Here is a 94,985-nt window from a genome sequence, read left to right as displayed (position 1 = left end):
GAAGCACAACGTTTAGCGCAAGAAGAAGCTCAGCGTCAAGCTGAACAAGCACGTTTAGAAGAAGCGCAACGTCAAGAAGCTGCACGTTTAGAGCAAGAACGACTGGCTCAAGAAGCTGAAGCACAACGTTTAGCGCAAGAAGAAGCTCAGCGTCAAGCTGAACAAGCACGTTTAGAAGAAGCGCAACGTCAAGAAGCAGCACGTTTAGAGCAAGAACGACTGGCTCAGGAAGCCGAAGCACAACGTCTTGCGCAAGAAGAGGAAAACGAACGTATCGCTATTGCACAAGCAGAAGCGGAGGATATTGGATCTTTACGCGAAGAAGTGCTAGCAGATAAAGTTGTTGAACAAGAGAAACCGAAGAAAGAAGGCTTCTTTAGTCGACTGAAAAAAGGCTTACTGAAAACTCGCCAGAACTTAGGTTCCGGATTCCTTAGCCTATTTCGTGGTAAGAAAATTGATGATGAGCTTTTTGAAGAGTTAGAAGAGCAACTCTTAATTGCTGATGTGGGCATGGAAACTACCACTAAAATCATCACTAGCTTGACCAAACACGCCACTCATAAAGATCTGAAAGATGCTGAAGCGCTTTACGGAAAGCTACGTGAAGAGATGGGTGATATCTTAAGTAAAGTGGATAAGCCATTAAATATTGAAGGTAAAAAACCTTTTGTTATTTTAATGGTTGGTGTTAATGGTGTTGGTAAAACAACCACAATCGGAAAATTAGCGCGACAATACCAAGCTGAGGGTAAATCGGTCATGTTAGCTGCGGGTGATACATTCCGAGCAGCAGCTGTTGAACAGTTACAAGTTTGGGGGGAGCGTAATAATATCCCTGTTGTTGCACAACATACTGGCGCTGATCCTGCCTCTGTTATTTTTGATGCAATTCAATCAGCCCAAGCAAAAGGTGTCGATGTTCTTATTGCTGATACCGCAGGACGATTGCAGAATAAATCCCATTTAATGGAAGAGCTGAAAAAAATCGTTCGTGTTATGAAGAAATTAGACGAAGAAGCACCACACGAAGTGATGCTGACATTAGATGCAAGTACCGGACAAAATGCAGTTAGTCAGGCAAAACTCTTTAATGAAACAGTTGGGCTAACTGGATTAACATTGACTAAACTCGATGGTACAGCAAAAGGGGGGGTTATCTTCTCCATTGCTGATCAGTTTAGTATTCCTATCCGTTATATCGGGGTAGGTGAAGGTATTGAAGATCTACGTCCGTTTAAGGCCGATGATTTTATTGAGGCTCTGTTTGCCCGCGAGGAGTAGTTTTAATGATCCGCTTCGAACACGTCAGCAAGGCTTATTTAGGTGGAAGACAAGCATTACAGGGGGTTGATTTTCATCTTCGCCCTGGTGAAATGGCTTTTTTAACGGGTCACTCTGGCGCCGGTAAAAGTACATTGCTTAAGTTAATTTGTGGAATAGAACGCCCAAGTGATGGCGCTATTTGGTTTGCTGGTCATGATATCAGTAGACTAAAAAATAGTGAGATCCCTTTTCTGCGTCGTCAAATTGGGATGATCTTCCAAGATCACCACTTATTGATGGACAGAACGGTTTATGACAATGTTTCTCTTCCCCTGATTATTGCTGGTGCGAGTGAAGAGGATATTCGACGAAGAGTTTCAGCCGCTTTAGATAAAGTAGGACTATTGGATAAAGCCAAAAATTATCCTATTCAACTCTCTGGCGGTGAACAACAACGTGTCGGTATTGCGCGTGCTGTTGTGAATAAACCGACTGTTTTACTTGCAGATGAACCAACAGGTAATCTTGATGGTGAGCTTTCAGAAGGTATTATGCGCCTTTTTGAAGAATTTAACCGTGTTGGCGTAACGGTATTAATGGCGACGCACGATATGTCGCTGATAGAACGTAGAAATTATCGCATTCTTACATTAGGGCAAGGCAGAATGGTGGGAGGACAAAATGGCTAAAGCAAAAAGTTCCCGTAAATCAATGCCAACGCCAGGTGCAAAAACCAAGGCGCTAAAAGGAGGACGGCGCGAACAGTGGCGCTATGCATGGCGTAATACCATGGCAGATTTTTTACGTCAGCCACTCTCCTCTTTTTTAACGGTCATGGTTGTCGCTATCTCTCTCACCTTGCCTAGCATCTTTTATATTGTGTGGAAAAATGTTTCAACGGCGGCAGAACAATGGTATCCAACACCACAATTAACGGTTTATCTTGATAAATCTCTTGATGATTCATTAGCTGAAGCCACAATCAAGAAAATCGAAGCCTTAGATAAAGTTGAGGGTGTTAACTATCTTTCACGACAAGATTCGTTAGTAGAATTTCGTTCTTGGTCTGGTTTTAGTAGTGCGTTAGATATGTTAGAAGAGAATCCATTACCTGCAGTTGCAATTGTGACGCCCGTTATGGAGCCTAGCGATCAACAATTAATGGTGAATTTGCGCGATACAGTCGCCAAAATACCGGGTGTTGACGAAGTCAGAATGGATGATAGCTGGTTTACTCGGCTTTCAACGTTAACTTCATTAGTCGGGCAAATTGCTTTGGTGATTGGTACATTGATGGTTGTTGCTTTGTTATTGGTGATTGGTAACAGTGTGCGCCTCAATATTTTCAGTCGCCGTGACACCATTAATGTGATGAAACTGATTGGGGCAACCGATGGCTTTATTATGCGTCCTTTCCTTAATTGGGGATTGATCCTCGGCTTTATTGGTGCCGTATTTGCTCTGATTTTTTCAGCTTTACTGGTGTGGAAACTCTCAGATGTGGTGACGCAAGCCGCGACCGTGTTTGGAACCTCTTTTTCCATTTCAGGACTCGGTTTTGATGAATCTATCATTCTTATTCTTGTTGCTATGACTATTGGCTGGCTTGCTGCATGGCTGACGACAATGCAACATTTGCGTCAATTTACACCGGAATAATAAATTAACGTATTTTTATATTTATTCACCAATAATTAAGAAGATATTTTTTATCAGGCTGGGTTACATTAATATCGTCACCCAGCCATTTTATCGACGCCCCGTCTCTGGCATAATAATGCACGCACTCTTTTTTACGATAAGGTAGCCGTTATATTTGCTATCTGTGATAGAAAAGTACAAAGATATGTAAACATAGATGCGAGATGAACCTTTAGTCTTTATGCTGGTCAAATATCCGTTATGATAAAAACACATCGTAAAAAACCTTAACAGGCTTCCTATTTAAGCTATATTTAGAAGGCTCATCTACTTTCCCTTACCGCGATAATTTTAATTATTTATTTGATTTTTATGAGGATTTGAATGACAAAAGAAATGCAATCCTTAGCATTGGTTCCGCAAGGCAGCATCGAAGCGTATATACGTGCAGCCAATTCCTATCCGATGTTAACCGCAGAGGAAGAAAAGGAACTCGCTGAACGGCTGCATTATGATGGTGACTTGGATGCAGCAAGAACGCTTATCCTTTCACATCTGCGCTTCGTTATTCATGTTGCTCGCAGCTATTCAGGTTATGGTTTACCACAAGCTGATCTGATCCAAGAAGGTAATATCGGTCTGATGAAGGCCGTTCGTCGTTTTAACCCTGAAGTGGGGGTTCGACTAGTCTCTTTTGCTGTGCATTGGATCAAAGCTGAAATTCACGAATATGTGCTACGTAACTGGCGTATCGTGAAAGTCGCAACGACAAAATCACAACGTAAACTATTTTTTAATTTGCGAAAAAATAAAAAGCGTTTAGGTTGGTTTAATCAAGATGAAGTAGAACTTGTTGCAAGAGAATTAGGCGTATCAGAAAGTGATGTCCGAGAAATGGAATCACGAATGTCAGCACAAGATATGGCATTTGATATGACTGCTGATGATAGTGATGACTCTCATCCTATTGCTCCCGTACTCTTCTTGGAAGATAAGTCTTCTGACTTTGCCGACGGCATTGAAGAAGATAATTGGGATAATCATGCAACGGATAAACTGACGTCAGCAATTGAAACTCTTGATGAACGTAGCCAAGATATTATTCGTGCTCGCTGGTTAGATGATGATAACAAATCGACATTGCAAGACTTGGCGACAAAATACGGTGTTTCTGCCGAGCGTGTTCGTCAATTAGAAAAAAATGCGATGAAGAAATTGCGTTTAGCGATTGAAGATTAATCACATTTCAGACCAAGCATACGCGCTCATAAAGTAGAGTATGTTATAAAAGCGATATGAAAATATCGCTTTTTTTGTTGCTTGGAGAAAAGAACGTGAAAATAGTTATCGCCCCTGATTCATTTAAAGAAAGCTTAAGTGCGAAAGACGTTGCAACAGCAATAAAACAGGGTTTTTCACGTTATTTACCCAATGCGCAATATTGTTGCATTCCTATGGCGGATGGTGGTGAAGGAACGGTGACCTCGCTGGTGGAAGCAACGCAAGGTCGTTTTATCTCTACACAAGTGTGTTCGCCTTTGGGGAAACAAGTGACCGCAACTTGGGGAATTTTAGGCGATAACACCACAGCTGTGATTGAAATGGCACAAGCTTCCGGTCTCCATCTTATCCCGTCATCTCAACGTAATCCCAATTTAACGACCAGCTATGGTACGGGTGAATTAATTAATGCCGCACTTGAGATGGGCGTTAAAAAAATCATTTTAGGATTAGGCGGAAGTGCTACAAATGATGCTGGTGCCGGCATGATGCAAGCACTTGGTCTTGGTCTTAAAGATAAATTAGGCTCCTCTTTGCCTTTTGGTGGACAGGCATTAACACAGCTCTATTCTATTGATATCACAACGCTTAACCCTAAACTTAAGCAAGTCGAGTTCGAAATTGCTTGTGATGTCACTAATCCATTGTGTGGAGAAAACGGGGCATCCGCTATTTTTGGTCCTCAAAAAGGGGCAACCCAAGAAGATATTGCGCAACTTGATAAAGCCTTACATCATTTTGGTACTTATCTTGAGAAAATGACGCAACGCAATCTTATTAATATTGCAGGAAGTGGCGCAGCGGGCGGATTGGCACTACCGTTACTTGCCTTTACGCAAGCAACGCTTTCGCCGGGGATTGAACTGGTTGCTAAAGCGGTTGAACTAGAAAGATATTTTATTGATGCTGATTTAGTCATCACGGGAGAAGGCCGAATGGATAGCCAATCGGCACAAGGTAAAACACCAATAGGGGTTGCTAAGTTGGCGAAAAAATACCACCTTCCTGTGATTGCGTTGGTCGGTGGTTATTTACCGGATTATGATGTGGTTCATCAGCAGGGTATTGATGCTGTTTTCTCTATTGTACCAGGTGTCTCGACACTGGATGATGCACTTCATAATGCGCAAAAGAATCTTAGTGAGACGGCTTATAATGTGGCGAGGCTTTATGCTTTAACCGTCAATACTCGTCATACTTTAAGTTGTAGTGTTGTTGACTAATATTTACTTGTCGCCTAGCTACACCTTGAATTATTTAGTTCGGACTTGCTCAGTTCGAGTGAATACCCATTGCGAGTTGCAGATCGGCAAGCGTTACCATCAGCATCATGGGATCAAGCGGTGAAGGGACGAAACCAATGTGCTCATAGAATCGTTTAGCATCATCAGTTGGAGCATGGATCACTACCCCTCGAATGCCTACTAACCCAGAGGCCTGAATAACACGATGACAGGCATCTTTGACCAGCCCTCTTCTAATCCCAAGTCCTTTTGCTCTTGTATCCACTGCTAGTCTGCCGAGAAGAATGATGGGAATGTCGGTGGGCATATTATGACGGAATCGACCAACGGCTTGATTCGTGCTTATGACTCCTGTGGATAGGGCATAATATCCCATTACCTGATTATCCGAAGTGGTCACAAAAGTACGCGACGCTCCAGAGTTTTGATTGCTTATCGCTCTGTTTTTTAGCCAGAGATCTAAGGCCTCTTCATCAGAGGAAAAACTTTCCAGCAAATGACCGATTTTAAGAGGTTCAGGTGCAGTTAGTTTCAATGTCATTTCTCCCAAGGAGATTTAGACATCATAGTTTTCTTCAATACCTCATTGCTAACGGGCGTGGCATCAAGCTGATTAATAAACTCCTGGTATACCTATACCTCAGGGCTGACGTTAATCACTCGCAGATCCGCCAGTGTTTCTTCAGCAGCACGTCGAGCGGCTTCAAGGATAAATTCAGTACGGTTTTTTCCCACAGCATTTGCTGCACGGTCGATCAGGATTTTATCTTCCGGTTTTATTCTTAGGTTCAGAGATGAACGTGTTACGGGCACATCATTTTGAGTTGGCATATTACCCCCCAATTTATTGTTATACATAGGTGTAATGTCAATGTCATTACACTGTAAGTGCAAGATTACTGGCAGGCGTGGTACCTACATAGCGACTTATTCGCTTGTTGTTGAATTATTCAGAATAAGAATGTTATCAAATATTGAGAATATAAAGATCAGGTTGTGGTGATGCACTAAATTGATGATGTGTTAAAAAAGCATGTGCAATATCATACCCATTTTCTTCGGCGGATAAGCTAATAGCCTGCCAATGTGTAATATCAGGATAGGCTGATAAGCATTGTGTTAGTAAATAATGCCCAACACCGCGACGGCGTGTCACTTCTCTGACCATAAAATCGGTGATAATAGCGTTCTCAGCCGATAATTTAACCCAGCAAGCCGCTAATAATCGCTCATTAAATCTTGCTACAAAGAGTACATTCTCGTCGTTGATCTCATTTTTTAGGGCTGATTGATAACGTACATCTTGCCAAATTTTGCCTAAATCAATACGGTCTTGTTCAGAGGGTTGTGTCAGTTTTTCAATGGTCAGTTTCATTAAATATCCTGTTAGTTTGTCGTGTGTCTTTTTTCTTTTAATGATGGCATTAAGATTTTGAGTGTGAAACACAATGCCAAACTCGTTAAGATCACACAAGAGTAAAAGACATACTCATAGCTATTGCCTGTGACAAAATAGGTTGCCACCATCGGACCTGCAGCCATTCCACAATAACGAATAAAATTATAAACCCCCATTGCAGTCGCTCTCATTGCACTAAAATGACTTGCTAATAATGTGGTATGTGTGGGCATGGTTAATCCTAAAGAAAGCCCATATAACACGGTTAAGCCAAGCATTACAGGTAATGAGGTTTGCCAAAAGAGTGCAAATAACGTCAACATAATTAAGTTGATACAAGAGGTAATAATCACACCATATTCCGCACTAAATAGAGGGCAAATTCTGCGGTAAAGATAGCTACCTAAGATAAGTGCAATCGACATAGGTATATATAATCCACCTATTTCAGTGCTATTAAGCTGATAGAGATGAAAGGCAATTAAGGGTAAAAAAACCAGTAGACAAAAATAGTTATAAAACACCATAAAACTCATGACAAATACAGATTTACCTGCAGATGCCGTAAGCACTTGTTGTATTGCCGATACGCTTTTAAAGACTTCTTTCTGTTCTGGACGTGTTTCCGGTAAATAAAAGAGATGGGTAAGAAGTAAGATCATACCGATAATGGCTAAGAAAATAAAAATGCCTTGATATTGGTAATGTTGCGCTAAATATCCACCTAATAAAGGGCCACAAGCAGGGGCTAGTGCTAATAGCATTTGATACGATCCCATCGCTTTAGCGCGCTCGTTTCCTTGATAAAGATCGCCAAGAATAGTTGCCGCTACCACAGGGATAGCCGCAATACCGATAGCTTGGATCACACGCCAAAAAATGAATAAATTAATAGAATCAGACCCAATACAACCTAATGCACCTACCATGGAAATGGCTAACCCACTGAGTAAAATGGGTTTTCTTCCCCATTTATCAATCAATGAACCGTAAAATAGTTGCATAACAGCCATAGCAAAAGTAAATGCAGATACCGTTAAATTAACCAATGATAATGTGGTATTAAATTGCTGTTGGATCAAAGGAAGCACAGGGGTATAGATGTTTTGCGCTAAAGAGCCTAAGAGTGCGCTAAAACAAACAAGATAAAACAGACTGCGGATTGATAATTTCATTATATTGCCTCTTTTTATTTTGTTTCCATGGAAACAAAATAGATGATAGCGATATTTTGATTGTTGTAAATGCTTTTGATACTATTTTATGAAATATTTTTTCCAAGGAAACAAAATGACAAAAGAGAATGTGACAACACAAGAGTTGTTAAAAGGGTTAAGTGATTTTTTGCATCTTAAAGATGATCGAGCCGATAGTGATCATAAAAAAGTATTAGAAGAGAATGGATTAGATAATTATTCACTCACAGAACTGCATGTGATCCATTGTATTGGTGAAGAGAGTATGAGAAATCTCACAACCATCAGTGAATATATGTCCATGACCCGAGGAGCCGTTTCAAAAATTTGTAGTCGATTACAAAAGAAGGGAGCTATTGAAAAAATAAAGTTAGCAGATAATCAAAAAGAAATATTTTTTATCTTAACAACGGAAGGGGAACGTCTTTTTCATGCTCATGAGGTGTTACATCAACAATCTCAAGCAAAATGGTCTGCGCTATTTGAGCAATACGACCAACAGGAAAAACAGGCGATTAAACGCTTTTTTACCGATGTTGTGGGTTGTTTTCGCCATTCATAGATAAACCTCAAAAAGAAAACCCCCATACCATGAGATATAGGGGCAAGATCATGATTATTTATCTGCAGCAATGCGATTACGGATATTATCTGCACGCTCTTTTGATGGTGGGTGAGAATCAAACATACTTGAATCACCGCCACCTAATTTAGCTAATTTCTCAAAACCTGTGACTAAACCTGCGGTGCTGACCCCACGTTTTTTCAGTAGATCATAAGAGAAGTTATCTGCTTCTGATTCTTGGTGTTGAGAGAATTGAGCATTAACCAGTTTTTCTCCCATTTCAGCTAATTGCGAGCTGCTTAATTGTGCCGCTACACCACCAGCGGATGCTGCTGCTGTACGTGCTGCAACTGTTGCGTGAGCAACTTGAATGGCTTTACGAGTATGACCTAAAGCGACGTGACCCATCTCATGACCTAAAACGCCTTCAACTTCGTTATCTGTCATCATGTCCATTAAGCCACTATAAACACGCACACAGCCGTTAGCCATTGCCCATGCATTGACATCTTTGGTCATGTAAACTTTGTAGTTTACAGGTGTACCATTAACTTCATTACCTAACGCTTTAGCAATATTATTTAAACGTTTAGTGTAGGTGCTATTTGCAGGTGCAACTTTATTTTGCGCATCCATCTCTTTACAAGCATCATTTGTTAGCGCTTTGATATCATCGTCGCTTAATGTCGCTGCTTGGAAAAGTTGGGTTCCTGATTTGGTCAACATATCTGTATTGAGGTTTTTACAACCAGAGAGTAGTGCTGCTGATACCATCACTGTAGCAAGTAATTTAATTTTCATTTTTTAATTAAGTCCTTTTCTGCTTGGCAGTTTATATAATTGCAGATCAAATTCGAGCAGAAGAATAACAGTGCTTATCTATCGGTGCAATATAAGCATTTTATGTGAGAAATAGTATCTCAATATTTGCTTTTCTCTTTTTTTAGTTGCTATGTATTATTTTTTCTTTTTTAATCAGTCGTAATAAGAATGGGAAAATATATTTAACATCTTTAAATTTAAGAGAATTAATGAATAAATTAATCTTGATCTGATAAATTTTATTGGTGTAAATATTATATGAATCAATTAATTATATTTATTTTAAATGTAGTCAAGGCTATTTATATTTATCTGGAATAATCTCCAAGAAACATTGTGTTTAGATAAGGGTTTTATTGGTTTAATTCTGACAATTTTTATATTTTTAATATTTATTGCTTAGTCATAAATAAATAGCGACGTTTAAAACATCGCTATTCAGATTAAACTGAAAGTGAATAAAATGATATCAAAGCCTTATGAAACCATTAATTCACGGATCAGCATAAAAGGACGAAGAATACGTTTCCCTGATTGTTCATTAAAGAAATGAAGATTTTCTGGATGAATGGTAAGACCTATTTTATTACCTATTTTCACACCATGATCGTTTGGCGCACGAATAACGAGAGGTTGTTTCTGTTTATCGCAAGTCGTGGCATAAATTAAAACATCTGCACCGAGAGCTTCAATAAATTCAACATCAACATGAAAAAGAGGATGTTGGCGGCTAATTATTAAATGTTCAGGGCGTAAACCTAATTTAATGGCTTGATAAGGAAAATGCTGAGATGAAATGGCAATATGCCCATCAGCGACTTCAATCACACTATGATTAATCGGGACGTCTAAGATATTCATAGCTGGCGAACCCATAAACGTAGCAACAAACACGGAGGCGGGGCTTTCATAAATATCTAATGGTGTGCCTACCTGCTCTATATTTCCTTGATTTAAAACCACCAGCTTATCAGCTAATGTCATCGCTTCTACCTGATCGTGCGTCACATAAATAGAGGTTGTGGAGAGCTTTCGCTGTAATTTTTTGATTTCCAGACGCATTTGAACTCGTAATTTGGCATCAAGATTAGAAAGAGGTTCATCAAATAAAAAGACTTTAGGATCACGAACAATGGCTCTGCCCATTGCGACCCGTTGACGTTGTCCACCTGAAAGTTCTTTGGGTTTTCTATCAAGTAAGTGGCTGATTTCCAACATGTTGGCGGCATTGGTAACGAGTTCTTCAATCTTGGCTTTGGGGGTTTTTCGATTACGTAAGCCATATGCCATATTGTTATAAACTGACATATGAGGATAAAGGGCATAGTTTTGAAACACCATGGCGATATCGCGTTCACTTGGTTCATATTCATTAACCCGTAAATGATCAATAAATAAGTCACCTTGTGTAATGGTTTCTAATCCTGCAATCATTCGTAGTAAAGTCGATTTACCACAACCACTTGGTCCGACTAACACCACCATTTCACCTTGCTCAATAGAAAGATTTAATTTTGAAATGGCTTGATGACCATTTGGGTAACGCTTTTCTAAATTTGTGAGAGTGACGGTTGTCATGTTATTTCTCCGTATCAATAAAGCCTTTAACAAAGGCTCTTTGCATCAAAATGACAATAAGGACGGGAGGCAACATTGCAATTAACGTGGTTGCCATGATCTTATTCCATTCAACGACACCATCAGAAACTGCAACCATCTGTTTAATCCCCATGACAATGGTGTAGTAGTGAGTATCTGTTGTGATCAACATTGGCCAAAGATATTGGTTCCAGCCATAAATAAAAGTGATAACAAATAGGGCGGCGATATTGGTGCGAGAAAGAGGAAGTAAGATAGAGAAAAAGAATTTAATAGGACCAGCACCATCAATTTTAGCGGCTTCAATTAATTCAGGGGTAATGGTAAGAAAAAATTGGCGAAATAAAAAAGTGGCTGTGGCACTGGCAATTAATGGAATAGTTAAGCCTGCATAGGAGTTCAACATATTGAGATCAGTGACCACCTCAAAGGTAGGCATAATGCGAACTTCAACAGGCAACATTAACGTGAAAAAGATAGTCCAAAAGGCGAGCATTCTTCCCGGAAAACGAAAGAAAACGACGGCGTAGGCAGATAAAATCGAGATTGTTAATTTCCCGAGGGTGATCACTAACGCCATAATCAAGGAATTCAATAACATACTATTAATTGAAATGGCGCTATTTTGCGTGGTGCCTGCTTGTGAAAATATCGCTTTAAAAATACTCATGCCCTCAGCCCCAAACCAAAGGGGAGAGCCAGTGGCAAATTCAGTGTTTTGATGCGTTGTTGCCACAAGCGCAATCCAGACAGGAAACGCAACAGAAAGTATGCCGACAATAAGAATAAAGTGGCAGAAAGCATGGAATAAAGGTCTACGTTCAACCATCAGTAAGCCACCTTTTTCTCAACATAACGAAATTGAATAATGGTTAATATCGCGACAATAAACATCAAAATAACGGATTGTGCAGCGGAGGAGCCTAAATCTAATCCCACAAAACCATCGTTATAGACCTTATAAACCAGTGTTGATGTACTACTTCCAGGACCACCTTGCGTCATTGCATGAATAATGGCGAACGTATCAAAAAAGGCATAAGCAAAATTAACCACAAGTAAGAAAAAAGTGGTGGGAGAAATTAAAGGAAAACTGATAGTCATAAAGCGCTTAATAGGACCACTGCCATCGATAGCTGCCGCTTCTAAAAGAGATTTAGGGACAGATTGTAAGGCTGCGAGGAAAAACAGAAAGTTATAACTCACTTGTTTCCATGTCGCCGTTAAGATCACCATCCACATCGCGTGATGTGTATTAAGTACAGGGTCCCAATTAATTCCTATTTTCTTTAATTGTTGGCTTAATACACCAATTGTGGGATCAAGCATAAATAACCAAAGAAAACCCGCAATCACAGGCGCAATGGCATAAGGTGAGATTAAAATGGTGCGATAAAAAAGTTTACCTCGCAAAATTTGCTCGGCAATACCGGCTAAAATAAGTGCTGATAGCATCGATAAAAATACGACACAGGTACTGAAAATAAGTGTCGTGACCAAACTATCAAAATAATAACGGTTGCTAAAAAGTCGCTGAAAATTTTCAAAACCAACAAATTCTCGACTAAGTCCAAATGCATCTTCTAATTGAAATGACTGAAAGAATGCTTGCCCAGCAGGCCAAATAAAAAAGATAAGCGTGATAGCTAATTGAGGAAAAATTAGCGCGAGAGGTAACCATTTTTGTTTAAAATAAATGGATTGAGAAGCCATACAATATCCAGTGAACCGATAAAAACAGAAGACGAGCACTTGGCTCGTCTAATATAAATGATTATTGTTGAGTACGTTCAAAGCGGCGTAACTGTTCATTTCCACGCGTAACCGCATTATCTAATGCAACTTGAGCACTCTGTTTTCCTGACCACACTTTTTCTAACTCTTCATCAACAATTTCTCGAGTTTGCAGGAAATTACCAAAGCGTAACCCTTTTGAATTTGCAGTAGGCTCTGAGGTTGTCATTTGTAATATTGCAGTGTCAGCCCCTGGGTTTTTCTGATAAAAACCTTGTTGCTGTGTTAACGCATAAGCCGCTTTAGTGACAGGCAAATACCCCGTAGCTTGGTGCCAATCGGCTTGCACTTCAGGACTTGAAAGATAAGTGAAAAATTTAGCTACACCGTTATATTCTGCATCTGGACGCCCTGACATAACCCATAACGATGCGCCGCCAATAATGGTATTTGCGGGTTTTTGTACAAGCGTGTCGTCGTAAGGTAATTGGCTAACACCAATATCAAGACCTTTCATGTTCTCTTTAATGCCTGCAAAACCTGCGGATGATTCCATCACCATGGCACACTCTTGGGTATAAAATAGGGGCATTGCATCTGATTGGCGTCCGCCATATTTGAAAATACCGGATTTTGACCAATCAGCCATTTGTTGAATATGTGCTACGAAAGGTGCTTTATTAAAAAGGAAGGTGGTATCAAAACCATCGAAACCGTTATTTTTTGTCGCAATAGGCAAATTATTGCGCGCACCAAAGTTTTCAATTTGTGTCCATGATTGCCATGTGGTAGTAAATCCACATTTAACCCCTGAATCGAGCAGTTTTTGAGAGACCACTTCCATCTCTTTCCATGTCTTTGGCGGTTGTTCTATCCCCGCTTTTTTAAATAGCGTTTTGTTGTAGTAAAGCACTGGGGTTGAACTATTAAAGGGTAACGACATCATTTTGCCGTCACTGGTGGTGTAATAGCCCGTAACGGTTGATAAGTAACTATTAGGATCAAAAGGCTCGTTGGTTTTTTCCATTAATTGATAAACAGGAAAAATGGCTTTTTTTGCCCCCATCATGCTCGCTGTACCCACTTCAAAGACTTGCACAATAGCCGGTTGGTTTTTAGCGCGAAATGAAGCCACCGCACTGGTCATTGTTTCCGCATATGTGCCTTTATAAACAGGCTTTATTTCATATTCAGATTGACTGGCGTTAAAATCAGAGGCGATTTGATTGACTTTCTGACCAAGCGCACCTCCCATTGCATGCCACCATTCAATTTGTGTTTTTGCGTGTGTAGGAGAGGTAAATAACGCCATCGCAACAGCAAGGCCTGTTATTGATTTTATCGACATGCAGAATTTCCTTTTTAATCGAAAGTTAAAGGTGCAATCTCATCTGCGAATTACCCTAAATGTTGTTTATGACAAAGGGGTGACAATTAAATGAAGATATATTGATGGTATGACTGTCAAATTGCTGTCATAAATGGTTGTCATGATGTCGGCACAAATGAAAAGGAGAGAGAAATGAAGATAGCTGCTCACCGAGGTTTTTCTGGAAAAGCCCCTGAAAATACATTGGCTGCGTTTAAAATGGCGATTGATTTCGGGTGCGAATGGATTGAAACAGATGTGCAATTAACTGCGGATCATGTTCCTGTGCTTATTCATGATAAAACCGTTAATCGTTGCACGAATGGGCAAGGTGCTGTGCGTTTTCATACCTTAGATGATTTACATCGCCTTGATGCGGGAAGTTGGTTTAGTTCACTCTATCAAGGTGAGAAGGTTCCTTCTTTAAGACAAGGGTTGCAGCTCATTAAGCGTTCAGGAACAAAGCTCAATATTGAGCTAAAGACATGGCCTGATGATGATGTTGAACGTTTATGTTTAGCGGTTTCTGACATGATAAAAAGTGCAGATATCCCGAATGAGCAAATTCTATTTTCTTCTTTTGATACACATGCACTTATCGTTATGAAACGATACCTGCCTTTTATTCGTCGAGGTCAATTGTGGGATGAGATCCCTGATAATGCGTTAGAAACACTAAAAGCGATTGATGGTTTTAGTGTGCATTGTAATTACAAATATCTTACGCAAGAACAAGCACAATTGTTAAAACAAGCAGGTTATGAAATTTATTGTTATACCCCGAACAATCCTGAAGAAGTGAAAGAGTTTGAGCAATGGGGGGTTGATATGCTGATCACTGATATGCCTGATGTTTATCAACAGGATGTTTATCAAATAGCAAAATGAAAAAGGACTAACTATCCCTCCTTACTTATCTTGAATAAGGCGTTATAGATGTGTTTGATGACGCCTTTCATCTTTTTCTTCTATCTTCTATTTACAGACGTTAAATAAGAGAAATATTGAGTAATAGATGTTTTCTTTACATTCTCTGTTATTATCCTGCGCAATTAATGAATAGATATTATTCAGCACGATAATGTTTATCTCATTAAAAATACAATGGGGAAAATGGTTAGCAAATATAGCGACCTTATCAACCCAACCTCTAAGAGTAGAGGTGTGTTATTTCTACTTTAATTGCCAATAATATCATTGAGAGTGAAATATGAAAGAACTCGTTGTTGTTGCCATTGGAGGCAACAGTATTATTAAAGACAATGCTAGCCAGTCTATCGCTCATCAAGAACAAGCAGTACAAGAGGTTGCCGCCCATATCAGCGATATGGTGGCTGAAGGGTATAATATTGTATTAACTCATGGTAACGGGCCACAAGTAGGGCTTGATTTACGTCGCGCTGAAATAGCGCATGTGCAAGAAGGTTTACCGTTAACGCCCTTAGCCAACTGTGTTGCAGATACACAAGGCGGGATTGGTTATTTAATACAGCAAGCGTTAACGAATAAGCTTCGTGTTCAACAAAATAAGCAAGCTATTACCCTTATTACACAAGTTGAAGTAGATAAAAATGACCCCAATTTTGCTTCTCCAACAAAACCTATTGGTGCATTTTTCTCTGAGCAAGAGAGGGTGCAATTAAAGCAAGAAAATCCTCAATGGCATTTTGTTGAAGATTCTGGTCGTGGTTATCGCCGTGTTGTTGCTTCGCCAATTCCACAACATGTGATTGAATCTAAAGCAATTAAGTCACTATCAGAATGTGGTTATGTCGTGATTGCTGTGGGGGGTGGTGGTATACCCGTTATCAAAAATGAAGATGGTAATTACCAAAGTGTTGATGCGGTTATTGATAAAGATCTGTCATCAACATTGCTCGCAAAAGAATTACATGCAGATATTCTTATCATTACCACAGGTGTTGAAAAAGTGTGTATTCATTTCGGCAAGCCAGAACAAAAAGCCTTAGGTGAAACGACGGTTGAAGAAATGACACAATATATGCATGAAGGTCATTTCCCACCAGGGAGTATGCTTCCTAAAATCGAAGCTAGCCTCTCATTTTTAGCCGCAGGTGGAAAAAGAGTGATTATCACAACACCAGAAAAATTAGCTTCAGCTTTAAAAGGTGAAACAGGAACGCATATCATTGCGTAATCATCTCCATCAGTAGTGTTCGATTATTTCATTGATAAGCGCCTTATTGTAAAAAGTAAGGCGCTTATTTTATGTAAGCCTGAACGATAGGGGGCTATTGAGTAGGATGATTAGCGGGATAGGCTTTTGCATAATGACGAGGATTTAATTGTGCAAATAATCCTATAGTGACAATCACTAAAATAGCATGAAATGCCCATGCATAAGTAAAGCTTCCATTCGGTTGGCGTAATAGCACAGCCACTAATGGACCAAAAGCGGCAATAATAAAACCCCCACCTTGCATTAATGCCGACAGTGCACCCGCTTGCGCTGGATCAGGAATATGATCCAGCGCGACAATCATCATCATGGAAAAACATCCACCTAAGCCACAGCCTAAGAAAATACTCCAAAGATAAGGCGCACTCATTGGGATCAGCATAATGGCACCAAAACCGATAAATTGGCTTATTAATGTTATCGTAAGCCAAAAACGCCTGTCGTGATTTTTAGATGCCAAGAAGGGAATGATTAATGCCGCTGAGGCCTGAAAAAGGGAAAGAATGGCAACCAGTGAGCCACTTTGTGCGCTTGGCATTCCTAAGGATTGGTAGAAAGGTGCCAACCATGTCACAACAGAGGCGTAACCTGCATTAACGCAACCAAAACCTAAAATAAGCAATCCTGTTCTGGGGCGCCAAATTAAGGTATTTAGTGATATTTTATTAGCAGAGGCTACGCTATTTTGAATTGAAAAAAGAATAGCAATAAATGCAAATCCAGCAGGAAGAGCAAACCATGCTAAAGCACTTTGCCAATGTCCATTATTCGCAGTAAGAAGTGGGGATAGTTGTGCTCCAAGTGCGCCTCCACCCATTAACATTGCGGAATATAACCCCATCATGATAGGTGTTCGAGTTCCAAACCACCCTTTAATAATGCCAGGGAATACCGCTTGAATATAGGCGACACTCAAACCGCAAAAAAGAGCCGTCAGTAATAGTTGATTACCATCAGAAACATAAGCCCGAGAAAATGAGCCGATAAGAAGCATCAACATTGCGACTAAAAGCCCTTTACGCACTTGAATATAAGGCTGTAAGAAAGGAACGATTAATGCGCCTATTCCCATTAAAAGCATGGGTAATAGCGTGAGTAACGAGACTTGGCTATAACTCATTCCTGTTGAAAGAATAATATTGTCAATAACTGGACCGGGGCTGGTTAAGAAAGGGCGTAAATTTATCCCAACTAGAATAATAGTGAGGACAATCTGCCAGGTTTTTTTTCTTGGTAAGGCAGTCATTGTAATTCCCTGATAAACATAGATATTGTCTATTATATAGACAATGCCGGTATACACAAATGACAGATATTCTATTTATAGAATATCATCTGGATAATAATCTTATTATTATCGATTCACTTGGTTAATCGCCTACCTATTTAAGCCGTATAGCTGAGTTTCCACTGTTTAATTAGGCTGTTAGGGTTAATTAATGTGAATTCATAGTGTTCAAAATGAGAAAGCACTTTTTTAAATTCAACCGTTGCTTTATCTAAATCCCATGATTCAGGGAAATAAAAACCATCAAAAGAAATATTTTCTAATCTTGCAATAAATTGATGGATAAATTCATCAAAGCCAGCGTAAGTCAGTGCGATTTTACCTGTCCAATCAATATTGAAAGTATGATTGGGTTGGCGTTGGAAGGTGATTTGATGATTTGTACACTCATCATGCCCTAATAAATAAAGACTAAAAGCAGGAATGTTTGCGCTTTCTTCTTCATCTTCATCATCGATTTCACTATGGATCTGAGGGACAACATCAACATTAAATTGATGCGTCATAAAATTATCAAAATCGAACGGTGTATTTCCTGTACTGAGTAAAATACCTTGGTCGTCAGACCAATAAGTTGAGGAGAGTGTACAGCAGTGATAATTATCCCAAACGATGTGATCTTGCCAGTGTGCAAGGCTGGTATATTCTTGTTGCTCATCCGACTCTTCTTCATCTATATCAGCACAATAATCTTCACCCTCGCTTAAATAATAGTCGGCACTTCTAAGGTGAAGATCAAACCAAAGTTGCCCATTTTTATCTAATCGACCAGACCAGACAAACTCTTTGATTGTATGAGGTTTAGGGTAAGCACTATCAATAAAAGTAATGGTATGAGGAGGTGTTGTCATTATTTATCGTCTTGTTGGTATCGCATTTTGATCACGTAACTAGCGTGATCAAAATTGGCTGGATTATGATAAAAGTAAGGTAAAGATAAAATACCATAAATTGAGCGACAAAATGGCAATCAAATCCGTGAAAATAGAATGTTAACGGCATTAAACCAGTGACGACCAATAGCTTTATCTCTGTTAAATCGAGGAGAAGGTAAGGGATTGCCATTTATCGATACAGCTTTCCTCAAGATTATATGTAATCCATTTAGAACGGGTTACCACCAAAATAAAAAATCCCCTCATAAAGAGGGGGAAATTTTCAGAGGCATAATGCGTTGTTGTTATTGTTTTTGTTCTCTAATAAACAGAGAAATCATAAAGAAGAGGGCGACGAATACGATAATGAGGTTAAAACCAACAGAAACATTATAGCTTTCTGAAACCTGACCGATTAATGAACCCGCTAAGGCGCCACCCAACCCTGAAGCAACATAAATAAGCCCCATCACTGAGCCACTTTTGCTGGTTAATTTTGTTGCAACGGCTGCGGCGGTTGGAAATAGAACCGATAATGCAAAACCAAACACCATAAACAGATAAACAATATCTTGCACAAAAATACGGCTAACAATTATTGCCACTAAAGAGAACAGTGAAAATAGAATTAAGGTTTTGCGATCACCTAATGCGAGGTTAATAAAGCCACCAATAAAGCGACCGATAGTGAATAAGAAAGCAAAGCTTGAAATAACATAAGCGGCAGTTTCTGCTTTCTGGGCATTGGTCATATTACCAATATCCATCGAGGTATAGAAAATAGGGAAGAAGTTTAAGAACGCAGCTTCGGCTGCAACATATAAAGTGATAAATAAAATAACCAGTAACAGTGATTTTTGTGTCAGTAACTCTAAAAAGTCACTGAATTTCATATCGACTTGTGCACTATTTTCTATTTTTAAGGTACTTAATACTAAAATAATCACAGCAACAATAACGGCAACACCCACATAAAAAGTACGCCATGAAATAGAGTGTGAGAATAGGTATTGTAAAATAAGCGGGGTGACAATCATCCCTACACCAAACATAGCGTTAGAGACGTTAAACATCATTCCCGCTTTCTCTTTATAGAAAGTTGGAATAACAGTCACGATAGAAACAAGCATCGAACCAATACCTAAACCAATCACCAGATAAAAGCCAAAGAATAGCATCACATTGAAAGCAAGGCTGGTTCCTGTTAAACCAACAGCCATCATTAATGAGCCAATAAACATCATGACTTTTAACCCTTTTTTATCGGTAAAATAGCCCGTTAATAAACTGGCGACTAAAAAGCCGATTTGGAAAAAGGTAATTAATGAGCCGACTTGGCTCATATTTAATGAAATATCATGTTGAACTTGTTCGAGAATAAGACCTTTTGTATTTTGAATGCCACCGAGTAAAAACATCGTGACAAACAGAAGGAAAAAAACTTTCCATTTTTGTTGTTTAGCCATAATTTGATCCTGATTTTCCGCGGTGTATTATTCTTTAATTGTGTTGTTGTTATGATTATTATTAGGTGTATGGTGTTCACCAATCGCATCAAATAATTCTTGAGTTGCCCATCCGTAGCAGTAATAAAGCAGAGAATCACATGCGCTTTTTTCTGCAGCAATAACCGCTTCAATTAATTGAGAAGCTGGTAAATTCCACATTTGAATACCGCTATAAATAAAGGTATTTGGCTGCGAAAGCTGGCGAACTTTATTATTTTGTTCTGCAACAAAGTGGATAGGGAAGCCTTGCTGTTTAAAGGTTTCATATGAAATATCATAAGGTAGTTCAAATAGACGTTTAAACGCAGTAAATGCACGCTCTTGGCTTTCACTATCATGAGCAAAATGATTAATTAACCCTTGAACATCCGCTCCACCTCCTAATTTATGATAAGGGAAATGTTTGAGTGTTGAAGAATAACGTGTTAATTCATGATAGTTCTGACCTAAAATCCAACTATAAGCGGGTGGCCATAAATCGAGCCATAACGTAATTCCACCTGCAGTGTGTTTGGCATCAGACAGTAATCGCTCAACCAATTGAGTCACACTTTGTTGACGAAATAGTTGCCATGCTTTTAATAGCGGTTCTTCTTTTAATGCAGTCACTGGCGTTTCGAAATCACCTTGTTTTAATAAATCAGCTAATGCAGCAAGGCGACTTTTGATTTGTTCAACGGCTAAACCTTGTTGCACCATTTTCTTTTCACAGTGAGGGCAAAAGCAGGTAAATAGCCCTGCTGGATTCACTTCTTTACCTGCCCAATCAGGGAAACGAATTCGGTCAATTAAAAAGGTGTCATACCCGTAGTTTTGTTTTAATGCTGTGAATGTCTTTTGCCATAATTGCGCAACATCAGGGGCATTAGGGCAGAGCCAATGCGCTTGTGGACGACCTTTAAAATCGACAACCTGATTGTTTTCCACATCACCGACAAAGTCGCCATTAAGAATATTTGCCCATGGAATGACTTTATATTTACCACCATCTGTTGCTTTTTTTATCGTCATTAGCGGATCTGCACCCGCTAAAATAGTGGGATCAACTCGTTGGCTCAGACGAGGAAAATCAGTATGAGTATGGATATGTAGTGTACCTGTTCCCATAACCACATTATGAATAGGGTTATGGGGTAGATCGCCAATAGGGTAAGGATTTCGTTCAAAAATAGTATTAATTTCGACAAATAGATGCTCAACATGCTTCATACCATCAAGGCATTGAAGAATAGCGGGCATGCCTTCATCTAAAATATCATGTGGGTGAAGATGTATTCCTGCCATGAGTCGCTCCCATCTCGTTTAAAGATTTTTTTATTAGGGTTATCTCAATTGGATCTCGGGCATAAATTGAATTGATGGATAAGCCGTGGCTAAGGCGAGAATAGCAATGCCATAAAGCGGGCCTTTTTCCCATAATTCAGAAAGCTCGATATTCACTTTGGTGTTAGCAAATAAATGTCTATCTAGATTTGCCTGAACACGCGGTAAAAAGGTGTCAGCAGAACGGGTGATCCCGCCTGTTAATACCACTTTTTCCAGATTTGCAATGGCGACTAGATTCATAATGCCGATAGCAAGATAATCTGCCATTTCTTCTACTAAGGATTGAGCAAGCGGATCGCCTTGTTGTGAGGCTTGAATAATTTCAATCGCACTAAGATTTTCCCCTCGTAAGCTCGCCATACGCTCACTTAAGCCTGAGCCGGAGCAGAAACTCTCAAAGCATCCTTTATTGCGCCAATTACGAAAAAGATGATCACGAGCAAACATCATATAGCCGATTTCACCTGCGGCATTGTTTGCGCCGCGGATCACTTTTCCATCCATCAGCAAGGCGGAGCCTAATCCTGTGCCGATACCAATCAACGCACAACTGTGTGTATGACGGCAACGGCCTTTCCACATTTCACCCACAAGTGCTGCACGAATATCATTTTCGAGTACAACGGGTACATTGAGTTTTTCTGTAAGCTGTTGTGCTAAAGGTAAGTTATCCCAGTGAGGTAAGTTAGGGGAGCCTTCTAGCACAACACCATTTTTGATATCGATGATCCCTGGTGTGGCGACACCGATAACATTGATCTTTTTACGGTCTACGCCGCTTTTTTCGATCACATTTTCAATACTTTGAGCAAATTGTGTAATAAAGTACTCACGATCGTCAGTATCAAAGGTAGGTTCTTGATATTCATACAACAGTTCGGCATCTAAATTAAAAACCGCATAAGCTATCTTGGTTCCACCTAAATCAATGCTGACACCTAAACTGTGTTGAGGATCGAAGTTAACTAAAATCCCTTTTCTGCCTTGTCCTGCTGGCGAACTGACACCGCTTTCATAGACGATTTTTTCTTCAAGGAGATCGTTAATAATTTCAGACACCGTCGCTTTTGTAATTCCGCTAATTTTGGCTATCTGAGCCCGTGACAAAGGACCTTGATGACGAATGACATTTAATACAAGCGAGGCATTCATTTGCCGTAATGTATTGGGTACGTTCGGTGTCACGTTACTACTCCATTTGTTTAGAAACAAAACTAAAAGATGTTTTTTTTATATAAAATCGTCTGTGATTGATAGTTATGCACCGTTTTATTTACTTTGTAAAGTGTAAATCAACTAATTAGTTTAGAAACCATCCTAAATGAGTATGTGATCACAATTTGATGCGTTTGATTTGTACAATGTGATCCTCTCAAAGATCTTCAATGTATATATTTATTGCACATATTCTTAACGCAATAAAACGGCTAGAATTAAATCAATATCGATTAAAGAGAAGATCAGAATGAAAAAAGGAATGTTATTAAAGGGGCTAATAGGAATGCTATTGCTCTTTCCACTGTATTCACAAGCGATAACGTTGAGTAATTATCTTAAAGTTAAACAATTACTTACCAAAGATAACCCTGCTAATAAACAATTAGAGTCCGTGACACAAGCTTATCTTAATGGTATTGCGAATGGATTTAATTTTTATGCTGTTGCGGTAAAAATTGAGAATCAAAATAACGATGATTTTCGTCCTCTTTATTGTCCACCGCCTAAAATAGAACAAAATGGAGATTTTATGGTTAAGCATATTGATGCTTATTTAGATAAAAATCCCATTGTTAAACAGAAACAAAAAGATACACCTATAGAATTGATTTATATTCTTGCATTAAAAGAGGCTTATCCTTGCGATAAGTAGAAAGAAAAATAGCCACAGTCCCTGTGGCTAAAATGATTTGGTGTGCTCTTTTCTTGTTATTTACTTCAGGTTGCCTCTCTCATAAGCTCCTTGATGGAAGACACTCAAGCGGTCGCAGCTTCAACTTGTTTTACAGGAACAAGATGACAACAATCGCTTTCACCGGTGTTTTCAAAAGTTGATAAACGGGTGATCAAGAGTGAATTCATGTCTGTTAATAATCCCTCGGTTTGTAGTTTTTGCATGATGCTTTCATCACAGTCATTATTATTTTGACGTTGATAAGCCACAGGCGTTACACCACGTAATACCGTCAATTGACCTGCAAGTGCGGGATTATCGGTTAATGCATAGACGTTGTTGTTTGGCATAAAGCGTGACAATAAGGTCACTGATTTGCCATTTTCTGTTAATGCCGCAACACTTAAATGCTTGTCGTCATGGAAAGCGGTTGTCGCGGCGGCTAGCGCAATCCAACGTCCTGTTTGTGAATAGTAAGACGGTGTTTGCCATGGATTTTCTGCGTTTGCTGCAAAAGAGCGCTCAGCACCTTCAGCAACGCGAGCCATTGCACTAACGGCTTCCACGGGGTATTTTCCTGCCGCTGTTTCCGCTGAAAGCATCACAGCATCTGTTCCATCACCAACAGCATTCGCAATATCCATCACTTCTGCACGTGTTGGCATTGGGCTTTCAATCATTGATTCCATCATTTGGGTTGCGGTGATCACAGGGCAACCTAATGCGCGACAGCGTGCAATCAGTTGTTTTTGTGCGCCTGGTAAGCTGGCATCACCGATTTCTACCGCTAAATCGCCTCGCGCTACCATAATGACATCAGAGGCTTTAATAATGTCGTCCATGTTTTCTTCACAAGAAACCACTTCCGCACGTTCAACTTTAGCAACGATTTTGGCGTGGCTTCCTGCAGCAATGACTAAGCTTCGTGCATATTCAATATCCGCACCATTACGTGGGAATGAAACGGCAATATAATCTGCTTTGATGGCTGCTGCTGTGTGTATATCTTGCTTGTCTTTATCGGTTAATGCAGGTGCAGATAAACCACCACCGAGTAAGTTAATGCCTTTACGGTTAGAGAGTTTTCCACCTACAGTGACTTTGGTTTCGATTTTATTATTGTTTACAGCACTGACTTGTAATTGAATATTACCGTCGTCCAGTAACAGAATATTCCCTGGTGTAACTTCTTGAACAAGTTGAGGATAATCCAAGCCAACTTGTTGCTCATCCCCTAATGTTGGATCAAGATCTGCATTTAGGATAAAGCTATCGCCTTGCGTTAATTGAACAGAATCATTCTTAAAGTTAGCGATACGAATTTTCGGGCCTTGAAGGTCAGCTAAGATCCCGATAAATACACGATGTTTTTCTGCGACCTGACGGATAGTTGCGGCTGTAGCCTGATGCTGTTCGCTAGTACCATGTGAAAAGTTTAAACGAAATACGTTAGCACCTGCCAAAATCAGTTTTTCGATCATCTGTTCTGTGCAGCTAGCTGGGCCAAGAGTCGCAACAATTTTTGTCTTACGCATAATGACATTCTCTTTTTAAAGAGGGATACCCAACGGTATCCCTTGATGACAACTTAATTAATTCATTAATCCATGGTCACTTTTTTCGCATTCCAGACTAGCGTCGCTAAAATCATGGAGGCGATGGCAGAACCAATCCAGAAGTACTGTACTGTGGTGAAGTCGTAGTGAGTGATATCACCAACTTGAGTAACTTTAATCAGTGATGCTGAAATTAACTCTTGCGCAGATGCGGCAATGTAAGCAAACAGTCCGATAAAGCCTTTTACTGCACCTACTGCGTTTTTCGGCATTAAGTCACAAGCGGTTAAGCCCGCTAAGAACACAACCAGACCCCCCATTGCAAAACCAACCATACTTAATGCAACCGCATCCATTACACGGCTTTGAGGACCCCAGAACATCAGTGCGAAACCAGCGATGTTAGCCAGACCATAAATCAGTGTAGGAATATGACGGTTAGCGTTAAACAGTTTGTCTGAAGCCATACCCGCTAAGATTGCACCAAAGAAACCGGCAATAGGGTAAGTTGACATCGCAAAACCCGCATCAATCAGTGAGTAGCCTTTTGAACCTTGCAGGTAAAGAACGGCCCATGAGCTGATTGCGTAGCGAGAGATATACATAGCTGCACAAGCTGCTGCAATGATCCACACTGTTGGTTGTTTTAATATGAATAATTGAGCGCGACGTGTTTCTTTCGGGTCACTTGATTTAACGGCTTCTGACTCTTCGCCATACGCGGTTGCTGGATCAGGTAAGCCATAAGTACGAGGACGGTCTTTTAAAATCATCAGTAAGATGATACCCGCAGCAATACCTGCGATACCTGCACCGATGAAACCTGCACGCCAGCCGAAGAAACTCACGATGGTTGCAGTCAAGATCCACGTAATTGCTTCACCGATGTTACGCGAGCCACCCCAGATGGAATAAACGGTACCGCGCTGTTTTGGTGAGAACCATTGGAAGATAGAGACACAAGAAGGTGCTGAACCGACAGATTGGAACCAACCGTTAATACCCCATAACAGGATAAAGAACAGGCTCGCCGTTGACATTCCCATGAAGATACAAACAAAGGAAGAGGCAATTAACGAGATGGACATAAAGCGTCCAATGTTGGCATAATCTGACAAGAAGCCGTTAGAGAACTTACCAAATGCGTAGGTAAAGAAGAACGCAGAACCCATTAAACCGAGTTCAGCGGTGGTTACGATACCTGCATCCAGCATAGGTTTTTTCACCACACCGAGTGCCATACGAACCACATAGAACATGGCATAACCAAGAACAAGACCAAAGAAGACCTGCCATTGGTGCTTTTTATATATTGCGCGGATCTTTTCACTTGACGCTTCTATTAGCGGCAGATCCTTTCTGGTTTTAAAGAAACTTAGCATAGAGATGACTCCGAATATTATTCATGTCTGAAGCTGATTTTGGTTTTCAGAGCTGATGCTATTCATTTAGGTCATCTTGGTGCAAAAGAGGGAATTTGAGTCATCGATGACACATTCTGCTGAATCGGTGAGTCAAATTTGTAACATCGCTATTAGGTGTTGGTTTAAAAATGAGTGAAGATATCGTCGTATCATTGTTGTAAATGGGTCATTAAGGACTCATTAGCTCAAAATAATAAATATTGCTAAATATCAGAAGTTTGAAGTTCGACACATTTTTATGTTTATTCAAAACAAAACCAGGGGTATGTCATGAGAATAAAAATAACACTGAGCCTCGTCTGTTTATTGTTTAGTTGGCTGTTTATCACACCTGTGCGTAGTGATGAGCAGCCACTTGTTATACTGACGACACTTTCAGATACACCAATGCGACCACTTACAGAAGCCTTTAGCGCGCGTTATCCCGATACTAAGGTGCAAGTGGTTTATCGTCGTGTCGCGATTGCGACACGGATGATGAAACAATATCCCACACAGCCAGTTGATATTGTCATGTCGTCATCGGCTAACTTTTTCCATCATCTAGATAGAGAAGGGTTATTAGCGCGATTACCTGTGAATTACGAAACGCCAAAATGGTTAACACGTCATAGTGATATCTTAAACGATAAGATAACCACGGTTGGTTATTCCGGTATTGGTATTATGAGTAATACGCAATACCTACAAAAACTCGGTATTCCCGCACCTAAAAGCTGGGTTGATTTAAGTGATCCGATTTACCAAGGGCACTTAACCATGACCACTCCGGCAAACTCCGGCACGATGCAATTGATGGTGGAAAATGTGCTACAAGAGTATGGCTGGGAGCGTGGATGGCAGATCTTACTCGAAACCAGTGGTAATCTTTCCTCTATTTCGGCACGGAGTTCACGTGTTAGTGATGCTATCGCCAGAGGTATTGTAGGGGCTGGACCAATTATTGATAACTACGCTTTTAACCATCAAAAGCGATTTGATTTTGTCGAGTTTAGCTATTTTGATAAGTCGATTATTTTACCGGCTTATGTCGCCATTGTTGCCGAAAGCAGTAAAAGAGACACTGCAGCCAAATTTATTGCCTTTCTTTTATCAGATGAAGGGCAAGAAATTATCTATAAAAGTGATATGGCAAAGATCCCATTAAGCAAAGAGATCTTACGTAATAACGATGAACTTGCTAATAACACGGAATTTATTTTAAACAGCAATGAGGCTTATCGCCGTAGTGAAGTTGTTAATGCATTATTTGATCAAATGATCACCCATAATTTTCCTTTAATGCGCCAAGTTTGGAATGATATCCACGAAGCAGAAAAGCAGGAAAATAAAACGCCAGAACGTGTATCTGCGATCAGTAAAGCACGAAAAATAGCAAGTTCAGTACTGATTAGCGAAAAAGAGGCTAATTCACCGACATTACAAGCATTATTTATGAAAGAAGCCGATCAGCGAGAATACTCTGATCAAGCATTAGCGGTGTTATATCAATGGCGTACATTAGAAGCTGAAAAGCTTGAACAAGCACTGGTTTTATTGAAAGAGACAAAATCACCCTAACCGCCTTGTGGTTCAAATATACAGCAGGAAGCGCTGTTTTTATGAAAGGTATTACGGATGAAATTATTAGTGCCTAAACAATTTGGCAAACTAGGTAGACGCTTGTATATGGCGTTTATCTTTAGTTCTTTACTCACCTTATTGATTGGTGTGGTGATCTTTTTTATGTGGGGAAAACTGGCGACACAAATTAATGCGTCAGTGGGAGGATCTCTACCGATGTTAACCACCAGCTATAATATGGAACGTTATAGCACCAATTTACAAATGCTATTAAAAGAGCGAGAGCAGACACAGAGAAAATCAGTTTCAGAGCAACAGCAGCAGGAAATTCATCAGTTACTCGATAATTTGCGTGAGTTTCCTATTGAGCAAAAACCACAGCGTGCTTTTTATACTCAACTTGTTGATGAGCTATCGGCGCTTATTAATCAACAGGATGTGTTGCTGGATAAGCGACGTGAATTAGAGAACCGTCTTGCTCAATTATTGGGGCAATTGGCATGGATGCATGACGCTGTTGGTGAAGATATTAAACCGCTACTGAATGAAATTGAGTGGCATGTTAGCCAAATGATCAATGAGAAAAATGTACAGGAAAATAGCTTACAGTTATTATTAGAATCAACACTGTTACAGGAATTATTCACTACAGAAAATGAGTTAATTAGTTTAGTTGAAGAAATTGCTCACCAACGTTATAGCCGTGATATTGATGTCGCTTTTCATTATATCAGTGTTAAGATTGACGAAATCATCGCGTTAAATCAGAAGCTAAAAAGCTATCCCTCAACGATTGCTCACCGCCAGATATTACAAGAGATTATTGCTATTACTCGCTATGATGGTGATATCTATCAAACATTGATTGATGATGTGGATAACGAGAAAAAGCTCAAAGCATTAACTCCTGAACTGAATGAAAAATTATCACAATTTGATAGTGCTGTAAGAGGTAATGTTTTTGCTACCAGTGAAGCACTAAATAAGCTTAATGATAATACCCGTAAGCTAATGGCAACGGGGAAAATCGTTATTGTTGTCATCATTATTGCATCACTTTTGCTGAGTATTATTGTGATGAAAATCTTGATTGATAGACGACTTATCGCAAGATTAAATAAACTCAGTGATGACTTAGCGCATGTTGCCAAAGGCCATTTAACAGAGCCTGTACTGATTGAAGGGCAAGATGAAATTGGCCTATTAAGTCGGCGGCTTCGCCGATTTTGGCGTCAAATGAAAGAAGTTGAAGCGAGTAATGCGTTAAATCTTATTAATAACACTGATGCAAGTTTAATTACCTGTCACCATGATGGCAGAATGGAAACCGTTAACCCAAGTGCAGCAACGTTATTAGGCACAGGAAAAGAGCAAAGCAATAAGCCACTCTGGCTACTGTTTAGTGGTGAGGCGAGCACAATGCTTAAAGCGCAATTTAGCTCAACGAGCCAGCTTTATCGCTTAGGGCAAAGTGAATGTACTATTCGAATGGTAAAAATGGGGGAGCCTCATTTCTTACAATTTAATATTCGAGAATATCCGCATAAAGATGAACACAAATACATTGTCACTATCACGGATATTACACGCCAAGAGTTAAGCCGATTAGAGCTTCAACGATTGGTGACATTAAAAACACAAGATTTGCAGGATAAAAACCAGCAATTAAATGAAGAGATGTTGCGCCGTGAACAGGCTCAAAAACATTTAATTCAGACACAAGAAGAGTTAGTACAAGCCGCTAAAATGGCAGTTGTAGGTCAGGCGATGACAAGCCTTGCACATGAGCTTAATCAACCACTCTCTGCAATCAACACCTATCTGTACAGTGCAAAACTGACCATACAGATGGGAAAATATGATCAACTACCTGATTCTATCGAACGTATTGAAAAACTGTGTGCACGAATGAATCGAATCATTACGGCATTACGTAATTTCTCACGCAAATCTTCGTCTGAAATTAGCTTTGTTTCAGCGCCATTAAAAGAGCTGGTAGATAGTGCGATGGTGCTGGTGGAGTCTCGCTCTAAACGAGAGCAGTGCATAATTACGAATAATATTCCTGATGAATTAACCATTTGTGCAGATCCAACACAAATTGAGCAAGTCTTGGTTAATTTGTTTGTTAATGCCATGGATGCCATTGCGGGTGGGGGTGAAAGTCAGATCACGATTGATCTTTTATCTGTTGATCCTAAACGAAAATTAGTGGCGATCGCCGACAGTGGAAAAGGATTCAATTCAGAGGTTTTACCAAAACTATTTATCCCATTTACAACCACAAAAGATGTGGGGCTTGGGTTAGGGTTATCTATTTGCCGTTCAATTATGCAACGGTTTGGTTATGAAATTTACTTGGCCTCTACATTAAAAGGTGGCGCCATGGTTGTTTTGGAGTTTACAGATGACACAATCACACATGCTTGATATCGATGTTTTATTAATTGATGACGATGAAGATATCCTTGAATCTTATCGTCATTTACTCAATCTTGCGGGAATGGTTGCCAGAGTAACCAACTCACCAGAAAAAGCATTAAGTCTTTTAACACCAGAATGGCAGGGTGCTGTTGTACTTGATATTTATATGCCAGCAATGAATGGCATGGAAGTATTAGAGCGCATTAAACAAATTGATGCTCGTATTCCCGTTATCATGATCACCGGGCATGGTGATATACCATTAGCCGTAGAAGCGGTAAAAAAAGGTGCTTATGATTTTATTGAAAAACCGATAAATCCCCCTGTTTTCTTAGAGTTAGTAACGAAGGCACATAAAGAGCGTCAATCCATTCTTTCCCTTAGAAATGCCGTAATAAGCACGACACAAGAGCGATTAGTGGGAGACAGTGCGCAAATCACTGCGATCAGAGAACAAGTACAACAACTTGCTGATATCGATAAAGATTTAATGATAGAAGGTGAGATGGGAACGGGGCGTCATCTGCTTGCTCAACTCTTGCATGAATTAAGCCCGCACAGTGATAAAGCGATCCAAACCGTCGATTGTCAGAATTTATCTGATATCAAACCTGTTATTGCTCAAATTGAAGCGGATGAAGTAGGGACACTGATTTTACGTTCTCCTTATGATTTATCATCAGAAGCACAACGCTGGCTAAGTTCTTATCTGCTCGATATGGAACGCCAAGGAAAGCGCAATTTTAGAACGATTGCGATCTTAGAAAATAATACCCAGCAACTGGTCACAGAAGGGCGATTAATTCCTGAATTCTATTACTATTTTTCACAAATCACCTTTTCACTGCCCCCATTAAGTGCAAGACGCCCAGATATTATTCCGTTATTTAGAGCTTTTTTACGACAAAGTGCACAGCGACTCGGTATTGCAGTACCCAAGATTGATCGTAATTACCTCGATATTTTAAAGCGCTACGATTGGCCGGGGAATATTCGTGAGTTACGAAATGTTGCCGAACTCTATGCGGTAGGCATTGTGAAAATGGTGGATAGTGAACAACATCGAGCCATTATTCCACCAGAAGGTCCTTTGGATAACTTAGTTGATGAATATGAGCGTCGATTAATTGAAGATGCATTATATTTATTTGCAGGGCGTGTAAGTGACGTTGCGGATTACTTGGGTATTCCTCGTAAGAAGCTCTATTTACGAATGAAAAAACACGATCTTGATAAAGACAGCTATAAACCCAAAGTTTAATTTACGTGCTATTGAATACCAAAGAAGCGCCAGACTGGCGCTCTTAACGGTTTTTTAAGTCACAGCATTTGAACTATCTTGCTGCTAAAGTCACAAAATCACCAGACCATTTACTGGTAAATTCAAGACGTAATGTCCCTTGCCATAAGCCTTCAGCTAAGGATATTGTTGGTTGTGCTCCAGTGATAACATTAAATAAAAAAGCACTTTGAAGGTTTTTTAGCTCACTTTTTTCTGATGCTTTATTTTCAACCACCAGCCCTTTGTTTATTCCTTTTGGGTTATCGAGAATAACGGTTTCTTGATAGCTTGATAGTGTTTTGCCGTTCCAGTCTGTTTTTATCGTTAACACTGAATTATCAGCAGAATTTCTTAGTTCATTACTGATGACTTTTGAAGTCAGTTTAAAATCAGTAGCACCTTCGATATCTTTAACGGTGATATTGAAAGCGCCATTTTGCTGATCAAAATGATCATGCTCTGTCAATTCAAAATGCAGTGCATTTAACGGTGTTACGCCTAATTCACTTTGTGGTTTTTTTACGGCTGTGGCATGCCAATTTGCCACGGTTTGTATTGAGGTTGTGCTGTTTGCATAAGTTGCCGTTGTGGTAAAAGAGGCAAGTAATAAACCAAATAATAAACGGTTTTTTTTCATTGTTTATTCCTACATTATTAAATGACGACTAATAGCAATATCGGCTGAAAATTCTTTTTCATGAGTCAATAAAGAATATTGAGAGACTTTTAAAAAGAGTAATCATTAGAAAAACGATTAAATAAATAGAGAAAATATTTTATTTAAAATACTTGGGAAAAGTAGGAATAAAATGTAATAAAGTTAATTTTAGTATTAATAACATAAAGCTATTTATTATCAATGAATTATAAAGATGAAATGGTCTTTTTATTTTGATTAATTAAATGGGTAACGCTGTAAATATGACAGAATATAAATTAAGTTAATTAATTATGTATTTATAAAAATTATATATTTAGCAATATTACATTTAGTTTCATTTAGAATTAGGGGGGCAATAGGTGATATGAGACTAAAGAATTAATATTTGTGATAGGGATAACAGTAATCATTACTACAATATTATACTGTATGTACGTACAGTTATTTTGTTGTATGAATAGAAAGCAGTAAGTCAAAAGTAATAATGAGTTGTTATAAGTAAGACACATGAAGTGTCTCTTTAATTAAAGATAAGGATATTAAAATGAAAAACGTTGATTTTACTAAAAGTGCTTATATATTTGATAGTACAAATATTTTTTTATCTAATGATAATGCTAGATTAACGGCAATAGGCACAGATGATGCTCCTGCACATGTTTATTCACAAAGTAACAATGCTAAAATTGTTAGTTTTGAAGATGGGGTAAGGTTATATGGCGATGCCAGTGAAACTATTTACGAAAACCCACTTGAATTCAAACCTGCCATAAACAATACATTTGTTACTTTAGGTGAAAATGCAACAATTTGCCCAGGAAATAAATCAGTCAATTGTGCTTTGGGTAATAGCTCAACATTCTATACTGGGTATGAATTATTGAACCCGCAAAGTTTAGTTAATGAAACGAATTCTTATGATAGTTATCAATTTTTAGAAGATACCGTGTGTTTTGCATCAGGAGAAAATGCCGTTATTTATACGGCATATTATGATTATTGTGTTGTTAATACTCAATTGATATCTACGGGTAAGAATGCAAGTATAAATGATGAATCACCTGCATCCAATAATATTATAGTATCAACCGGTAATGGAGCATCAATAAGTTCAAATGGCTGTCGAGTGCTATTTTCTACGGGAGATGACGTTTCTGCTGATATTAAAAATAACGCATTGAGTTCCGAAGCGATGGATCTTGTTGAGCATCAAACGGTCATCAGTTTAGGTAAAACGAGTCATATTTCAACGGATAATAAATCTTCTGTGATTGTACAAGAGGATGCTCAATGGATTAAAGTGGGTATTAACAGTATGTTAGGCATTATGACAATGACGAATAATCGCCCTAATATGTTACTATTTTTTACTCAGGATGAAGAGGGTGAATATCCGGAAAATATCTCTGAGAGCCAAAAAATCAGTTATGAGAATTACTACCGTTTAAATGAAAACAAAGAATTAGTGACGGTCAGCGCTCCTAACCATAACTCATAATCCCCTTATTCTCTAATATCAAAAAAGGTCACCTAAATGTGACCTTTTTTATAATAACGGGCTGCAAAGTTAACTAATCTTGAATGCAGTTATTCTTTAATCCAATATAACGATTAAAGGCAATAATAAACTGTTTATGTTCTTGCGTTAACCAAGGGTGTTGATAACTTTCACCGGGTAACAGTTGTAATATTTTGGCATTTTCTTCGTCAGAATCGCATTTGTCATTTAACAGTAAGCGAAAATAAGTATTGCCTGTGTTTTTGATGGTACCCGCAATATTATTATGATCATAAGCGAATTTCATTTCGCGTGGGCGTATCACCATGACGGTATTTAATCCCACAGTAGGAACGACTAAAGGCTGTTTGGTATTTTCATTGTAAGGCACTAGATTAACGGGCGTTTCTTCAATAATAATACGGTAATAACGCTCTTTATCGTCTTTGGCACCTTTATAAAATAATTTAAAAAACTCATGTTCATTCGGTAATAATACTTTTTGCAACGGTGTATAAAGTATTTCACCATCTTCTATCGGGAGTTGTTTTTCCTCTTTTTCTTTTCCGCCCGGCTTTTCGATTTTATAAACATGAATTTTATAAAGATTCGTTCGGTCTGTATTATTAAGATAAGTGCGAGAGAAAAAGGTTTTATCAGATTCAAGAGTAAACACTTCAGAGCCCACATAAAGAGCATGGGCTGAAAATGTTAATGCCAAAAACGTTAACGCACTGATAATCTTCAATATTTTTTTCATTCTATCTCTTTAAATGACTTTATTTAATCATCAGTAATAAACAACACCATAATACCGTTAATCTAAATTGCATAATGTAGGAGCAAAAATAAAGCGGGGATAAACTCTCGATATATACCCGCCAACGTTATCGATTTTGTTTAATGAATATCTGTGCCAGACCATTCAGCAAAGACATTAACATAGCCACTCGCTTCTACTACGCCAATCCAATCTTCACCTTCTAATGAAAACAGTGAAGTGCCTTCATTCATTGGGAATGTCAGTTGTAAATCAGTACGGTAAAAGTAGCCCTCTAGCTGATATGGGTAAGGCCATGTCGTTTGTGTCCATAAAGCTTCTTTAATGGAGATAGGCACATTATCGCAAGCAGTACGGGTTTTCACTTTTGAACCCGCTTCATTGGTATACGTTAGATAGGCTGAAAAAGGCACATTTATTTTTTTATCTTTTGAACTAAATAAACAGTATGGCTGCCCTCTAATCGTCGTTTGAGGACCTTCTACTGAAGCTGTAATTTTATCGGCTTGACGAAATGCACTGGTGGTAACGATATAGTCGAAAGTGAGTGGCGGCTCTTTATCGCCCACTTTCCCTTCTCTATGAGGATTGTTCACGAGTTCTTTAGAGACAATACTAATGCCATAGTCGCGAGGTTTTATAATAATCGTATTAGACGGCGTAAATTCATAAAAGCCAGATTGTGGTGCAACGGTTTTATTATCGAAACCAAAAGTAAATAATTGCTGACTTTTAGATAAATCAATTTTACGAGTAATGAGTTCTTTTAGAAATGTTTGTGAAAAAAAGATATCAATTCCATTTTCTCCGGCAGACAAAATATTTGTAGCATAAGTTCTATCATCGTAATTATACCACTTGGTAAAGTTGCTTCCTTTGATTTTAATTGTGGCACTTTTAGGGGTAAAACCTAGCATTGGATCTATATTTAAACTAATACGAATTGTACTGATTAATGAGCCTTTTAGTTCAGATTCCACAAGACGACAACTTACCCCGGATACATTACCTATGGTTGTGACAGAACAAAATTTGGAGCCTAGACCCAATACGGCATTACCATTACTATCAACAAAAATTTCTTGTAATGCATTTGTAGAGATTAATTTTAAGTGCCCAACTTTTGTTAAATCGTAAATGGTTTTTTCTTCATTTTTAGGTTCAACATCGACACAACGTTGACCTCTTGATGGATCATAAAATTTATTTGTTGAACAAAAACGGTAATCTAAAGTTGTTTGAGTATTGACTGCCATTTGATCGAAAAATAAATATGCACTATTAGAAAAAATCCCTCTCGCATTATTCGATTGCCCATCACTATTGAAAGCCGGGATGTGATAAGCACCATCGGCGAGTATATATTCTGCGGCATTTAATGCAGTATCAGGGCAACCAGACATATCCCTTCGGCAACGGTTACCCGTAAAAGGTTCTCTAATGGGGGAATTTTCTAACCAAATATCACCATAATAATTTTTCCCCACTTTCCATGTGCCCATTCCCATATAGCCTAGGCTGGAGTGCTTTGCGACAAATTTCGCAAACTCATTTGCGCCAGTGAAGCGAGGGCTTAATTTTGATGTAGTAATAAAATATTCATTATCGATATTATTTTCGACAAAAAAGAATTCATTTTTGTCCGCGAATGAATGAGCAGAAAATAAAGATATAAAAATAAAGCCTAATTTTTTTAAATTTATCATAATATTAGGAACCTAATTTAAAGAGATCTTAATGCCGAATCGCTAAAGTAGTCTGCGGATCACAAATGACATCACCCACCCACAGCACACCGCGAGCTGATGACAAATCTAATTCAGCTTCACAAATTTGCTTATCATCTTGTTGCAATGAAATCACGGGATAACGTTTATCAACATCCATCGCAAATTGGCCTTGGTGGTCGGTTTGAGTGCGACCGATATGGTTGCGTACCTGCGCACTGGCTAACAGTGTGCCATCAGGTGCTTTCATGCGACCAAACACGGTCACCATCTGTTTTAATTCTGGTTGATGAACGGCAACGTTACCGGGATAAAGCACAACATTTTTCACTCGTCCTGAGGCGATATCAAAGCTGTCTTCACTGTTTTTATCATTCAGTAATTCAACTTTATAAGTACCGTAAGGAGAGAGCGGAATAAAATTATTCCCTCCCGATAAGACGAAACGCTGACCATTGACGTTGGCGGCAATTTGCCCTTCACCCTCAATACCTGTTTTCACAATCACCCCAGATGTTTCTTGTTTACCACTGGCAGAGAAATTCATATCACTGTAAGCCAGAGAGCCTCGTGCGGTTAAGGTCGTATTTAAACGGTCATTATTAGGGCGACTCATGGTTAACGTACCCGTGCTGTATTTGGTATCGAACATACCGTAGCCGCTAACAGAGAAATCGCTGTCAGTACCGTCTTTATCATGTAAAAGTGTTGATACGGATAAGCCTGCATGACTCATCGCTGAGTTTTCAAAGCTTTTCGATGCTGAAAGCTCCCCACGCACATTCCCATTGCTCGATGAGACACCCGCACTCAACCAAGTCGCTAACGGCAATGAGAAATCGAGAGTGATGTATTTTTCATTGGTGCTGTTTTGGTTATCGTAGTGATAACGCTGAATACCCGTGCGTAAACTCATTGAGCCATAACGCCCGTTATACAGTGACGTTGAATACTCAAAACTATTCGATTTGTTTTTATCACGTAGATCTTTGGTGTAAGAGTAGGTAAAGGAGCCGGCATGCTCCCAAAATTGGGTGAAGTTTAGCGTTGTACCCAACGCGTAGTTATCAGAGTCATACATAGGGAAATCATCTTTTATATTCCCTTTCTCTTTATTCACCCAAAGTGAACCAAGTCCTTTGGGTAATGAATAAGACGCCGTGATGATATTACGATCACTGCCATCGTTAGCAAAAAGCGATTGCCAACTGGTAGAGATATTTTCGCTAAGTTGTAAATTGGCATTCGTTTCAAGTACTGCTAAATCATCAAATGCATAGGTTGAGGCTTGTAAATTTAATCCTGAGAAAACCCCTAATGTGACCGTCCCAGCGCCCCCAACAAGCCATGTATTATCTGAGTTCGAGGTTCTATATTCATTATCTCTATTTTTAATACGTTTCTTATAATCAACATAGCCAGAGAATATTTCCCAACGAAACTCATTAAGTGTGGCACCGCGCATATTGAAGGTTTTATTTACAGTCTGGGTCTGTTTGGAGTGTGTTTTACCATCAATCACCACGTCAACTTCAACTTGATAAATACCAAAAGGTAACGGTGCCGTATCAACTTCAAAACTTCCCATTGGAAAACTTTGAATACTTAATAGTTTACCTTCACGATAAATACGCACTTCACCTGCACTGGGTAAGAAGACGGTAATTGGTGTCAGAGAAAGTTGCGAGTGATTAACTTTAGAAGATGAGTTGTTACCGTAAGTGATCCCGTAAACTTTACTGCTGTTAAGCGCCGACATTGATGCAATAGACTGTAAGTTCCATGTATTTAATAGACCAAAAGCTAAACGGTGACCATTAAAATCACGTTCAAACATGGCACGATAAAAGTCAACAGTTTGCTCCGTCGTTCCCAGTCCGTAGACTGTTGCACTTAGGTTTAGGTGGTTCTCAGCGAGGCTGATAACACTATCAACAGAAAAATAGCTGTTGGTATTATCTTTCTGGCTTTTTATTTGATTGTTATAAATGCCTAAATCGTAGGTGGTTACCGCTGATATATTTTTGACCGTTGAATCCCCGAGCATTTCAGTACGGGCTTGAACTTGAGTTGCAATGCCTGCTTCACTGACCTCCAGTGTCATAATAAAGGAATTTAAATCAAAGACTAAACTTGCATCCGGTGAAAGCGTGATTTTACCTTGTTGCTCAATAGGAGTGTCTTTTAATTCACTCAGTGACTCGATAATTTTTTCATTAATAGAAGCAACTTGTGGATCATCATTATCATTGGTCGGTGTGACTGAACTAATAACCAGCTGATTATCTTTTAGTACAACCAGCGCATCAGCAATTTTATGACGGTTTTGATCTTCTAACACGGATTGTTGAGATAAGTTGTAACGTAAATATACAGGGATAGTCATTCCCTCTGTTAATGCGGTAGCAAAAACACTAGGAATAATATAATTGCCTATTTTTAAATTAGCGGGTTGGCTATATACACTTTTTGATAAAAAGCATATCGCAATACCCAGCGCTACCGCAGATTTACGCACAATAGATCCTTATGAAATTAAAACTAATTTACAATAATAAAATCATCGTTATGCCAAACGCCGACAGTTGCTTTTTTACTTTGTACATCGACTTGTTTTAATTTGACGCCTAAACCTGGCATAACGTAATAACGCTCACTGCAACGATTATTTTCATTTTTGGTCACGGCATCAGGCATACAATCGCCCGTTGCAACGGTGCGGAATGCGCTATTTCCAGTGTTATAAACCACGCGTTTTTCTTTATCGAATCGGTAATTAAAATTCTCTTGTCGTGGTGCGACGACTAAAATCGTGCTTATCATGGCGGAAGTGGTTGCTGTAGCTGATTTTTTATTTTGCGTGGAACCCTCTTCGGAGACAGGATCATCACGCCACACAAGACGGTAATAACGTTCTTGGTTATCAGCAGGACCTTTATAATAAATTTTAAAATGTTCTTTGGTCTTTCCTGGCAAAATTAAATTAGCAGGAGAAATTAAGATTTCATTATTGGGGAGAGGGATCACTTTTCCGTTATCTAATGGGGAGGTGATCCGCTCAATGGATAAACTCACTAAACGAGCCTGATCAACATTATTTTCAATTTCTTTAGCGAGAATAGTTTGATCTGATGCCATCATTTCTGTAATGGGACCTACGTGAATGGCTGTAGCAAAATGGCTATAAAGAAATAAAGGGCTTAAACAAGCCAGTATTATTTTTTTCATCACAGATCCTTGAGGGAGAGCGAATATTCGCTCATCCCTTATTGCATAAACAAAGTATGTTTTAAGATGGGCGAATCTATTATTGGAAGTTGCCTTCCCAAGTTGCAGTAAACTGAACTTTAACGTCACCATCCCAGTAACCGTCTGCTAAATCAGAGAATTTAGCGTCAGCACCCGCTTGTTTTGCAGAAGCGATATTGAAAGTGAATATGCCTTGACCGCTTACACGTTCTTTACCGTTATAAGCGCCATCTTGAGCTAAGAAATCCAGACCCGCAGTTGTACCCGCTGCAACGTCAACCATGGTGGTATCTGTTGAGTTAGATAATGCAACGCCATTCCATTTAACGCCGACGGTTAATTCGCTATCATCAGCAGCACGAGTTAATTTGTCAGTCACGATTTTTGAAGTCAGTTTAAAGTCAGTGGCTTGCTCTTGGCCTTGGATAGTGATGTCGAACGCACCATCTTGAGTATTAAAGCCTTTAAGACCTTCGGCATAGTTAAATACTAAAGATTTTAATGGAGTAACAACTAACATACTTTTAGTGTCTTTAATTGCTTTCGCATCCCACGAAGCAACCGCGTTTGCTTTACGAGTGTCTGCTTGAGCAAGGGTAGTTGCTCCCATAATAGCAACAGCAAGAACCGCTAATGTCAGCTTTTTCATACTATATCCTTTATTGATTATCTATATTAGATTGCTTTTTTTATCTTTCTCATTAATGAAAGAAGTTTTATGTGTTTATCCATTTTTTGAATAAAAGAGTCCTTCTTTAAAATGCATTATTTAAATAAATGCTATTTTAAAGAAATCATCTTTATATTTTTTTAATCAATAAATATTATCTTACTGTTTTTTAGGTATGATTAGCCCCAAATCGCTATTTAAAGAAATAGCCATTTAAATAAGATTAATTTTTTATTGTTAATTAATTGTGGTGTTTTTTATATTAAGTAAATATTGTCTAACCTCGTGTTTTATATCTGAATACTTATTATGTGAGTTAATTTAGACACTCTGCTAGTATAAGTTGATAAGAAAATTCTTATAGCATTTATTGTTTAAAAACAAAAAAGGTAAAACATATTTATATATTTCTTTAAGTTTCACTCTTATAAAGCGTATGGTGGTTTTTAATATAAGATTTATTTATTGTTTTCTTTTTTTACTATTATATTTTATATTTTATATTAAACGTCTTTTGCCTTTTATTTTATTTTTATTCATAAAAAGATATTAATTTTGATTTCTTATGCTTAAATGGGTTTTCTTTTAGATTAAAATTCCATTTCTTTGGTGATGTGTAATATTTACACCTTTTGCGTGTCAAATTGGTGGGGAGTTTTAAATTTATTTATTTTAAAATCTTATTATGAGAAAAATATAAAAGCAGAATGTCTTTATTTGATTGTCATAATAGTATCTTTTCATAATAATGAGTTTTTTAATTTTTTATAAAATAGCCAAAATAAAGTAAAAAAATAGTTACTAATTGTTATTGTTTATATCGTAATGAATATTGCTTTTATTTGTTATGTGGAGATTGTATTCCATAATTGATTATATTAAAAAGAGCACTCATTAAAAGATTATCATATTTAATTTATATTTTTAATTTGGTTTTAGATATTATTAATAATAATAAAATGATATTTTAAGATCTCGTCACAATTAGATTGTCTAAATTTTAATTAAATTAGATAATATAATTTAATTCCCCAATTGAGATGAATCCTAAGTGTTTTTGTATATATGCTGGGTTTATCGTGTCAGCAAAATATAATTTTCTGTTTTAGGGTGATTTTATGTTATTAAATTCCATTAAATGTTATTTATTTGGTTCTTGTGCTTTATTTACGCCCTGAGGGTGTTAATAATGGTGATTTCCTTTTTCATTAAGTAATAATATCTAATATGTCTTTAATTTAGTTTAAAATACCGCAATTACTCATTTAAAGAATTATTTCATTTGTTAACTATCCTTTCATTTTACTAATAACATCATTTTTTGACTTTTGACTTAATTTACACCTTTTGCGAGTATTTGATCGCAAAACAAGCCAAAGAACATAATTTAAATCTGTTTTTTGCTTTTAATTTTGACTCTTACTTTCTGATTAAAATTGATTATTTATATGTCTCATTAAGATGTTTTTATTAATTAAGGAACTTAGTTTTTATAAAACATTTAAAAAGGGCGTTTAAATAAGTTAATACGATTAATTTATTCCATAAATTAATTTTAATATGAATGCAAAAAGGATGCATTTGTAGGATATCCCCTATCTTGATTTTATAAATCAATATCAATGGATCTGTGAATTTTACATTGTAGAAAGGCGGTGAGGTTTTATGACCTATCGCTTATTTAGTCAGAAACCAAGAAATATCAATATATTTATTGTGTATAAAGGAAATTTTATGAAATTTACTAAATTAGCTTTAGGTGTTGCGTTATCTTTAGTTGTTGCTGCTCCTAGCTTTGCAGCAGACCCAGCTGAAAGTAGAGAAGGTAAAGTCCGTTTTACGGGTTTTATCAATGACGTTCCATGTTCAATTGATGATAAAAGTTTAGATCAAACTGTTAAGTTTGGTGAAATTGCATTACATGAACTGACGAGCAATAAATTCCGTTCAGATAGCGAAAACTTCGATATTATCCTGAAAAACTGCTCAACTGAAACTTACAAAACTGCAAAAGTATCATTCACTGGTGCAACTGTAAGTGGCTTTGACGGTTATACCGGCGAATTACTGGGCTTAGGTGGCAAAGTACAAAACGCAGGTATCGTTATCACGGATCGTGGTAATAACCCAATTACTTTTGGTCAAGGCTTCCCAGTAGCCGGTCACGCTTTAAATAATGGCGATGGCTCTGTTACTACTTTGCAATTTTCAGCTTATGTAAAAGGTAATGAAGCAGATGATAAGAAAGCAACAACCGGTTCTTTCGATACAGTAGCTAACTTCAAAGTTATTTACGAATAATTGTTGTTTTTTTATTTAATAAGATGTGTGGCGTTTAGGCGCCATGCATCTCATCAATATTATCTTCTGTTAATAATGCTGAGGATGGCATAGCAAAATGAAAAGCATGAAAATAAATACGATCACAAAAGTAATGCTTTTATTCTTTGTTCCTTTTTCGTTGCCTGTTTTTGCAGAAGAAGCCGTAGATTTTAATACCGACTTCTTAACAGATAAGGGTATTGAAAATACCGATTTTACTAAATTCTCTTACGCAAACTATATTCAGCCGGGCACTCATTTACTGGCGACCGACGTTAATAAACAAAGAGTAAGAAACGAAGAGCCTATTTTATTTTTTACCCCAGATTACAACGCAGAATTATCTATTCCTTGTATTACCCCAGAAGTTTATCCCATTTTAGGTTTAAAGTCTGAATGGGAAAAAAAAGTCACTTGGTTAACCACCGATAATACCCAGTGCCTTGATTTTCGTTCCGTGCCAAATATGAATGCGGTAGGTGATCTCTATACTAGTATTTTAAATATCAGCATTCCTCAAGCTTTTATGGAATATCAAGATCCAAGTTGGGACCCGCCATCACGTTGGGATGATGGTATTGCGGGTTTCTTTCTTGATTACAATATGAGTAATCGTCTTATTCGATATGAAAATAATGGAAAAGGCACTGAAACGGGGACCAATATTAGTGGTGTGATGGGCATTAATATGGGGGCTTGGCGATTGCGTTCAGATTGGCAAGCTTCTGGCGGTAATTTAAATCGCAACGATAAATCATGGCGTTGGAACCAGCTTTATCTTTTTCGTGCTATTCGCTCTTTAGGTGCAAAACTAACGTTAGGTGAACAATATCTTTCATCAGAACTTTTTGACAGTTTCCGTTATCTTGGTGCTTCATTAGAAAGTGATAATGCGATGATCCCGCCGCGTTTACAGGGCTATGCACCTGAAATTGCAGGGGTTGCAAGAACGAATGCCACGGTTATTGTGCGTCAAGATGGTCGTATCGTTTATCAAAATGAAGTGAGCCCAGGGCCATTTCGCATTCAAGACGTTAATACATTCGGGGGCGGTACATTAGATGTTTCTATTGAAGAACAAGATGGTTCTGTTCAAACATTTAAAGTAGAAACATCGCGTTTAGGCACACTGACAAGACCCGGACAGTTTTTATATAAGTTGGTGATGGGTAAGCCCACTAAAAATGAACATGACACTGAAGGCCCCGCATTTTCATTAGGTTCTTTCTCATGGGGGGCGGCGAATAACACCACAATTTATGGTGGATTATTAGCCTCAACAGAATATCAAAATATTGCTTTAGGTTTAGGGCAAGACTTAGCCCCATTTGGGGTGCTTTCTTTTAATATTTCAGCTTCACGAGCTGAGATGGGCAGTAACTTTGATGATAAAACGTTATCAGGTACTTCTTATAATGTTACCTACTCAAAGCAATTTGATGAAATAAACAGTCAGATTACGTTCGCGGGTTATCGTTTCTCTCAACGTGATTATTTAAGTATGACTCAGTTTTTAGATGGTCGTTATCGCGGGCTCCATATTGATAGTGGTAAAGAGCTTTATACTGCCATTTTTGGTACCGCTTTCCCTGATTATAATATCAATACCTATTTAAACTATTCTCGCCAAACCTATTGGAATCGACCTTCAACTGATAACTACAGTTTTACTATTTCTAGTTATTTTGATTGGGCTAATTTTAAAAATTTATCGATTAACTTATCTGCTTATAAAGTGGAATCAAGCCATAACAATGACGAAGGGGTTTATGTGTCATTGGGTGTACCGCTAGAGCGCAATGAAGCCAATATTAGTTATTCAGGATCGTTTAATCGTCACAATACTAGCAATAGCGTTAACTATTATGAGCGACTGAATGAAAGAAGTACGTATAACTTATCCGCGGGTACTTGGGATAGCGATAAAGTGAATTTGTCGGGTTTTTATAACTACGATGGTAATTTAGCAAAACTGACTGCAAGTGGAACTTATACCCAAAATAATCAAAGCGCATTATCGATGCAATTAATGGGGGGAATAACCGTCACTCCAGAAGGGGGAGCATTCCACCGAGTCACTTCAATGGGGAATTCGCGCATATTGGTTGATACCAATAATGTTCAAGATATTCCGATTAAAACAGGTTTAACCCCAATTGAAACTAACCGACATGGTAAAGCGGTTTTAATGGGGGTGCAAAACTATTCTCGTAGCAACATCACCATCGATATTAATAATCTTCCTGAAAAAGCGGATGCCGTTCAATCGTCACAATATGCCACGTTAACCGAAGGGGCGATTGGTTATCGTAAATTTAAGGTGATTGAAGGTGAGAAAGTCTTAGCGGTGATCACGATGGCTGATAAGAAACATCCTCCTTTTGGTGCCAGTGTTTATAACAAAGAAAAATTAGAAGTTGGCATTATTTCAGATGAAGGTTTTGTTTATTTATCAGGTGTAAAAGCAGGTGAAACTTTAGATCTTGCTTGGAATGGCGAAACTTGCCAATTCCAATTACCTCAAGTACTAGAAAATAATTTAAGCAACATGTTGTTGCTTCCTTGTAAGTAATTAAATTTAAGTCAACGGTGAATGAAATGAAATATATCAATATAAGAACATTAGGCGCTATCGCTACACTTTGCCTTTTTTCTCAATCCGCTTATTCCGCTATCGCATTAGATAGAACACGTGTTTTATATAATGAGGGTGAACGCTCAGTCAGTATGGTTTTAGAAAATGAAAATGAATCTAAACCTTATTTAGCACAATCTTGGCTTGAGAATAGTAAAGATGAAAAAATTAATTCTCCTTTTGTGGTAACACCGCCAGTTCAACGTATCGAGGCTGGTAACAAAAGCCAAATTAAAATACAGGCATTACCGGCAACGAATATGTTGCCTACAGACAGAGAAAGTATTTATTACCTTAATGTTCGTGAAATTCCTCCACGCAGTGATTCTCCGAATGTTTTGCAAATCGCATTACAAACAAAAATTAAAGTGTTTTATCGACCCAAAAGCATTGTTGCACCTAGCCGTTTAGAGGCTAATCCAATGGAAAAAGACATTGTGATTGAAAAGCAGAGTGGTAATTACAATGTGAAAAATCCATCGCCTTATTACTTAACTATTACCAAAGTCAGAAAGAACAATACGGAAGTAAAAGACTTTGAAGCGGTGATGATCGAGCCTTTCGGTCAACGTTCATTAGGGACAAAAGTGGGTGATTTAGGTGTAGCACCTGCTATTGAATATCTCAATGATTTCGGTGGATTAGTTGAATTAACATTCCAATGTCGTGGAGATATTTGTTCAGCAAATATCAAAGATAAGAAGGCGTAATATTATGCTTATATTCCGAGGTGTAATACTTTTTCTTTGTCTGAGTTTTCTCGCTCCTTCTGTATGGGCTGTTTCGGGCTTTTTAAGAATTACGGTGAGCGGAAGTGTGGAGTCACGCCCTTGCAAGGTTAACGATGGTAAACCTATCGAAGTAAACTTTAATGATGTGATGACCACAAGAATAGAAAACGAAAATTATAAACAAAAAATGGATTACACCTTGGATTGTAAAACAACAGGTGATCCAAGTATGTCGCTGAAATTTACAGGAGATGGCGCAGGATTTGATACACGCTATTTAAAAACCAGTGTGGCAGATTTGGGGGTGTTATTTAAAACCACGGATACCAATATTTATATGACAACACCGTTTAAGTTTAACTATCAAACTAGACCTGAGCTTTATGCGATGCTCGTGAAAAAAAGTGGCGCCACGCTACCAACCGGGGCCTTTACTGCAACTGCAACTATGCAGGTTTATTACAACTAACAGAGGAATAAACAACATGCGTTATTATCCATTCCTCACAATGTTATTTTTATTTTCTGTATTTTCTTCACCCAGTTTGGCAAAAGATAATGAAACACAAGTATTGATTAAAGGTAATTTACTAACGCCACCGCCTTGTAAAGTGAATGACGGCAATATGATTGAGGTAAATTTTGGTCCTGTAGCAATAAAAACAATTAAAGGTTACGACCAAAAAAGAGAAATTAATTACCAAATAACCTGTGAAGAAAATTTAAATAACTGGAATATGTATTTATCGATTGATGGTAATAAAAGTAGCTTCGATCCTAATGGGCTGAGAACCAATATTAATGAATTAACCGTAAAATTTATGCTGGGCGATTCCATTATTGATTTAAATAAAAAGTATTCGGTTAATTTAAATAATCCTGAAAAAATTTGGGCAGTATTGGTGAAAAAAGAAAATAGTGAACTGACACCGGGTAATTTTACCGCGGGTGGCACATTGTTTGTGGAGTACCAATAATGAATAAATTGACCTTATCTCGTTCTATTATTGGTAGTTGTTTATTATTGTCTTCTACGGTTTTTGCTGCTGAAAATATGCATATTTTCGGTTCATTAATTATCGCGCCTTGTAAAGTTTTACCTGAGCATTCTCAAGTCGATGTTGTTTTTGATGAAATTCGCTTGGATGATATTTATAAAAGTTATTTTGAATTTGAGAAAAAGGATTTCAAAATTACTTTATCAGAATGTGATATCTCTATTGCCAAGCAGGTGAAAATTAAGTTTGAAGGGGCAACGCATAATGAACTTGCTGGATTATTGGCATTAGATGATAGCGCTAATAATCCTGATTTAGGCATAAAAATTACTACCAAAGAAGGTGTCCCTGTTAAATTAGGGGATTACACCAGTCTATATAATATTCCTAATAATGGCATTTTTGAGCTGAACTTTATTGCTTATTTACAAGCGACAGCAAAAGCGATTGCAGACAAATCAATTAAACCGGGACATTTCTCTGCTACTGCCGTGTTTTCTTTGAAATATGAGTAAAAGATAATGAAAAAAATACAGCAAATTTTAAAGTTATTAATTGTACTATGTGGCTTTTCACTCTTTAGCGTACAAGCAGGTTATTTTACTTATATTACTAAATCGGGTCCTTCTCCAGAGATTAAAGGTAATATTCGTTATGACTACGTGTTGGAATATTGGACAGAGATGGGGTTTACGCCAAACCCTTGTAAAAGTTTAGGGTTGAGTGGGCGGTGTTATATTCAGTTAAATCACTTCCACTCAAAACCTAATAAGGGAGGAACGGGTACTGAGCATCGAGCAAGATGGCGGTGTGATGTCGATTTACAACATTTAAGCTCTATGGCGGAAATACGCGATGTGGCTGTTAATCAATGCGGTCTGACTTTCCCTTATGTGAATTATAGTACCCATGCAGGCTCTGTAACCGTTGATGAATGTATCGCTTTCTTTATGACAAGTAGCCCAACAGGTGGTAGCGGAAGAATGGTACCTGGTGGTGTATGTGGTATTGCTCCACCGCCTGAAGGTAAATGTGCATTTATTTCTAATAATCTTACTATTTCACATGGCGTGCTTGATGTGACACAAGTTAATGGTAATGAGGCGGAAGAACAATTTGCGCTTACGTGTAATGAAACTATGCCAGTAAAAATTACCAGCTCGATGGAAGATCATTTTTTAAACTTAAAACCCGATGGGAGCATCCGTTCTTTTTTAACATTAAATGGTTCACCTGCGTCAATAGGAACACAGGTTAATGCAATAAAGAACGAATACACTTATGTGAGAGTGATGTCAAAACTTCAAACTTATGGCACACCTTCATTAGGTAATTTTAGTGGTACTACGACATTGGTATTATCAATACCTTAATAATTATAAGAGTCAATAATGACCTATTATCGATAGCGTTTTTCGTTGACTTACCCGCACATTATTGTGCGGGTTTTTTTATAGCGTTATCGGTTCAATAATTAATTCGCCCTTATTGGTATCGAGTTTTAACTTTTGGGATTCAGTGACTTTTAATAGCGTAGCGCCTAAATTGACTAACATAGGTAAGCGCATTTCAGCCGCGATAATGGCGCTGTGAGAGCGGCTATCCCCTTTTGCTAAAGCAATACCGACCAATTGACTATCCACTAATTGAATTAATGTGGAAGGGAAAAGCTCTTTTGCGACCAAAATCGCGGGTTGTGACGGAGTAAAGCTTGGGCGAGTTTTATCTTGTAAATGGTAAAGCACTTGATTACGTAGATCACGAAGATCGAGTTCACGCGCGCGTAAATAGGGATCGGTGAGTGCACAATACAATTGTGTTCTTTCTTGCATTTCATCCGACCAACTTTGCTGTGCACTGATCTTCTCTGCTTTGATACGATCAATCACGCTAGTGATTAACTCATCATCATCTAACATCATGATATGACCGTTAAAAATAGCACCTACATGCTCACCTAATTTTTGACTCGCTTTATTGGCATTCTGTTTTAGTGCTTTTAACGTGCTTTTTATTGCAAAATTAAGTTTGCCAATTTGAGCATGAATATCAATCGGTTCAGATAAGTTTTCGACGGGTGAGAGTTCTATTTCATGCCAAACAAAAGCGGGAGCTTTAATTTGAGAGACGGGCGCTAAAATACCTTTTAATGTGATGGTATTAGAATCAGAAGGTAGCTCTTCACCAAAGCCATTTCGGGCTAGTTCAAGAAACGCCTCAATTGCCTCATCTTCTTGTTCACCAGAGGCAATTAGCGTTATCTCATCACCTTGGCTAATTTGTATTAATGAAAGCTGATTTAAACTGAGAGGATTAATACGTCTATCCCCTTTAACTAGTTGATAATCAGCATGAAAAGCAGAAAGCACCTCAACTAATGTTGCCGCAGGTCTTACGTGTAAACCATGAGGGTTACGAACGACCCAACTTGCCTCTTTACCATGAATTTTGACCGGAGCATTAATGTCATTTTTAGGTTGAACGAAATTTTCACCCAGTTGAATTTTCTTTGGATATAAAGAATTTGAAGCTTCTTCAATCACTTTTTCTAGAGATGCCCCTGAAGATGCCGCTACAACTGCTGCAAGTGTCCCTTCAACTAAAGGGGCTGAACAGAGGGTGACTTTCTCCGCTAACTCTGGCTCCAGTAACTCAATCGCAGTTTCTGCACTTAATATTGCACTTCCTAAATCCATCATCACAACAATAGATTGTGCTTGTGAAAGTGATTCTATCGCGGTCATAATTTTAACGGCATCAGTACCAATCGCATGTGCTTCATCGTTGATGCCTGCGGCAACCGCAAGTTGGCAATGAGCCGGATTAAGCATCTGACTGGCAAGTTCTGCTACACCATCAGCGAGATGTTTACTATGAGAAACAATAACAATATTTATCATGGTAGACCTTTATTGGTTGCTTGGTCAGCTATGCATTAATGCTATTAGCAAGGGCTTGTATCATCAGTACCACAGAAGCACTGCCGGGATCTTTATGTCCGATGCTACGCTCACCTAAGTAGCTTGCTCGTCCTTTTCTAGCTTGCATTGGAATGGTGTTTTCAGCGGCTTTTTCAGCGACTACTAGTGCTTGAGTGAGCGCTTCTTTGAGAGAAAGATTTTGTTCGTTGGCGTGTTTTAATGACTCAACCACCGGCCACCAAACATCACACATGGTTTTGTCATTTGGCTCTGCTTTTCCTCGGCTTACAATGCCATCTACACCTTCTGTTACCATTTCAACAAGTTGATTAAGTTCTAGGTTTTGTAATGAAGCAGTCGGTTTGGCGGCACGAATAAAGAAGGTACCAAATAGAGGGCCACTTGCGCCGCCAATATTTGACAGCAATGTCATGCCCGTCGTTTTGAGGATAGTGCCAATATCTTGTCCTTCAAATTCAGGTAATTTCTCCTGCACTTTTCTAAAGCCACGGTTCATATTCAAGCCGTGGTCAGCATCACCAATTTCACGATCTAAATCCGTTAAATAATCGCTATTTTGTTCAAACAGCAATGCACATTGCTGTAACCAAAGAATAATTTGAGCATGAGTTAACGCCATTGTTTGTTCCTTTTTTTGTTATTAAAGATTTATTTCACCATCGCAGGTGTATGTACAGGGGCATCCCATAAGGTAAGTAATTCGTTATCAACTTTTAATAACGTGATTGAGATCCCCGACATATCAAGCGAAGTACAATAAGAACCTATTAAAGAACGTTCGATGGTTAAGCCAAATTTTTCACAGCATTGAGTTAAACGGTGATAAACACCATACAGTTCAGATTGTGGTGTGGCACCCAGATTATTGACTAAAACAATGACGCGATCGCCAGATTTTAACGGCTGTTTTTCCTGGTTTTCATCGATCCAAGTGCCATTTTTACGATCCCAATTGCGGATCACCCGTTGGTAGTGACCATGCTCAATTAAGGTATTAAACATGGCATCAACCGTATCGTTGAGAGAAGTAAATTTACGGCGGTCAATACCCGGTTCACCGTGAATACCGACACCAAACTCCATTTCATTTTCAGGTAAAGTAAAAGAGGGTTTCCCTGCGGCTGGAACCGTGCAGGCTTCCAAGGCTATGCCGATAGAAAAACCATTGTTATTGATGTGATGACCTAATTTAACCAGTTCATCAAGAGAGTCGCCTCTTTCGGCAGCCGCACCCAGTAGTTTTTCTATTAAAACGGTATTGGCAACACCACGGCGTCCTGCGGTATATAAGCTATCTTTGACCGCAACATCATCATCAACTAATACCGTGGCGATTTTTATACCTTCGTCATGCAGTAGCTCTGTCGCTGTTTCAAAGTTAAGCACATCACCGGTGTAGTTTTTCACGATCATTAAAACACCTTCACCGCTATCAATCTCTTTGGCACAGTCATACATTTTATCTGGTGTGGGTGATGTAAATATTTCACCCGGGCATGCGCCATCAAGCATTCCTTTACCGACAAACCCTGCATGCATGGGTTCATGCCCACTACCACCACCGGACAAAAGAGCAACTTTACCTTTTACTGGAGCATCTTTTCGCGTGACATAAAAAGAGGAGGGATGAAGTTTGATTTCAGGGTGAGCTTTTGCAAAGCCTTGTAGTTGTTCAGATAACACATCATCAACTCGATTAATCAGCTTTTTCATCTTAAATGCTCCAATTTGAAATTTGTGTTTAGTCTTCAAACCAGAAATAGGGTGTCTGGTTTGGGAGGCTGACAAATTATTTATTAAAGGATTGGCAAACACCGCATCAATAAGCGGTGTTGTTTTATTTAAAACATAAGAATTATTTTTATTTAGCTTAAAAATGAATCTACATCATTTATCTTTCTATAAGAATAGGTTAGTCAAATAACCTGTCAGAATGAGAGCAAGATCATAAAAATAAATGAAAAAGAGAGTCTCTGTTTGTGATGATTACATGCCTTGCAAAAGTGTAAGTGCTTTCTCTCGTTGTTCTGGAGAAAGATTTTTAATGACATCTAATAACAATGTATCTTTGTTTTTTGCGCTTGGCATAAGGGTGTGACTAAAAGTGAGGTTTAAAACAAAGGTATGCCCGCATTCAGGATCACGACAAGCACAATAGAGATCGGATAACTCTTTGTGTTTGCGATTACTTTTCTTTATAAGCGCTTTTTCACCACATTCAGGACAAAAAATAGTTAAGACACGCATATTATTTTTCTCTTTACTAAGGGCTATCAGATACCTTCTATATTAGCTCAAATTTGTATTATAACCAGCCTATTTATTGTTTTTTTATATAAATATTTGTTTTTAGGTTATTTAAAAGTGCTTAAAACAAGTTTATTTGTTTTATTCACTGTAAATAGTTCGGTTATTGTCGGCTAAAGCTTCATAACCGACGTTAACCGAACAAACTTACTAGCCTGAAATACAAACTTTGTAGATAATAGCTTCACGTTAAATCATACGGAGATAAGCAACATATTGAATTTATTGTTTATTCTTTTTGTTGGTTTTCAGTGTGAGTAGAAAACAATAGACAAGGATGTCTATTACAAGTTAACAAGGAAGTTAGCAGTAATATAGCTGAATCGCCTGTTGTTTACCGCAAATGGATGTTGCGTATCGTTGAAATAAAAGGAACTTACGTTATCTCAATCGGGAATTTATTCAGTGACACAGGGTCGTGGTTTACTGCTAATTCTTTACAGATTATCTGATGAATGTTGGGAGGTGAGGGTTCTTTTTACGAAAAAAGAAAGTGTAATCAGAGATGAGGTGTATTCATGGATGAATATAACAGCACATTGATATCGTTAGTCATAGTGGGCGCTTTTATTGCATTAGGGAAGATGCTCGTTGCGAATGAAACAATGACATTAAGATTGTTTATCGGCAAAATTATTTTAGGCTCTGCGGTTTCTGTTGTTGCTGGCGCACTGCTTATTTTATGGCCTGGAATTGATTCTGTCGCAGTAATGGGGATCGGCTCAGCGCTCGGTATTGTGGGTTATCAATTAGTCGAGATCGGGTTACGTAAACGAGGTAATCAATTTTTTTCAGGGAAAGAAAAAGATGATACCAAGTAAAAAGTGCAACATGTTTTCATCATAATAAAAGTCGATAAAATCAGTTTTATCTCGAATGACTAAGGAGTTAGGTCATGTTCAACACACAAGCGTTATATGCATGGATTGCACTACTGGCGTTTAGTTTGGGTTGGATTGCTCAAGGATGGCATCGAGATAATATAGCGTTAGAACAACGGATGTTAATAACGGCAATCGAAGATCAAGCAAACATGGATGCTTGTCTTGATCTTCAACTTTTTTCTTTATTGCAATATCAACACAATCAAGAAATAGCAAAGGCAGATTTTGAACATGACTGTGTTAATACCGATTTTATTACGCTATTTAATAACACGCGATGTGAAGTGATGAGTGCTTATTATTACGTTATTGATGAAAATAGGCATTAATTAATAACGCACCATAAAGTACTGCCCCTAACATCCACAATAAACCATCCCAATAAGCAACACTATAACTATAAATTAAGGAAAATAAGAGTGGACCAATAATTCCAGTAATATTGGTTAAGCTCACAAGTGTACCTTGTAATTTCCCTTGTGCATTATCATCGATTGATTTCGATAAATAACCTTGTAAAGCAGGTTGCCCCATTCCTCCCGCAGCTAAGCAAATTAATGCAGGCAAGATCACCCAAACTTGACCAATCCACGCTAATAATAAACAGCCCACCATATCAATAGACATACTGATCATAATAGTGGCTTTTTCACCCCATTTTTGTGCTAATTTTCCAGCGACAACAGCCTGAAAGAAAATATGTAAGACACCTAGAACAGCCAAAGACATCCCAACAGAGGTTGTGTTCCAATCAAAACGGTATTGCGTAAATAGCACCCAGATCGTGGCGGGAATTTGACCGATAAGCTGGATAATAAAATAAGCTACCAGCCAAAAATAGAGGCTTTTCTTAATAAAGCAGGTGACTGAATTTGATGTTGTTTGGTTTTTAGGTGTGCTATTTGCAACAAGGGCTTCTTTTTTTTGTGTTTCATGGAAAAAGAGCAAAGAGAGTATTAATAATACCGAGTGTGAAAGCGCTGCAAAGATAAATGGTGTGTGAGCACTAATTTCACCTAACAATCCTCCCAGCATTGGCCCAATAATAAGACCAACACCAAAAGCGCCACCTAAGAAGCCAAAATAGCGAGTACGATTGTTTATGGGCGTAATATCGCTCATAGCTGATGCACATACAGCACCTGTTGCGCCCGTAATACCGGCGATGATACGCCCAATATAAAGCATCCAAAGAGTGGTTGAAAATGCCATTAAAAGGTAGTCGAGGGCGGCACCTAAAAGTGAAAATATCAAGATAGGTTTTCTGCCGTATTGATCAGATAGTCGTCCTAAAATAGGTGCAAAAATAACCTGCATGCTAGCATAGAGCGCTAATAGCACACCGTAATGGGTCGCGAGCGAATTTTCACTGACAAATTCATTTAATAGCGTAGGGAGTACTGGCATGATAAGCCCGATGCCAATGGCATCTAATACGGTGATCAGCAGTATGATAATAATTGATTTATTCATTGAGATCCTAAAAAATCTATCACTGATAGAGTTGGTGTAAAATAACTCTATCAGTGATAGATTGTCAAGGCTGTTTTAGTTTGAGGTAGATAATGGCAAAGCTAAATAAAGAACAAGTTATTGATAATGCGTTGATTTTACTTAATGAAGTTGGTGTCGAAGGATTAACAACGCGTAAGTTGGCACAAAAAATCGGTGTTGAGCAACCAACGCTTTATTGGCATGTAAAAAATAAGCGCGCTTTGTTGGATGCATTAGCAGAAACTATTTTGCAAAAACATCATCATCATGTTTTGCCATTGCCTAATGAAACGTGGCAGGATTTTTTGCGAAATAATGCGAAAAGCTTTCGCCAAGCCTTATTAATGTATCGTGATGGTGGCAAAATCCATGCAGGAACACGCCCGTCTGAAAGCCAATTTGAGACATCAGAACAGCAACTACAGTTTTTGTGTGATGCTGGATTTAGTTTATCTCAAGCCACATATGCACTGAGTTCTATTGCGCATTTCACATTAGGTTCAGTGCTTGAAACGCAAGAGCATCAAGAAAGCCAAAAAGAGCGTAAAAAACCAGAGACGGATGTTATTGCCTATCCGCCATTATTAACCCAAGCCGTTGCAATTATGGATAGTGATAATGGTGATGCGGCATTTCTGTTTGTCCTTGATGTGATGATCTCTGGACTTGAAACGGTATTAAAGAGCGCTCAATAAATCTAAATACGCTGACGTCCTTTTTGGCTAATTAATTGCCCTTGTATGTCAGCAATACTAATGTGGGCAATGCAACCGGCATTAAATTGTAAATAGTCATCTTCGATGCCATCAGAGAAAATTACGCCATTTTCTGGCATCAAAGATTCTAATTGCAAAGGGGAATCGGGCTCAATAGTGCCAAAAGTCAGCGCGACGCCTGTCGTCCTACTTGGAAACGGTTCTCTTACACTAAATTGTAATTTTCGCTCGCTCCAGCTAAAACCTTGTAACAGAGGGTGCGAGGAGCCCCCCGTAATTGCCATCGCACCGGCAAGAATAGATTGAAACCAACCAGTTGATCCCAATCCTGTTGAGACAATAATGCCTGATGACGATTGCGCTTCTTGGGCGCCACTCCATTGCAAAATATATCGTGCAGAGGTGTGGCTTTTAGGACCAATAAATAAGTCATTCACCGCTAATAATGATTGACCATCGTTGGTTGTTGCTTGCGCAAAAGTAACTGTTTTAAAAGGCATCTTCTTGTTAATGGTATTAATAACTGTCTCTTTTAATTGTCCAATCTCGAAAGGTAATAATTTGCCATCCCATCTTGATGGATCAGGGTTTATGGCAATAATGGGCTGTCCATTAAGATATTTCAGCGTATTAGCTACCAGCCCATCTTGACCAATCACCACTACAATATCGTGGGGTGAGAATTGATAGCTAGGTAATAAACCTCTTTCTAAAAGTTGAAAACGTCCTAATGATTTTAAAATCAGCTCCGCTTCTGTGAGTTGCTTTTGATATAAATTGTGTTCATTGAGGTAATCCTTTACCTCAACATTGTTGTGTTCTAGATAGAATTTGGCTTGTGACCAAGTATTAAACCGCTCAATTAATTCCTGTAAGCGACTTTTTCTCATCACCAGCACAAAGCGAAAATCTTCGTTACGTTGCATTATTTATTCCCTTTTTTCATGAATTGGCTAAATAAATCAGGGGTGATATTGAGTTCGCCGATTTTCCCTGAATTCAGCGCTAAGGTTTCAAATGCCATTGCCATCAATTGTTGTGAGTCCATTTTTGCTAGTGCCATGGCTTTTAGATTCTCAACCGGCAATTCACGATAAGCACGCATGGTCGCTTCAATAGCATAAGCATCGGCGTCTGATTGTGTTCGTTGATTTTCAGCACTTAATGCGACCAGCTCTTTGCGTTTTGCTTCTGCATTAACCTTGGCTTCAAGGCGCTCTTTTTCAATTTCAGCTTGTTCCCTTAATAATGTACGTTCGTTTTCTAAACGTGCTTCTTCAATCTCTTGGCGTTTACGTTGAACCGATAAATCGGTTTCTAGTTCAGCTTCTTTAATGGTGCGTTCTTGTTCTACTGAGAATTTACGACGCGCATAAATGGCATCATCGGCTTCTTTCAGTAAGGATTCTCTCGCTTCGGCTTCGAGTGCTTTTAAGGTTTCTGGTGATGGCGTGATTGCCGCAATAGAAACGTCTAAAATCGCAATACCTAATGCTTCTAATGATGGGTGTTCAATTAATTGTTCCATCACCAAAGTGACTAATGATTGGCTAAGTAATAACGCTTCTCTAAGAGGCGTGCTTTGGATCTTTGCTTGAATTAAGGTTTGTGCAATACGCACAACACGATCACTGAGTTTGAGTGGATCTTCAGAGGCATAGGATTTGCCGTTTTTGCTCAAGTTAAAGTTAAGCACTTCTGCGGCTTTTTCCGGTGTTTTAACCTGAAAGGAGATTTGCCCTTGAATGCGTAAACCCTGAAAGTCCGAGGTTTGAAAGTTAAAAATAAAAGGAGCTTCTTGCGCGTTTAAAGGTAATGCTGCAATAGAGGTTGTGGCTGAGTTATACCAAAAGCTCAAGCCTTTGCCTTGTTGACGAACGTTACCATTGACGGATTTTATAATGAATGTTGATGAGTCAGCTTTAAAGTAATTTAAGTTAAACATAGTTTTTCTCCAGTTAGTGTCTTTATGACAATAACTGGATTGTGTCTTATCGACACTATGCTTGTCAACTGATTTAGTGTCTTTATGACAAAATTTGATTTTTTGCTGTTTAACCTTAAAATAGTTTTATCGTTTTCTAATAAAACTTACGCCATGAATGAACAAGATTTTTTAGCCAGCTATAACCGCCGTGATTTCCTATCTCCACTGATTACTGTTGATGCGGTACTGTTTACTTATCATGAAGAGCAGTTAAAAGTATTGTTGGTGAAAAGAGGGGAACATCCTGAAAAAGGAAAATGGGGTTTACCCGGTGGATTTGTCGATGAAATGAAGGACAAATGCCTTGAAGATACTGTGCTAAGAAAATTAAAAGAGAAAACAGGGGTGATCCCCCCTTATATTGAGCAACTCTGTTCTGTGGGAAATAACCAGCGTGATGCAAGAGGTTGGTCTGTGACGGTCTGTTATACCGCGTTGATTGCACATCAAGCCTGTGAAGCACATATTGATACCGTGGATTCGGTAATCTGGTGTCCTATTGATGAGATTGCACAACAAAGCTTAGCGTTTGATCACCATGAATTAATTGCACAAGCAAGAGAGCGATTAAAGCAAAAGTCACTCTATTCGATTGTTCCCGGATTTGCATTGCCAGAAGTGTTTACTTTGCCAGAGTTACAACATGTTCATGAAATTCTGATTGGTAAAGAGATCCAGAAAAAATCATTTAGACGACGGATCGAACAAGCCGATTTATTGGTTGATACGGGAGAAAAACGGGCAGAGAGAGGACGCCCCGCAAGTCTGTATCGACTTAAAGAGGCGTCGGCGGATTATCGTTTTATTCGTAATCTTGAGTTTTAATTATTGAGTTGTTTAACAAAATAATCGGCGCCATCTCGAATGGCGTCATCCGCGATTTTCATCATGCGTGAATAATGTAAAAAGGCATGTAATGTGCCGGGATACATTTTATATTCACAAGCTAATTGATGCGCTTCTAAGGTTTTAAATAGCGTCACGCTATCATCAATTAGCGGATCGTACTCAGCGCTGGCGATAAAGCAAGGGGGAATATCTTGCGTTAGATCGTTATTAAATAAGCAATAATAAGGAGCATCACGATTGCCTAACGCGGTTAAGTAGGCATTATCATACTCTTCGAGATCTTGCTGGCGTAATCCATCCCATTCACCCCCATAAAGCCGACGGCTGGTGGAATCGCGTAAGCCATATAATCCATACCAAAGCAAAGCGGCACAGATATTACCACAGTGAATTTGTTTGTCGCGTAGCCATAATACAGTAGCCAGCGATAGCATAGCGCCCGCAGAATCACCTGCAAAACCAATATGTTGTGTATTAATACCATAGTGTTTTGCATTTTGATGATAATACTGACAAACCTGTGCTGATTCATCAATCGCTTGTGGATAATGCGCTTCTGGTGACAGTGAATAATCAATACCAATCACAGTACAACAGGTATAGCAGGCAAGCAGTCGCATTATGCGATCGTGGGTATCTAAATTCCCTAAAATAAAACCACCACCATGAAGATAATAGAGGGTGGCTGGTGTTTTTTCTTTGGGTTGATAAAGACGTGTTAATACCTCGCCATAAGACGTGTTAACGGAAATATCTCGAATACTAAACATCTCTGGTGCATCTGCATTCCAATAACGTCTGTCTTGATTATAAGCAAGGCGCATCGAAGGGTAGTCATTACTTTCCGGCGCAGGTTGCAGATTATCTGCATAAAATTGCATGACTTGTTGCATTTCTGGCGAAATAAGTTCTAGCACATTGATTTTATTTTTAGTTTTCATTAGCCCCTCCAATTATCACTGTGCGGTATTGTAAGTGTGAGGGATTAATAAACTGGGATCTTGATATCCAATATTGAACGTTAGTGCTAGATAGTAAGGGTGAGATGTGAATATGTGATCTGACTTTAATTTAAATAGAACAGCTGAAATAAGATTATTGCCCCGTTTTTCTTAAAAAATAAGTTAAGAATTTAATCAATAAAAAGAGAATAACCCTTTGTTAATCAAGTGGGTTATTCTCTTTCTTTATTAATTTGAGACTAATTGCACCACAACCAGTCGTCCGCCTTCTTCAGTTGATAACACAAATTGTAATCCATCTGTCAGCGCAATTTTATCGCCAATAGGGATCGGTTTTTTCTCCGGTAATACCATTAATCCCTTAATACGCTCATTAACCAGCCACCATGTTGAATTGTGATAAACAAAATAACCAACACGCTTTTTCTGTTCATCAGTGGTGCGTTCATTGGGCGCAATAAGACGATTAACGTGCCAAGGGAAGAGTGATTGATTACTCCAAACCATTAAGCGGTGATCGTCCGGTCTAAAGCTACCAGCCTTACGCGAAGAGTAGAGGTTTAAAATCGGTAATTGACCTTTATAAGGTGTGTGACAATAAGGACAAACGGGCTGTGTTTTGCCAGAAAAAACATACCATTGCTGTTCACAATCTTTATTTTGACAAGGCTGAACTAAATCTACCGTTTTGACTAAAGCCGTCTCCCATTCATCTGCGGTAGGGCGTTGTGAAGGATCGTGTAATCCTGTAATAAAGGCTCTTTCAAAAAGAGGCGTTAGGTAGGGGCCCATAATCGTGTATGGGATCTTTTCAGGATCAGCCCAAGGTAGCGATGACGGTTTTACCTGATTCAGTTTTACTGCATTGCTACGATCAGTTGGATGCTCAATAAACAACGCTTTTTCACCCATAGAGAGTGTTTCATCACGCATTTCATCGTCAAGATCGTGAATTTTACCGCCCCGTAAAGGATGGCGATAAAACAGATACATGTAGATTAATACCGCAAGGGCGTGTCTATCTGTTGTGATACTGGGCAAGATACGGTTAGGATCTTCTTTCGGTAAATGACTGGTTTTTACCACCTCTGGCGCAATAAAATCAGGGGTTCCCACGACATCAGGGGGGTATTTTCCAGGAACCACTAAACCATCAATATCAATGACACAGGCATGACCTTGCTCAGGATCGATAAGGACGTTTTTATAACTTAAATCACTATGACATAAGCCTGCCGCATGCATTCTGCGTACAGCACGAGAGAGTAATAAACAGACTTTCAAGTAATTTAATAGATTGCCTCTTTCGCGGGGATCGAGAAATTTATTTTGGTTATTGGCGCTTGCAAACCATTTACCTTCTTTTTCTCGACCTTTTATCGCAAGAAAGTCATTGTTTTTAGAACCATATTTAAAGAAAAAGTGGGATTGATAAGTCGGAACAACAATACCAATTTTGCCTTGATGTTCGACAACATCTGTTGGCCAGCAAAAGAGGTTTTTCCAATATTCGCCACCACTTTGTTCAAAGATATTATGTCGATAATTGCCTGTGATCATATCGATTCTATCTTTGGCTTGCGCATTCTGTTTTGTTTTGTAGAAGGCAACAACATAGGTTCGGTCAGGGGAAAAATAGACATCTTTCATTGAGCCAGAGCCAATAATCTCATTGACGTACTGAACTGTTTTTCCACTTTGCGTTGTACAGGTAATGATCTCTGCCATGAAACTCACCCATTCTCTCTTTTATGATTACCAAGCCACAACCAGAGTGCGGTCATCGTGATTGCCTGCTGAAAAGAAATTCAGCCATTCAGCCAATGCGTTATCTGCATTTTCAGGAGAGGCTAAACAAGGCGATATTTCATCAATAAGTGCAGTCCATTTATTGGGATCTTGTAAGCCATTATCCGTTTCAAATACCGGATCGGACACCCCGTCTGTCATTAAAATAAGATGTGAAATCTCTTTCCACTTACCAATAATAATGCGTCGATTAAATTCAGCATCGTTGAGCGCACTATCATCAAGAAAACGGGTTTGTCCTGCATATTCACCACTATCGGGAATACCTAAAACACGCACTTTTCCTGCGGGGCCATAAGCGGCAATCGCACCATCTCCCATCCAAAATGAAGCCGCAAATAACTCATTATTGATGCGTAAAGAAACGGTGGCTAATAAGGTCGTAGAAAAAGATTTTACCGGTTCATTAATATGAATGGCTTCGTTTTTAAGGTTATTAATCGCTAATTGCGCCGCATTACGAAAAAGTTGGGCAAAAAAGCTACCCACTTGATTAATCGCGTTGTTGTCATTCCATTGATGGATGGCCTCAAGATGAGGTTTAAATGCTGCGTTTTCTACGCTTAACTGTGATTTTAAATAGTGACTTACGGTATTGATAGCAATGCGTGAGCCTTCTCGAGAATAACGCGCACTGCCTGCACCATCCGCGACAATTAAAATACTCCATTGGCTTTGGTTATCGTGATGAATATAAAAATCATCATCACGGAAAGTGCCGGCATGTTCATGAGAACGTCCGCGGCGGCTTGCACCAGCAATACGAATGTCTTTTTCAAGGATCAGTTTGCTATCAATATGTGCTTTGGGATAAGGACTATCAGCAGGAGGCTCATTGATTTGCCATAAACTACGCGGATCAGGATTGATAATTAATAAGACTTCATTTTGATAGCGAATGGCATTAACAGACCAATGGATAACCAAGGTGAAATTGCCACTTTTTGTTGGCATACCGACTAAGCAGCAACTTTCATGATCAAAGGTTATTCCAAGCTCTTCTGGAACATCAACCGCTTCAATTTCGGCAATTTCGAGAGTATTTAGCTCGATATTGAGCGTGGAGTTGAACGCGGTACCTACTTTGGCATTAGAAAGGGTAATTTTTGCCGTAGGGCGCTGAATAATCGGTTTTTCTGTTGGCATTGATGATGAATGTGTTGGAATTTGACCTGGTTTTAATGGCTTCTCTTCTGGTAATGCGATTTCTTCAGAGGTTAAATCACGAGCGGGTGGCAATAACAGAAGAATAGGTTGTACTTTGTCTTGCGGTGTTATTTTTTCTGCTGTTTTGGTTTTGATTTTATTAATAATAAAATCAATGTGTTGGGATATTTCCACATCTTCATACAGCGCAATAACGAGCTCTTCATGGACGGGGATACGATGTTGTGTCAGCGTGTCATCAATAATCAGTTTTGTGAGTAGGGCTTTTTTATCCATTAGCCTTTACCTCGTGTGACATCAAAGTCAGATTGGTTGCTGTTATCACCAAAGGTGATGTTGTTATCACACCAAGGGCAAATAACGGTTTCAGGGCCATTTACACAGAGTAATTTACCACATTGGCAAACGGCAAAAGCTGTCGCATTGCCACAATAAGGGCAACCGGGCGTACCATGAAGTTCGCTGGTGTTAACTTGATATGCCGTGGCGCTGAGATCACTCCATGTAAAGTAATCTTCATTTAAGGTGTAGCAGCCCGTTAAGTTAAAGCCATTAAGGTTGAGATTAAAATCGAGCCCTGACGCTTTCATTGGCGGGCGTTCATATTTCATTAAGTAAGGTGAGCGTGTGTGGCTACAACGCCCGACAAAAGTGACACAAGATTCATCATAGGCACGAGCAACATCATCTTTTGCAAGACGAACAATATGCTCTGTTTGGCTTAAAAGTGGTGGTGGCTCTTCGCCAACACTTCGGCTATGAGAAACCACTGACATCGTTATCCATTTAATGAAACGTGTAAAATCGCCTTCTTGTGCTTCAGTAAATAACAGCACATTTTCAGTTAATTGCGACAGTACATGTAAGTCTGCACTTAAGCCTAATCCAATCGCAATTAAGTTAACTTTGTTGGCATAGTGGGCTTTCCAGCGCGTGATCTCTTGTGCGTAATCATCGGTAGGTCTGCCGTCAGTTAAAAGGTAAACGACAGGTTTCCAATCGCCTTTTTGTTCAAGCGTGGTTTTCCTGACTTGAGTGTCGATTTGGTGAGAAAGTTCACGTAATGCGCTGCCTAATGAAGTGCCTCCACCTAAAGGAAGTTGAGGAGGATAAAAAGAGACGACTTCAGTAAGTGGAACAATGGTTTTAGCAACGCCAGCAAAGGCGATAACAGAAACACACGCTGTTTCAAGGGCGTGGGGATCTCGCCTTAGATCGTTAATAATCGTCGTTAGACCGTCATTCATCTTTTTAAGGTTTTCACCGATCATCGACTCTGAACAATCTAAAACAAAGAAAATGGGGAGCCTTCTCATTGTTATACCTTATCGCTTTATCGTGGCTGTTATATATTGTGATGGATAAACCAACGCTTGAATAAAATAAAAGCAAAGCCTTTTTAAGCGCTTTGCTTTTGTGGATCACAGTACCAGTTGGATTTCAGGCGGTGGCGGCGGTAGAGTATCTTTATCTGTATTCACGCCAGCACTTGAACTGCCGGAGGCGACACTGGCAGAAACCCATTTAAAAAAGCCAGAAAAAGCATTGGAGTCTAGCGTTTCTAAAGCGACCACTTGAGAGGTGAGTTCTTTCAGGTGATCGTGTTTGGCTTTAGGACCCACTGCGCAAGCGATGATCGAACCAAATGAACGTTTTTTCACCTCTTTAATTGCTTCACCATAGGCGTAAGCATCAGAAGGTGTGCCATCTGTCATTAAAAAGACGAGAGGACGCCAGTCCCCTTTTTGGTCACCATCGGAACGCTTAATATCACGATCAACACACTGGATTAAACATTCTAGCGCTGCACCCGTGAAAGTACCGCCAGAGCTAGGTACGGTGATATCAGAGAATTGAAAATCTTCTAATGCAGTTAATGGGATAAATTCTCGTGCCTCGTTATCATAGGTAATGATAGAGATATGCACACTTTCTAATGCGTAAGGATCTTGTCTCAATGCATTAAGCATTGTTTGTATCCCCACGTTAACTGCATGAATAGATTCACCTCTCATTGATCCTGAAGTATCAATTAGCAGGTAAACAGGAAGTCTTCTCATTAGGTGAAGTCCTTTAAGTAAGAAATAAAGCTATCTGAACTTGATGGCTCACCAATGGCGTTAAGTTTCCAGCCATTTTCTTCTCTGACTAATTCAGCAAACAGCATTGAACGTTGATTGTTGAAGGCTTCGCCTCCAGATAAATCAAAACGAGCCATTTCTATATTTTTTGCATCAACTGCACGAATAAAGGCGTTTTGTACTTTACCAAAGTGTTGTTGTCGTTCTCGACCATTGTAAATCTGAACAATAAAGACAATTTTGGTAAATTTAGGATCGAGTGTGTTTAATTTCACGATGATCTGCTCATCGTCGCCATCACCAGCACCTGTTCGGTTATCACCGGTTAACCAAATTTGCCCTGATTTGTGTTGTAGACTATTGAAGAAAATAATATCGCCGTTGACGAGAGAAGGTTGCCCACCTTCAATTTTACCTAAATCGTTGACTTTGCCGTTTTCACCACATAAGAAGGCGATAACATCTAAATCGTATTCTTCGCTTTTTTTACCAAAAAGCCCGCCAAGGAATCCGCGTTTTTCTTCGTTGATATCCCAGCCTAAACCGATAGTGACAGAGGAAAGGTCATATTCATTTTTCTTTAAACTAACACCTTGTCCTTTTTTTAAACTAATAGACATATTCATTCCTTTTTATTTAAAGTACAACGTTAACCTCAGGAGGGGGTGGCGGTAAGTCATCAAGCTCACTAATCTCTTTCTTAGTTAAATCGACCTTTTGACTCCCTACAGAAATACTGGCTGAAACCCACTTAAAGAAAGACTTAATGGTGTTGGAATCTGCCGTATCTAGCTGTAATACAATTTCAGTGATATTTTTGAGTACATCCGTTTGTGCTGATTGTCCTGCTGCACATGCAATAACAACGCCAGTGCGTGCGGCTTTAAATTTCTCAACGCCTTTTTTCCAATCGTCGGTGGGCGCGCCATCTGTCATCACAAAGACCAACGGGCGCCAATCGCCTTTTGTTTCAGCTGTGGTTTTTTGTACTTCTTTTTCAATCCGGCTAGAAACTAAAGTGAGCGCAGAACCTAATGCGGTTGTTCCACTTGCGACTAAATCAGGGACTTTAAAATTGATTAAATCAGTGAGTGGCACAATCTGTTGTGCGGTTGAGTCAAAGGTGATGATAGAAATATAAGCGGTTTCTAATGCGTAAGGATCTTGGCGTAGTGTTGATAAGAGCATTTCAACGCCATTTTTTACTGCTGCAATAGGTTCTCCATGCATGGAGCCTGATGTATCAAGTAAAAGGTAAACTGGCAATCTTCTCATGCATTTATCCTGTGAGTGAGATAGAAATAAGCGATTAATATACTAACCGACTCATGAAGGTGTTCAATTGAGATTATGCTTAGTTTAATTAAATTAGAGAGAAAACGCAGTGATGATTGTCCGATATTATTAATCTGAATGAAGATAGTATGAAAAGTAAAATAAAAGAGGAATTTACCTGTTTATTACCCTTTAATTGAGTGATGAAGCGATTTTCTTTTATTAAAGAAAATGTATTTTATTGAATTGTCCTAATAAGAGTAATATTAAATGAAGGGCTAATAATGATTAAGTATAAATACGCCTTTTAACTAAAAATAGTAAAATTTATAAAAATCAATAAATTCAAAGCATTATGTGTTATTGTTTTTTTGTTTTTAAAGTTATTTAAAATACAACAAAAGTATAATTAAATATATAAATTAACTTTATTAAATAAGTTTTTTATACGTTTTTTTATTTTTGTCATTTTATAAAAAATAACTTGATACCGAAGTGTCAAGTTACTTTTTATTATTTAATTTTAATTCTTTTTTTCTTTTTCTTTCTCTGCTATTTCAGCAAGTGTTGATTGAATTAAATTTTCAATATAGTGATCAACTAATAATTCAACAGCTTCACTACGTGTGGAATTATTTAAATAAGATAATCTATCAATCTTGCGTAATGCCGACATTTTTAATGAAAGTGAAACAGATTTCTTCTTATCTTTATCAAGATAAACTCGGCTTGTCATTCCATTGTGGCGAAGATCTTCACTGGCGGATAATGCCTCACGCATACGGCGTAATGCCTTACTATCGAGTTGACCTCGTTCAGTCATTTGATAGGCGCGAGAAGCTTTGCTGTATTTTATTTCAGCACCATAAGAATCTCTTATCTCTTTTAATACGCGAGTTAACGTAGGCTCTGAGCATTCAAGAGCAGAAATAATCTTAATGGTTGGAACCTTTTTTCCTGAACTTAAAAGAGTTGCCAGTGTAAAGACTCTGACCTGACGAGTGCTTAATTGCATGCTTAGTTACCATTTATTATGTCATTCGTGTGTTAAAATATTCAGCAATAATTTCTATTATTTTTGTTCTGCGTTAACAAAGATAAATAAAATAAGCTTCCTATTAAATGTAGTATAAATTAATAATTGAAATAAAAAAAATGCACTTTTTTAAATAAAAAATTTTATGTTATTTTTATAAGTTCTAGTTAAAGATAACATGCTTTAACTAGAAACTTATAAATCAAAATCAATATAAGATAATTATTTTATCTCATAGAGACTCCTGCCCGTTATAGAGTATTTTATGTTGCGTTAAAACGTTGAGCATTATTTTGTTGGTTAGGAACAATGCCATAAATTTTAGCTCTAGTTAAAATACTCAATGCCCAGCGACGATGTGTTGCTGGTTCACACATTGCACCTTGTGATTTGAAAACGGCTTGTGTCGAATTCAAAATACGTAATGCATCTGAATGATCGGATTGAGATACCATCAGAGCTTGTTCAATTTTATGAATTTGCTTAGGATGGATTGCTGTTTTGCCTACAAGACCATTAGCAATATCAAGTGCCAGCTCTTTATCCATAATATGGTGATCATCAATATGCTCACAAACGGGTGCGGTGAGGGCAAATTGGCGAGCCCCAAAGACAGCAACTAACATTTTTATCACATAACCCATTGGGCCATCATAAAGTGTTAATTGGCGATTACGTCTAAGAGAAATGACATTCATTAAATCATTACCACCAATACGTAGGGCAATAATTCTGTTATGACAAGGGTGAGTTAGTAGGTGGTTTGCAAGCGCTGTCATTTGAATAACATCAAACACTTCTTCTGTTTCAAGTGTTGGCATCATACATAAATGCGTATTTTCAATAATATTCCACCAAACAGGCAGAGACGCTTGCGTAAATTTAGGTAAAACAAGACCATCAATGGCACTGACATCAAGGTTTTCAGTGATCCATTGACCCATTTCAGTGTGGCGAGGGCGAATAAATAGCAGTGGCCAATGGCTACAATCACTGCTTTTTTTGTGCTCTGCTAAAGTATTTAATAATGTCGCCAAGTTTTCTAATGCAACAGGAATATCAGCATCACTCACGGCATCTTCTAAACAGATAATTAAAGAGCGTAATCCTTCAATTTTCTGGTTGATAATTGTCGTCGCGATATCTGTTCGTGTTGCGGGCATATAAAGTGTTGCCCCTAAATTCCATGGGGATAATCGTTCAATCATTATTTCACCTTTTTAATGATAGTCACTGCACGATATTGACCAAGCGCTTGCCCTGCTTCAATAACAGCAATATTTTTTTCCTGCGCAAGATAAACCAGTAATGCGACATCAGGATCGGTTATTTCTCTCACAAGAACATGATCAGGTACACGACGTAAAACCGCACGTGTAGCTTCAGCAATACCGGGTTTTATACGATTGATATTTGAAATATCATATTTGTTTGCAAGTGAACTAACGACGTTTTCGCTCAGCTTTTTTAAGTCTGATTGTTGTTCTTTAAATGTGGCGAGTGGAATATCGTTATCGATTAATGTATCAACGACTTTTCCGACAGTATCAACTAGGTAACGACTGCATTCATACTGTTTTAAATGTTGGCAATCCACAAAACCGTGAAAGCCTTTTTCCGTCCAAATTGAACGTGAAATTAATCCTGAAACAGGCGCTCCCATGATCCCAAAGGGGATAAGCCAGTCTTCATCGCTAGCACTTAGCCATGCACAGCCACAAGGATCAGCAAGGACGACAAGGCGAGGTTGGTCTGGATAGCCTTTTCGCCCAGATAATGAACGAATAAGTTCACCCGTAATCGCGCCTTTTCCTGTCCATCCATCGACAAACACAATACCTTCTGTGCCGTGACGTTGTTCTATCCATGAAAGTGCTTCGCTATCAATACCTCTATCGCGAATAATACTCATGCCGTAGTGGTAAGTGGTTTTTCCCATTTTACGCAATGTTTGTTGCAACATGACGCCTAAAGGAACACCTGCACGAACAAGGCTGGTCAAGATAATTGGGGTATCACCAAAACGTTCAATCAGTGATTTAGCCAACATGATGACTTCAGTGGCTAAGCGTGTAGCACCTGTTTCTAGCGCTTTTTCAAAGAGATCTAAATGCCATGTTGTTGGCTCTGGCTCTTGACTTAGCATGTCTGAATAGTGACGTTTACCCGATTGTATTAGTTCTTCTTTTAACTCAACGGGCGTCATTTCGATATTAACCGGTTGAAGTAGGAAATCGACATCTCCTGATACATAAGAGCCTGAAAAAGGTTTATGATCCATCATGTTTATTCTCCAAAAATTTTTGTGTTGATCGCATCTGCAAACTGGCTTTGACGAGGAAGTCCATACCAACTGCATAATTTCATAAAGCGATGATCACTTAGGCTGTCACCGAATCCAATCACAGGGAAAACACCACGCTCAGCTTTTAATTTATTGAGCAAATAGGTAACAGCTTTGCCTTTTTCGATAGGCTCCGGTAACCAAGCAATATTGTTGCTGTTGCGATGAATATAAAAACCTTCGGTTGAGAATGTTTTTTCTATCTCATCACCTATGGCATATAGCTCGTCTAATCGAGTGCTATCGTTATGCTTCATGACTAAATAAATAGGCAAATCATCGTATTCATAGTTAATACGAGCCCAACCATCAATATTTCGCTCTGCCATTAATTGCGTAATTGATTGTTGTAGTGTCAACAAACGCTGTGTATATGGCGCTAAGCTTTGAGTGATGTGGTTTTGCCATTGTGTATCAGCATTGCCTTCTGGTGTTAATATCACGGCACCATGTGTGGTAATCGCCCAAGAATGAAAAGGAATAGTGACTCGGCTAATCTCTTCCGTTCCACGCGCAGTAACAGGAACTAAATCAGCATGTTCTAACATCCAATCTACTAGCATGGCTTGCTCTTGAGTCATAAAACTACGAGGTTCTAAGCTTCTATCTAGCGCGCCAGTTTTGTAGGGTTCTAGTGCTAATTCATCCACCATCTTACGACGTGTTTGAAATAAGGTGTCATCGAGATCAGTTAAAATAACGGGTTTAGTCATAACTTATTACCTCAACAATAGGGGCAACTTTATTGAGGGCTTCAATCAGCTGGCTATCAATACTTTCGACGGGTGTTTCACAACAAAGCAAAATACGATCAAATTGTTGATGTGCCACGTTATAGACGAAATTAGGAATACCTAAACCATAATTATCAGTAAATGTAATCGCCGATTGAATGGCAAAGTTGGTTGAAATAGGTGAACGCGTTGTCGAGCTATATTTTACGATAGCACCTTGTTTTTCAAGGCGTTCAGCTAATAAAAACGGTTCCCAGACAAATTCTCCCGATCCTAAAACAAGGATTTTTTCACCTAAAGAAACATTGATAGATAAACCCAGATCACTTGCGGGTATTGTCATGCCTAATCGACCCCAGCTCTGTTTACCCGTAATTGCAACTTGTCCTGATGCAGTAATATTGACATTAGGCATAACAGGTAAAGGCGCATTTGGATCGGCATCCCATTGCCACTTCCCTTGTACTAAGGAGAGGGTTTTCATCGGTAATGGCGAGCGCTCAGCGAGAGAATCCCCACTCCAATCGGTTAAGGTTACCGCGATAACTTGCTCAATATGGGTTAATCCACCGTCTTCACGTAGCGCGGAAAGTAGGTTAATAAAGGTATTACCCGTAGTCGCTTCATCATCAATTAATACTACGGTTTTTGCTTGTTGTACCCATTGGCGTTGTTCTGCTGTTTTAGGTAAATAGAGTAAGTGATCAGTTGCGTGGCTATGATTTTCTTTAAACTCACATAGCAGTTCACCGTTATCAACAGGATGGCGCGTTGATGTTAAATAAATGGCCTGTTGATAACGATTTCTCACTTCATCAAAAATACCCGCACCTAAACCAACCGCGGTTTCTGCCATACCAATAAACAGAACAGGACCTTCAAGTGAGTCAGGAAATTGACGGGCTAGTTTTTGGTAGGTTTCACGCATTTTTTTCGGTGAAACAGGGATATGCCGCCCTAATACTTTACTGACAAATAAAAATGCACGCTTAGGATTGCGTCTTTCTGCAATATCAAATAATTCATCAAGTAACTCAATAGCGCAATTTGGCGTCACACTTAATGTGCCACAAGAAAGAGGGCGACGATAAACGGATGAGTTACTCATACTATTTTTCATTATTAATTATTATCCGTACTGATTAAGTTTGTTAACGTTGAATTGAAAACAATAGAATCGGTGATTGAGCGTATTTTTGTTGGTGTAAAATGGTTATTTTGGGCTTGAGCCTCTTCAACGCTCATTAATCCTAATTGGCGTAAAGCGAAAATACCGGCAAGATTGATTCCACAATGTTGGGTATAACCAATACCACCAGAAGGGCGCATATTAATTTCAAGTAACAGCGGGCAACCTTGATGATTATGTCGAGTTTGCACATTCACAAGCCCATCAGCTTTCATCGCTGTTGCACATGCTTTACCTAATTCATAAGCCTCGCCTGAAATTTCTAAATGTTGTATTGCACCCTCTTTGCGCCGAGCCACCGCCGCAATTACATCACCTTGTTCAACCACCATATCCACAGAGTATTCAGGACCGGGTAGATAAGGCATTAAGACTAAAGGTTCAAAACGCTCAACCGCCTTTAATGCCTCAAGATATTGTTGAGGATTAACTTGGCGATTTTCTGGGTGATTAAACAGTGCCATCGGCGAAACCTGATTATCAAATCGCCAAAAACCCATGCCATAAATCCCTTTTACCGGTTTGATACATAAAGGTATTTCGCCAAAAGGAGGTTCGTTTATATGCGCTTCTAGTTCATCGATAGACTCAATGTAAATAGAAGGTACTGCTGGAAGCCCACATTGTTCCATCGCTTGTGCGAATGCGACTTTATTATCAGCTAAGTGAAGCTGTTCACGTTGTGTGGCTCCGGTGGTTAATTTTACCCCAAATGACTCGATTTCTTTCCGGTGTAATTCAAACCATGCGCTATTACGACCAGTATGAATCGCACTGACTTGGTGCTGTTTTACAACATCAGCGATAAATTGTAAGCGTAATGTCTCTTCAAGAGGTTCATAAAAAGCCCCATCAGCCAGCGATAAAATCTCATTTCGAGTATGACGATGAGATGCAAGCACAAAGATCTCTTGGTGTTGCTGTTTTGCAAAGTCTTTAACACTTTGAATTATATCGCGTTGTGATGATAAGCCTTCCATAAACCAAACTGTGTTATTCATTACTCTGTATACCGTGAAATAAAAGTGTAGGGTTCAATGCCTATAATCATGAAGATTTCGAAGAACTATGTCAATCATAATATGATTTATTTGAGTTAATTTTAAAATCAGATTGTTGATTGAGTTATTATTATGATTTTCTTGTGTTTTTAATATTTTATTACAATAAAAACATCATTATTATCAATGTGTTGACAAAACTTTAAGTTTAATTCAGAAAAATAGTCTTGCTCATGTACTTCATCATGATATGATGATTTTCAAGATATGGAATTAATCACAAATGGCGTTATTGTTTCACTCTACCTCTGAAGGAATTTAATTATGGTTTCATTAAGCAAGAATCAAACAGTTTCTCTCAGTAAACAAGCACCTACACTGAGCCATTTAATGTTTGGTTTGGGCTGGGATCCGATTAAGAAAAAAGGATTATTAGGCGGTCTTTTTGGTGGTGGTGGTTCTATTGATTTAGATGCAAGTTGCGTATTGCTTGACGCAAGTGGTCATCAAATCGATACCATTTGGTTTAGAAAATTAAAATCAAGTTGTCAGTCAGTTATTCACTCTGGTGATAACTTAACGGGTGACGGTGATGGCGATGATGAAACAATCTTCGTTGACTTAAACCGTTTACCAACAAATGTTGAATATTTGGTATTCACAGTAAACAGTTTCCGTGGACAAACCTTTAATGAAGTTGAAAACGCATTCTGCCGAGTTGTTGATAAAGCAACGAATAAAGAGCTAGTGCGTTATACCTTAACAGAGCAAGGCTCTCACACAGGTATCGTGATTGCTTCTTTACAACGTAATCATGGTCAATGGGATTTCACTGCGTCTGGTGCGCCTTGTAAAGGCCGTGTTATTAACGACATGATGCCTGATATTGTAGCTACGGTGGTGCGATAAATGAATATGACTCCAGGTGGGAACTTACCCGTTCCTAATCAAACATTAATCGTTAGAATTCAATCAGGGGCGCCTGTTGACGTATCCGCTTTTAGACTTTATGCGTCAGGTAAAGTGAATGGCGATAGCGATATGGTGTTTTATGGACAGACAGCCAGTGATGATCGCACTGTTATTTATGCGACAGCCGGAAATAGCACGTCTTTTACTGTGGATTTAACGCGTTTACGTCCAGATGTCGAAAAAATTGCGTTTACAGCGACTTGTGATGGTCAACAAACTATCGCAAATTTACAACGATTATCCATTCAAGTTGATGCTAATAATGAAGTTGTGGCGAACGGTAATGTTGATATTAACGGTCGTCCCGAAGCGGCATTAATTTTAGGTGAGTTGTATCGTCGTAATGGTAGTTGGAAATTCCGTTTCATTGCTCAAGGATTTAACGGTGGCTTAAAGCCATTAGCAGAACACTTTGGTGTTGATATCGCAGACTCAACACCAACACCAGCACCGAAACCAGCACCAACACCAGCGCCAACACCAGCGCCAAGTTCAGTGAACTTAAGTAAGGTCTCTTTAACTAAAGAGAAACCAGCAATCAGCCTAACGAAAAAAGATGACTTCGGTAAAATTCGAATCAATCTTGATTGGCATCGTGAAAGCAAAAGTGGAGGTTCTGGATTATTAGGTGGATTATTCGGCGGCAATAAAGGTATCGATTTAGATATTGGTGCTTTTGTTGAACTGCAAGGTGGGCATAAATCGGTTATTCAAGCATTAGGTAATGGTTTTGGTGATTTTAATCGCATGCCTTATGTTGAGTTACAAGGTGATGACCGAACAGGTGATGTTGCTGGTGGTGAATGGATTTTCGTAAATGGACGTGAATGGAAAAATATTAAGCAAGTGCTGATTTTCGCGTTTATTTATGAAGGTGTACCGAATTGGAGCAAGACGGATGGCGTCGTTACCATTCATGTCCCTGAGCAACCACCTATCGAGACACGCTTAACGGATGGTAATAATGGGCGTGGTATGTGTGCGATTGCCCGACTTGTTAATGAGAACGGATCAATAAAAGTTGAACGTCTCAATGAGTTTTTTAAAGGCCACCGTGATATGGATAATGCCTACGGGTGGGGATTTCGCTGGACAGCGGGTTCTAAGTGATCAAGTTGATATAAGGAAAATAAACATGAGTTTTTTTAACAAATTAAAAGAAGGTTTTAATACAGGCCGTTCTGAGTTAGCCAAGCAAGTTGGTCGCTTTAAAAACAAAAAATTTATGCAAGGTACTGTTGCGGTTTGTGCGCGTATCGCCATTGCAAGTGACGGTGTGAGTTCTGAAGAAAAACAGAAGATGCTTGGTTTTTTAAAAGCATCGGATGAACTTAAAGTTTTTGATACTACTGAAGTTATCGAATTCTTTAATAAGCTAATCCTGAGTTTCGAGTTCGATACTGAAGTCGGTAAAGGCGAAACCATGAAGTATATTCTGGCAATGAAAGATCAGCCAGAAGCTGCGCAATTAGCTATTCGTGTCGGTATTGCTGTTGCGAAAAGTGATGGTGATTTTGACAATGATGAAAAAGAAGCTGTGCGTGCTATTGCCATTGCATTAGGCTTTGAGCCCGCAGAATTTGGTTTGTAATTAATTTAATATAGGGAACCGTTCAGGAATTATTATGGTATCCACACATATTGGTTTTCCGACAGAAACTGTCATTGTCTTTGTTGTACTTGCGATTGGCGCTATTTTTATCGACTTATTTATGCATCGTGCAGATAAGCCGATAACGTTAAAGAATGCCATATTTTGGTCTATATTCTGGGTTGCCGTTGCAATGGCATTCGCAGGATTCCTTTATATTCACCATGGTGCAGAAGTCGCGAGCTTATTCGTGACAGGTTATGCATTAGAGAAAGTGCTTTCTGTTGATAACTTATTTGTCATGATGGCGATTTTCTCTTGGTTTGCTGTACCTGACCGCTTCCGTCACCGCGTTCTTTATTGGGGTATCATCGGTGCTATCGTTTTCCGTGGGATCTTTGTTGCCATCGGTACAGGACTGTTAAGTTTAGGACCATATGTTGAGATAGTATTTGCCTTAATCGTTGCTTGGACGGCAGTAATGATGCTGAAAAGCGGTGATGATAGTGAAGAGATTGAAGACTATTCACAACATCTTGCGTATCGCTTAGTTAAACGATTTTTCCCTATATGGCCAAAAATCACAGGGCACGCTTTCGTATTAACACAAAAAGAAGTCGATGCTGAATTAGCAAAACCAGAAAACAAAGAAATTACTATCGGTCGTGGTACAAAAGCAGCGTTATATGCAACACCACTTATGCTCTGTGTGGCTGTTGTAGAGCTTTCCGATGTGATGTTTGCTTTCGACTCGGTTCCCGCTATTATCGCAGTAAGCCGTGAACCCCTCATTGTTTATAGTGCAATGATGTTTGCAATCTTAGGCTTACGTACGCTCTACTTTGTGTTAGAAGCGTTAAAACAGTATCTGGTTTACCTTGAAAAAGCGGTTATTGTGTTGTTGTTCTTTATTGCTGCAAAACTAGGTTTAAATGCAACAGATCATATCTGGCAACATGGATACAGTATCTCCGCGACAACTAGCTTATTTGTTGTGCTAGGTGTTCTTGCTCTGGGTATTATTGCAAGCTTTGTATTCCCAGAGAAAAAAGATGATGAAGGTAAGACAAATTAACAAATATTCTTGAGAAATCAGAATATTAAAAACAAAACTAAAGAGGTTATAAAATGAGCGTTTCTCTTTCTAAAGGTGGTAATGTCTCTCTGAGCAAAGCAGCCCCAACGATGAAAAACGTCCTTGTCGGACTTGGTTGGGATGCCCGTTCTACAGATGGTCAAGATTTTGACTTAGATGCATCTGTATTTCTGTTAGCTGCAAATGGAAAAGTGCGTAGCGATGCCGATTTCATTTTTTATAACAATTTAAGATCTGCTGATGGCTCTGTTGTTCATACCGGTGATAACCGCACAGGTGAAGGCGATGGTGATGATGAAGCGCTGAAAATCAAATTAGACATGATCCCAAATGATGTCGATAAGGTTATCTTCGTTGTCACGATCCATGATGCGCAAGCGCGCCGCCAAAGTTTTGGTCAAGTATCGGGTGCATTTATTCGTTTAGTTAATGATGACAACCAAATCGAAGTTGCTCGTTATGACTTAACGGAAGATGCCTCAACGGAAACTGCAATGTTATTTGGTGAGTTATATCGCCATGGTACAGAGTGGAAATTCCGCGCGGTTGGTCAAGGCTATGCGGGTGGTTTAGGTTCAGTTTGTGCGCAATACGGTATTAATGCCTCTTGATAGCCGATTGGTAAAATACTAACCGCTGGCAGTCATAAGATGTGATTGCCAGTTTATTCAATAAAGTAGGAGCTTTGATATGGCAGTTTCCCTCGTTAAAGGTGGTAATGTTTCTCTGACTAAAGAAGCACCAACAATGTCGGTTGCTATGGTTGGTCTAGGATGGGATGCCCGCGTGACAGATGGCGCAGAGTTTGACTTAGATGCGTCAGTATTCATGGTAGGTGAAGATGGAAAAGTACTTTCAGATGCAAGTTTTATCTTCTTTAATAACAAAGTGAGTCAATGTGGAAGCGTTGAACACCAAGGAGATAACCGAACTGGGGAAGGCGATGGTGATGATGAGCAAGTTAAAATCACTTTATCAAAAGTCCCTGCTGAAGTGAAAAAACTGGTATTCGCAGTCACTATTTATGATGCAGAAAACCGCAAACAAAACTTTGGTATGGTCAGCAACAGTTTTATGCGCGTTTATAACAACGACAATAACACTGAAATTGCACGTTTTGATCTTTCTGAAGATGCATCAACAGAAACAGCAATGATCTTTGGTGAGTTATATCGCCATGGCGCAGAGTGGAAATTCAAAGCCGTTGGGCAAGGTTTTGCCGGTGGTTTAGGTGCGTTAGCCGCACAACACGGCGTCAATATCTAAGACGCTATTTAGCCCTCGCATTGCGGGGGCTATTTGTTTGTATCGATAAGAAAATAATCAGCAATTAAGACTCTTTTTTTGCTGTTACTTTGATTGGTGAATTTTTAGCTTTACGACGACCAGTATGAAAGTGACGCCAATGAGGATCTTGCGCGGCGAAAAGTAATTCATGATCACCACGAGAGTCTCCCCACGCCCTTAAATGGTATTGTGTTAAGTCGCCGTATACCGCTTCTAATCGTTTGATTTTTTCACCACAACGGCAATTATTGCCAATAATTTTACCTGTCAGCTTCCCATCAACAACTTCAAGTGTTGTTCCTATTAGTTTAATGCCTAAGCGTTTTGCAAAAGGCTCTAACACCATCGCAGGTGATGCAGAGCAAATCGTTACTTCAGCATTGCTATTTACTTCTTCTGCAACAGCGAATAAGCCCGTAGGGCGCATTAATTTAGTCCAGTAAAGCTGGCAAAATTGTTCTGCTTTTTCTTTTAACCATTGTTCTTCAATATTGGTTAGAAAAGTTTTGATCAGCACTTCTTTTAGTTCATCACGGGTGAGTTTGCGTCTAAAACAACGTAATGTCGGTAATACCATTTTAATTAAACGGCGTGAGAATTTACGTTTACCAAAGGCAAATTTTAGAAAAGGAATAAAACTGTCGTGATAGGTTAGCGTGCCATCAAAATCAAACACTGATAACGTTTTTACGGTATTTTTCGCGTTTTCAAATTGGGGTTGCATACAGGGTAAGGCTCCGTAAATCATCAGGGTTCGAGGAGTAATTTTGTTTATTATATCATTGTTGAAAAAATCAGGTAGTAGTAGGGAATTTACGGGTAATGATCCTCTTTTTAAACACGCACAAAACGTTTGATAAGTAAAAACAAAGTGCTACATAAAATAAAAGCCATCAAAAATGTTAATTTAATAAATTATTGATTAATTATTAATAATAATATTTATCGGTTTATTTTAGAGTTTAAATATATTTGAGTTGTTACTTGAAATAATATGATTGTTTTTCTATATAAAGATAATAACACTATAAAAAATATAATATTATTAATTTTTGTTTGATTTAAATAAAAGGTATTTAGTGCCGATAAGAAAATATAATTTATTGATATTAATATGAGTACATAGGTGTTTCTTATTATGAACATTAAAAATTCGGCTAAGCTTGGCGCGATAATATTGTTGTTTCTATTTTTTCTCTCATCTGCAATATCATTATTCTTTATTTATAGAATGCAAAATAATTTCTCACTGGCGGAAGCATTATCAACGCGCTTTACCGATGTTCAAGAAGCGAGATATGAACTCGCAACAATGCGCTCTAATGTGAATTTTATTATGCAAAACAGCGAGGAGAGTAACGCAGTAGATGATAAAGTTATTGGACAAACTAAAGCGCTAGCAGTGAATGCTAAGAAAATTATTACTAGCTGGGTAACAGAGAAAAAAAACACAGCTCAAGCACAGGAAAGTGCAATAGCAGTCTCTAAGCTATTTAATAATCTTATTGATAGGCTTCTTTTATCTATTAATAATATAAACTCGATAGATTTCAAAGATGAAACCTTTGCCTCAGATTTTGAACATCTCTCTAAGTTATTTGATAACTATTTTCTTATAACAAAAACCAATAATGACACTATTAGTCATCAACAGTTATCAATGGTTCATTTCTCTCTCTATTCAACGCTTATATCATTAATAATTTTATTAACCATGTTGTATGTGGTTATTCGCTGGGTAAATGAGAAGTTTATTTTCAACCTTAATTTACTTTCTGATATTTTAAAAAAAGTGGGTGAGGGAAATTTGGTTTTTACATTACCCAAAGAAAGTAAAGATGAGTTTGGCAAGCTATTTTCTCATGTCAGTGATATGCAAAAATCATTAACGTCCACAATATTAGCCGTTAAAAAAGAGGCGTCAGAGATGAAAAAAGAAGCCACTGAAATTGCATCAGGCAATCAAGAGCTATCATCTCGTACTGAAGAGCAAGCAAGTGCACTGCAACAAACCGCTGCAAGTATGGAAGAGATAAAAACAGCAGTGGCAAATAATACAGAAAATACCGTATTAGCAAATGATATTACTACTGAAGCGCATAATGTTGCTATGGATGGTTCAATCATTATGAAAGATGCCATTAGCTCGATGAAAAAAATAGAAAATGGTGCGGTAAAAGTGGGTGAAATCAACGACGTAATTAATGGCATTGCAAGCCAAACCAATATTTTGGCATTGAATGCCGCCGTAGAAGCCGCAAGAGCGGGTGATCAAGGTCGTGGTTTTAGAGTTGTTGCCGTAGAGGTAAGAAACTTAGCAGCTAAAAGTGCAGAAGCGGCAAAAGAGATTAATCATATTATTAAAGAATCCATGGCGGATGTCTCTCATGGTACTCAGTTGGTGAATAAAACCGGTGAGCATATGGAAGAGATGGTCTCTTCAATTACTAAACTAAATAAGATTATGCAGGGAATAAGCCTTGCTTCTGAAGAGCAAAGTTTAGGCATTGAGCAAATAGCGGTAGCGATTAATCAGATGGATACCGTTGTGCAGCAAAATGCATCGCTAGTTGATCAAAGTGCAACATCCACCATGATGTTAGACGAAAAAGCACAACTCTTAATGGATAATGTCGCTGTTTTTCAAGTTGAGGAACACGCGTAGTTATGATTAAAAAACTCACGCTGATTTAGGTTATCAGAGTGAGTTTTATGTTGTTGGCAAACAGAGTAAAAATTAATAATATTCAATCATAAAGGTTGCAGCACCATTGGCGGAACCTGCCGATAATCGGTCATCGACACGAATATAACGTGCTCGTAATGGAATGCTGACTGTACCTGCTTTTTCCGTGATTGGCTGTGCAAAGGCGGTTGGCGTATTAAATTTAACAAAATTTTCTCCTACATCACCAAATGCAAGTTGGATACCGACACCTTTAGCCGCACCCGGTACATCATTGACTTTAAAAGTGCCAGGATATTCTGGAATAGCTGGATTTACAGGTTTAATGGTGACTCTTAATTCATTAGGATCGCGTTCAGGGAATGTTTGACCCACTTCACTTGTGTATACATTACCTTTCTTTCCTGAATAATAACCTCTAAATGCAGGGCAGTTGGTTAATATAATATCGGAGTTTATCCATTTGGTTGAACTGCCTTTGGCAGGTAGTGTGGCAGTTTCATGCGAGCCAAGTTCTACGGTGTAATCTTGAGTTTTACAACTTGAAGATGTCACAGTTATGGAACCTGTAACATCTATATATGAGGCTATAATGGGAAAGCCAGGTGCATCAACTTGATTTTTATTAGGATAATTTACATCAAGTTGCATACGTGCAATGTCAGTTAGATCAAAAATACCCGGTTGAATTGGACCAATTTTAATTATTGAATAATGTAATATTGGTGAGGCAAAATACCGAATTGATCTCCTATTTTTATCTAATATGCGTTGTCCTTCCCAAGATAGCTTAGGTATGCCGAGTGGCAATGTATTATCTACATTTCTATTTGCGAAAAATACAATGCCTAATCCTGGATTATTTGTTCTAAAGACATTAGCGGGAATACCTGGACTTATCACAGGGGTGCCTGTGGTACTGAGTATTTTCAACTCCTGCCTTTCCATAAAAAGGACTGTTTTATCAGGATCTTCTGGATCGTAACTAGAGCACTCATAATTTAGTGCTTTGTTGTTATAGTCTATTTGTCCTTGATAAACAACGGAACCTATCGGCATATCAGGCCCAACAAAGATAGTACCGTTTATTGTCATTGAGCGAGTAAATACAGGGGCATCCATTGTACATGTGACCTCTGTTTTTGCCATTACTTCAGCCACAGGTAAAAGTAGAAGCATTAAGGCTAATGAGTTTTTAATAATAGGCTTCATACTTTATTCTCCACAGACACTGGTTAATTGAACAAAACTACTTTGGTTATTTTCATCTTGTGCTGGCGCACTATAGTTAATAGTACATTGCTGTATTTCACCCGGCCCCCATTTCACGGTTAAACGACCTGATGCTTTTTCAACTCGGGCGTAGAGAAGTCCTCCCTGACCTATACTACCCACTTCATTGTTCTGTTCATCGTAAGCGACACTACCAAATGGAATAGCGCCGTTATTACGTTGAATTGTAATTAACAGAGGGATACCTGCATGAGTTTTAAATTCTACTTTAGTAATCGCACCTTCAAATGGTGCAATACGCGCTTGTGTATTTTGTAGCTCGATATTATTTGACATTCCTTTCGGGTTAATCGTGATGTCATTCATTTGATATGGGGTTAAATAAGGTACAGCAGCATGACCAAAGCCATCGATTTCAATGCCCGGATAGCCACTGACTTTTGCACCTTTAGCACCATCTGCTTCAACCACAGCAAAAGTATTGCCTTGATAAGGCGTTGCAACTACACCACCAGACCAGCCGATTAATGAACCGCTAGCACCAATCGAACCATTTTGATAATGCTCACCTAAGCCATAGTTTGCTGTTAAGTTGGTATAGTTAGTTTTTGCACTGCCGTTTAAGGTCATACTTGAGCCAATACCATGGTTAGTATTCATTGCAGTTATGCCATAGTTATAACGGTTATTTTCACCCGCAGATCCTGAGATCCCGATGCGCTCACCGACGTCACCTCGACCATTACGAGTTAAGGCTGCGGTTAAGGTTGGCATATGATCAACACTTAAATCGTAGAGTGGTAAAATAAAGTTCAACTCAAAAGATGTCTCTTTTTTGCCATCTGCATTACGAGCTTGACCGACGTTTAAGCCATAGGAGAGACGTTTCCAGCGATTGTTATAACCCATTTGATATTGCAAGTCGGTGGTGTCGTTATTCCAGTAGTTTTGTGTAAATCCACTAACATAGAATGTTCCCCAACCTTCAGGTAAACCTTGATCAATTGTGACGTTAAAGCGACTTTTGGGACGCCAAATATTATTAATACTTCGACCGTAGCGCTCTTCATTTATTGCTTGAACGGCAGAGCTATAGTCATAGAATTTTTCGGTATTAAACTTATAAGCGGCAATTGTCAGGTTACTATTAGTATCTTGAATGAATTTACTGTAACTGATTTGATAACTTTGTCCGCTATTCACTTTTGACGACGTTGTATTTAAGTGCAAGCGCGCTTGAGTAATATCAGCAGAAAATGCCCCTAATGGTGTACTTAATGCTAAACCCGCTTGAAGTGCATAGTAATCTGCACCAGTACTCTGTATACCAGCGTAACCCGTTATCAAGTTAGTTAATCCACGGCGATAAGTGGCCTGATATAATGTTGGATCATAATCCACTGCTGATGAATTTAAATGACCCGCTGCCACGGTATAGTTATGTTGTCCTGGGCGCAGTAACTGTACAACGGAAGCGTAATAGACTCTAAAATTCTGTTGTGAACCGTCAGATTCTTGGATGGTGACATCCAAGTTACCGCCATATCCTGATGGATAAAGGTCATTAATTTCAAATGGACCGGGTGGTACGGCAATTTCATGGATCACTTGTCCATCTTGGCGAATAATAACTCGCGCATTGGATTTTGCGACCCCACGGATCGTCGGCGCAAAGCCACGTTGAGAGTCAGGTAACATTTTCTCATCACTAAAGAGTTGAATCCCCCTTAATGGTTGAGAATCAAAAAGTTGTCCTGTCGTAAGGACATCGCCAACTTGAACCACACCTTTTATTGTCGTGATAATACGTTGCAGATAATTATAAGTTGATGTGTAGTCATGGCCATTCTGTTCATTCTATGAATAGTTACCCGTGTGATGGAAACTCCATGTCCCTAAATTAAGATTGCTATTAACGCCAACGAAAGCGGATTTGTAATTCGTTCCATTGCTACGAGACATAAAATAGTTTGCGTTATAGCTCACTAATAACGCATTTATGCCTCGCTCCCAAAGTGAAGGATTTACATAACCACGAGGTTTATAACCAACAAGAGCTTGTGGTGTATTAATCGTTAAACGTTGAACTGAATGGTCATAGTTGACTTCTGTTGAGGGGACAAAATCGGTGAGTGCAATACACTCATGTAATTCTAATGCACTTTTTAATAAAGGGGTGATTTTGTCATTTTTAAAGCCAATTAAGTCGATAATATCTTTAGTTAAACAAGGTGATACTTGACCATTTTCCATATCTTTAAAAGTGACTGGGGTCCTTGCCATAAATTGGCTATTGACATAGATCTCAACATTCCATGTACCAGGCAAAAAGGTATTTTCTTTATCAAAGCGACTGATATCAATATCACCTTGAGAAGTATTCATAAAAATAGGATTAAATGAGAGTGAGCCATTTCCATTTGTATGAGAAGAGTGACTATTCTCTGTTGATGAGTCAGTACTATTTTGTAATAAAGGCGACATATTGGACGATAATGAAGGAGTACCGTTAGGTAGCCATTTATTATTTTCGATCCCTGTTATATTTTCTGCATAAGTATAAGGTGTTACTAAAAATAAAGTAGCACTAGCAGATATTATAATAGTTTTTAAAATATAACTGCTCATTTGAATATTCCCATCTATTTTATGAAGTATTGAGAGTGCTAGAGTTTCGTTTCAACTATTTTCATTGCACCCCAGTCATTCACATAACGATAAACAACCTTGCTTCCTAAATTTGCCGATACGCCATTGGGGAGCGTAAATTCGTGTTGGCCTAATGGTGGAACAACTTCACCATCAATTGGGTTTTTCTCATTATTTGCAATAGTGATAGAAACGAGTGAAACAAAATAAGGTGAATTGTTAATTGCTTTTAATTTGTTACCAGCAATTGAAAATTGAAGACCTTCAGCTGCATTTATTGCACCTATTTTATCTTTTAGTGCGTCTGGACGATAAAATAGTTTTATTCTAGAGCGATAAGCAATTTGTAATTTATTATCTATTTCTGTATTTGCATTTGGTGGTATTTCTAATACATTTAACCAATAAATAGATTCTTTATCTTTAGGTAATGCGGCTGCACCAGTGAAACTAATTCTTAATGATTGCGATTTTTCTGGCTCAATACGGAATACCGGTGGTGTTAATACAAAGGGAACCTGAATATTTTCTGGTTTTGCATCAACATTACCTGTGTCAATCCAGTTTTGAATTAATACAGGCACCTTCCCTTCGTTACTAATTTTTACTGTGACTTCTTTTTCATTTTCATTATAAATAACACGAGTACCACTAATAATAACGCCAGCGTTTACCCATGTTGGAATAATTAATAATAAACTCAAGAAAAAGCTTTTAATTAATTTAGTGGTTTTCATATTTATCTTTATTCCATTAATAAAAAGCAAACAGGAAGGAGGAGTCTCCTCCCTGTTTATTTCGATTATTTATACTGCAGAGTATAAACAACGCTACTTGTTACTTTACCCGCTTCGGTTTTACCGATAGCGTAGTATTCAACAGCGTATGGCAGAGTGGCTTTATCATTAGTAATTGTGTAGTAAGTAGTATTATTTACTTGAGATGTATTACCTACTTTAATGGCATTGAAATTAGCACCATCTAACAGTTGTAATTGAACCTGTTTGGCACCCGTTGCAGCAACATCCATATTTTTCAGACGACCAGTTGCTTGGTCTACGGTTGCGCCTGTTTCGAAGAATGCAGAAACAGTGCTGTGACCAGCTACGCCGATTTTACAATCAGATAAGTTCATGTTGAATGCAGTACGTCCAGTGACTTCACCTGCATTTTGTAAAACATTGGTACTTACTGTTGGCAGAGTAATAGTTGCATCTGGGCCTTGACCTTCGATATCAACTTTACAAGTTGTATCTGTTAATTCACCATTAAAAGTAATTGTACCTGTATTATCTGCAGCCATAGCATTACCTGCCATTAGACCGAATGCTACTGCTAAAGATGCACCAATGATAGATTTTTTCATTCTAAAGTCCTTCGTTTTATATTAGATAACTACGTTTTAATAAATCGCTAAATATTACAGTTAATATTTAGAAACTTATTTTTTGACTCGCTATTGGTGTAAAATAAATAAAAGCAGTCCGTGGCAAATAAAAATACTTAATACGTATTTTTTATTTTCCTAATAATTGTTATTTATTGTACAGGGTAATAGTTTGTCTGTTGTTAACACCTCTACTTTCATAAAGCTAATAACTCATGAAAATAAAACATTAATTAAATATTTTATTTCCATGATTAATTTTTTATAGTGGTGTTTACGTAATTGTGTTAAATATTTGTTTTTTAATTTAGCTGGCTAATAACTCTAGTACTAAATTCATAATCCTTTTTTTTAGGTTGTGAGTTTGATCCTTTTTCGTTATAGGTGCTTATTACTTCACGATTCAAATCATCCCATGATTTATCAAAAATAATAAGTAACTTATTTATTAAGCTAAGAGACATACTATTTTTACCGTTTTCATAACGGGATATTTGTTGTTGGCTGACAGAGATTATTTTTGCCAGTTCACGACCTGATAATTTTTTCTCTTTTCTAGCCTTCTTAAAAAAAAAGCCTACTTTAGTGTCTAGATCGTTCATAAATTAATTCCAATAACATGAGGTCTAATATATAGAAGTTATCACATATTAAAATTAGTCATTTAAGTTTGAATAACTATATTACACATAAATTATTGCGTAAAAATGGTTTACCCTATGCGATTACTATTTATAATAGGTTGTACCTATTAAGAGAGTAATTATTGCAAGGTTATACTTAAGTTTTAGTAAGTGATAGAGATATCAATACGTTAAGTAATTTAATGAAACTATAAACTAATTTTGATACTCATTATACGAGTTTTACTTGGGTGGAAAATATTGTTTGGTGAGTTATATGTTATTTTATGTTTCATTTCTAATCTTTATAAGATGAATTGTATGAAAGGGTTATTTATTGTAAACAAAAGTATTTTACGCGTATTATGGGTATTTATGGAAAGTATAGAATGTAAGAATTCTCTGAATAAAATTAAAAATTGGGTTATATGATGAAAATAGGTTATGTGTTTTTCTAAATAATATGTTTCATCCTATTTTTTTCTTGATGAGATAAAATATAAAAATTGATCTAACGCAATAATTTTGACGGGAATATTAAAAAGGAGGTGGGTTGACAGTTCACTATTAAGAAGAAGGGGTTATTTTTTTAAGTATTAGTTCTAATTATAAATTGTTTATTTTCTAACACTGCTTGTTTTTTTACTATAAGTGAAGTGGATGTATAAATGGAGTACATATTCCTTATTTTACTCTTTTTAAGATGATAATTTTTTGTTAATAATCTCTTAGGTATATATACTTTATTTATATTTTCTTTTGCAGTTACTTATGCCAATTTTATGCGCTAGATCGTAAAAATACTTAAGAAATGTTAATTGCTAAACAGTATTTATTGTTTTGTGCAGAACTTAATTTTTTTACTGGTTTTTAGTTTTAATCATAATCAGACCCTCGTTGCTAATCAATTAATAACACTGAAATACTATTTCATTGCGGTACATGATCTGTATTAATGGTTCGAAAACAGAGTAAAAGACTAATTAGCATCATTGATTGAGATCTGTAATAAGTGTTTGTATTGATAATTCTGATTAATAAGTAAATAAAATCTATTTCGTGCCGATAAATGAGTACATTTGTATTATTTTATTGCCGGGGTGGATTATTTCATGAGTATTGAAAGATCAGCTAAAGTAGGTTCTATCATACTGTTAGCCATTTTCTTATTATCATCTGTATTGTCGTCGTTTTTTATTTATAGAATGCAAGAAAACTTCGCATCATTGGATTCCTTGAATACCAGATTGAATAGTGTTCAAGAAGCAAGGTATGAATTAGCGACCATTCGTTCTCACGTCAACTACCTGATGTTGTTGAAAACAATGACGGATGAGAATAAGCAGGAAACAATTAAATCACTGGTTGCTGAAGCAAAAGAGCTGGCAGAAAAATCAAAAGCGACTATTACACATTGGGTAGGCGTGAAGAAGATAAGTCCTGATGCTCAACGTAATTCAGAACAACTATCAGTGTTATTCTATTATCTTCTAGATGAACTTATTGCACCTATCGATACGCTAGATTACACAGAGTCAAACCTCTCCAGTGACTTTAATCGCTTATCTGATCTCTTTGATGAGTATCTTATGATCACGAAAGGCGTGAATGATGATATTAAAGCACAGCAAGCTTGGATGGTGCAGTTGTCACTTTACACGACCATCATTGCGCTGGGGATCATTCTTGTTCTTCTTTATATTGTCATCCGTTGGGTAAATAAAACGTTTATCTTTAATTTAAATACTCTATCCGCTATTTTGCAGAAAGTGGGAGAGGGTGATTTAAGTTTCACTCTACCTAAGAAACGAAATGATGAGTTTGGAACTTTATTCTCTAATGTGGGAGATATGCAAACTGCGCTAACATCCACTATTCAACTTGTTAAAGAAGAAGCATTAGAGATCAAAAAAGGTTCGGCAGAAATTGCTTCTGGTAACCAAGATCTCTCTTCACGTACTGAGGAGCAAGCAAGTGCTTTGCAACAAACAGCTGCAAGTATGGAAGAGATAAAAATCGCTGTAGTGAATAATACGGATAATGCGATTTTAGCCAACTCCATTACCGCAGAAACCCGCGATTTAGCAATTGATGGTTCTAATATTATGAATGATGCTATTAACTCGATGAAGAAAATCGAGGTAGGAACATTAAAAGTCGCTGAAATCAATGATGTGGTTAATAACATAGCAAGCCAAACTAATATTCTGGCATTAAATGCCGCTGTTGAAGCAGCGCGTGCAGGTGAGCAAGGTCGTGGATTTACGGTTGTTGCAACAGAAGTGAGAAATTTAGCAGCGAGAAGTGCGGATGCCGCACGTGAAATTAACCAAATTATCAGAGAATCCGTTGCTGATGTGGCTCATGGTAGAGAATTGGTCAATAGAACGGGTGAGCATATGCAGGATATCGTTTCTTCTATTACTAAAGTTAGCGATATCATGCAGGGGATTAGTATTGCATCAGAAGAGCAAAAAGTGGGTATTGAACAGATCGCAGTCGCCATTAACCAAATGGATTCTGTTGTTCAGCAAAATGCGGCTTTAGTTGAACAAGGTGCAACTTCAACAATGATTTTAGATGAGAAAGCACAAAACTTAACTGATAAAGTTTCAGTCTTTCAAATTAAAGAACAATATCAATAATTGAAATAGCTGGTTAACATTTATATTTAAAACAAGCTCACTTTAATAGCGATATAAGAGTGAGCTTTATTTTTGAAACGTTATTTGATCCTGTTTTTTATCTGTTAATCAGAGTAAATTATAATGTTTGTCTGGTCTTACTGTTATTGGTAATGGAGCAATATCTTGCATTTCTAATAAGTTTCTTTCAATCGTATTACAAATGGCATTTAAAGGTAAGTCATTTGCAGACACACCAAAAGGATCTTCTAATTCTTCAGCTAATGAGTCCCAAGACAAGAAAGTATAAGAGATAAATACAGATACAAAGGGTGTCATATAATGGAGATCTGCAACTAAAGCAAAAGGTAATAATGTACAAAATAAATAAACAGTACGTTGCAATATCAAAGTATAAGCAAATGGAACTGGAGTATTTGAGATCCGTTCGCAACCTCCAAGTACATCAGATAGATTATTAATATCTTTATTGATTGATTGAAAAATAACGTCACTTATCATCTTGTTATCTCTCAATTCACCTATTTTTAAACCAATATGTAATAAAATACGATTGGTGGGATAAGGGCTATTCATTATTTCATTGAACAAAGTTCGAGGTAATAGGCGGTAAAGATCAACCATTGGATCTGTTTTTCTTAACTCGTGTTTTAAGCTCCAACTAAAAGCAATTAATAGATTAGAAAGGTCTCGATTAAATTGTTTATCTTCAGGTAATAATGCTTTTATATTTCTTAATATATTACGATGAGTAATTAACATATTACCCCATAGGATTCTGGCTTCCACAAGTCTGCTATAGCTTGCATTATTTCTGAAACCAAGAAATATTGCGATGGCAATACCGAGTAAACTAAAAGGAGCAACTGTTAAGTGTATGCCTAATTGTTCATACCATTGATAAATCAAAATAGCGATAATTGACATGATAACATTAAGGCATAAACGAAAGATTATTTTTGAAAGCACAGAACCATGCCAATCAAATAACCGAAAGAACCAGTGTTGATTAGGACGAATGACCATAATAGTAATGATATAAAACGAAGTTTGAATTTGTTGGAATATTATTGCAATAAAATAAGAGATTATCTAATTTATTCTATTGAAAAAATTAAAGATAAAATGTAATTAATGTGTAGTAATCAATCTTTTCTTAGTTGAGGGATTAACGATCACGAGCTGAGAAAGGATAATGTATCTGTCTCAATAGAGAAAATGGGGCAACAGTTCATAGAAACAAAAAAGCCACTTGCTAAGAAGTGGCTTAATGCGCTGATTTAACAGCTAAAATTTGGTGGCCCCTACTGGACTTGAACCAGTGACCAAGCGATTATGAGTCGCCTGCTCTAACCAACTGAGCTAAGGGGCCTTAATGGAGTGTGATTATACGTGCCATTTGGCACGAGGTCTAGCCTTTGAATGACTGTATGCGCAAATTCTGTTCAATATAAACAATAAAAAAATAAAACAGAGAATAACTGTGATATCAATAATATAGCGTAACGATTTATGGATAATCTTACACACAGGTACAATATTATAAATAATAAGGCTATTTTTTATAAATATATGTAGGTGAAATCTATCGTAGATTAGATAGATTAGATAGATTGTAGATACCGTATCGAAATTCCATAAAAAAACGCCTGTGATATCACAGGCGTTTGTTATAACTTTTATTGAAAAGTAAGTTGATTACTCATCAAGGAAGCTACGTAATACTTCAGAACGGCTTGGATGGCGTAATTTACGCAGTGCCTTCGCTTCAATCTGACGAATACGCTCACGGGTAACATCAAACTGTTTACCCACTTCTTCCAAGGTATGGTCAGTATTCATATCGATACCGAAACGCATACGCAGGACTTTTGCTTCACGTAATGTTAAACCTGCTAACACTTCGTGAGTCGCTGAACGTAAGCTTTCTGATGTTGCAGAATCCAGTGGTAATTCGAGAGTCGTATCCTCGATAAAATCACCTAAATGTGAATCTTCATCGTCACCGATTGGGGTTTCCATGGAGATTGGCTCTTTAGCGATTTTCAGTACCTTACGGATCTTGTCTTCAGGCATTAGCATGCGTTCTGCAAGCTCTTCTGGTGAAGGCTCACGTCCCATCTCTTGCAACATTTGACGAGAGATACGGTTCAGTTTATTAATCGTTTCGATCATGTGAACAGGGATACGAATTGTACGCGCCTGATCAGCGATTGAACGAGTAATTGCCTGACGGATCCACCATGTTGCATAAGTTGAGAACTTATAACCACGACGGTATTCAAATTTATCAACCGCTTTCATCAGACCGATATTCCCTTCCTGAATGAGGTCAAGGAACTGTAAGCCACGGTTGGTATATTTTTTCGCAATAGAGATAACGAGACGTAAGTTCGCTTCGACCATCTCTTTTTTCGCACGGCGTGCTTTTGCTTCACCGATAGACATACGACGGTTAATATCTTTAACCTGTTCGATTGTCAGTCCAGTTTCAACTTCAATTTGTTGCAGTTTTTGTAGGCTGCGTTGTACTTCTTCTTCAATACCTGCCAGCTTTTCAGACCAAGGTTTATTCATGGCTCGAGCAGCCGTGAACCATGTGTCATTGGTTTCGTTACCTGTAAACAGCGTAATGAAGTTTTTCTTTGGCATCTTAACTTGGTCAACACAAAGACGCATGATGTGACGCTCTTGAGCACGAACTCTGTCCATCATGTCACGCATATTGTTAACCAAATAATCAAACTGTTTCGGAACTAAGCGGAACTGTTTGAAAACTTCAGATAACAATAAGATTTCAAGCTCTGTATCTTTGTGGTTACGACCTTTTGCCTTGATAGTTTGGCGAGTTTTTTCGTATTGCTCACGAAGCTCAGTAAACTTCTGGCGCGCTAATTCAGGATCGATGCTGTTATCATCATCGCTATCGCTGTCATTGTCGCCATCTTCATCTTCGTCTTCATCTTCGTCTTCAGCGCTGTTGTCAACTTCATCATCATCTTTGCCTAAGTTGACATCTTCACTTTCTGCCATTTCTTCGGCATTAGGGTCAATAAACGCAGTAATTAAGTCTGAAAGACGTGCTTCGCCAGCTTCAACGCGATCATACTGTTCAAGAAGATAAGTAATTGCTTCAGGATATTCTGCAACGGAACATTGAACTTGGTTAATACCATCTTCAATGCGTTTTGCGATATCAATTTCACCTTCCCGGGTGAGCAGTTCAACGGTACCCATTTCGCGCATATACATACGCACTGGGTCGGTTGTACGGCCAATCTCAGATTCTACACTAGAAAGTACCTGAGCGGCGGCTTCTGCAGCATCATCATCAGTATCATTTGAATTTTCTGCCAGCATCAGATCATCGGCGTCAGGTGCTTCTTCCATAACCTGAATGCCCATGTCGTTAATCATCTGGATGATGTCTTCGATTTGATCTGAATCGACGATATCTTCCGGCAGATGGTCATTGACCTCAGCATAGGTCAGGTAGCCTTGCTCCTTACCTTTAGTAACAAGTAGCTTCAGCTGTGACTGCGGGTTTTGCTCCATAAGACGGTATCCACACTTCAAAGTAATTTGGGTTGGTGTCGGTCGGCGATAACTGTTCAGCCAACAATAACTACGGAGGGGCATTTTCATTGTCGATTGCTACGGTCCCCTCAGCGTAGCAAATGTAGGTTTTTAGTACCTACCGATAGCGGCAATTAAGCCGTGTTTTTAATCTTAATTCTGTGTTTACTTTTTAACGCGTGCCTGTATTATCAATTGGACTTCTTCGCGTTCATCTTGCGTTAGGCCTTCTGTTCTCTCTTTTGCAATAAGCGCGTTTAAACGTTCGTCCATTGCAGTTAAAAAAAGATGATCTAACGTGTCTGTAAAGGTTTTCTCTGCGATCTCATCTATATCTATATCGTTCCACATTGCCAATTTTTCAAGCTGTTTACCGAATTTATTCTCTCTATAGAGCTCGATAATTTGTCCTGTATTCAGACCTGGTTGTGCTTGGCAAACAGAAACTAATTCAATAAAAAGCGATAGACCTGCAATTTTTTCTGTACTTAATCCCTCAAGAGGGGGCACTAATTTAGAGAATTCTGGGTTTTGTATCAATAGGGCAATCAATATACGCATAGGTGTTGTGCGTAATTTTGTCGGTTGATACGATAACTCGTGATTAACCGGCGCTCTACCAAATAAACGATCCATCTGCTCAATATCGGGATTTCCCGTTAAGCTTCCAAGCTCTCTTAATAAATATAGACGTAAAGTTTCACTTGGGATCTTATCTATTAATGGTCTGGCTAAACTATATAGCTTACCATTGCCTTCTTGAGTACTCAGATCCACTTGAGGAACGAGTGAATCAAATAAAAATTCTGATAATGAATGTGCTTGTTCCATACGTTTTTCAAAAGCGTCTTTACCTTCACGACGAACCAATGAATCAGGATCATCACCTTCGGGTAAAAACATAAAACGTAAAGAGCGACCATCATTTAAAAAAGGAAGGGCGGTTTCTAATGCTCGCCATGCGGCATCACGTCCAGCTCTATCTCCATCATAGCAGCAAATAATGTTATCCGTTGTCCGAAAGAGCAACTGGATATGTTCTGCTGTGGTGGAGGTTCCTAATGAGGCAACGGCATAATCAATACCAAACTGCGCTAATGCCACAACATCCATATAACCTTCAACAACTAATAGCTTTGTGACGTTATTATTAGATTGTTGCGCTTCATAAAGTCCGTACAGTTGACGACCCTTATGGAATATCTCTGTTTCTGGCGAGTTCAAGTATTTAGGTAAATCATCACCTAAAACACGCCCACCAAAGGCAATAACACGGCCACGTCTATCTCGGATAGGAAACATGACTCGTTGGCGAAAACGATCATACGTACGACCATTATCGTTAGTTATTACCATACCCGCTTCAAGAAGTAAGGCTTTATTATCGGCACTTTGACCAAAACGTTTTAGGACGTTATCCCAACCTGTTGGTACAAATCCAATCGAAAAACGGGTAATAATATCTTCACTAAGCCCACGATGCGCAAGGTAGTTTCTTGCTTCCTGTGCATCAGGTTTATTGAGAGCGCTACTATAATACTGATTCAATTTCTCCATCACTTGATAGAGATTTTGTCTTATATGTCGTTCAATAGGGCTACTGCCTGTTCCTGATTCATAAGGAACTTCTAACCCATGCATTGCTGCTAACTCTTCAATGGTTTCGACAAAATCGAGCCTGTCGTAATTCATTAAAAAATCAATAGCATTGCCATGCGCGCCGCAACCAAAACAGTGATAAAACTGTTTGTCGCTATTTACTGTGAAAGAGGGCGTTTTTTCATTATGAAACGGACAACACGCTGAATGATTTTTGCCTTGTTTTTTTAACGGCACGCGAGCGTCGATAAGATCGATGATATCGGTTCGAGCTAGCAAATCATTGATAAATGAACGTGGAATTCGTCCAGCCATAAGCCCTTTTACGCCTGTTGTTGAACGAGAATAAGCCGCGCTCTCAGAAGAAAGCACGGCCTTTAACTGCGACTACAGTGTCTGCATATGTTGCGGTATAAGCCGCAAAATATTAGTACAGACGAGTACGACGTGCGTTTTCGCGAGCTAATTTTTTAGCGTGACGTTTTACTGCTGATGCTTTAGCGCGTTTACGTTCAGTCGTTGGTTTTTCATAAAACTCACGACGACGAACTTCTGCTAATACGCCTGCTTTTTCACAAGAGCGTTTGAAACGACGAAGAGCAACGTCAAATGGCTCGTTTTCACGTACTTTGATTACCGGCATGTGCCTCTCACCTCAATAGAAATCGGTTTGCGCTGGCATTATTTAAGCCAGCCGACATTTAAAATGGTGCGGAATTTTACTTCAAAGCAGGGCACTTTGTAAAGAGATGCACAAAATTGAAACGCAAACTCTCACTTTTGTGTCTTTTGGGAAGAACACGAAAAGCGAAAATCGCTAACCACACATTTAAATCACTTAAAATAGGTGGATAATTATAGAACAGAAAAAGGAATTTGTCACATGCTGGTATGTAAAAGATGTTGCGAAGGCGTATAAAATCACCGAAATAATGATACAATCGATTCATTACGCGAGTTAGCGAAGAAGAATTTGGAAGCGTCATGCGAGTTTTAGGTATTGAAACATCTTGCGATGAAACCGGTATCGCAATTTACGATGATAAAGCCGGTCTATTAGCGAATCAACTTTATAGCCAAATTAAACTGCACGCCGATTATGGTGGTGTCGTTCCTGAGCTTGCTTCACGGGACCATATCCGTAAAACAGTACCTCTTATTCAAGCGGCACTGAAAGAAGCCAATCTTACGGCGCAAGATATTGATGCAGTTGCTTATACTGCGGGGCCGGGTCTGGTTGGCGCATTACTTGTTGGCGCAACCATTGGGCGCTCATTAGCATTTGCGTGGGATGTTCCAGCAATCCCAGTGCATCATATGGAAGGCCATTTATTAGCGCCAATGCTTGAAGAGAAAACACCAGAGTTTCCATTTGTGGCACTTTTGGTTTCTGGTGGTCACACACAATTAATTAGTGTGACAGGAATTGGCGAATACACCTTATTAGGCGAATCTATTGATGATGCAGCTGGTGAAGCTTTTGATAAAACGGCAAAACTGTTGGGATTAGATTACCCTGGCGGTCCTGTATTATCGAAAATGGCGCAACAAGGCACAGAAGGTCGCTTTGTCTTTCCTCGTCCAATGACAGACAGACCGGGACTTGATTTTAGTTTCTCTGGTTTAAAAACCTTTGCGGCTAATACTATTCGTCAAAATGATGATTCAGACCAAACTCGCGCAGATATTGCACGGGCATTTGAAGATGCGGTTGTTGATACGCTGGCGATAAAATGTCGTAGAGCTTTAGAACAGACAGGCTTTAAACGTTTAGTGATGGCGGGTGGTGTAAGTGCTAATCGTACATTACGTGCGAAAATGGAAACTGTCATGAAGCAATTAGGGGGCGAAGTTTTTTATGCGCGCCCTGAATTGTGTACGGATAATGGCGCCATGATCGCACTAGCAGGAATGATCCGCTTTAAAGGCGGTACAGAAGGTCCGTTAAGTGTAACCGTAAGACCACGTTGGCCTTTAGCTGAATTGCCTGCACTTGATAAGCAATAATTTATTTGAGTATTAATTAAGATCTTACTCTTTGTTAAAAAGCCACTTTTTTATGAACTGACCCCAATTTATTGGACAGTTTAAATTAGTTAGGTAAAGACTGAGTTCGGTATTGAACTGGACTCAGTCCTT

General features: G+C 38.4%; 85 protein-coding genes, 1 tRNA gene and 2 pseudogenes. 33 read left to right on the top strand and 55 right to left on the bottom strand.

The window, feature by feature from the left end; all coding sequences use genetic code 11:
* The 5 genes from ftsY to DK865_RS13710 all read left to right on the top strand — a co-directional run.
* Positions 1-1,284 (top strand): signal recognition particle-docking protein FtsY (gene ftsY, locus DK865_RS13730; RefSeq protein ID WP_109392181.1); only part of this gene is annotated, 1,284 nt, incomplete at its 5' end.
* 5 nt (positions 1,285-1,289) lie between these two features.
* Positions 1,290-1,955, top strand: a complete 666-nt coding sequence (gene ftsE / locus DK865_RS13725) for a cell division ATP-binding protein FtsE (protein ID WP_023583735.1) — start codon at positions 1,290-1,292, stop codon at positions 1,953-1,955.
* On the top strand, positions 1,948-2,925 hold the full coding sequence (gene ftsX, locus DK865_RS13720) for a permease-like cell division protein FtsX (protein WP_023583734.1): 978 nt from the start codon (positions 1,948-1,950) through the stop codon (positions 2,923-2,925). The genes ftsE and ftsX overlap by 8 nt, the downstream gene beginning before the upstream one ends.
* A 366-nt stretch (positions 2,926-3,291) precedes the next feature.
* Positions 3,292-4,146, top strand: coding sequence for an RNA polymerase sigma factor RpoH (gene rpoH / locus DK865_RS13715; RefSeq protein ID WP_023583733.1), 855 nt, complete (start codon positions 3,292-3,294; stop codon positions 4,144-4,146).
* Positions 4,147-4,241: 95 nt separating this feature from the next.
* Positions 4,242-5,411 carry a glycerate kinase gene (locus DK865_RS13710; RefSeq protein ID WP_194295205.1) on the top strand — a complete coding sequence of 390 codons (1,170 nt, stop codon included), beginning with the start codon at positions 4,242-4,244 and terminating at the stop codon, positions 5,409-5,411.
* 49 nt (positions 5,412-5,460) lie between these two features.
* Here DK865_RS13710 and DK865_RS13705 read toward each other — a convergent pair whose 3' ends face one another.
* The 4 genes and pseudogenes from DK865_RS13705 to DK865_RS13690 all read right to left on the bottom strand — a co-directional run bounded on the left by DK865_RS13705 (position 5,461) and on the right by DK865_RS13690 (position 8,006).
* Positions 5,461-5,967 (bottom strand): GNAT family N-acetyltransferase, encoded by a 507-nt coding sequence (locus tag DK865_RS13705; RefSeq protein WP_407681500.1) that lies wholly within the window; start codon positions 5,965-5,967, stop codon positions 5,461-5,463.
* A 2-nt stretch (positions 5,968-5,969) separates the two neighbouring features.
* Positions 5,970-6,263, bottom strand: a pseudogene (locus DK865_RS13700) (type II toxin-antitoxin system TacA family antitoxin).
* Positions 6,264-6,399: 136 nt separating this feature from the next.
* The gene (panM, locus tag DK865_RS13695) at positions 6,400-6,807 is read right to left on the bottom strand and encodes an aspartate 1-decarboxylase autocleavage activator PanM (protein WP_109392178.1); all 408 of its coding nucleotides are present in this window, start codon (positions 6,805-6,807) and stop codon (positions 6,400-6,402) included.
* Between the two features lie 11 nt (positions 6,808-6,818).
* Positions 6,819-8,006: an MFS transporter gene (locus DK865_RS13690; protein WP_109392177.1), complete on the bottom strand. Its 1,188-nt coding sequence runs from the start codon at positions 8,004-8,006 to the stop codon at positions 6,819-6,821.
* A gap of 115 nt (positions 8,007-8,121) precedes the next feature.
* Here DK865_RS13690 and DK865_RS13685 point away from each other — a divergent pair, with 115 nt between their 5' ends.
* Complete coding sequence (locus DK865_RS13685) at positions 8,122-8,589, top strand: MarR family transcriptional regulator (RefSeq protein ID WP_109392176.1); 468 nt, start codon at positions 8,122-8,124, stop codon at positions 8,587-8,589.
* Between the two features lie 54 nt (positions 8,590-8,643).
* Here DK865_RS13685 and loiP read toward each other — a convergent pair whose 3' ends face one another.
* From loiP to ugpB, 5 genes are all read right to left on the bottom strand, one after another.
* Entirely contained in the window at positions 8,644-9,393 is a 750-nt protein-coding gene (gene loiP, locus DK865_RS13680) for a metalloprotease LoiP (protein ID WP_023583726.1), read from the bottom strand.
* Positions 9,394-9,891: 498 nt separating this feature from the next.
* Complete coding sequence (gene ugpC / locus DK865_RS13675; protein ID WP_109392175.1) at positions 9,892-10,992, bottom strand: sn-glycerol-3-phosphate ABC transporter ATP-binding protein UgpC; 1,101 nt, start codon at positions 10,990-10,992, stop codon at positions 9,892-9,894.
* A 1-nt stretch (position 10,993) separates the two neighbouring features.
* A complete protein-coding gene (gene ugpE / locus DK865_RS13670) occupies positions 10,994-11,842 on the bottom strand; it encodes a sn-glycerol-3-phosphate ABC transporter permease UgpE (RefSeq protein WP_023583724.1) in 849 nt (282 codons plus the stop codon).
* The gene (gene ugpA, locus DK865_RS13665) at positions 11,842-12,726 is read right to left on the bottom strand and encodes a sn-glycerol-3-phosphate ABC transporter permease UgpA (RefSeq protein WP_109392174.1); all 885 of its coding nucleotides are present in this window, start codon (positions 12,724-12,726) and stop codon (positions 11,842-11,844) included. The genes ugpE and ugpA overlap by 1 nt, the downstream gene beginning before the upstream one ends.
* Before the next feature lie 61 nt (positions 12,727-12,787).
* Positions 12,788-14,095, bottom strand: coding sequence for a sn-glycerol-3-phosphate ABC transporter substrate-binding protein UgpB (gene ugpB, locus DK865_RS13660; RefSeq protein ID WP_109392173.1), 1,308 nt, complete (start codon positions 14,093-14,095; stop codon positions 12,788-12,790).
* A 174-nt stretch (positions 14,096-14,269) separates the two neighbouring features.
* On the opposite strand from ugpB, the gene DK865_RS13655 reads away from it, so the two are divergent.
* On the top strand, positions 14,270-15,004 hold the full coding sequence (locus tag DK865_RS13655) for a glycerophosphoryl diester phosphodiesterase (RefSeq protein ID WP_023583721.1): 735 nt from the start codon (positions 14,270-14,272) through the stop codon (positions 15,002-15,004).
* A 322-nt stretch (positions 15,005-15,326) separates the two neighbouring features.
* Positions 15,327-16,274: a carbamate kinase family protein gene (locus tag DK865_RS13650; protein WP_023583720.1), complete on the top strand. Its 948-nt coding sequence runs from the start codon at positions 15,327-15,329 to the stop codon at positions 16,272-16,274.
* 94 nt (positions 16,275-16,368) lie between these two features.
* On the opposite strand, the gene DK865_RS13645 is transcribed toward DK865_RS13650, so the two are convergent.
* The 5 genes from DK865_RS13645 to DK865_RS13625 form a co-directional block, all read right to left on the bottom strand.
* On the bottom strand, positions 16,369-17,562 hold the full coding sequence (locus tag DK865_RS13645; RefSeq protein WP_109392172.1) for a cyanate transporter: 1,194 nt from the start codon (positions 17,560-17,562) through the stop codon (positions 16,369-16,371).
* 140 nt (positions 17,563-17,702) lie between these two features.
* Entirely contained in the window at positions 17,703-18,455 is a 753-nt protein-coding gene (locus tag DK865_RS13640) for a hypothetical protein (RefSeq protein WP_109392171.1), read from the bottom strand.
* Between the two features lie 329 nt (positions 18,456-18,784).
* Positions 18,785-19,945, bottom strand: a complete 1,161-nt coding sequence (locus tag DK865_RS13635) for an MFS transporter (RefSeq protein ID WP_023582838.1) — start codon at positions 19,943-19,945, stop codon at positions 18,785-18,787.
* Positions 19,946-19,972: 27 nt separating this feature from the next.
* The gene (locus DK865_RS13630) at positions 19,973-21,271 is read right to left on the bottom strand and encodes a hypothetical protein (protein ID WP_109392170.1); all 1,299 of its coding nucleotides are present in this window, start codon (positions 21,269-21,271) and stop codon (positions 19,973-19,975) included.
* A 39-nt stretch (positions 21,272-21,310) separates the two neighbouring features.
* Positions 21,311-22,498 carry an ROK family transcriptional regulator gene (locus DK865_RS13625; RefSeq protein ID WP_228407789.1) on the bottom strand — a complete coding sequence of 396 codons (1,188 nt, stop codon included), beginning with the start codon at positions 22,496-22,498 and terminating at the stop codon, positions 21,311-21,313.
* A gap of 280 nt (positions 22,499-22,778) precedes the next feature.
* Here DK865_RS13625 and DK865_RS13620 point away from each other — a divergent pair, with 280 nt between their 5' ends.
* A complete protein-coding gene (locus tag DK865_RS13620; protein WP_109392169.1) occupies positions 22,779-23,183 on the top strand; it encodes a Rap1a/Tai family immunity protein in 405 nt (134 codons plus the stop codon).
* A gap of 104 nt (positions 23,184-23,287) precedes the next feature.
* Here the strand turns inward: DK865_RS13620 and pyk are convergent, their stop codons facing one another.
* Together pyk and DK865_RS13610 are read right to left on the bottom strand one after the other, a co-directional pair.
* Entirely contained in the window at positions 23,288-24,739 is a 1,452-nt protein-coding gene (pyk, locus tag DK865_RS13615; protein WP_023582834.1) for a pyruvate kinase, read from the bottom strand.
* Positions 24,740-24,804: 65 nt separating this feature from the next.
* Positions 24,805-26,142, bottom strand: coding sequence for an MFS transporter (locus DK865_RS13610; protein ID WP_072064350.1), 1,338 nt, complete (start codon positions 26,140-26,142; stop codon positions 24,805-24,807).
* A 312-nt stretch (positions 26,143-26,454) separates the two neighbouring features.
* Between DK865_RS13610 and DK865_RS13605 the strand changes: the two genes are divergently transcribed.
* The 3 genes from DK865_RS13605 to DK865_RS13595 are packed head-to-tail and all read left to right on the top strand — an operon-like array spanning position 26,455 to position 31,432.
* On the top strand, positions 26,455-27,744 hold the full coding sequence (locus DK865_RS13605) for an ABC transporter substrate-binding protein (RefSeq protein ID WP_109392168.1): 1,290 nt from the start codon (positions 26,455-26,457) through the stop codon (positions 27,742-27,744).
* A 57-nt stretch (positions 27,745-27,801) separates the two neighbouring features.
* Positions 27,802-30,177 carry an ATP-binding protein gene (locus tag DK865_RS13600; protein WP_109392167.1) on the top strand — a complete coding sequence of 792 codons (2,376 nt, stop codon included), beginning with the start codon at positions 27,802-27,804 and terminating at the stop codon, positions 30,175-30,177.
* A complete protein-coding gene (locus DK865_RS13595; RefSeq protein WP_036913883.1) occupies positions 30,155-31,432 on the top strand; it encodes a sigma-54-dependent transcriptional regulator in 1,278 nt (425 codons plus the stop codon). The genes DK865_RS13600 and DK865_RS13595 overlap by 23 nt, the downstream gene beginning before the upstream one ends.
* Positions 31,433-31,505: 73 nt before the next feature.
* Here DK865_RS13595 and DK865_RS13590 read toward each other — a convergent pair whose 3' ends face one another.
* The gene (locus DK865_RS13590) at positions 31,506-32,090 is read right to left on the bottom strand and encodes a common pilus major fimbrillin subunit EcpA (protein WP_109392166.1); all 585 of its coding nucleotides are present in this window, start codon (positions 32,088-32,090) and stop codon (positions 31,506-31,508) included.
* Between the two features lie 568 nt (positions 32,091-32,658).
* On the opposite strand from DK865_RS13590, the gene DK865_RS13585 reads away from it, so the two are divergent.
* The gene (locus DK865_RS13585) at positions 32,659-33,612 is read left to right on the top strand and encodes a hypothetical protein (protein ID WP_023582828.1); all 954 of its coding nucleotides are present in this window, start codon (positions 32,659-32,661) and stop codon (positions 33,610-33,612) included.
* A 73-nt stretch (positions 33,613-33,685) separates the two neighbouring features.
* Here DK865_RS13585 and DK865_RS13580 read toward each other — a convergent pair whose 3' ends face one another.
* The 5 genes from DK865_RS13580 to ecpA all read right to left on the bottom strand — a co-directional run bounded on the left by DK865_RS13580 (position 33,686) and on the right by ecpA (position 40,018).
* The gene (locus DK865_RS13580; RefSeq protein ID WP_109392165.1) at positions 33,686-34,372 is read right to left on the bottom strand and encodes a fimbrial biogenesis chaperone; all 687 of its coding nucleotides are present in this window, start codon (positions 34,370-34,372) and stop codon (positions 33,686-33,688) included.
* A 140-nt stretch (positions 34,373-34,512) separates the two neighbouring features.
* Entirely contained in the window at positions 34,513-36,099 is a 1,587-nt protein-coding gene (locus DK865_RS13575; RefSeq protein WP_109392164.1) for a fimbrial protein, read from the bottom strand.
* 28 nt (positions 36,100-36,127) lie between these two features.
* Complete coding sequence (locus DK865_RS13570) at positions 36,128-38,638, bottom strand: CS1-pili formation C-terminal domain-containing protein (protein ID WP_109392163.1); 2,511 nt, start codon at positions 38,636-38,638, stop codon at positions 36,128-36,130.
* 23 nt (positions 38,639-38,661) lie between these two features.
* On the bottom strand, positions 38,662-39,348 hold the full coding sequence (locus DK865_RS13565) for an EcpB family pilus assembly chaperone (RefSeq protein ID WP_109392162.1): 687 nt from the start codon (positions 39,346-39,348) through the stop codon (positions 38,662-38,664).
* Between the two features lie 79 nt (positions 39,349-39,427).
* Positions 39,428-40,018 (bottom strand): common pilus major fimbrillin subunit EcpA, encoded by a 591-nt coding sequence (gene ecpA, locus DK865_RS13560; RefSeq protein WP_109392161.1) that lies wholly within the window; start codon positions 40,016-40,018, stop codon positions 39,428-39,430.
* Between the two features lie 1,755 nt (positions 40,019-41,773).
* On the opposite strand from ecpA, the gene DK865_RS13555 reads away from it, so the two are divergent.
* From DK865_RS13555 to DK865_RS13525, 7 genes are all read left to right on the top strand, one after another.
* Positions 41,774-42,340 carry a fimbrial protein gene (locus DK865_RS13555; protein WP_036913900.1) on the top strand — a complete coding sequence of 189 codons (567 nt, stop codon included), beginning with the start codon at positions 41,774-41,776 and terminating at the stop codon, positions 42,338-42,340.
* 97 nt (positions 42,341-42,437) lie between these two features.
* Positions 42,438-44,933 (top strand): fimbria/pilus outer membrane usher protein, encoded by a 2,496-nt coding sequence (locus DK865_RS13550; RefSeq protein WP_023582822.1) that lies wholly within the window; start codon positions 42,438-42,440, stop codon positions 44,931-44,933.
* A 26-nt stretch (positions 44,934-44,959) separates the two neighbouring features.
* On the top strand, positions 44,960-45,706 hold the full coding sequence (locus DK865_RS13545; RefSeq protein ID WP_023582821.1) for a fimbrial biogenesis chaperone: 747 nt from the start codon (positions 44,960-44,962) through the stop codon (positions 45,704-45,706).
* A 4-nt stretch (positions 45,707-45,710) separates the two neighbouring features.
* The gene (locus DK865_RS13540) at positions 45,711-46,196 is read left to right on the top strand and encodes a fimbrial protein (RefSeq protein ID WP_109392160.1); all 486 of its coding nucleotides are present in this window, start codon (positions 45,711-45,713) and stop codon (positions 46,194-46,196) included.
* A gap of 16 nt (positions 46,197-46,212) precedes the next feature.
* Positions 46,213-46,704 carry a fimbrial protein gene (locus DK865_RS13535; RefSeq protein WP_036913875.1) on the top strand — a complete coding sequence of 164 codons (492 nt, stop codon included), beginning with the start codon at positions 46,213-46,215 and terminating at the stop codon, positions 46,702-46,704.
* A complete protein-coding gene (locus DK865_RS13530) occupies positions 46,704-47,240 on the top strand; it encodes a fimbrial protein (RefSeq protein ID WP_023582818.1) in 537 nt (178 codons plus the stop codon). The genes DK865_RS13535 and DK865_RS13530 overlap by 1 nt, the downstream gene beginning before the upstream one ends.
* Positions 47,241-47,246: 6 nt before the next feature.
* Positions 47,247-48,098, top strand: coding sequence for an MrpH family fimbial adhesin (locus DK865_RS13525; RefSeq protein ID WP_109392159.1), 852 nt, complete (start codon positions 47,247-47,249; stop codon positions 48,096-48,098).
* A 78-nt stretch (positions 48,099-48,176) separates the two neighbouring features.
* Here the strand turns inward: DK865_RS13525 and dhaM are convergent, their stop codons facing one another.
* From dhaM to DK865_RS13505, 4 genes are all read right to left on the bottom strand, one after another.
* Entirely contained in the window at positions 48,177-49,625 is a 1,449-nt protein-coding gene (gene dhaM, locus DK865_RS13520) for a dihydroxyacetone kinase phosphoryl donor subunit DhaM (RefSeq protein WP_023582816.1), read from the bottom strand.
* Positions 49,626-49,653: 28 nt separating this feature from the next.
* On the bottom strand, positions 49,654-50,286 hold the full coding sequence (gene dhaL, locus DK865_RS13515) for a dihydroxyacetone kinase subunit DhaL (RefSeq protein WP_109392158.1): 633 nt from the start codon (positions 50,284-50,286) through the stop codon (positions 49,654-49,656).
* A gap of 29 nt (positions 50,287-50,315) precedes the next feature.
* Positions 50,316-51,380 (bottom strand): dihydroxyacetone kinase subunit DhaK, encoded by a 1,065-nt coding sequence (gene dhaK, locus DK865_RS13510; RefSeq protein WP_109392157.1) that lies wholly within the window; start codon positions 51,378-51,380, stop codon positions 50,316-50,318.
* A gap of 273 nt (positions 51,381-51,653) precedes the next feature.
* A complete protein-coding gene (locus tag DK865_RS13505) occupies positions 51,654-51,914 on the bottom strand; it encodes an ogr/Delta-like zinc finger family protein (protein ID WP_023582814.1) in 261 nt (86 codons plus the stop codon).
* A gap of 578 nt (positions 51,915-52,492) precedes the next feature.
* Here DK865_RS13505 and DK865_RS13500 point away from each other — a divergent pair.
* Together DK865_RS13500 and DK865_RS13495 are read left to right on the top strand one after the other, a co-directional pair.
* A complete protein-coding gene (locus DK865_RS13500) occupies positions 52,493-52,795 on the top strand; it encodes a phage holin family protein (RefSeq protein WP_023582813.1) in 303 nt (100 codons plus the stop codon).
* A gap of 74 nt (positions 52,796-52,869) precedes the next feature.
* Positions 52,870-53,187 carry a hypothetical protein gene (locus DK865_RS13495; RefSeq protein WP_109392156.1) on the top strand — a complete coding sequence of 106 codons (318 nt, stop codon included), beginning with the start codon at positions 52,870-52,872 and terminating at the stop codon, positions 53,185-53,187.
* Here DK865_RS13495 and tet(H-J) read toward each other — a convergent pair.
* Complete coding sequence (gene tet(H-J), locus DK865_RS13490; protein ID WP_109392155.1) at positions 53,165-54,331, bottom strand: Tet(H)/Tet(J) family tetracycline efflux MFS transporter; 1,167 nt, start codon at positions 54,329-54,331, stop codon at positions 53,165-53,167. The genes DK865_RS13495 and tet(H-J) overlap by 23 nt on opposite strands.
* Before the next feature lie 92 nt (positions 54,332-54,423).
* Between tet(H-J) and tetR(H) the strand changes: the two genes are divergently transcribed.
* Positions 54,424-55,047, top strand: a complete 624-nt coding sequence (gene tetR(H) / locus DK865_RS13485) for a tetracycline resistance transcriptional repressor TetR(H) (RefSeq protein ID WP_109392154.1) — start codon at positions 54,424-54,426, stop codon at positions 55,045-55,047.
* A gap of 2 nt (positions 55,048-55,049) precedes the next feature.
* On the opposite strand, the gene DK865_RS13480 is transcribed toward tetR(H), so the two are convergent.
* Together DK865_RS13480 and DK865_RS13475 are read right to left on the bottom strand one after the other, a co-directional pair.
* Positions 55,050-55,994: a diacylglycerol kinase catalytic domain-containing protein gene (locus DK865_RS13480; RefSeq protein ID WP_023582809.1), complete on the bottom strand. Its 945-nt coding sequence runs from the start codon at positions 55,992-55,994 to the stop codon at positions 55,050-55,052.
* Positions 55,994-57,013: an SPFH domain-containing protein gene (locus tag DK865_RS13475; protein WP_023582808.1), complete on the bottom strand. Its 1,020-nt coding sequence runs from the start codon at positions 57,011-57,013 to the stop codon at positions 55,994-55,996. The genes DK865_RS13480 and DK865_RS13475 overlap by 1 nt, the downstream gene beginning before the upstream one ends.
* 153 nt (positions 57,014-57,166) lie before the next feature.
* Here DK865_RS13475 and DK865_RS13470 point away from each other — a divergent pair, with 153 nt between their 5' ends.
* Complete coding sequence (locus tag DK865_RS13470) at positions 57,167-57,880, top strand: NUDIX hydrolase (RefSeq protein WP_036913897.1); 714 nt, start codon at positions 57,167-57,169, stop codon at positions 57,878-57,880.
* Here DK865_RS13470 and aes read toward each other — a convergent pair.
* From aes to DK865_RS13405, 13 genes are all read right to left on the bottom strand, one after another.
* Entirely contained in the window at positions 57,877-58,845 is a 969-nt protein-coding gene (aes, locus tag DK865_RS13465; protein WP_109392153.1) for an acetyl esterase, read from the bottom strand. The genes DK865_RS13470 and aes overlap by 4 nt on opposite strands.
* A 249-nt stretch (positions 58,846-59,094) precedes the next feature.
* Complete coding sequence (locus DK865_RS13460) at positions 59,095-60,594, bottom strand: helix-hairpin-helix domain-containing protein (protein ID WP_109392152.1); 1,500 nt, start codon at positions 60,592-60,594, stop codon at positions 59,095-59,097.
* 27 nt (positions 60,595-60,621) lie between these two features.
* Positions 60,622-62,118 (bottom strand): PP2C family serine/threonine-protein phosphatase, encoded by a 1,497-nt coding sequence (locus DK865_RS13455; RefSeq protein WP_109392151.1) that lies wholly within the window; start codon positions 62,116-62,118, stop codon positions 60,622-60,624.
* Positions 62,118-63,158 (bottom strand): TerY-C metal binding domain-containing protein, encoded by a 1,041-nt coding sequence (locus DK865_RS13450; RefSeq protein ID WP_036913870.1) that lies wholly within the window; start codon positions 63,156-63,158, stop codon positions 62,118-62,120. Before DK865_RS13450 ends, DK865_RS13455 begins: the two co-directional genes overlap by 1 nt.
* 105 nt (positions 63,159-63,263) lie before the next feature.
* Entirely contained in the window at positions 63,264-63,902 is a 639-nt protein-coding gene (locus DK865_RS13445; RefSeq protein ID WP_023582802.1) for a vWA domain-containing protein, read from the bottom strand.
* Positions 63,902-64,543, bottom strand: coding sequence for a TerD family protein (locus tag DK865_RS13440; protein ID WP_109392150.1), 642 nt, complete (start codon positions 64,541-64,543; stop codon positions 63,902-63,904). Before DK865_RS13440 ends, DK865_RS13445 begins: the two co-directional genes overlap by 1 nt.
* A 16-nt stretch (positions 64,544-64,559) precedes the next feature.
* Entirely contained in the window at positions 64,560-65,198 is a 639-nt protein-coding gene (locus DK865_RS13435; RefSeq protein ID WP_036913863.1) for a vWA domain-containing protein, read from the bottom strand.
* A 523-nt stretch (positions 65,199-65,721) separates the two neighbouring features.
* The gene (locus tag DK865_RS13430) at positions 65,722-66,213 is read right to left on the bottom strand and encodes a hypothetical protein (protein ID WP_023582799.1); all 492 of its coding nucleotides are present in this window, start codon (positions 66,211-66,213) and stop codon (positions 65,722-65,724) included.
* Positions 66,214-66,497: 284 nt separating this feature from the next.
* Positions 66,498-67,442, bottom strand: coding sequence for an HpcH/HpaI aldolase/citrate lyase family protein (locus DK865_RS13425; protein WP_023582798.1), 945 nt, complete (start codon positions 67,440-67,442; stop codon positions 66,498-66,500).
* A complete protein-coding gene (locus DK865_RS13420; protein WP_109392149.1) occupies positions 67,442-68,518 on the bottom strand; it encodes a cysteine protease StiP family protein in 1,077 nt (358 codons plus the stop codon). The genes DK865_RS13425 and DK865_RS13420 overlap by 1 nt, the downstream gene beginning before the upstream one ends.
* A gap of 2 nt (positions 68,519-68,520) precedes the next feature.
* Positions 68,521-69,291 (bottom strand): HAD family hydrolase, encoded by a 771-nt coding sequence (locus DK865_RS13415; protein ID WP_109392148.1) that lies wholly within the window; start codon positions 69,289-69,291, stop codon positions 68,521-68,523.
* Positions 69,284-70,432 (bottom strand): phosphoribosyltransferase domain-containing protein, encoded by a 1,149-nt coding sequence (locus DK865_RS13410; RefSeq protein WP_109392147.1) that lies wholly within the window; start codon positions 70,430-70,432, stop codon positions 69,284-69,286. Before DK865_RS13410 ends, DK865_RS13415 begins: the two co-directional genes overlap by 8 nt.
* 2 nt (positions 70,433-70,434) lie before the next feature.
* Complete coding sequence (locus DK865_RS13405) at positions 70,435-71,502, bottom strand: ATP-grasp domain-containing protein (protein WP_109392146.1); 1,068 nt, start codon at positions 71,500-71,502, stop codon at positions 70,435-70,437.
* Positions 71,503-71,826: 324 nt separating this feature from the next.
* Between DK865_RS13405 and DK865_RS13400 the strand changes: the two genes are divergently transcribed.
* From DK865_RS13400 to DK865_RS13375, 6 genes are all read left to right on the top strand, one after another.
* The gene (locus tag DK865_RS13400) at positions 71,827-72,411 is read left to right on the top strand and encodes a TerD family protein (RefSeq protein ID WP_023582794.1); all 585 of its coding nucleotides are present in this window, start codon (positions 71,827-71,829) and stop codon (positions 72,409-72,411) included.
* On the top strand, positions 72,412-73,584 hold the full coding sequence (locus DK865_RS13395) for a TerD family protein (protein ID WP_109392145.1): 1,173 nt from the start codon (positions 72,412-72,414) through the stop codon (positions 73,582-73,584).
* Between the two features lie 25 nt (positions 73,585-73,609).
* Positions 73,610-74,065: a tellurite resistance TerB family protein gene (locus DK865_RS13390; protein ID WP_023582792.1), complete on the top strand. Its 456-nt coding sequence runs from the start codon at positions 73,610-73,612 to the stop codon at positions 74,063-74,065.
* A 34-nt stretch (positions 74,066-74,099) separates the two neighbouring features.
* Positions 74,100-75,140 carry a TerC/Alx family metal homeostasis membrane protein gene (locus tag DK865_RS13385; RefSeq protein WP_109392144.1) on the top strand — a complete coding sequence of 347 codons (1,041 nt, stop codon included), beginning with the start codon at positions 74,100-74,102 and terminating at the stop codon, positions 75,138-75,140.
* Between the two features lie 53 nt (positions 75,141-75,193).
* Positions 75,194-75,772, top strand: a complete 579-nt coding sequence (locus DK865_RS13380; RefSeq protein WP_006536043.1) for a TerD family protein — start codon at positions 75,194-75,196, stop codon at positions 75,770-75,772.
* Between the two features lie 79 nt (positions 75,773-75,851).
* Positions 75,852-76,427 (top strand): TerD family protein, encoded by a 576-nt coding sequence (locus DK865_RS13375; protein ID WP_023582790.1) that lies wholly within the window; start codon positions 75,852-75,854, stop codon positions 76,425-76,427.
* Between the two features lie 64 nt (positions 76,428-76,491).
* On the opposite strand, the gene DK865_RS13370 is transcribed toward DK865_RS13375, so the two are convergent.
* Positions 76,492-77,172, bottom strand: a complete 681-nt coding sequence (locus DK865_RS13370) for an HAD family hydrolase (protein WP_023582789.1) — start codon at positions 77,170-77,172, stop codon at positions 76,492-76,494.
* A gap of 414 nt (positions 77,173-77,586) precedes the next feature.
* Between DK865_RS13370 and DK865_RS13365 the strand changes: the two genes are divergently transcribed.
* Entirely contained in the window at positions 77,587-79,113 is a 1,527-nt protein-coding gene (locus DK865_RS13365) for a methyl-accepting chemotaxis protein (RefSeq protein ID WP_109392143.1), read from the top strand.
* A gap of 72 nt (positions 79,114-79,185) precedes the next feature.
* Here DK865_RS13365 and DK865_RS13360 read toward each other — a convergent pair whose 3' ends face one another.
* The 7 genes and pseudogenes from DK865_RS13360 to DK865_RS13335 form a co-directional block, all read right to left on the bottom strand.
* Positions 79,186-80,346, bottom strand: coding sequence for a fimbrial protein (locus DK865_RS13360; protein ID WP_109392142.1), 1,161 nt, complete (start codon positions 80,344-80,346; stop codon positions 79,186-79,188).
* 3 nt (positions 80,347-80,349) lie between these two features.
* The gene (locus DK865_RS18960) at positions 80,350-80,592 is read right to left on the bottom strand and encodes a FimD/PapC C-terminal domain-containing protein (RefSeq protein WP_267128438.1); all 243 of its coding nucleotides are present in this window, start codon (positions 80,590-80,592) and stop codon (positions 80,350-80,352) included.
* A gap of 45 nt (positions 80,593-80,637) precedes the next feature.
* Positions 80,638-82,203, bottom strand: a pseudogene (locus DK865_RS13355) (fimbria/pilus outer membrane usher protein); the annotation flags it as partial.
* A gap of 21 nt (positions 82,204-82,224) precedes the next feature.
* On the bottom strand, positions 82,225-82,995 hold the full coding sequence (locus DK865_RS13350; RefSeq protein WP_109392140.1) for a FimD/PapC N-terminal domain-containing protein: 771 nt from the start codon (positions 82,993-82,995) through the stop codon (positions 82,225-82,227).
* A 38-nt stretch (positions 82,996-83,033) separates the two neighbouring features.
* Entirely contained in the window at positions 83,034-83,753 is a 720-nt protein-coding gene (locus tag DK865_RS13345; protein ID WP_023582786.1) for a fimbrial biogenesis chaperone, read from the bottom strand.
* A 65-nt stretch (positions 83,754-83,818) separates the two neighbouring features.
* A complete protein-coding gene (locus DK865_RS13340; RefSeq protein ID WP_109392139.1) occupies positions 83,819-84,382 on the bottom strand; it encodes a fimbrial protein in 564 nt (187 codons plus the stop codon).
* Positions 84,383-84,705: 323 nt separating this feature from the next.
* Positions 84,706-85,005, bottom strand: a complete 300-nt coding sequence (locus tag DK865_RS13335; RefSeq protein ID WP_023582784.1) for a helix-turn-helix domain-containing protein — start codon at positions 85,003-85,005, stop codon at positions 84,706-84,708.
* Positions 85,006-86,138: 1,133 nt separating this feature from the next.
* Here DK865_RS13335 and DK865_RS13330 point away from each other — a divergent pair.
* Entirely contained in the window at positions 86,139-87,671 is a 1,533-nt protein-coding gene (locus DK865_RS13330) for a methyl-accepting chemotaxis protein (RefSeq protein WP_109392138.1), read from the top strand.
* Positions 87,672-87,779: 108 nt separating this feature from the next.
* Here DK865_RS13330 and DK865_RS13325 read toward each other — a convergent pair whose 3' ends face one another.
* The 5 genes from DK865_RS13325 to rpsU all read right to left on the bottom strand — a co-directional run bounded on the left by DK865_RS13325 (position 87,780) and on the right by rpsU (position 93,489).
* The gene (locus DK865_RS13325; protein WP_109392137.1) at positions 87,780-88,697 is read right to left on the bottom strand and encodes a bestrophin family protein; all 918 of its coding nucleotides are present in this window, start codon (positions 88,695-88,697) and stop codon (positions 87,780-87,782) included.
* 269 nt (positions 88,698-88,966) lie between these two features.
* Positions 88,967-89,043, bottom strand: a tRNA-Ile gene (locus DK865_RS13320).
* A 326-nt stretch (positions 89,044-89,369) separates the two neighbouring features.
* Entirely contained in the window at positions 89,370-91,226 is a 1,857-nt protein-coding gene (rpoD, locus tag DK865_RS13315) for an RNA polymerase sigma factor RpoD (RefSeq protein ID WP_023582780.1), read from the bottom strand.
* A 186-nt stretch (positions 91,227-91,412) separates the two neighbouring features.
* The gene (gene dnaG / locus DK865_RS13310; protein ID WP_109392136.1) at positions 91,413-93,161 is read right to left on the bottom strand and encodes a DNA primase; all 1,749 of its coding nucleotides are present in this window, start codon (positions 93,159-93,161) and stop codon (positions 91,413-91,415) included.
* Positions 93,162-93,273: 112 nt separating this feature from the next.
* On the bottom strand, positions 93,274-93,489 hold the full coding sequence (gene rpsU / locus DK865_RS13305) for a 30S ribosomal protein S21 (RefSeq protein WP_001144069.1): 216 nt from the start codon (positions 93,487-93,489) through the stop codon (positions 93,274-93,276).
* A 341-nt stretch (positions 93,490-93,830) separates the two neighbouring features.
* Here rpsU and tsaD point away from each other — a divergent pair, with 341 nt between their 5' ends.
* A complete protein-coding gene (gene tsaD / locus DK865_RS13300; protein ID WP_100158812.1) occupies positions 93,831-94,853 on the top strand; it encodes a tRNA (adenosine(37)-N6)-threonylcarbamoyltransferase complex transferase subunit TsaD in 1,023 nt (340 codons plus the stop codon).
* Positions 94,854-94,985 lie beyond the last annotated feature (132 nt).

The organism is Proteus cibi (assembly GCF_003144405.1).
GTDB classification, from domain to species: domain Bacteria; phylum Pseudomonadota; class Gammaproteobacteria; order Enterobacterales; family Enterobacteriaceae; genus Proteus; species Proteus cibi.
Note: the sequence above shows the minus strand (reverse complement) of the source record. Positions and strands in the feature narration are given on the sequence as shown.

Coding starts and splice junctions, on each gene's coding strand:
- ftsE (WP_023583735.1), top strand. CDS start 1,290: ATGATCCGCTTCGAACACGTCAGCAAGGCTTATTTAGGTGGAAGACAA.
- ftsX (WP_023583734.1), top strand. CDS start 1,948: ATGGCTAAAGCAAAAAGTTCCCGTAAATCAATGCCAACGCCAGGTGCA.
- rpoH (WP_023583733.1), top strand. CDS start 3,292: ATGACAAAAGAAATGCAATCCTTAGCATTGGTTCCGCAAGGCAGCATC.
- panM (WP_109392178.1), bottom strand. CDS start 6,807: ATGAAACTGACCATTGAAAAACTGACACAACCCTCTGAACAAGACCGT.
- DK865_RS13690 (WP_109392177.1), bottom strand. CDS start 8,006: ATGAAATTATCAATCCGCAGTCTGTTTTATCTTGTTTGTTTTAGCGCA.
- DK865_RS13685 (WP_109392176.1), top strand. CDS start 8,122: ATGACAAAAGAGAATGTGACAACACAAGAGTTGTTAAAAGGGTTAAGT.
- loiP (WP_023583726.1), bottom strand. CDS start 9,393: ATGAAAATTAAATTACTTGCTACAGTGATGGTATCAGCAGCACTACTC.
- ugpC (WP_109392175.1), bottom strand. CDS start 10,992: ATGACAACCGTCACTCTCACAAATTTAGAAAAGCGTTACCCAAATGGT.
- ugpE (WP_023583724.1), bottom strand. CDS start 11,842: ATGGTTGAACGTAGACCTTTATTCCATGCTTTCTGCCACTTTATTCTT.
- ugpA (WP_109392174.1), bottom strand. CDS start 12,726: ATGGCTTCTCAATCCATTTATTTTAAACAAAAATGGTTACCTCTCGCG.
- ugpB (WP_109392173.1), bottom strand. CDS start 14,095: ATGTCGATAAAATCAATAACAGGCCTTGCTGTTGCGATGGCGTTATTT.
- DK865_RS13655 (WP_023583721.1), top strand. CDS start 14,270: ATGAAGATAGCTGCTCACCGAGGTTTTTCTGGAAAAGCCCCTGAAAAT.
- DK865_RS13650 (WP_023583720.1), top strand. CDS start 15,327: ATGAAAGAACTCGTTGTTGTTGCCATTGGAGGCAACAGTATTATTAAA.
- DK865_RS13645 (WP_109392172.1), bottom strand. CDS start 17,562: ATGACTGCCTTACCAAGAAAAAAAACCTGGCAGATTGTCCTCACTATT.
- DK865_RS13640 (WP_109392171.1), bottom strand. CDS start 18,455: ATGACAACACCTCCTCATACCATTACTTTTATTGATAGTGCTTACCCT.
- DK865_RS13635 (WP_023582838.1), bottom strand. CDS start 19,945: ATGGCTAAACAACAAAAATGGAAAGTTTTTTTCCTTCTGTTTGTCACG.
- DK865_RS13630 (WP_109392170.1), bottom strand. CDS start 21,271: ATGGCAGGAATACATCTTCACCCACATGATATTTTAGATGAAGGCATG.
- DK865_RS13620 (WP_109392169.1), top strand. CDS start 22,779: ATGAAAAAAGGAATGTTATTAAAGGGGCTAATAGGAATGCTATTGCTC.
- pyk (WP_023582834.1), bottom strand. CDS start 24,739: ATGCGTAAGACAAAAATTGTTGCGACTCTTGGCCCAGCTAGCTGCACA.
- DK865_RS13610 (WP_072064350.1), bottom strand. CDS start 26,142: ATGCTAAGTTTCTTTAAAACCAGAAAGGATCTGCCGCTAATAGAAGCG.
- DK865_RS13605 (WP_109392168.1), top strand. CDS start 26,455: ATGAGAATAAAAATAACACTGAGCCTCGTCTGTTTATTGTTTAGTTGG.
- DK865_RS13600 (WP_109392167.1), top strand. CDS start 27,802: ATGAAATTATTAGTGCCTAAACAATTTGGCAAACTAGGTAGACGCTTG.
- DK865_RS13595 (WP_036913883.1), top strand. CDS start 30,155: ATGACACAATCACACATGCTTGATATCGATGTTTTATTAATTGATGAC.
- DK865_RS13590 (WP_109392166.1), bottom strand. CDS start 32,090: ATGAAAAAAAACCGTTTATTATTTGGTTTATTACTTGCCTCTTTTACC.
- DK865_RS13585 (WP_023582828.1), top strand. CDS start 32,659: ATGAAAAACGTTGATTTTACTAAAAGTGCTTATATATTTGATAGTACA.
- DK865_RS13580 (WP_109392165.1), bottom strand. CDS start 34,372: ATGAAAAAAATATTGAAGATTATCAGTGCGTTAACGTTTTTGGCATTA.
- DK865_RS13575 (WP_109392164.1), bottom strand. CDS start 36,099: ATGATAAATTTAAAAAAATTAGGCTTTATTTTTATATCTTTATTTTCT.
- DK865_RS13565 (WP_109392162.1), bottom strand. CDS start 39,348: ATGAAAAAAATAATACTGGCTTGTTTAAGCCCTTTATTTCTTTATAGC.
- ecpA (WP_109392161.1), bottom strand. CDS start 40,018: ATGAAAAAGCTGACATTAGCGGTTCTTGCTGTTGCTATTATGGGAGCA.
- DK865_RS13555 (WP_036913900.1), top strand. CDS start 41,774: ATGAAATTTACTAAATTAGCTTTAGGTGTTGCGTTATCTTTAGTTGTT.
- DK865_RS13550 (WP_023582822.1), top strand. CDS start 42,438: ATGAAAAGCATGAAAATAAATACGATCACAAAAGTAATGCTTTTATTC.
- DK865_RS13545 (WP_023582821.1), top strand. CDS start 44,960: ATGAAATATATCAATATAAGAACATTAGGCGCTATCGCTACACTTTGC.
- DK865_RS13540 (WP_109392160.1), top strand. CDS start 45,711: ATGCTTATATTCCGAGGTGTAATACTTTTTCTTTGTCTGAGTTTTCTC.
- DK865_RS13535 (WP_036913875.1), top strand. CDS start 46,213: ATGCGTTATTATCCATTCCTCACAATGTTATTTTTATTTTCTGTATTT.
- DK865_RS13530 (WP_023582818.1), top strand. CDS start 46,704: ATGAATAAATTGACCTTATCTCGTTCTATTATTGGTAGTTGTTTATTA.
- DK865_RS13525 (WP_109392159.1), top strand. CDS start 47,247: ATGAAAAAAATACAGCAAATTTTAAAGTTATTAATTGTACTATGTGGC.
- dhaM (WP_023582816.1), bottom strand. CDS start 49,625: ATGATAAATATTGTTATTGTTTCTCATAGTAAACATCTCGCTGATGGT.
- dhaL (WP_109392158.1), bottom strand. CDS start 50,286: ATGGCGTTAACTCATGCTCAAATTATTCTTTGGTTACAGCAATGTGCA.
- dhaK (WP_109392157.1), bottom strand. CDS start 51,380: ATGAAAAAGCTGATTAATCGAGTTGATGATGTGTTATCTGAACAACTA.
- DK865_RS13505 (WP_023582814.1), bottom strand. CDS start 51,914: ATGCGTGTCTTAACTATTTTTTGTCCTGAATGTGGTGAAAAAGCGCTT.
- DK865_RS13500 (WP_023582813.1), top strand. CDS start 52,493: ATGGATGAATATAACAGCACATTGATATCGTTAGTCATAGTGGGCGCT.
- DK865_RS13495 (WP_109392156.1), top strand. CDS start 52,870: ATGTTCAACACACAAGCGTTATATGCATGGATTGCACTACTGGCGTTT.
- DK865_RS13480 (WP_023582809.1), bottom strand. CDS start 55,994: ATGCAACGTAACGAAGATTTTCGCTTTGTGCTGGTGATGAGAAAAAGT.
- DK865_RS13475 (WP_023582808.1), bottom strand. CDS start 57,013: ATGTTTAACTTAAATTACTTTAAAGCTGACTCATCAACATTCATTATA.
- DK865_RS13470 (WP_036913897.1), top strand. CDS start 57,167: ATGAATGAACAAGATTTTTTAGCCAGCTATAACCGCCGTGATTTCCTA.
- aes (WP_109392153.1), bottom strand. CDS start 58,845: ATGAAAACTAAAAATAAAATCAATGTGCTAGAACTTATTTCGCCAGAA.
- DK865_RS13460 (WP_109392152.1), bottom strand. CDS start 60,594: ATGGCAGAGATCATTACCTGTACAACGCAAAGTGGAAAAACAGTTCAG.
- DK865_RS13455 (WP_109392151.1), bottom strand. CDS start 62,118: ATGGATAAAAAAGCCCTACTCACAAAACTGATTATTGATGACACGCTG.
- DK865_RS13450 (WP_036913870.1), bottom strand. CDS start 63,158: ATGAGAAGGCTCCCCATTTTCTTTGTTTTAGATTGTTCAGAGTCGATG.
- DK865_RS13445 (WP_023582802.1), bottom strand. CDS start 63,902: ATGAGAAGACTTCCTGTTTACCTGCTAATTGATACTTCAGGATCAATG.
- DK865_RS13440 (WP_109392150.1), bottom strand. CDS start 64,543: ATGTCTATTAGTTTAAAAAAAGGACAAGGTGTTAGTTTAAAGAAAAAT.
- DK865_RS13435 (WP_036913863.1), bottom strand. CDS start 65,198: ATGAGAAGATTGCCAGTTTACCTTTTACTTGATACATCAGGCTCCATG.
- DK865_RS13430 (WP_023582799.1), bottom strand. CDS start 66,213: ATGCAATTAAGCACTCGTCAGGTCAGAGTCTTTACACTGGCAACTCTT.
- DK865_RS13425 (WP_023582798.1), bottom strand. CDS start 67,442: ATGATTGAACGATTATCCCCATGGAATTTAGGGGCAACACTTTATATG.
- DK865_RS13420 (WP_109392149.1), bottom strand. CDS start 68,518: ATGATGGATCATAAACCTTTTTCAGGCTCTTATGTATCAGGAGATGTC.
- DK865_RS13415 (WP_109392148.1), bottom strand. CDS start 69,291: ATGACTAAACCCGTTATTTTAACTGATCTCGATGACACCTTATTTCAA.
- DK865_RS13410 (WP_109392147.1), bottom strand. CDS start 70,432: ATGAAAAATAGTATGAGTAACTCATCCGTTTATCGTCGCCCTCTTTCT.
- DK865_RS13405 (WP_109392146.1), bottom strand. CDS start 71,502: ATGAATAACACAGTTTGGTTTATGGAAGGCTTATCATCACAACGCGAT.
- DK865_RS13400 (WP_023582794.1), top strand. CDS start 71,827: ATGGTTTCATTAAGCAAGAATCAAACAGTTTCTCTCAGTAAACAAGCA.
- DK865_RS13395 (WP_109392145.1), top strand. CDS start 72,412: ATGAATATGACTCCAGGTGGGAACTTACCCGTTCCTAATCAAACATTA.
- DK865_RS13390 (WP_023582792.1), top strand. CDS start 73,610: ATGAGTTTTTTTAACAAATTAAAAGAAGGTTTTAATACAGGCCGTTCT.
- DK865_RS13385 (WP_109392144.1), top strand. CDS start 74,100: ATGGTATCCACACATATTGGTTTTCCGACAGAAACTGTCATTGTCTTT.
- DK865_RS13380 (WP_006536043.1), top strand. CDS start 75,194: ATGAGCGTTTCTCTTTCTAAAGGTGGTAATGTCTCTCTGAGCAAAGCA.
- DK865_RS13375 (WP_023582790.1), top strand. CDS start 75,852: ATGGCAGTTTCCCTCGTTAAAGGTGGTAATGTTTCTCTGACTAAAGAA.
- DK865_RS13370 (WP_023582789.1), bottom strand. CDS start 77,172: ATGCAACCCCAATTTGAAAACGCGAAAAATACCGTAAAAACGTTATCA.
- DK865_RS13365 (WP_109392143.1), top strand. CDS start 77,587: ATGAACATTAAAAATTCGGCTAAGCTTGGCGCGATAATATTGTTGTTT.
- DK865_RS13360 (WP_109392142.1), bottom strand. CDS start 80,346: ATGAAGCCTATTATTAAAAACTCATTAGCCTTAATGCTTCTACTTTTA.
- DK865_RS13350 (WP_109392140.1), bottom strand. CDS start 82,995: ATGAGCAGTTATATTTTAAAAACTATTATAATATCTGCTAGTGCTACT.
- DK865_RS13345 (WP_023582786.1), bottom strand. CDS start 83,753: ATGAAAACCACTAAATTAATTAAAAGCTTTTTCTTGAGTTTATTATTA.
- DK865_RS13340 (WP_109392139.1), bottom strand. CDS start 84,382: ATGAAAAAATCTATCATTGGTGCATCTTTAGCAGTAGCATTCGGTCTA.
- DK865_RS13335 (WP_023582784.1), bottom strand. CDS start 85,005: ATGAACGATCTAGACACTAAAGTAGGCTTTTTTTTTAAGAAGGCTAGA.
- DK865_RS13330 (WP_109392138.1), top strand. CDS start 86,139: ATGAGTATTGAAAGATCAGCTAAAGTAGGTTCTATCATACTGTTAGCC.
- DK865_RS13325 (WP_109392137.1), bottom strand. CDS start 88,697: ATGGTCATTCGTCCTAATCAACACTGGTTCTTTCGGTTATTTGATTGG.
- rpoD (WP_023582780.1), bottom strand. CDS start 91,226: ATGGAGCAAAACCCGCAGTCACAGCTGAAGCTACTTGTTACTAAAGGT.
- dnaG (WP_109392136.1), bottom strand. CDS start 93,161: ATGGCTGGACGAATTCCACGTTCATTTATCAATGATTTGCTAGCTCGA.
- rpsU (WP_001144069.1), bottom strand. CDS start 93,489: ATGCCGGTAATCAAAGTACGTGAAAACGAGCCATTTGACGTTGCTCTT.
- tsaD (WP_100158812.1), top strand. CDS start 93,831: ATGCGAGTTTTAGGTATTGAAACATCTTGCGATGAAACCGGTATCGCA.